General features: G+C 45.2%; 92 protein-coding genes (1 of these 92 cut by a window edge). 74 read left to right on the top strand and 18 right to left on the bottom strand.

Annotated elements, in window-relative coordinates; genetic code table 11:
* Window positions 1-18 precede the first annotated feature (18 nt).
* The 9 genes from J2736_RS14370 to J2736_RS14330 all read left to right on the top strand — a co-directional run bounded on the left by J2736_RS14370 (window position 19) and on the right by J2736_RS14330 (window position 13246).
* Window positions 19-1194 (top strand): GNAT family N-acetyltransferase, encoded by a 1176-nt coding sequence (locus J2736_RS14370; RefSeq protein WP_310499286.1) that lies wholly within the window; start codon window positions 19-21, stop codon window positions 1192-1194.
* 86 nt (window positions 1195-1280) lie between these two features.
* Window positions 1281-5093, top strand: coding sequence for a beta-galactosidase trimerization domain-containing protein (locus J2736_RS14365; protein ID WP_310499285.1), 3813 nt, complete (start codon window positions 1281-1283; stop codon window positions 5091-5093).
* Window positions 5094-5132: 39 nt separating this feature from the next.
* Entirely contained in the window at window positions 5133-6038 is a 906-nt protein-coding gene (locus J2736_RS14360; RefSeq protein ID WP_310499284.1) for a Gfo/Idh/MocA family protein, read from the top strand.
* A 32-nt stretch (window positions 6039-6070) separates the two neighbouring features.
* Window positions 6071-7075: a Gfo/Idh/MocA family protein gene (locus J2736_RS14355; protein WP_310499283.1), complete on the top strand. Its 1005-nt coding sequence runs from the start codon at window positions 6071-6073 to the stop codon at window positions 7073-7075.
* A complete protein-coding gene (locus J2736_RS14350) occupies window positions 7068-8339 on the top strand; it encodes a M20 family metallopeptidase (RefSeq protein ID WP_310499282.1) in 1272 nt (423 codons plus the stop codon). Before J2736_RS14355 ends, J2736_RS14350 begins: the two co-directional genes overlap by 8 nt.
* 271 nt (window positions 8340-8610) lie before the next feature.
* Window positions 8611-9510 carry an ABC transporter permease gene (locus J2736_RS14345; RefSeq protein ID WP_310499281.1) on the top strand — a complete coding sequence of 300 codons (900 nt, stop codon included), beginning with the start codon at window positions 8611-8613 and terminating at the stop codon, window positions 9508-9510.
* A 12-nt stretch (window positions 9511-9522) separates the two neighbouring features.
* Window positions 9523-10431: a carbohydrate ABC transporter permease gene (locus J2736_RS14340; RefSeq protein WP_310499280.1), complete on the top strand. Its 909-nt coding sequence runs from the start codon at window positions 9523-9525 to the stop codon at window positions 10429-10431.
* Between the two features lie 86 nt (window positions 10432-10517).
* Entirely contained in the window at window positions 10518-12074 is a 1557-nt protein-coding gene (locus J2736_RS14335) for a DUF3502 domain-containing protein (protein WP_310499279.1), read from the top strand.
* A 119-nt stretch (window positions 12075-12193) separates the two neighbouring features.
* Entirely contained in the window at window positions 12194-13246 is a 1053-nt protein-coding gene (locus J2736_RS14330; RefSeq protein ID WP_310499278.1) for a zinc-binding dehydrogenase, read from the top strand.
* 67 nt (window positions 13247-13313) lie between these two features.
* On the opposite strand, the gene J2736_RS14325 is transcribed toward J2736_RS14330, so the two are convergent.
* From J2736_RS14325 to J2736_RS14315, 3 genes are all read right to left on the bottom strand, one after another.
* On the bottom strand, window positions 13314-15686 hold the full coding sequence (locus J2736_RS14325; protein WP_310499277.1) for an AraC family transcriptional regulator: 2373 nt from the start codon (window positions 15684-15686) through the stop codon (window positions 13314-13316).
* A 234-nt stretch (window positions 15687-15920) separates the two neighbouring features.
* Complete coding sequence (locus J2736_RS14320; protein WP_310499276.1) at window positions 15921-18071, bottom strand: 5'-nucleotidase C-terminal domain-containing protein; 2151 nt, start codon at window positions 18069-18071, stop codon at window positions 15921-15923.
* 96 nt (window positions 18072-18167) lie between these two features.
* Complete coding sequence (locus J2736_RS14315) at window positions 18168-19301, bottom strand: glycoside hydrolase family 88/105 protein (protein WP_310499275.1); 1134 nt, start codon at window positions 19299-19301, stop codon at window positions 18168-18170.
* A 149-nt stretch (window positions 19302-19450) separates the two neighbouring features.
* On the opposite strand from J2736_RS14315, the gene J2736_RS14310 reads away from it, so the two are divergent.
* Together J2736_RS14310 and J2736_RS14305 are read left to right on the top strand one after the other, a co-directional pair.
* Window positions 19451-20287 carry an AraC family transcriptional regulator gene (locus J2736_RS14310; RefSeq protein ID WP_310499274.1) on the top strand — a complete coding sequence of 279 codons (837 nt, stop codon included), beginning with the start codon at window positions 19451-19453 and terminating at the stop codon, window positions 20285-20287.
* A 129-nt stretch (window positions 20288-20416) separates the two neighbouring features.
* A complete protein-coding gene (locus J2736_RS14305; protein ID WP_310499273.1) occupies window positions 20417-23350 on the top strand; it encodes a family 78 glycoside hydrolase catalytic domain in 2934 nt (977 codons plus the stop codon).
* Window positions 23351-23744: 394 nt separating this feature from the next.
* On the opposite strand, the gene J2736_RS14300 is transcribed toward J2736_RS14305, so the two are convergent.
* A complete protein-coding gene (locus tag J2736_RS14300; RefSeq protein WP_310499272.1) occupies window positions 23745-24053 on the bottom strand; it encodes a hypothetical protein in 309 nt (102 codons plus the stop codon).
* A gap of 222 nt (window positions 24054-24275) precedes the next feature.
* Between J2736_RS14300 and J2736_RS14295 the strand changes: the two genes are divergently transcribed.
* The 3 genes from J2736_RS14295 to J2736_RS14285 all read left to right on the top strand — a co-directional run bounded on the left by J2736_RS14295 (window position 24276) and on the right by J2736_RS14285 (window position 26418).
* Window positions 24276-24575: an RNA polymerase alpha subunit C-terminal domain-containing protein gene (locus J2736_RS14295; RefSeq protein WP_310499271.1), complete on the top strand. Its 300-nt coding sequence runs from the start codon at window positions 24276-24278 to the stop codon at window positions 24573-24575.
* A 239-nt stretch (window positions 24576-24814) separates the two neighbouring features.
* Window positions 24815-25420, top strand: a complete 606-nt coding sequence (locus tag J2736_RS14290) for a DUF2306 domain-containing protein (RefSeq protein ID WP_310499270.1) — start codon at window positions 24815-24817, stop codon at window positions 25418-25420.
* The gene (locus tag J2736_RS14285; RefSeq protein WP_310499562.1) at window positions 25417-26418 is read left to right on the top strand and encodes a DJ-1/PfpI family protein; all 1002 of its coding nucleotides are present in this window, start codon (window positions 25417-25419) and stop codon (window positions 26416-26418) included. The genes J2736_RS14290 and J2736_RS14285 overlap by 4 nt, the downstream gene beginning before the upstream one ends.
* On the opposite strand, the gene J2736_RS14280 is transcribed toward J2736_RS14285, so the two are convergent.
* Window positions 26415-27008 (bottom strand): TetR/AcrR family transcriptional regulator, encoded by a 594-nt coding sequence (locus J2736_RS14280; protein ID WP_310499269.1) that lies wholly within the window; start codon window positions 27006-27008, stop codon window positions 26415-26417. The two genes, J2736_RS14285 and J2736_RS14280, sit on opposite strands and share 4 nt — an antisense overlap.
* 557 nt (window positions 27009-27565) lie before the next feature.
* Here J2736_RS14280 and J2736_RS14275 point away from each other — a divergent pair.
* From J2736_RS14275 to J2736_RS14220, 12 genes are all read left to right on the top strand, one after another.
* On the top strand, window positions 27566-29539 hold the full coding sequence (locus tag J2736_RS14275; RefSeq protein ID WP_310499268.1) for an ABC transporter substrate-binding protein: 1974 nt from the start codon (window positions 27566-27568) through the stop codon (window positions 29537-29539).
* Window positions 29540-29581: 42 nt separating this feature from the next.
* Window positions 29582-30628, top strand: a complete 1047-nt coding sequence (locus tag J2736_RS14270) for an ABC transporter permease (RefSeq protein WP_310499267.1) — start codon at window positions 29582-29584, stop codon at window positions 30626-30628.
* Between the two features lie 2 nt (window positions 30629-30630).
* Entirely contained in the window at window positions 30631-31776 is a 1146-nt protein-coding gene (locus J2736_RS14265; protein WP_310499266.1) for an ABC transporter permease, read from the top strand.
* Window positions 31777-31799: 23 nt separating this feature from the next.
* The gene (locus J2736_RS14260; RefSeq protein WP_310499265.1) at window positions 31800-32855 is read left to right on the top strand and encodes an ABC transporter ATP-binding protein; all 1056 of its coding nucleotides are present in this window, start codon (window positions 31800-31802) and stop codon (window positions 32853-32855) included.
* Entirely contained in the window at window positions 32848-33864 is a 1017-nt protein-coding gene (locus tag J2736_RS14255) for an ABC transporter ATP-binding protein (protein ID WP_310499264.1), read from the top strand. Before J2736_RS14260 ends, J2736_RS14255 begins: the two co-directional genes overlap by 8 nt.
* The gene (locus tag J2736_RS14250; RefSeq protein WP_310499263.1) at window positions 33857-34426 is read left to right on the top strand and encodes an HAD family hydrolase; all 570 of its coding nucleotides are present in this window, start codon (window positions 33857-33859) and stop codon (window positions 34424-34426) included. Before J2736_RS14255 ends, J2736_RS14250 begins: the two co-directional genes overlap by 8 nt.
* 34 nt (window positions 34427-34460) lie before the next feature.
* Window positions 34461-35486, top strand: coding sequence for a LacI family DNA-binding transcriptional regulator (locus J2736_RS14245; protein ID WP_310499262.1), 1026 nt, complete (start codon window positions 34461-34463; stop codon window positions 35484-35486).
* 46 nt (window positions 35487-35532) lie between these two features.
* Window positions 35533-36591, top strand: a complete 1059-nt coding sequence (locus tag J2736_RS14240; RefSeq protein ID WP_310499261.1) for a Gfo/Idh/MocA family protein — start codon at window positions 35533-35535, stop codon at window positions 36589-36591.
* Between the two features lie 34 nt (window positions 36592-36625).
* The gene (locus J2736_RS14235; RefSeq protein ID WP_310499260.1) at window positions 36626-37345 is read left to right on the top strand and encodes a ThuA domain-containing protein; all 720 of its coding nucleotides are present in this window, start codon (window positions 36626-36628) and stop codon (window positions 37343-37345) included.
* Window positions 37346-37456: 111 nt separating this feature from the next.
* Entirely contained in the window at window positions 37457-38206 is a 750-nt protein-coding gene (locus J2736_RS14230; protein ID WP_310499259.1) for a glycerophosphodiester phosphodiesterase, read from the top strand.
* The gene (locus J2736_RS14225) at window positions 38207-40807 is read left to right on the top strand and encodes a glycoside hydrolase family 38 N-terminal domain-containing protein (RefSeq protein ID WP_310499258.1); all 2601 of its coding nucleotides are present in this window, start codon (window positions 38207-38209) and stop codon (window positions 40805-40807) included.
* Window positions 40808-40975: 168 nt separating this feature from the next.
* Window positions 40976-42427 (top strand): LamG domain-containing protein, encoded by a 1452-nt coding sequence (locus J2736_RS14220; RefSeq protein ID WP_310499257.1) that lies wholly within the window; start codon window positions 40976-40978, stop codon window positions 42425-42427.
* Between the two features lie 112 nt (window positions 42428-42539).
* On the opposite strand, the gene J2736_RS14215 is transcribed toward J2736_RS14220, so the two are convergent.
* Window positions 42540-43982 carry an S-layer homology domain-containing protein gene (locus J2736_RS14215; protein WP_310499256.1) on the bottom strand — a complete coding sequence of 481 codons (1443 nt, stop codon included), beginning with the start codon at window positions 43980-43982 and terminating at the stop codon, window positions 42540-42542.
* A 333-nt stretch (window positions 43983-44315) separates the two neighbouring features.
* Between J2736_RS14215 and J2736_RS14210 the strand changes: the two genes are divergently transcribed.
* The 8 genes from J2736_RS14210 to J2736_RS14175 all read left to right on the top strand — a co-directional run bounded on the left by J2736_RS14210 (window position 44316) and on the right by J2736_RS14175 (window position 57595).
* Window positions 44316-46634, top strand: coding sequence for a glycoside hydrolase family 95 protein (locus tag J2736_RS14210; RefSeq protein ID WP_310499255.1), 2319 nt, complete (start codon window positions 44316-44318; stop codon window positions 46632-46634).
* 131 nt (window positions 46635-46765) lie between these two features.
* Window positions 46766-49060 (top strand): helix-turn-helix domain-containing protein, encoded by a 2295-nt coding sequence (locus J2736_RS14205; RefSeq protein WP_310499254.1) that lies wholly within the window; start codon window positions 46766-46768, stop codon window positions 49058-49060.
* A 1002-nt stretch (window positions 49061-50062) separates the two neighbouring features.
* A complete protein-coding gene (locus tag J2736_RS14200) occupies window positions 50063-50968 on the top strand; it encodes an ABC transporter permease (RefSeq protein WP_310499561.1) in 906 nt (301 codons plus the stop codon).
* 15 nt (window positions 50969-50983) lie between these two features.
* A complete protein-coding gene (locus J2736_RS14195; RefSeq protein ID WP_310499253.1) occupies window positions 50984-51880 on the top strand; it encodes a carbohydrate ABC transporter permease in 897 nt (298 codons plus the stop codon).
* 113 nt (window positions 51881-51993) lie between these two features.
* Complete coding sequence (locus J2736_RS14190; RefSeq protein ID WP_397340713.1) at window positions 51994-53649, top strand: extracellular solute-binding protein; 1656 nt, start codon at window positions 51994-51996, stop codon at window positions 53647-53649.
* Between the two features lie 75 nt (window positions 53650-53724).
* Window positions 53725-54858: an SGNH/GDSL hydrolase family protein gene (locus J2736_RS14185; RefSeq protein WP_310499252.1), complete on the top strand. Its 1134-nt coding sequence runs from the start codon at window positions 53725-53727 to the stop codon at window positions 54856-54858.
* A 100-nt stretch (window positions 54859-54958) separates the two neighbouring features.
* Window positions 54959-56212 (top strand): MFS transporter, encoded by a 1254-nt coding sequence (locus J2736_RS14180; protein ID WP_310499251.1) that lies wholly within the window; start codon window positions 54959-54961, stop codon window positions 56210-56212.
* 162 nt (window positions 56213-56374) lie between these two features.
* Window positions 56375-57595 (top strand): MFS transporter, encoded by a 1221-nt coding sequence (locus J2736_RS14175; RefSeq protein ID WP_310499250.1) that lies wholly within the window; start codon window positions 56375-56377, stop codon window positions 57593-57595.
* Window positions 57596-57641: 46 nt separating this feature from the next.
* Here the strand turns inward: J2736_RS14175 and J2736_RS14170 are convergent, their stop codons facing one another.
* On the bottom strand, window positions 57642-59372 hold the full coding sequence (locus tag J2736_RS14170; protein ID WP_310499249.1) for a hypothetical protein: 1731 nt from the start codon (window positions 59370-59372) through the stop codon (window positions 57642-57644).
* 153 nt (window positions 59373-59525) lie between these two features.
* On the opposite strand from J2736_RS14170, the gene J2736_RS14165 reads away from it, so the two are divergent.
* Both J2736_RS14165 and J2736_RS14160 read left to right on the top strand, forming a co-directional pair.
* Window positions 59526-60290 carry an AraC family transcriptional regulator gene (locus J2736_RS14165; protein WP_310499248.1) on the top strand — a complete coding sequence of 255 codons (765 nt, stop codon included), beginning with the start codon at window positions 59526-59528 and terminating at the stop codon, window positions 60288-60290.
* A 46-nt stretch (window positions 60291-60336) separates the two neighbouring features.
* The gene (locus J2736_RS14160; protein ID WP_310499247.1) at window positions 60337-61137 is read left to right on the top strand and encodes a serine/threonine protein kinase; all 801 of its coding nucleotides are present in this window, start codon (window positions 60337-60339) and stop codon (window positions 61135-61137) included.
* Here the strand turns inward: J2736_RS14160 and J2736_RS34320 are convergent.
* Window positions 61117-61200: a hypothetical protein gene (locus J2736_RS34320; RefSeq protein ID WP_397340823.1), complete on the bottom strand. Its 84-nt coding sequence runs from the start codon at window positions 61198-61200 to the stop codon at window positions 61117-61119. The genes J2736_RS14160 and J2736_RS34320 overlap by 21 nt on opposite strands.
* A 340-nt stretch (window positions 61201-61540) precedes the next feature.
* On the opposite strand from J2736_RS34320, the gene J2736_RS14155 reads away from it, so the two are divergent.
* On the top strand, window positions 61541-64231 hold the full coding sequence (locus J2736_RS14155) for a hypothetical protein (RefSeq protein ID WP_310499246.1): 2691 nt from the start codon (window positions 61541-61543) through the stop codon (window positions 64229-64231).
* Between the two features lie 398 nt (window positions 64232-64629).
* Here the strand turns inward: J2736_RS14155 and J2736_RS14150 are convergent, their stop codons facing one another.
* From J2736_RS14150 to J2736_RS14140, 3 genes are all read right to left on the bottom strand, one after another.
* A complete protein-coding gene (locus tag J2736_RS14150; RefSeq protein ID WP_310499245.1) occupies window positions 64630-65484 on the bottom strand; it encodes an EcsC family protein in 855 nt (284 codons plus the stop codon).
* Window positions 65485-65609: 125 nt separating this feature from the next.
* Window positions 65610-66488, bottom strand: coding sequence for a carbohydrate ABC transporter permease (locus J2736_RS14145; RefSeq protein ID WP_310499244.1), 879 nt, complete (start codon window positions 66486-66488; stop codon window positions 65610-65612).
* A gap of 26 nt (window positions 66489-66514) precedes the next feature.
* Window positions 66515-67465, bottom strand: coding sequence for an ABC transporter permease (locus tag J2736_RS14140; protein ID WP_397340709.1), 951 nt, complete (start codon window positions 67463-67465; stop codon window positions 66515-66517).
* A gap of 114 nt (window positions 67466-67579) precedes the next feature.
* Here J2736_RS14140 and J2736_RS14135 point away from each other — a divergent pair, with 114 nt between their 5' ends.
* The 11 genes from J2736_RS14135 to murQ all read left to right on the top strand — a co-directional run bounded on the left by J2736_RS14135 (window position 67580) and on the right by murQ (window position 84813).
* On the top strand, window positions 67580-69340 hold the full coding sequence (locus J2736_RS14135) for a cache domain-containing sensor histidine kinase (protein WP_310499243.1): 1761 nt from the start codon (window positions 67580-67582) through the stop codon (window positions 69338-69340).
* Window positions 69318-70940 carry a response regulator transcription factor gene (locus J2736_RS14130; RefSeq protein ID WP_310499242.1) on the top strand — a complete coding sequence of 541 codons (1623 nt, stop codon included), beginning with the start codon at window positions 69318-69320 and terminating at the stop codon, window positions 70938-70940. Before J2736_RS14135 ends, J2736_RS14130 begins: the two co-directional genes overlap by 23 nt.
* A 105-nt stretch (window positions 70941-71045) precedes the next feature.
* A complete protein-coding gene (locus J2736_RS14125; RefSeq protein WP_310499241.1) occupies window positions 71046-72743 on the top strand; it encodes a type 2 periplasmic-binding domain-containing protein in 1698 nt (565 codons plus the stop codon).
* A gap of 479 nt (window positions 72744-73222) precedes the next feature.
* A complete protein-coding gene (locus J2736_RS14120) occupies window positions 73223-74305 on the top strand; it encodes a peptidylprolyl isomerase (protein ID WP_310499240.1) in 1083 nt (360 codons plus the stop codon).
* 122 nt (window positions 74306-74427) lie between these two features.
* Entirely contained in the window at window positions 74428-78399 is a 3972-nt protein-coding gene (locus J2736_RS14115) for an Ig-like domain-containing protein (protein WP_310499239.1), read from the top strand.
* Window positions 78400-78716: 317 nt separating this feature from the next.
* On the top strand, window positions 78717-79526 hold the full coding sequence (locus J2736_RS14110) for a transporter substrate-binding domain-containing protein (RefSeq protein ID WP_310499238.1): 810 nt from the start codon (window positions 78717-78719) through the stop codon (window positions 79524-79526).
* Between the two features lie 289 nt (window positions 79527-79815).
* A complete protein-coding gene (locus tag J2736_RS14105) occupies window positions 79816-80673 on the top strand; it encodes a MurR/RpiR family transcriptional regulator (protein WP_463675857.1) in 858 nt (285 codons plus the stop codon).
* Between the two features lie 91 nt (window positions 80674-80764).
* Window positions 80765-82072 (top strand): ABC transporter substrate-binding protein, encoded by a 1308-nt coding sequence (locus J2736_RS14100; RefSeq protein WP_310499236.1) that lies wholly within the window; start codon window positions 80765-80767, stop codon window positions 82070-82072.
* A gap of 22 nt (window positions 82073-82094) precedes the next feature.
* The gene (locus J2736_RS14095; RefSeq protein ID WP_310499235.1) at window positions 82095-83024 is read left to right on the top strand and encodes a carbohydrate ABC transporter permease; all 930 of its coding nucleotides are present in this window, start codon (window positions 82095-82097) and stop codon (window positions 83022-83024) included.
* A 15-nt stretch (window positions 83025-83039) separates the two neighbouring features.
* The gene (locus tag J2736_RS14090; protein WP_310499234.1) at window positions 83040-83864 is read left to right on the top strand and encodes a carbohydrate ABC transporter permease; all 825 of its coding nucleotides are present in this window, start codon (window positions 83040-83042) and stop codon (window positions 83862-83864) included.
* 37 nt (window positions 83865-83901) lie between these two features.
* Window positions 83902-84813: an N-acetylmuramic acid 6-phosphate etherase gene (gene murQ, locus J2736_RS14085; RefSeq protein WP_310499233.1), complete on the top strand. Its 912-nt coding sequence runs from the start codon at window positions 83902-83904 to the stop codon at window positions 84811-84813.
* A gap of 74 nt (window positions 84814-84887) precedes the next feature.
* On the opposite strand, the gene J2736_RS14080 is transcribed toward murQ, so the two are convergent.
* Window positions 84888-85373, bottom strand: a complete 486-nt coding sequence (locus tag J2736_RS14080) for a LysM peptidoglycan-binding domain-containing protein (protein ID WP_310499232.1) — start codon at window positions 85371-85373, stop codon at window positions 84888-84890.
* A gap of 182 nt (window positions 85374-85555) precedes the next feature.
* Between J2736_RS14080 and J2736_RS14075 the strand changes: the two genes are divergently transcribed.
* Together J2736_RS14075 and J2736_RS14070 are read left to right on the top strand one after the other, a co-directional pair.
* Complete coding sequence (locus J2736_RS14075) at window positions 85556-86833, top strand: FAD-binding protein (protein WP_310499231.1); 1278 nt, start codon at window positions 85556-85558, stop codon at window positions 86831-86833.
* Window positions 86830-87486, top strand: a complete 657-nt coding sequence (locus J2736_RS14070; RefSeq protein WP_310499230.1) for a hypothetical protein — start codon at window positions 86830-86832, stop codon at window positions 87484-87486. Before J2736_RS14075 ends, J2736_RS14070 begins: the two co-directional genes overlap by 4 nt.
* A 57-nt stretch (window positions 87487-87543) precedes the next feature.
* Here J2736_RS14070 and J2736_RS14065 read toward each other — a convergent pair whose 3' ends face one another.
* Window positions 87544-89886: a beta-propeller domain-containing protein gene (locus J2736_RS14065; RefSeq protein ID WP_310499229.1), complete on the bottom strand. Its 2343-nt coding sequence runs from the start codon at window positions 89884-89886 to the stop codon at window positions 87544-87546.
* A 303-nt stretch (window positions 89887-90189) separates the two neighbouring features.
* Here J2736_RS14065 and J2736_RS14060 point away from each other — a divergent pair, with 303 nt between their 5' ends.
* On the top strand, window positions 90190-90921 hold the full coding sequence (locus J2736_RS14060; protein ID WP_310499558.1) for a metallophosphoesterase: 732 nt from the start codon (window positions 90190-90192) through the stop codon (window positions 90919-90921).
* Window positions 90922-91033: 112 nt separating this feature from the next.
* Here J2736_RS14060 and J2736_RS14055 read toward each other — a convergent pair whose 3' ends face one another.
* A complete protein-coding gene (locus J2736_RS14055) occupies window positions 91034-91285 on the bottom strand; it encodes a hypothetical protein (RefSeq protein WP_310499557.1) in 252 nt (83 codons plus the stop codon).
* A gap of 270 nt (window positions 91286-91555) precedes the next feature.
* Between J2736_RS14055 and J2736_RS14050 the strand changes: the two genes are divergently transcribed.
* From J2736_RS14050 to J2736_RS13995, 12 genes are all read left to right on the top strand, one after another.
* Window positions 91556-92290 carry an SDR family NAD(P)-dependent oxidoreductase gene (locus tag J2736_RS14050; RefSeq protein ID WP_310499228.1) on the top strand — a complete coding sequence of 245 codons (735 nt, stop codon included), beginning with the start codon at window positions 91556-91558 and terminating at the stop codon, window positions 92288-92290.
* A gap of 45 nt (window positions 92291-92335) precedes the next feature.
* A complete protein-coding gene (locus tag J2736_RS14045; protein WP_310499227.1) occupies window positions 92336-93568 on the top strand; it encodes an MFS transporter in 1233 nt (410 codons plus the stop codon).
* 63 nt (window positions 93569-93631) lie between these two features.
* Window positions 93632-94201 (top strand): nucleotidyltransferase family protein, encoded by a 570-nt coding sequence (locus J2736_RS14040; RefSeq protein WP_310499556.1) that lies wholly within the window; start codon window positions 93632-93634, stop codon window positions 94199-94201.
* Between the two features lie 78 nt (window positions 94202-94279).
* Window positions 94280-94738 (top strand): NUDIX hydrolase, encoded by a 459-nt coding sequence (locus J2736_RS14035; protein WP_310499226.1) that lies wholly within the window; start codon window positions 94280-94282, stop codon window positions 94736-94738.
* A 68-nt stretch (window positions 94739-94806) separates the two neighbouring features.
* The gene (locus J2736_RS14030) at window positions 94807-95538 is read left to right on the top strand and encodes an AAA family ATPase (RefSeq protein WP_397340820.1); all 732 of its coding nucleotides are present in this window, start codon (window positions 94807-94809) and stop codon (window positions 95536-95538) included.
* Window positions 95539-95616: 78 nt separating this feature from the next.
* Entirely contained in the window at window positions 95617-96012 is a 396-nt protein-coding gene (locus J2736_RS14025) for a class I SAM-dependent methyltransferase (RefSeq protein WP_310499224.1), read from the top strand.
* A complete protein-coding gene (locus tag J2736_RS14020; RefSeq protein WP_310499223.1) occupies window positions 95996-96427 on the top strand; it encodes a hypothetical protein in 432 nt (143 codons plus the stop codon). The genes J2736_RS14025 and J2736_RS14020 overlap by 17 nt, the downstream gene beginning before the upstream one ends.
* Window positions 96428-96584: 157 nt before the next feature.
* Window positions 96585-97403 carry an SDR family oxidoreductase gene (locus J2736_RS14015; RefSeq protein ID WP_310499222.1) on the top strand — a complete coding sequence of 273 codons (819 nt, stop codon included), beginning with the start codon at window positions 96585-96587 and terminating at the stop codon, window positions 97401-97403.
* Between the two features lie 100 nt (window positions 97404-97503).
* The gene (locus J2736_RS14010; protein ID WP_310499221.1) at window positions 97504-98082 is read left to right on the top strand and encodes a TetR/AcrR family transcriptional regulator; all 579 of its coding nucleotides are present in this window, start codon (window positions 97504-97506) and stop codon (window positions 98080-98082) included.
* Between the two features lie 21 nt (window positions 98083-98103).
* Window positions 98104-98397: an NUDIX hydrolase gene (locus tag J2736_RS14005; RefSeq protein ID WP_310499220.1), complete on the top strand. Its 294-nt coding sequence runs from the start codon at window positions 98104-98106 to the stop codon at window positions 98395-98397.
* A 432-nt stretch (window positions 98398-98829) separates the two neighbouring features.
* Window positions 98830-99843, top strand: a complete 1014-nt coding sequence (locus tag J2736_RS14000) for a S41 family peptidase (protein ID WP_310499219.1) — start codon at window positions 98830-98832, stop codon at window positions 99841-99843.
* Window positions 99844-99902: 59 nt separating this feature from the next.
* Window positions 99903-100187, top strand: coding sequence for a hypothetical protein (locus J2736_RS13995; protein ID WP_310499218.1), 285 nt, complete (start codon window positions 99903-99905; stop codon window positions 100185-100187).
* Between the two features lie 280 nt (window positions 100188-100467).
* Here the strand turns inward: J2736_RS13995 and mraY are convergent, their stop codons facing one another.
* Window positions 100468-101421 (bottom strand): phospho-N-acetylmuramoyl-pentapeptide-transferase, encoded by a 954-nt coding sequence (gene mraY, locus J2736_RS13990; protein WP_310499217.1) that lies wholly within the window; start codon window positions 101419-101421, stop codon window positions 100468-100470.
* Window positions 101422-101632: 211 nt separating this feature from the next.
* Between mraY and J2736_RS13985 the strand changes: the two genes are divergently transcribed.
* Window positions 101633-102010 carry a protein-tyrosine phosphatase family protein gene (locus J2736_RS13985; RefSeq protein WP_310499555.1) on the top strand — a complete coding sequence of 126 codons (378 nt, stop codon included), beginning with the start codon at window positions 101633-101635 and terminating at the stop codon, window positions 102008-102010.
* A gap of 206 nt (window positions 102011-102216) precedes the next feature.
* Here the strand turns inward: J2736_RS13985 and J2736_RS13980 are convergent, their stop codons facing one another.
* Window positions 102217-103629, bottom strand: coding sequence for a discoidin domain-containing protein (locus tag J2736_RS13980; RefSeq protein WP_310499216.1), 1413 nt, complete (start codon window positions 103627-103629; stop codon window positions 102217-102219).
* A 156-nt stretch (window positions 103630-103785) separates the two neighbouring features.
* On the opposite strand from J2736_RS13980, the gene J2736_RS13975 reads away from it, so the two are divergent.
* The 5 genes from J2736_RS13975 (at window position 103786) to J2736_RS13955 (ending at window position 107818) form a co-directional block, all read left to right on the top strand.
* On the top strand, window positions 103786-104703 hold the full coding sequence (locus J2736_RS13975; RefSeq protein ID WP_310499215.1) for an aminoglycoside phosphotransferase family protein: 918 nt from the start codon (window positions 103786-103788) through the stop codon (window positions 104701-104703).
* Window positions 104704-104793: 90 nt separating this feature from the next.
* Complete coding sequence (locus J2736_RS13970) at window positions 104794-105840, top strand: YkvI family membrane protein (RefSeq protein ID WP_310499214.1); 1047 nt, start codon at window positions 104794-104796, stop codon at window positions 105838-105840.
* A gap of 26 nt (window positions 105841-105866) precedes the next feature.
* The gene (locus J2736_RS13965) at window positions 105867-106394 is read left to right on the top strand and encodes a GNAT family N-acetyltransferase (RefSeq protein WP_310499213.1); all 528 of its coding nucleotides are present in this window, start codon (window positions 105867-105869) and stop codon (window positions 106392-106394) included.
* Window positions 106395-106451: 57 nt separating this feature from the next.
* Window positions 106452-106982 (top strand): GNAT family N-acetyltransferase, encoded by a 531-nt coding sequence (locus J2736_RS13960; protein ID WP_310499212.1) that lies wholly within the window; start codon window positions 106452-106454, stop codon window positions 106980-106982.
* Window positions 106983-107278: 296 nt separating this feature from the next.
* Window positions 107279-107818 (top strand): Rieske 2Fe-2S domain-containing protein, encoded by a 540-nt coding sequence (locus J2736_RS13955; protein ID WP_310499211.1) that lies wholly within the window; start codon window positions 107279-107281, stop codon window positions 107816-107818.
* A 64-nt stretch (window positions 107819-107882) separates the two neighbouring features.
* Here J2736_RS13955 and J2736_RS13950 read toward each other — a convergent pair whose 3' ends face one another.
* On the bottom strand, window positions 107883-108329 hold the full coding sequence (locus J2736_RS13950) for a DUF4395 domain-containing protein (RefSeq protein WP_310499210.1): 447 nt from the start codon (window positions 108327-108329) through the stop codon (window positions 107883-107885).
* Between the two features lie 86 nt (window positions 108330-108415).
* Window positions 108416-109192, bottom strand: a complete 777-nt coding sequence (locus tag J2736_RS13945) for a helix-turn-helix domain-containing protein (protein ID WP_310499209.1) — start codon at window positions 109190-109192, stop codon at window positions 108416-108418.
* A gap of 156 nt (window positions 109193-109348) precedes the next feature.
* Between J2736_RS13945 and J2736_RS13940 the strand changes: the two genes are divergently transcribed.
* The 5 genes from J2736_RS13940 to J2736_RS13920 all read left to right on the top strand — a co-directional run.
* Complete coding sequence (locus J2736_RS13940) at window positions 109349-110158, top strand: phytanoyl-CoA dioxygenase family protein (protein WP_310499208.1); 810 nt, start codon at window positions 109349-109351, stop codon at window positions 110156-110158.
* A gap of 194 nt (window positions 110159-110352) precedes the next feature.
* Window positions 110353-111375 (top strand): LacI family DNA-binding transcriptional regulator, encoded by a 1023-nt coding sequence (locus J2736_RS13935; RefSeq protein ID WP_310499207.1) that lies wholly within the window; start codon window positions 110353-110355, stop codon window positions 111373-111375.
* Window positions 111376-112358: 983 nt separating this feature from the next.
* Window positions 112359-113960 carry a hypothetical protein gene (locus J2736_RS13930; RefSeq protein WP_310499206.1) on the top strand — a complete coding sequence of 534 codons (1602 nt, stop codon included), beginning with the start codon at window positions 112359-112361 and terminating at the stop codon, window positions 113958-113960.
* 89 nt (window positions 113961-114049) lie between these two features.
* The gene (locus J2736_RS13925) at window positions 114050-115009 is read left to right on the top strand and encodes an ABC transporter permease (RefSeq protein ID WP_310499205.1); all 960 of its coding nucleotides are present in this window, start codon (window positions 114050-114052) and stop codon (window positions 115007-115009) included.
* A gap of 36 nt (window positions 115010-115045) precedes the next feature.
* A protein-coding gene (locus J2736_RS13920) for a carbohydrate ABC transporter permease (RefSeq protein ID WP_310499204.1) crosses the window boundary here: on the top strand, window positions 115046-115343 show its start. 590 nt of this gene lie beyond the right edge of the window; 298 of the gene's 888 nt are visible here — the first part of the coding sequence; it begins with the start codon at window positions 115046-115048; its stop codon lies off the right edge, out of view.

Here is a 115343-nt window from a genome sequence, read left to right as displayed (position 1 = left end):
TGAAGAAGGGGCATTGACATGATTCGTAAACTTGTAGCAACTGATATGGAGCAATGCCTGGCGCTGACCGAATTTGCTTTCAAGCTGCAATTCACTCCTGAACAGAGGGCGGATCGGTTGGCACAGATGAGTATCCAAGAATCGTTGGGATTTTTTGACGAAGAGCAACTTGCCGCCAAACTCACATTGCTGCCATTAGAAATAATCATTCACAACCGATCGTATGCCATGTGCGGGGTGGCAAGCGTAGCAACATGGCCGGAATATCGCCGTCAAGGCATGGTTGGTAACCTGATGAATCAGAGCCTGCGCCTGATGCGAGAAAGAGGAACTACGGTATCTGTGCTCAACCCGTTTTCTTTCCGTTTCTATGACAAATACGGCTGGAGCCACTTTTGTGAAATTAAAAGGTACCGGTTCCAAGCTCATTTGGCGCCTAGAATCGGGGAGGTTAAGGGAAAAGTACGGCGCGGCAGCTCGCACAATTTGGCAGAGCTCCAGTCGATTTACGATACCTTTGCCCGAAACTTTAACGGCATGCTGCAGCGCGATGAGGCGTGGTGGCATTCCTCCATTTTCCGCAAGCGGCTGGGCCATTTGGCGATTTATTACGATGAAGCAGGAACTCCGAAAGGTTACGTGCTCTATACGATCAAAGAGCGATTGTTTGATCTTCATGAGCTCGTCTATGTGGATGACCAATCCCGCAACGGATTATGGCGGTTTATCGCCAACCATGCGCCAATGGTCGACGAATTTACGTTCATTGCCCCCACAGATGACAGATTCTCGTTCGTCCTGGAGGAACCTGCGATTCGTACAGAGATCAATGCCTGTTACATGATCCGAATCGTGGATGTAGCAGCATTCTTGCAACAGTACCCGTTCCTAGCGACGGGCCATTCGCACCAATTCCGACTCCACATTCAGGACGAACACGCAACTTGGAATACGGGGCTGTTCGAAGTTACAGTAAACGGAGAAGGCGAAGCATCGGTTATCCAGATGCCAGAGGGTACGCCTTCAGATTATGCCTTAACCTGCAGCATCCAGACATTATCCTCGATGATGATTGGGTATATCCTTCCGGTTGATCTTCATAAGATGGGTCGACTTGTTGGTGAGTCGATGGATATAGATACACTCCACAAGGTAATACCGCATAAAGTCCCCTTTTTTATGGATATGTTCTAGATGGAGGAGAGCAAGATGTCCAATAGCGACAGAGGTTTATCAGGAATGGCTGGGGTTCATAAGCGAATAGAATGGGGGTTATGGATATGAAAAAATATGATATCACGTATTCTACCGAGATAGAGACGGATCATCCCGTGTGGGCGAAGCCCTATGCCAAAGGTACACTTAGGGTGCTGCTCCTGCCTAGTGTCCTGCACGGCAGGGAAATGATTGAGCTGGTACAACGGATAGATGTCGATTTCGAAACGGTTACCGTAGATAAAATGTGGGATTTAAACAAATGGGGATTAGGCGATTACTACGACATTCGTGGCGCACAATGGGACTTTAGTGTCATGTACGATAATCTCGAAAAGGTAATGGATTCGGATCTTCATTTTGATACCCTGGTTATTCCTGGTCTGAACGGTTGGGGGTATTTCACGGCTAGAACGCGAGCAGCGATACTGCGCAGAGTGGAACAGGGCGCCGGCCTAGTGCTGATTAAACCATATCATGGAGATGGTCTGGAGAAGTCAGAGGAGCTGGAATTGCTTTCCCCAATACGTTCCCTAGTTGAAGAGGGTTTGAATCATAAGGGATATCCCAAAATTGCACATGAGCAGTTAAAAAGTGAGCCATGGACGGCTTCTAATCATTACATTACGAATGGGATTCCACTGGAGCTGTTTCCGTTCGATAAGCTTGCGATTTACCCGTATGAAGCGCAGGGGGAAGTAATCATTGCTTCGGAATCTGGGCTGCCCGTTGCCGCTGTGAAAACTTATGGGCAAGGACGCGTCGTGGCATTTGGGTATTATCCAGGTGATGTCCTACCTCAGCATCGGGAGTTTGCGACTAGCAATTGCTTTGACTCCAATTTGGATAAATGGAAAGGCGGGCATTCTGGGCTCAGCTTTCAGTTCCAGGAATATGTGTACGGCATGATTGGCCGAAGTATCATCTGGGCTGCTGGCAAAGAGCCAGACTGTTCCTTTGAAGATGTCTCCTACGTTGCTGCGCCCTCTCTAGCCATCGCTGGAGGATCTGCGACACCGGACGGTTCGACAGCTGCCACCGATTGTTTACTGATTAAGTTAACCGATCAGTCGGAAGGCTGCGTGCTTCAATACAGCATCAAGAATGCATTTGATCATATCGTATGCAAAGGAGAGACGCACGACTTAACGTCGTTTCCACTGCCTGTTTCACTAAGACTAGGCGGGCAGTACAGAGTGGAATTACATCTTGTACGGGGAGGCAAAGTACTGGATTGGTCTACGAAGGTGCTTCATTACCCCAAGACTTCTTCTATTAAAGCGTTATCTGTCGATCAGGAACTGGCGAACCCCGGTGAACGGTTGACTGGCGTCGTCAGCCTGACGAATGGGCAAGGAGAGATCTTGCTGAAACTGGTTGATTATTTCGGATACGTTCATGCACAACAGATGGAGGTTGTGGCGGGGAATCAATCCGTTTCCTTCGAAATGGGCGTGCCGCAAATGCCCTCACTTTACGTACAGCTTGAAGCTGAGTTGCGACAAAACGGTCACCTCGTCGATAAACAAGTTCAGCGTATTATTGTTCCTGCGCAGGATCGCAAGATTAGCGATTTCGAGACGTTCTTAGTTCCTTCGAACCGTGGGATTGGCGATTTCACCAAGTTGGTTGGCGATCGCTTTCGTGAGATGGGAATAACGGGATTATTTCCCGGCAGCAATAAGCTCTCAGCGCTTTCCGGGGTGGAAGGTATGGGCGTCTACTGGTATAACCGACATGCCTATACCGAGCGGAAGGAGGCGTATTTGCGAACGAAGGATAAACGCCATCTTCATCGGAAGCCTTGCTTTAACGATCCGGGTTTTTGGTCAGAAATTCGCGAGAAAGTTCACCGGAATGTATCGTCAAGCAAGGCGATGCGGCCAATATCCTATTTTGCCAATGACGAAGGCTCTATCACTTGTTACACGGACGAGCAGGATTTATGTTTTTGTACCCACTGTATGGGGGATATGCAGAAATGGCTCCAAAGTGAATATGCCGATCTGGAAGCACTCAACTCGATATGGGGCACTACGTTCCACAGTTGGAGCGATATAGAGCCCTATACGTACGAAGAAGCTCGGAAAACTGGGCATTATGGCTCGTGGGGAGATCACCGCCGATTCATGGAGATGAGCTTTGCTGGCGCCTACCAAAAAATTAGTGCATATATCCAAGAGGTTGATCCGGAAGGGGTAACCCGATTGTCGGGATGCCAAGCCTCTACCACATACTCAGGGTATGACTACTATCAGCTTCACCAGCATGTCGGTTATGTAGAAGCCTATTCCGTCGGACATCAAATGGAGATGCATCGCTCGTTTGCCAAACCAGATACCGCGATAGGCGTATGGCATGGCTATGGGAACAAAGGGACCGTTGTTAACCATGCTGTATGGAACGCGATGTTTCACGGTATGACGCTGCTTAGTTTGTTTCATGATCAGTCCATTTTAAACCCGGATCTGACGTATAGTCAGTCTGCTAGGGATTTTGGTAGAAATATCAAAGAAATCCGCAGAGAAGGGATCGGGAAGCTGTTGCTGTATACAGCCAAAAGGGATCATTTGGGCATAGCGCTGCATTACTCCATGAATGCTGTACACGGGAGTTACATGCGGGGGGATCATCAGCGGTTTGAACAAAATCGAAGCGGATGGATTCAGCTGCTTGAAGATATGGGCTACCAGTATCAAATGCTGGCAACGCCGCAGATCGAAGAAGAAGCGTTAATTAACAACGGCTATAAACTGTTGATTTTGCCATATTCCATCGCTTTTAGTGATAAGGAAGCAAGTGCAATTGAGCGATTTGTACAATCGGGCGGTACGATTATTGGCGATTTCCAGACTGGAATTATGGATGAACATTGTAAATTATACGATTCAGGCAAGCTGGATGGTGTGTTCGGAATTGAACGCTTAACAACGGAAGTGCTGCCGTTTTTCAGTAATAGTTCATGCGCTGTCATGGAAGATTTTCCTTATTTCAGACATACGCCAAGCGTTAAGGTAAAAGGAGAAATCGCTAACGGCATCGGGGCTGCCATCGCGGAAAGCGGGATTCGAGCACAGACTAGCAAAGCGGCTTTCGTCGATGACTTTATGCGCCGCATTGCACAGGTTACGGTTCACGAGTACGGAAACGGAAAAGCCGTGTACTTGAATTTTGCCTTGAATCCATACGCTGAAATCAGATTAAAGTCCAATGGTGAGCAGCTACGGGATATGCTAAAGAAAATATTCGCTCTGTCGCATGTAGAGAAGTTTGCCTCGTTACAAACGTCGGGAGGCCGTGACCTGGACTGTGGCTATGAATCGTTCTATTACAGCGATGGAGAAGCCAAATACGTAGGGGTTTTGCGGAATCCTATGGATACGGGCAAGGTGGGTCATGACGGTGTCATGCTGGGCGGAGATACCCATGATAGCGAAACCGCGGAGCAGGTCTTTTTTGCTCTGGCTGCAGCCTCTCATGTCTACGATATTCGCAAGAAGTTGTATGTAGGCTTCACGAATAAGGTAGAGATGACCCTGCTGCCAGGTGAAACAGCGTTATTGGCGATACTTCCAACAATGAAGGAACGCATCACACTCGACATGGCAGCTGCTTGCCCTAGAGGCGAAGAAATCCAACTATCGCTAAAGATCGAATCGGCAAAGCCTGAAAGTAGTTACACCAGCGTATGTAGTTTGTCATTTTACGATCCCGATGGTCAATTCGCTTGGATGTATGCCGACAACTTAATCATGAGAGCAGATGGGGTTAAGGTAACGTACACGATGCCGCTTAACGAAAAGACAGGGACTTGGCAAGTCGTCGCCAAAGATGTTGCCACGGGGATCAGTGAGATAAGGGAATTTGAAGTTGTGTAAGATGGTGGGTGTTGCACATGCGCAAAGGAGAGGATCTGAATGTCGGAGAGACGTATGAAAATCGGCTTGATCGGCTTAGATACGGGACATGTGGTGTCAACAGCTTCTCTCTTTCATTCCGCGGGTCAAGAATGGCATGTCCCTGGTGCACAGGTGACAGTCGCCTGTGCGGACACGAATCCTGACTTCTTCAATTATCACCGTACAGCTGCATATACGAAGACCTTGCAAGAAAACTACGGGGTACAGATTGTGGACACCCTGGAAGAGGTTGCTAGGGAGTGTGATGTGATCTTCCTATCTTCGATTGATGCTCGAGCACATCATCGTCAATTTCTAGAAATTGCAGAATTTCGCAAGCCTGTTGTCGTTGAGAAACCACTCGCGCTGTTGTATGAGGATGCTGTGCATATGGTTGAAATCGCAGAAGCGAATGCCGTGCCTTTGTTCTGCTGTTCGTCACTGCGGTACGCAGAGGCTTTCGTTCGCGGCATACAAGATGAGACTGGCGGACGGATTCTCGGTGCTGATGTCAGCGGACCGCTGCCCATCGAGCCGCAGCTTCCCGGTATGTTCTGGTACGGCGTCCATGTAACGGAATTATTATTTGCCTCACTCGGTACAGGGTGCAAACGTGTAAATGCGACGATGAACGAGCTTCACGAAGTTATTGTTGGTGAGTGGGAAGATGGCCGAATCGGATCAGTGCGAGGAAACCGGTACGGCAACTCCTTATATAGTGCCGTGTTGTTTCGCGAACAGCGAGCACAGTGGATAGATGTCCGTTCCCATCCGAGACCAGACTTTTCCAATTTTCTGGAAAAAGTGATAGACATGGTCCGATCCGGCAAATCGCCTGTATCGCCAGAAGAGATGCTCTCTGTTATTCGTTTCATGGAAGCGTCGAATGAAAGCCGTCTAAGCGGCAAAGCTGTCAGATTGTAGTTGCAGCCTTTAGGGAGAGAGTGGGTGCGCTGTTGAAAACATATCGCATAGTGGTGCTAGGTGCGGGCAGAATTGGGTCCGTTCATCTACGGGAAGCTAACGCTATGAACGCTTTGCAGCCTGTCGCTGTGGCAGATTCGCTCGAAGGGCGAGCAAAGGAATTAGCAAGTCAGTATGGCCTGACAGCTTATACGGACTATAAGGAAATGATTGATCGGGAGAGACCGGATATCGCGGTCATTGCACTTCCTCCTTATTTACACAAGGAATCTGCTATCTATTGCGCGTCTAAGGGCTGCCATCTTTTGCTTGAGAAACCAATGGCATTAAACGCAGAGGAATGCGAAGAGATTATTGCTGCCGCTAAGCATAATCAGGTACGTCTAATGATTGCTCATACGATGCATTATATGGCTGAGAATCAGCTTGCCAAACAATGGGTGGAATCAGGAGAACTAGGCGAGCTGGTGATGATCAATAATGTCCGTCATGCGTTTTATTTTAATGATCGACTTGACTGGTTTTTCCGCAAGGATACATCAGGTGGCGGGATTCTCATGAATTTGGGATGCCATAGCATTGACCAAATCCAGTGGATGACCAATAGTCGCGTGACGAAGGTCAAAGCTAAAATCGACCAACGCAGCTATCGAGGCGATATTGAGGGAGCTGGTGTCGTTTTGCTCGAAACGGCAAGCGGAATTCCAGCCACCATCATTCAAAATGGTTACACGGGCGTCCCTCGGAATGATATGGAGTTCGTCTTTACGAAAGGCTCGATGATGCTAAGAACGGGAGAAGGGCTTTGGATTAGTGAAAACCGTGTTTTTCAGGAGGTAGAGCTAGATCGCACGTTGGATCCGTATCAGTTGCAATTTTTGGATTTGATTCGGTGGATGGAGACGGGGGAAGCCTCAGCGTGTTCTGGCGAATACGGCAAGAGCGTGATTACCGTTGTAGATGCTATCTACAAATCCCATGAAATGGGGAAAGAACTGACGATAATCCCTGCGAAGGGAGCATCCTGTCATGAATGATTTACGTTATTTAAAAGATAAAGTTATCGAGGAAATTGAGCTTCGCAAAGATGAACTCATCGATTTATGCTGCGAATTAATTCGTTTTCCTAGTGAGAACCCGCCCGGCAATTCCGAGCCAATCAGCAAGTTTATCGCCACCTATTTGGACCAATTCGGCATTTCAACGACTTGGCATGAAGCAGCTCCAGGGATGTGGAATCTCATTTCGCGTGTAGGGGATGCTTCCAGCGGGAAAACACTAGTTTTGTGCGGACACACCGATGTGGTGCCCGCAGGAGATCTTACGCGTTGGAAGTTTGATCCTTACGCAGGCATCGTAGAAGAGGGGGGGATTTACGGGCGCGGGGCGAGCGATATGAAATGTGGACTTGCCGGTCTGATTTTTACAGTAGCGATCCTGCAGCAACTTGGTATTCAGCTTTCTGGCCAACTGGTACTGGCCATTGTACCGGATGAGGAAACAGGGGGTGCGCTTGGCGTACCCTGGTTATTGAAGCACAATCTCCTAGCTGGCGATGGATGTATCATTTCGGAACCGGCTTTCCCGCATCATCCCACAATCGGTCAGAAAGGGTGTACGCGGTTCCGAGTTACCGTACAAGGTGCTTCTGCTCATGCGGCAGTTGCACCGCTCGCTGGGACTAATGCCATTCTGATCGCGATGAAAGCCATCGAACATATCGTTTCTGCGGTTAGTCAGCTTTCTGATGGCGGCGTGTACTTTGAACACATTAAGCTGATGGAAGCCTCTAAAATATTTCTTAGCGAAGCGGGCTATCAGAATGAGAGCGACATCCTGAATATTATCGCTTGCAACGTGGGTACCATTCAAGGTGGTGTCAGTGTCAACATGGTGCCGGATCAGTGTGTGTTTGAAATGGATTGCAGGATACCATTTGGGTTGACGCGGGAGCTCGTGCTGCGCACTGTTCGGAAGACATTGGAACAACTCGGCTGCGAGTATGACATGGCTCTGTTTGGTGTGCAAAGCGATCCCAATTATACATCGCCGGATGATCCTGTGTGTAAAGCTGTTACAGAGGCGATTACCTATGTGTCTGAGGGAAGCGAATCATTCGGGGTGCTGCAGTGGGCTGCCAGCGACGCACGACATTTTCGGGATTATGGCATTCCGGTGCTGCAATATGGGCCAGCTTATTTACCAAGCATTCATAGTTACAATGAAAAAGCTCCCGTGGAGGACGTGATTCGCTGTGCGAAGGTCTATGCTGCAGCGGCTATTGATTTTTTGCGGGTGTAGTGCAGGCTGATCTTTTTTCTCGTTAATAGTAAGCGTTCAATGACTGCCGTGCAGTCGTTGAACGCTTTTTGTGTTCTGTAAATCCAAACTCTGAAACGATTAAGTAATTTATCGTAAACATCAACAGGAATCGTAGCTCATTCCGTGGCAAGAAAGTCATTTTTCGGAGAGAAAGACACTTTTCAAAATATACAAGGAGATGGAAATTCCCTACAGTTAGGGTATCGCAAACGCAATTATCACAGGCACTCTAGCAAGAAGGAGCAGGTATATGAGAATTTTTAAAAAGAACTTCAGTTTAACCTTATTGGCTTTTCCGGGCATTGCGCTACTGTTTATTTTTGATTATGTGCCGCTCTACGGATTATTGCTTCCTTTCAAGGATTACAAATATGATCTGGGGATCTGGAACAGCCCGTGGGTAGGCTTGGACAATTTTCAGTTTCTATTTAAAGGCGATGTCTTACAACGCGTGCTGAGGAACACATTGCTATACAATCTGGCGTTTATTACATTAGGCACGATGATCTCTGTCACTTTTGCGCTGATGCTTCGGGAGGTCAGTAAGCGATTTGTGAAGGTGTATCAGACTGTATTGTTCATTCCATATTTCATCTCATGGGTTGTCGCTGGATTTGCTTTTCGGGCTCTCTTGGATATGGATTACGGTGTGTTTAATAAGGGATTGGAGATGCTCGGTATTGCGCCGGTTATGTGGTATAACGAGCCGAAGTATTGGCCACTTATCCTCATCATTGGAGCGGTGTGGAAGGGGCTGGGGTATGGAGCGGTCATCTATTATGCAGCGCTGATGGGTGTAGATGCAGAGTATTATGAAGCGGCCAAAATAGATGGAGCAGGCAAGCTGCGTCAGGCGATTTCGATCTCGATTCCCATGATTAAACCGATTATTATCATGATGGTTATCTTGCAAATTGGCAAAATTTTCTACAGTGACTTCGGATTATTTTATAACGTAACCCTGAATTCATCCGCTCTGTATACAACAACAGATGTCATCGACACGTTCGTGTATCGGTCGTTAGTCGATATGGGCGATATTGGTATGGCTGGTGCTGCGGGCTTCTTCCAATCTACGGTCGGTTTCATGTTGGTCTTGTTGACGAATTTTATTGTGAAGAAAATTAATCGTGAAAATTCATTATTTTAAGGAGAATGTCCTATGATGACACCACGGATTGCTAACACTCGTTCACCATTGATGCTCAGTACATGGATTATTCATGGCATTTTTACTCTTGTCTGTATCGCTTGCCTGTATCCCTTCCTAGTTATCATCGGCACCTCCTTTCAAAATGAGAATGATATCCTAAGGTACGGATATTCGATCTTGCCTAAGCAATTTGATTTAACGGCATATCGTGTCATTCTCCATGATCCTGCGGTCTTGCTTAATGCGTATATGGTGACCATTTATACCACGCTTATTGGGACTGTGGCAGGGATATGGATTACAACAAGCTTTGCATACACAATTTCAAGAAAAGATTATGCCTATCGGAAGCAGCTTTCATTCTATGTTTTTTTCACCATGCTGTTTCAAGGTGGGCTGGTTCCTTCATACATTTTGATGGTGAGTTGGCTGGATTTGAAAAATAACCTATTGGCATTAATTCTGCCATTTCTCATCACAGGCTGGCATGTGTTGTTAATGCGAGGCTTCTTACAAACACTTCCTGATGCATTATTTGAATCGGCCAAAATCGATGGCGCAAGCGAACTTACCATTTTCACACGTATCGTCATTCCCCTTAGTAAACCAGCATTGGCGACACTTGGCTTATTTCTAGTCCTGCAGTATTGGAATGACTGGTGGCTCACCCTTCTGTACATTGACCATGAAAATAAAATGAAGCTGCAATATTTACTCATTCGCGTCCTGCGCAACATGGAGTTTCTCAATAGCGCCGAAGCGATGCAATATGGTCTGGTTAAGCCAGGACAACAAGTACCGAGTTTAGCTGCGCGGATGGCGATGTGTATTCTTGCAGCAGGCCCGATGCTGGTCATATTCCCTTTCTTTCAGCGATATTTCGTGCAAGGTTTGACGGTTGGATCTGTTAAAGGGTAGCTAATAAAAGTAAGTCCAGCGCATGGATCTTTCGTCCTGTGTCTGTTATATATAAATGAACATCATATTCTTAGGGAGGTATGTTTGTGAGCAGGGGAAATAAGAAGACTAAGCAAGTGGTAGGCGGCGTGGTGTCGATGGGGTTAGTGGTTTCCGTGGTACTTAGCGGGTGCAGCACAGATAAGAAAGATGAGCCAACTGCCACGGGCAGCTCCTCAGCAGTTCCTAAGGCGACTACAGCAGTCGAGCCAACCAAAGAGTTAGTGAACCTGAGTTGGTACATGCGTAAACCGATTGATACGATGAAGGATCAAGAGGCGATTGAAGCAGAAGCGAATAAAACGTTTAAAAGCGCTGTCAACGCGAATCTGCATATCAACTTTATCGACGCAGCAAGCTGGGAAGACAAAATGAAGCTGATGTCAGCCTCCGGCGAACCTTACGACCTTGTTTTCACCTCGAACTGGACGAATGCCATCGATATCAATGTGCAAAAAGGCGCGTTCCTGCCACTGGACGATCTTTTAAAGAAATATGGGCAGGATATTCTTGCAAAAGTGGATAAACGTGCTTGGAAGTCTGTTACGTATAATGGCAAGATTATGGCGATTCCAGGTCAGGGACCTTTTACCACGCCAAATGGCATTGTGTTCAAAAAAGATTTGGTGACGAAGTACAATCTGGATTATAAGAAAATAAAGAATTTGCAGGATCTGGAGCCCTATTTAGAAACGATTAAGAAGAACGAGCCTACGTTAACGCCTTTGCTGGTCACGAAAACAGCCTCTGCACCAGGTGATTTTGTTGCAGAGCATACCAATGTAACCAAAGGGATCCGATATGATGAAAAGGCAAACCAACTGGTCTTGGAAACGGACATTCCCCAATTCGTCAACAATTATCGCACCATGCACAATTATTATGTGAAAGGTTATGTAGCCAAAGATGCGGCAATCAAAACGGATTACACTGCTGAAGCCAAGTCCGGGAAATATGCGGTGATGCGTGATTCCGGCGGATATACGGAGGATGGTTCGAAATCGACAGCGTTGTTTGGGTTCCCAACCGTGGAATCGCTTGCATTTTATCCCATCATATCAACAAGTAATATGGTAGGGGCGGCAACTGCTATCTCCAAGACATCCAAGAATCCAGAAAGAGCAATGGAACTGCTTAATTTGGTCTGGAAAGATAAGAAGCTGTCCAACACGCTAGCTTATGGGCTAGAAGGAAAGAATTACACGGTTAAATCCGGTGCTGGCACAGATGCCATGTCTATCGATGCGAAGAGCGGAGCAGAACAAACCTGGGCCATCTGGCATAACTGGCTGGGGCCACTGTGGGATCAATGGGATTCAGGTTGGAACTCGAGGGCATCCCTAGAGCAAATGCAAAAAAATAATAATGAAGCCAAAACATCGTCCATCCTCGGATTCCTTTTTAATGGGGAAGTCGTGAAATCCGAAGTTGCTCAAGTCAATGCTGTATATAATGAACTGCAACCCATTTTATATTCAGGAGCGATGCCTGATTATGATAAGTTCATGGGCGATTTGAAGCAGCGATTGAAAGATGCTGGTTTAGAGAAAATTAAAGCCGAAGTTCAGAAGCAACTCGACGCTTGGAAAGCGCAAAACAAGTAATGGAACATTGGAACCGGGCAACTTCGTTACTCGGTTCCAATTTCATATGCAAACAATGGAACGGAAGCGTGAGTTACTATGCGGGAAGCTGCTTGAACATATAAGGGAGGCTAATAGCCATGACGACAACAATTCAAGCTATCGTATTTGAACGTGTAAACGAGGTGGGTTTCGGTACCTTTACGCTGCCTGACATGAATGAGAATCAAATGCTTGTGAAAACACGCTATACCTTTGTTTCAAGTGGAACGGAAACGCGCGTCTTAGGCGGGTATTATGGCGCTGCCGACAAATTTCCACTTATTCCAGGTTACACGGCTGTTGGTGAGGTGGTTAGCGTAGGTGGAAATGTAAAGGGGTACCGCGTTGGTGACATGCTGAGCTACAATCCGCAAACGAACCTGAAGGAGATCAATTCGCAATGGGGAGGGCAGGCGAGTATGCATCTGGTTGGCGTGGATCAAAAGCCAATGCTGCTGCCCAAAGGATCAGATCCCTTGGACTATGTCGTGAGCCCGGTGGCGGCGATCAGCTTGCGAGGCGTCATGGCAGCACAACCGCAACGTGATGAATGCGCAGTGGTCATCGGACAAGGGGTCATTGGGGCTTTCTCTGCGGGCTTTCTTGTCAACAAAGGCTGTCGGGTGATCGCTGTTGATCTTTCAGAAGCTAGACTTCAGCGTTCATTGAGCTATGGTGTTCACGCATGTGTCCAAGCTTCTGACCCCGATGCCTTGGAACGAATACTTGCCTATTGTGATGGCGGTGCCAACATTGTGGTGGAAGCTTCGGGCTCCCCACAGGGTGTAGCGCTTGCTCATAAGCTAATTCGGAAAACGCCAAATGTGTTTCGGGATCCGAAAACCTATTACGTAAACCCTATTTCAGGTATTGTCGGTCATTGGCCGCGTATCGTCTATCAAGCCACTTACATAGACAAACTTAGCCTTGATCCCAGAGTCGATTTGAATTCGGAAGGTGTCCTCCTTCTGATGCCTGGGGACCGAGGAAATGAAGATCGATTGAATGCGATTGAAGCGATTCGAAGTAAAGCGATTGATCCTCGTCTTTATATCGATCGCGTCGTCCCCTATACAGAAGCGGCGGCCGCTTATGAACAATTGCGTTTACACCCGAATGATGTTTTCTCGGTTGTATTTGATTGGGCTTAATACAGATAAGAAGACCGAACAGCTAACAGTGTGATCTGTTAACATGCTCGGTCTTTTTCTCACGTCTTTAGAACTCCAAATTGTTCTTCGAATCTGCTAAATGCTTCATATTGCTCTTTAACGCGTATTCTTTAGGTGTTACGCCAAAATGCTTCTTAAATAAGCTGAAGAAATACGTTTCATTTAAAACGCCTACTTTTTCTACTATTTCACGCACACTGATGTTATTTTCGCTCAGTAATTCAGCTGCTCTCGCGAGTCTTGTTTCATTAATATAGTCAGCAACGGATACCTGTTTGGCATCTTTAAACAAGTTGCCTAGACGTCTTTGGGAGATCTTCATCATGGTGGCAATGGACGCTAAACAAAGCGAAGGATCTTGATAGTGAGTCTCAATGTAATCCGATACGGTATCTACGACATAATGATTTAACTTTTTCGTTGGATCCCCTGGCACGGTTTGTAAAGAATCTTTCATCGCATCCAGGATCGTTTCATTGATGCTATCTAACGTCTCTTTCTCCATGAGTTGAAGCGAAAAGCTGGAGAGATCGATCAACAATGAAGGCACTCCGGGTTCTGAGCTTGATTCTAATGTTTTTTTCATTGTTTCTAAGAGCCGAAAGGTCGAAGCCAGTGCATTGTAGTAGTTAAGTTGGCGGATTTCATCAAATACCAGTCTCATTGCGTCTTCAATCTCAGATAAGTTGCGTTTGCGTAGGACTTCTTGCAAGTTTTCTTCTAACTTCTTAGCATATCCAGTTTTGGTGTTATCTTCATGAAGAAGCGTGATCTTTGAATCCAGAATTGATTGATGACCATAATGAAAGCGATATACCGTTTGATCCAGCGATTTGTTGTAGAGGGTATACAACGACTCAACCGTATTCGATAGGGGACTGATGGATGCTGTAAATGTAATTTTATAAAACTGTTGGACGTATTGTTGGGCCTCTTGAATCAGTGCTGTCACGGTAGTTTCAATAGGTTCATCCCCTGGAGATATGCTCAGGATCAGGACGACGTGGTCATCTTTGAAGTCTAAACCTTCATTTAAATAAGTCCGGGAAATCCATTCCGAGGTAATGTTGATCATCGCATAGCGAATGGTTTCCCTATCTTTGGAAGAAAAACGTTGCTGGAAATCCTTGTAATTATCTATTTTCAAAAGTAAAACAGCATAGGATGTGTCTAGAGGCAAGGCGATCTTCATTTCTAGAAAAATGCGTTCCAGCTCGGTGGTATCCAATTTCAAATTTTCCGTGAGGATACGGTTTAACCAGTAGTGTTTCATTACATCGCCGTATTGGTAGAGCTGTTTATCATATAGCTTCAGCTTTTCCATGGATTGCTTATATACATAATCTAAATAAGAAATTTCATCGCCCCTGCCTCTTTGATCAAGAGGACGACCAGATGATATCGTGCGCACAAGATTACCGATGGGACTGTAGATTTTACGAGAAATACTGACAGAAATAACGATAGCCATCACAAGAAAAATGAGCGTAATAAAGATAATGCTCGTCTTAAAACCTTGAATATAGCCGTAAACCTCTAGCGTAGGTTGAATCTTTAATAAGGTCATATTAATGCTATCGATATACAAGTAAGTAACTAAATACTGTGTATCGATATATTTACTCCTGAACGAACTTTCAGCTTCCGCAGATAAGGATTCTTTGGTGTGACGTTCAACCTCATCCTTCAACCACTTCAGTTTGGCGGGATCTTCTTGGTTGTCATCCTCGTTAATGTAGTTTCCATTGGGGTCGAGGATATAAATATTGTTTCCTTTCTGTCGATCCACCATGTTTATTTGCTTAATGTTGCCTAGAAGCCATTCTGGTTTCACATTGATAACCACTGCGCCATTCGGGTTTTCAGCTCTCGTGGCCGTCTCATACATAAAATAGGAAAGAACGCGTTCGCTTTTGTTATCACCATTCACGACTTTATGAATATCCCGAAAAATGGGTTTTAATTTGGGAAGTATTTGATCTGATTTAAATAACCCTAATACTTGAGGATCATCGAAAAATATGGGCGAGCCGGCATTGTAAAATTGATTCAGATTGCGGTTATATACGCTGATGGAGTGTATGTAGGGATAGGAGGAGTTAAGTGAGTTAGCGACGTTATTTATGCGTGTGATGACATCAACCATATTCTCTTGCTCGGCATACATAATGGAAGTAATGTCGTTATTTAAATAGAGGGACTGGGTGAGACGACTTATGGTTTCATTCATGAGATTTGTATTGTATTTGACTTGAAGCAGTATTTTTTTACTGTTGTCGGATTCCTTGGAGATCATTAAACTTTGGGCATTTAAATAAATAATGACAGACAGAATGCCTACGATGAGCAGCACGGATGCGCTGATCCACAAGACGATTTTCAAAAGAAACTTTTTCGAGGCAAATGAGGTTAATTTCATGAATGATCTTACTCCTTCCATGCCTTGTAGAAGTGAGAATACCTTATACAAAAGTAAAAGTAAATAACATTTGCGAATCTTATAGTAATCAACATAAATCATATAGTTCCATAAACGCCCAACACACAAGAAATAATGGATTTGCGCTGAGTGTCAAAAAAAACCTTTCCCCCTATCCATAGTTGGATGTGGAAGAAAGGTCTTATTTCATGAATTTAATGATTGAATAATAGCTTATTTTTTCAAGTCCAAACGAACATCGCGACCATCATCTTGTACCGATAACTCTTTACCAGCGGCTTTTAAGGAATTGACGTGATTCACCCATGCGTCGAGCATGATGGCGCCATCTTTCCAATCCTTCACTTCACCAAATACCGTAAAGCCATCTCCACTGCCAGTAGCCATGAAATCATTGGTTGTCACTTTAAATGTACGGTCTGTATTAAACTTACCATCGACATAGATCGGAGTGCCATCTGTCAAAGTGATTTTGGAATATTTTTCACCGAGAGGCTTCGTGTTATCCCATTCTACCTTCAACCCTGCGAATTGAATCGCTGGAAGACTTGTATACTTGTCGGTAACTTCGAGTGCTTTTTTAATTTGCGCAGCAGTCATTGTACCCGTTACGTTGTAATTGCCAAAAGGGAGTACTTCAAACATTTCGCTGTAAGTCAGCTCACCTTTATCAATATCCGTACGAATACCGCCAATGTTCGTGAAAGCAATATCGGATTTCTCAGAAGCGCGCATCGCATCCGTGATGCTGTTGCCTAACTGTGTTGCGCCGTCGCGGTCAGCCCCGCCATTAACTCCAAAACGGAAAGACTTCCGATTTAGCGGCTCTGCCACTACGACTTCTACTTCGCCGGATTTCCCTGATATTTTGGCTTTATAATCTTCAACTGTTTGGTGAATTTCCGGGTCAGCTGTCGTTAAATTGGTGTATGTTTCTAGCAAACTTGCATTAGAGGAAACGACTTGCTTGGTCGTTTTGTCCACAAACAGTTGAATGTGCCCAACCGCATATAGCCAGCTTTGAGCTTCAACAACAGGAATGCCATTAACAATACCAGCAACGCGCATGTGCGAATGACCACCAACAATTGCATCTAAGGTGCCATTCCCTGTCCCTTTTGCTAGATCCGCAAGTTCACTAATGATTTCAGCGGACTTCTGGTTCTGCTCACCTGGCAGGTGGGAGGTAACCATGATGATATCGACGCCTTTCGCGCGAAGCTCATCCGATAATTCTTTTGCCAAAGGAACTGGATTTACAAAGGAAAGACCTTTAATGTTAGTCGATTTCGTCGTTGTCGTCGTTTGAGGCGTTGCGAAGCCGATGATGCCGATTTTCAGGCCATCTTTTTCAACAATGACATAGGGCTGTGTCCAGTCAACGCGTTTACCTGTTTGATCATCGATAATATTAGCTCCGAGAATAGGGAACTTGGCTTTCTTAATATTGTCGATTAGCACATCACGGCCAAAATCGAACTCATGATTTCCAATAGCCGCAGCATCATACTCCACTTGCGCCATCGTATCCATGACGGATTGACCATTCGTTGTATTGGAAATCAAAGTACCTTGCCAAGCGTCACCGCCGTCAACAACGACTGTCCCTTTTGGATTCACAGCACGGAAATCGGACACGATACCGCCAAATGTTTCGATGCCGCCTTGACCTTGATTACGCTTTTTATCAAAGCCGACTTCGATTTTACCATGAATATCATTCGTTGTTAGAATATCAACCACTTTAAATAAAATAGGTTTAAGCGCCTTAGCTACTTCATCACGCGTTACTTCAGCAGTCGGATTAAAGTTTCCATCGAGCGTAGGCGTGAAAATTCCGCTAATGACGGCATAAGCGACATAAGGTCGAGAGTCTTTCGAGATAGAGGCAGCGTCTTTGAAATAATTCAACACATTCTCGTTCACTTGAGGCAATTGTCCGCCAGTTACGACTTTCACGATTAACTCAGCAAGCTCTTGACGAGTCACGGCAGCATTTGGATGAAATGTACCATCCGCAAAGCCGCTAATGAGTTTGGCTGCAACGGCATTAGCAACCGCTTGTTTCTGCCAAGTCGCAAGGTCCGTGAACGCAACCGAACTAGGATCTGTGCTTTGCAGCTTCGCAGCGCGGTTAATCATCGTAATCACTTCAGCGCGAGTAGCGGCGTTTGCACCACGATAGTCGGTATCTCCGTAGCCCTCCACAACACCGTTATCAATGGCAAGACGCATATCTGATTTCATTGTAACGGATGAAGATGGGGTTGCTGTTTCAGCAAATGCTAGAGAGCTAGCAAAAGAACTAGTGAGAACGGTTACAAGTGCGAGCGCTGTTAGGCGAGTAGTGAATGTTTTTTTCATGTGTTAAAAATTCCTCCTACAATTTAATAGAACGTTGGTTAATAACCCATCTATTAGTATATAGGGAATGCTAGATTTTGAGAAGTGAAGAAATTATTAACTATTTTCCTTCGCTAAACTCATTTCCACACACATCAGAATAAATGCACCAGCGCCATGCAAATCGTTCTCGCTCGTAGGACGGGCGATGTAGTGAGCGTAGTCCCCGATCCCGGTGCCAATACAAATGTTTCCAATGACCACGTGACCGTTCTCATCGAACTTCAGTGTATCAATAACGCCTTGATACCCTTTCCAAGCATAGGTCAAATACTTCGAATCCAAATAACCGAATCGCACAGCTTTGGCAATGGCATGCACATACAAAGCTGTACAGGAGCTTTCCAGCCAATTATCCGGGGCGTCCCCTTTGTCCACAACCTGATACCATAAGCCAGTGGCTTCATCTTGATAAGGGAGTAAAGAGATGAGCAAATCTTGGAGAATGCTCGTCAGTTTAGCTTTATCTTTGTGGTCCGCAGGAAGGTATTCGAACATCTCCAATAAGGCGACAGGGTACCAGCCGATTGCGCGTCCCCAGAATTCCGGAGCTAGGCCAGTCTCGGGGGCAGCCCATACCGCTTTTTTGGTTTCATCCCAACCATGGTAAAGCAAGCCGGTGTTAGGGTCCTTGGTGTGTTTTTCCATTAGAATAGCTTGATAGGTCATCATGTCAAAATAGTCGGCTTCGCCGAAGGTTTTACCGAACTGGGTCGCGATCGGTCCAGCCATATATAATCCGTCTAGCCACATTTGATTCGGATAACGTTCCTTATGCCAGAAGCCGCCAGAAGGGTTGGTTTTCCATGATTTTAAAAGAGGAACCAGCGTATATAAGGCTTTTTTATATCGTTCATCACCTGTTTGCTCAAGCAGATTAAAGAGCAGTACACCAGGCTGAATATCATCAAGTTCATCCGGGTTGTATTTTTTGATACTGCCGTCAGCGAGAATCTGACTATCTACCCATCGTTTGATATACGTATAGTAGGTATCGTCGTTCGTCTCCCGCCAGCATTTTTCCATACCGGAAAGAAAGACGCCTTGATGATAGTGAAACCGGTCAGGGGGAAGCTGTTCGGGTTCAAATTTGGCCATTAAAGCTTGGCAAGCCGCCTCTGCCCACTGAATAGGGGGTAGTGCTTCTTGATTGGTAGTAAGGTTATGGATATTAGGTTCTGAAGCCTGCATTGGATTCATTCCTCCTTCGTTTATATAGCTATCTTAGCAGAGGAATATGTACATTTATTGCGGAAATCAGTAGTTTCTTCTTATATCTTGCAGACTATGAGCAGGGGGGTATAATAAAAAGCATAACCAGACGAGAGGCGGAGATGAAGATGGGTGATTTTCAATTTGATAACGGTGAAGGATCCTTCACTGTTTCCTATCGAAAAGCGCTAAGTCACAATATGCCGGTCAACCATTTTCACAGCACGTATGAAATTTTCTATTTGATGTCCGGCAAGCGGACTTTTTTTATAAAGGACAGGACGGTAATCATTGAGGAAGGGGATGTCGTTATCATCGCTCCCAATATTCTCCATCGGACGACCAACACAGAAATGCCCAAGCATGAGCGGCTCATTGTAAATATTCATGAGAGTCATATGACCTCGGTGAATGATGTAAAACGGGACGTTTTTCAGCCTTTATTTGAGCATGCCTACCTGATTATCAAATGTCCGCTGCACGACAAACTTGCTATAGAGTCGCTTGCACGATCCGTTATGCAGGAGATGCAAGAAAAGAAACCTGGCTTCGAGATGTTTGCGCAGACGCTGGTGCTGCAGCTTCTTATTATTTGCTGTAGGCATGCTAAACAACATGAGTTGGAACCACTAGAGCCTCCGAGTCCCATGTACGAACGGATTTTGGAGGTTGTACGGTATATGAACACCCATTACATGCAGGAGCTGCCGCTGCACCTGTTGGCTGAGAAATTCTATGTCAGTCCCTATTATTTAAGCCGGTTCTTTAAAGAAGCGACTGGCTTTACCTTTGTCGAGTATTTGAACAGCGTTAGAATTAAGGAAGCAAAAAAACTGTTGGAACAAACCCCGATGAAGGTGAGTCTGATTGCCAAGAAAGTTGGTTTCGGCAGTGTCACGCATTTTGGACGCGTATTTAAGTTAGTTACGGGACATGCCCCGTTGTTTTATAGGAAGGATAAGTAGGATTAGTAATCTGGTGAGGACGACTTGTCATGATTGCCCTATATCTATGTCGCATATACCACCGAAATAAGCTGTTAATTTGTTATAAGATGAGGATGACAGGTTATTAAAGCTAGGAGGTATACAAGGATGACCACACTCGCAAAAAGCACACCATGGAAAGCCAACTGGATCTGGGGAGGATCTGAGGAAAGTCCACGCAATCAATGGCGCTGGTTCAGAACTTCGTTTATTTGTCCGCAGGATTTGGGAATGCTGGAGAAGGCGATCTTATGGATCACAGCGGACTCTCGCTATGAAGCTTATATCAATGGAAAGCGGGTCGGAAGAGGCCCTGTTCGATACTTTCCAACGGATATTTTCTATGACGCCCATGAGGTAGGGCATCTTCTTCGACGTGGTGAGATCAATACAATTGCCGTGGGAGTGATGCATTTTGGCGTCTCCAATTTTCAATATTTACGAGAACGTGGCGGATTGCTTGCACAATTAGATGCGTTCGTGGGCAATAACGAAATGACACTTGTGCACACAGGCACCGATTGGCGAACATCTGTACATGCCGGACAGGACCCGGCCATCTCCCGCATGTCCTGTCAGTTAGCTTTCGCAGAACGCATCGATGGCAGAAAGCTGGCGGAAGACTGGACATTGTCGGCTTATTCCGATGAACAATGGGAGCAAGCTACCGTCATTGGGCCAGCAGGTGTGGAGCCTTGGGTGCGGCTAGTGCCGAGGGATATTCCGTACCTGACGGAGGAGCCGGTTCTGCCTACGCGCGTGATCTCATTAGCTAGAGTGGTCCCTTATCAACTTACGGCTTTTATCGATACGTATCATTTGATGAAGGCGCCTGGTGAAGAAAATGCCAACCGTATCTTCTTCTGTGGAGCTTTTGCAACCATTCTCCGCTTGGAAGCGGAAACGGAAGTGAAGATCACACTCCACGTCAGCGGTCTCGACGTCGTTCGATTAGGAGATAGGCTTTATACGGCAGCGGAGCTGGAAGTAGAGGCGCCGCTTAAGCATATTCGTGCTCAATTGCCAGCAGGTGACCATCTCTTGCTGTACACCGTATATGGCCCTGAACATGGTCAAAGTAACCGAATTGGCGTTGATGGGGATACAGGGATTACGTGGAGATCGCCTTTTGGGGCTGAAGAGGACGGCGAGCCGATGTCTCCGTTCGTTCGCATTGGTCCCTCTTTTACCTACACAAGTATTGATTATATCGATCAGGATGATCTATTTGCCTCGTGGGAAGCTGAGAAAGTCCGCTTCGCAGAAAGCATCGATCCGTTGACGAGCTTGTCAGATGTGCTTGCTGCGGGTTACCCAGTTGAAGGTGTTCCTCATAGCTTAGCAAATGGAGAGGATGCCTTCATGCCGCAGTTCGCCAAGCGTGAATCAGAGGTGTTCTCTGTTCCAGCTAGTCTACAACGCCTTGCGATCGCTTCCACAGACCCGGGTGTGGTGCCTGTGTTCGAGGGTGGAGACACCGAGTTTATACTCGATTTCGGCAAGGAGTGGAGTGGGTTTCTCGAATTTGAACTAGAAGCCGAAGCGGGAGTCATCATCGATTGGTACGGCATCGAATATAGGAAGGACACATACGTTCAGCATACGTTCGGGTTGGATAATACACTGCGGTATGTGACCCGCGAAGGTACGCAACGTTACGAATCCCCGGTTCGCCGAGGGTTTAGATATCTGATTGTCACCGTGCGTGGCGCGACGAAACCGGTGTTGATTCGTGATGTCCGGTTCGTTCAGAGCAATTACCCAGCTCCCGAGATCGGTGCTTTCAAGAGCTCCGATTATAAGCTCAATCAGATTTGGGATATTTCCAAGCACACGACGAAGCTCTGTATGGAGGATACTTTTGTCGACTGCCCGGCTTACGAGCAGGCCTTCTGGGTAGGAGACAGTCGCAACGAAGCGCTCGTCAATTATTATACGTTTGGCGGAACAGAGATTGTAGAGCGATGCCTTCGGCTAGTTCCTGGCTCCGAGTTTCAGACGCCATTGTATGGCGACCAGGTACCTAGCGCATGGACGAGTGTTATTCCGAACTGGACGTTTTTCTGGATCGTGGCTTGCCGCGAATATGCGGAGCATACAGGAAATCGTGTTTTTGCAGCGGATATGTTACCCAAGATGTTGCTGACTTTAGAAGCGTATCTGGAACGACTGAATACGGATGATTTATTGGATATGAAGGGCTGGAACCTACTCGATTGGGCGCCGATGGATCAACCTAATGATGGCATTGTCACACATCAGAATTTGATGCTAGTGAAGGCATTGCAAGAGACGGCCGCTATTGCAGAGCTTGCAGGAATGCCTCTAAAGGGTGCCGTGTGTATCGAAATGGCGGTGCGCTTGAAAACAGCGATCAATCGCCATCTCTGGAGTGAGGAAAGGGGCGCATATCTCGACTGTATTCATCGGGGAGGTCGACGCTCGAGCATTTTTAGCATGCAGACACAAGTAATGGCGCTGCTCGTGGGAGTTGCGGAAGGGGATCGTGCTGCTTTATTGAGCGAATACTTGACTGCAACACCAGAAGGATTCGTGCCGATTGGCAGTCCGTTTATGTCTTTCTTTTATTACGAAACGTTGATGAAATCTGGCCACGTACAGTGGATGCTCGACGACATGCGAGAAAATTTCGGCTTTATGCTCGATAACGATGCCACGACGTGCTGGGAAATGTATGGACACACGACGATGAACCGTGCGAATGCCAATGACTTGACCCGCAGCCATTGCCACGCATGGTCCGCTGCTCCAGGGTATTTCTTGGGAGCTTATGTGTTAGGAGTGCGCCCAGCTGCACCGGGCTGGACAAAGGTAATCATTGAACCCAACATCGGCGATTTAAGTTGGGCTAAAGGAACGGTACCGCTGCCACAAGGCGGGTGCATAGATGTTACATGGAAAGCCGACAATGGGCAGATGGTTTCGCTTATTGTTACAGCGCCTGAGCATGCCGAGCTGGATATTCGTGTTCCAGAATCGTGTGCGGTTAGTATCCGACGAGTAAGCCAACTCTTGGAATAGTAACTTAGAAGACGACTATTAATTCGATACTGAATTAATAGTCGTTTTTTTGAACTCGACGCTACTGTAGGTAGCGTCGTCGCATTTGCTCACACGTAACTCGAAAAATGAGACTGTCGATTAATTCTCAAGCGTTTGTCCTACAATCGATTTTTATGAATGGGCTCAAAGCAAAAAATATAAAATCGATTTAGAATGACCTGACAGAACGTTTCTCTACTCTACAGCTAAATTTTGCACCCCTGAAATATTTAATCGACAGTCTCAAAATTCGAGTTAGGGGATGAGCAAGGAGCGAAGGAGCTGCTTCTTCTATTTCTAATAAAATAAGGTTGACCCGAAGTAGAAGAATCTACTAAAGGCCAACCTATACAATGGCATTCATAACGATTAGCTACTCATTTGGTGACGCGGGAGCGGGATCTTCTTCGGCTGCAGCAACTTCATCATTCGCTTGGTCATTCACTTCACTGGTCTCTTCATTAACCTCGCTAGTTTCCTTGACTTCTTCACTCGCTTCTTCCGTAACGCTGTCGCTTGAAGTCTCACTCGCAGCGGCATTCACACCTGCAAGTTGTTGAAGCGATTCTAATCGGCTGCTCAAGCTTTTAATTCTTTCATCTGCTTGGTTGTTAGCGCCAGCTAGTTGCTGGGCATGGCGAAGCAAAGTTTTTACTCTTTCAATTTCGGCTGTATGTGCCATCGTTATGTTGCCTCCCCATAGTCTCTTTCAATTTATCTAGCACCAAGGAAAACTATCATCCATAGAAAAGTGTATACTTTTCCACGTATGACTACAAGAGAAATTAGTATAAATTCGCCTAATGCTTAGGGAGGATGACCGCGGTTCGATTATGGTAGAATAGTTACAAAAGGCAGGTATTCTGCTTTCATCATTGTTTACATAGGGGAAGGAGCTCGACGATTGACTACCTCAAAGAAAACAGTAAGAATTTGCAATAAGGGACATAAATACTATAAAACTACTGACTGTCCAACTTGTCCGACTTGCGAACAAGAGCTCAAGCCGGAATCTGGTTTTCTTTCCACACTCTCAGCACCTGCCAGACGAGCATTGGAGAACAATGGTATTACAACTGTGCAACAGCTATCAGGCTACAGCGAAGCGGAGATTCTACAATATCACGGCATGGGGCCAGGTTCATTACCCAAACTTCGAGCTGCCTTGCAGGCGAACGGGTTATCTTTCAAAAGCGTGGATTGAAGAACGCTTACGCTTTTCTTTTTGGTCAAAATACATTGGCGGCCCTACGATGAGCGGAGGCCGCTTTTATGCTTTTTTTTATGGCGGTGGTCATGGTTAGTTTCTTCCTGATTTTGTAACAATTAAATAGGGGAGATACTTGGTTTTGATATATAATAAAAAAAGACCGTACGGTTCGGTTTTTTTATTAATCGCAAAAGGGGGGAAAGAAGATTCTAACTAAAAAAGCTTACGTTCTCATGGTGACCGTGTCCGTGCTATTCATTGTGTACGTTTTGTACGCCAACTTTATTCATGATCCGCAAGCAAGCAACTTTCTTAGCCATAAAACTGCGCTTAAACGAGCTCTAAATACGGCAGTCTGGCTAAAGGTGATGAATGTCCATATTATTTTTGCATGTACGGCTATGATTGCGGGGGCTGTTAATTTCTCATCTTCGATCATGAAGAGACACCGCAAGTTTCATCGAGTAAATGGTTATTTTTACTTGGTATCGGTACTTATTGTTGATCTCACTTCCGGTTACATGGCGCCATATGCGACTGGCGGGAAGGCAAGCAGCATGGGATTTAACTTGATGAATATTGTGTGGTTGGTCATGACGATTATCGCCATTGTAAAGATTAGGAAGAAACAAGTGAATCAACATCGCAAGTGGATGACGCGAAGTTATGCTTTTGTTTTTACTAATCTCACGATTCATGCCTTAACATGGCTGCTCCATCAGGGATTCGGACTTGCGTATATCACCAGTTATACGATTTCGGTGTACGGATCGATCTTATGTCTCATGCTGGCCGCTGAGCTAGTCATTCGCATCGTTTTTAGAAAGGAGGCATTCTGATGCATATTCAAGTGGTACTATTTGATGGATTCGATTTGATGGATGCCATAGCCCCTTATGAAGTATTCGCTGCCGCCGCGATGTATGCTGGGGGAGACATAACCGTGGAGCTCGTATCTGCGGAAGGGAAACGATCGGTACCGAGCGGTATGAAAGGACCAGCGATTGAAGCTGAAGCTGCCTTAGATCCGACCAGATCGGGTATTATTCTTGTTCCTGGCGGATCAGGCAAGCCAGAAGGAGATTCGGATGATGCTGTTCCGAACATTCTAAAGTTAGCCATGGAGTCGAATTTAACCCCATTAATGAAACTTGCTTTGGAGAATGAGAAGATTACGGTGGCGACGGTATGCGGGGGTTCGTTGGTGCTTGCTATGGGGGGCTTGTTGGAAGATCGCTATGCGGTTACGAATCATTTGGGTATGGCTGCGTTAGGAGCCACAGGTGCAATACCCATTGCAGCAAGAGTTGTCGAGGATGGACACCGATTGGTAAGCGGAGGTGGTGTGACATCAGGGCTTGATGTAGCGTTGTACTTGGTGGAGCGTGAACTCGGACCTCAAATTGCATCTGCCGTGGAGAAGTTGTTTGAGTACGAACGCAGAGGGACGGTGTGGCGAGCACAAGGCAGGGTACCCATTAACTTCACTTCGAGTTCGGAAGTTGTTTCCCAAGATTTCGAAGAGGCGTCGCACGAAGATTCAGAAATAAACGGCACATGGCAATCGGAGATTGCAACACCAATAGGCAAAATGTCTGTTTTGTTTCATATTTCATTGAAAGATGGATTTGTTAGTGGCACAGCAACGCAAGGTGATGAAGTTGCCGAATTCCTCAATCCAACTTGGGATGGTCATCGATTGACTTGGACGCAGAAGGTGAAGAAGCCGATGAGATTGAATTTGAAGTTTGAAGTAACCGTGCAAGGTGACACTATGCGTGGAACAGCTAAAGCAGGCATGCTGCCTGCCTCGAAGGTTGCAGGACGACGCTGCTAATGAGCCTTGTAGGTCATGAGCAGCCGTTCAATATGTTGTGTGGCATAAGCAACGTGACGGTTGTCCTGCGTTAGCCTGCTGGCCATTATGCCGCCTTCAATTGTGGAAAATATAAAAGAAGCAACCGATTCCAGGACCATCTCCGTTTGAAATTCGCCTGTACGTACCCCTTGAGCCAGTAAGGATTGGATGAATCCCAACATGTGCGTGTAAGCACCCACAGCAGGGTCCCGAAGGACGGGGAAGGAGTGATCACTTTCAATCGCTGTATTTAAAAAAGGGCATCCACCTTGGAGAGGCGGGTTATGGACGGTGTCACGGTACACCTCGCACATGGCTACAATTTTGCCGGTTGCTGTGTCCTGAAGCTCGATAGCGGCTGAGAAGTGCTCCCAGAGTACGTGCCCAGCGTATTGAAAAGCTTCTAGCGCAATCTCCTCTTTGCTGGTGAAGTTGCGATAGATCGCTCCCTTGGTTAAACCAGTTGCGGCCATGATATCCTGCATTGTCGTGCCTGTGTACCCTTTATCATTAAATAGAACAGCCGATTTCTCAATAATTCGGAGTTTCGTTTGTTCACCTTTGCGCATAATACGAATTCCTCTCTGAACAACGATTGTCCCTCAATTATAACACAATATAACCCCGTTCACTGCCCCAGAGGGTGCACCATCGGCGGAAATAAATCCATTAACAAGTCACCCCACATTTTTCCAAAATAATGATTGCAAAGGATTCGAATCCGATGTAAGATACAAATATCGGAAAGCAAACGCTTACATAACACCATCATTAAACCGGTTTAATACCGAAGCGCCGAGAGTGAATTGGTTGCCGAATATCTCTTGATTTCTCGATCTCTCGTATTTCACGACTTCTCGACTTCTCGATTTCTAGTTTCGCGGAGACTTCTTAGGTAGTTTGTCTGAGTGAAGGCAGTTTGCTGAGCAATGTTACACGTATTTAATGAAGCGCTTACAAACAAGATTAAAACGGTTTAACCACATACAGCTTGGACATGTAAGCACCCCTATTAAACCGGTTTAAAGTTATTTTGCCTTGGAGGTGAAGGGAAACAATATCCAGTTAAGAGCTAAGGAATATTGAAGTACCCGTATATTACTTTTAAACCATGGAGGGGATAAGCTTGCAAAAAAACAGATGGCTTCTTGCAATGATGATGTTGATTTTTGCAGTCGTTTTTGTGGCATGTGAGAGTGAAAGTGAGGCTCCAAAAGCAAGTTCAGCAGTCGTGAAAGAAACAACAGGTCCAGTAGCATCAGCGCCGCCTGCCAAGATAGAGACATACAAAGAAGCCCCAATGTTGAATAAGCTTGTAACGGCAGGAACGATTAAACCTGTGGCGGAACGGATTCCAGCAAAAGACGAAATTATGGTCGAAAAAGTAACAGATGAGATCGGCAAATACGGCGGCGACTGGAAAATGCCATGGGGTGGACCTAATGATCGCTGGGCTGTTGGTCAACCTACGGAGGAGTCGTTATTTCGTTTTAATAAGGATGGAAGTGAGGTTGAGCCTAACGTTGCCAAAAGTTATGAGGTCAACAAAACCTCAACGGAATTCATTATCCATTTGAGAAAAGGCATGAAATGGTCGGACGGTGTACCTTTTACAGCGGATGATGTCCTCTTCTACTGGGAGCACATGCTCACGAAAGAGACTTTCGGGAAGAAAATTTATGATGCTTATTACTCCGTCGACCCTGTATCGGGAGAAAAGGCTCTAGCTACAGTGACTAAAGTGGATGACTACACCTTTAAAGTAACGCATAAGTATCCAAGCGTTCAATTCTTGGAGCGTGTTGCTATCGATAATAAATGGTTCTTCGCACCGGCACATTTCCAAAAAACGATATTGCCTGAGTTTGTAGGCGAAGCAAAGGCGCTCGAAATTGCGAAGCAATGGGGCTTTGCAGATGTCAAATCTTTCTTGGTCGCAACAGGCTATTACTACTGGGTTAACCCGCAAATCCCAACTTTAAGACCTTGGGTAGCTAAAAACGATCCGAATAGTGATCAATTCATTATGGAGCGCAATCCTTACTATTGGAAAGTGGACAGCGCAGGAAATCAACTGCCTTATATGGACCGTATCGTGGCTACCAAAGTTCAGGATCCAGCACAAAGAGTGCTTGGCGCTTTAGCTGGCGATTATAATTTGCTTGGATTTGATTTTAAAGATTTCACCGTATTAAAAGAAAATGAGAAAAAAGCAAACTTCAGTGTATTGGCTTGGACGACAGCAGCTTGGTCAAGTACAGGGCTTCAATTCAATCAAACCATTGCTGATCCTAATCTGCGTAAACTCTTCCAAGATATTAAATTTAGAGAAGCTGTTTCTGTTGCGGTCGACCGCAAAGAAATTTCGGAAATTGTTACGAACGGATTAGGCGTACCTCAACAAGCTTCCGTTCCAGAAGGTTTGGTGGGCTACCAAAAAGGCTGGGCCGATCAGTGGAGTAAATTTGATCAAGCGCGTGCTAATCAACTGCTAGATGAACTTGGTCTGACCAAACGTGATAAAAATAACTTCCGTTTAAATGCTGACGGTTCTGATCTAACCATTACGATTACTGAGAACACGACCAATACGGCAACTTTCTTGGAATTAGTAAAAAAATATTATGAAAAAGTGGGAATAAAAGTAGACATCAAAGTTGTAGATGCCGGCACGCATAATGATCTCAAATACGCAAATAAGATTGCAGCAACGACAGAAAATATTTCCCTTGTCAATGTGGCTTTCAGACCGGATACACTTGTACCGCTGCGCGTATTGACACCATGGCTTGGCAATTATGGCTTGTATACGTCCTCTAATGGTAAAGAGGGAGTTAAACCGGAAGGTGACATCGCGTTAGTTATGGATTACTGGAATAAAGTTAAATCATCGACAACGAAGGAAGATATTACGAAGTGGAGTAATGAAATCATTAAACTCAATCAAAAGAATCAATGGTTAATTGGTTATACGGGTCCAACACCAAATCTGATTGTTGCATCCAACAAGATGGGTAACGTGCCTAAGAATTTAATTTTCGCTGATGAATTCCGCAGCTTAGGTCATGGACATCCAGCCCAATTCTTTATCAAACAATAGGTCGTTGTTAGCGACATACAGGGGAAATTTAATTTCCCCTGTATGCGTTACAAGAGGATCATCGAATTAACCGGAGAGGACAGGATCGAGATGCTCCAATATATTTTAAAAAGAATCGTTTTGGTCATACCCGTCGTTTTTGTTATATCCGTTATTGTATTCTATATCATTCAGTTGCCTCCGGGTGACTATGTTTCATCGTATGCAGCGAAGATGTCCGCGGCTGGTGAGATCATGACACAAGCAGATATCGCCGAAATGAGATCAGCCTTAAAATTGGATCAACATTGGTTTGTACAATATTTGGAATGGATGAAAAACATTTTCACCGAATTTAACTTTGGATATTCGTTTAGCTTTAATAGGCCAGTTATGGATGTCATATCGCAATATATGGCGTTAACGCTGATCGTTTCTGTGGCGACGATGGTATTTACCTATGCCGTAGCCATTCCAATCGGGATCTATTGTGCAGTAAAACAATATTCCATTGGTGATTATATCTTCTCAGCTTTCGGTTTCCTTGGTATGGCTACACCTCACTTTTTGATGGCGATCATTCTCATGTATTTGTCCTATGTGTATTTTGGTGATCCGTTGTTAGGTCTATTCTCCAATGAATATGCGAGTGCGGCATGGTCGATGGGTAAGGTTCTTGACTTGCTGAAGCATATGATTATCCCTATTATCGTGATTGGTTTGGCGAACACAGCAGAGCTCATTCGCGTCATGAGAGGGCAAATGCTGGACGAATTAAATAAGCCGAATGTAGTGACCGCACGGTCCAAAGGCTTATCGGAAATGAAAATATTACTGAAATACCCGACGCGTGCTGCGCTCAACCCTATCGTAAGTACCCTTGGATGGTCACTAACGTCGATTTTTACTGGTTCTACGATTACGGCGATTGTTCTTAATTTGCCTATTCAAGGTCCCGTTATGTATAACGCCTTATTAGCCCAAGATATGTATCTAGCAGGTACGTGGTTATTGTTTATGGCCGTACTGACGGTTGTAGGTACGTTGATATCAGATATTTTGTTGGCATGGCTCGATCCCAAAATTCGCACTGCATTCAGAGGTGTGTAACTATGAAACCAATTACAACGGTGCGTAAACAACTCCTGCCTAGCTTCAAGCGTCCGAAAAATAACGATGTCTATTACAGCTCACAGTGGCGTCTTATATACCGCAGATTGAAAAAACATAAATTAGCCCGAATCAGCTTAATCATTCTAGCTAGTTTCTACCTAGTAGCACTCTTTGCTCAGTTTATAGCCCCTTATAGTTTGGAAAGCTACGACAGCAAATATGTCAATGCGCCACCAACGAAATTGAGTTTTAAGGATGCTGAGGGCAACTTTCATTTCAGACCCTTTGTTAATGAACTGAAATCCGGGAGAGATCCTGTTACACTGCGGAAAAAGTTTGTCCAGGATGAGAATGTTCGCCATCCGCTGCGTTTTTTTGTGAGGGGTGAAAGCTACAAATTCCTGGGTCTGATTCCAACAAGTACCCACCTATTTGGTGTTGATGAACCTGGTCGTATCTTTCTGTTCGGTACGGACGGAATGGGGAGAGATTTACTTTCACGTGTTGCCCTAGGCAGCCAAATCTCACTAAGTATTCCACTCATCGGCGTGGGGATTAGCTTTGTCCTTGGTTTATTTATAGGTGGGATATCTGGCTATTTCGGAGGATGGATTGATTCGGTTATTCAGCGGTTCATTGAAATCATTCGATCATTTCCAACGCTGCCGCTCTGGATGGCCTTATCGGCTGCCATACCAGCCCGTGTCCCTGTAGTGACCATGTATCTCTATATCGTCATCATCTTTGCCTTCATTGGTTGGACGGATTTAGCCAGGGTTGCGAGAGGGAAGTTCATCTCATTAAAAAATGAAGAGTATGTGTTAGCAGCCAAAATAGCAGGCGTCAGCGACGCTAAAATTATCATTAAGCATCTTTTACCTGGCTTTATCTCCTATTTGGTCGTGGCGACGACACTCGCCATCCCGGGGATGATTCTGGGCGAGACGGCTATGAGCTTTCTAGGTCTGGGTATCCGATCTCCTGCGACCAGCTGGGGTGTATTGCTTCAGGAAGCACAGCAAATTGAGAATATTGCTTTGTATCCATGGAAGCTTTTCCCTCTCGGATTTGTCATTGTTACCGTGTTAACGTTTAACTTTCTAGGCGACGGTCTGCGTGATGCAGCTGATCCATACAAGAAATAAACTAAAGTAAGGCGGGGAATGTCATGACATCACATGCTAGTATTGATTCGCAATCCGAGCTACCCCTACTGTCCGTTCAAGACCTCAAGATACGTATTCAGATGGATAATGGGGAAATGAGAGCCGTAGATGGCGTTGATTTTGAAATAAAAAAAGGAAAAACACTTGGGCTTGTTGGCGAGTCCGGCTGTGGGAAAAGTCTAACCAGCAGAGCCATTATCAGTATTAATCCCAAAGAGTGTGAAACTTCAGGCAAGATTGTGTATCACTCCACGTCGGAGAAAGCGCTTAATGAATTAAACTTGTTATCGCTAGATACAAAGGGGAAGCAGATTCGATCCATTCGCGGACGCAAGATTGCGATGATCTTTCAAGAGCCGATGACAGCATTTTCACCGATGTACACAATTGGCAATCAGATCATGGAATCGATTCTCATCCACCGCACCAAGGATAAAAAAGAAGCCAAAAAAATTGCGCTTGAAATGTTAAGTAAAGTGGGCATTTCGGATGAGGCGAAGAGATTTGATCAGTACCCGCATGAGTTTTCAGGTGGTATGCGTCAGCGTGCGATGATCTCCATGGCATTATCTTGCAACCCTGAATTGTTAATCGCGGATGAGCCCACGACTGCGCTCGATGTCACTATTCAAGCGCAAGTGATGGAGCTGATGAAGGGACTTCAGAAAGAGTTTGGCATGGCCATTCTCCTCGTAACGCATGATTTAGGCATTATTGCTGAGATGTGCGATGAAGTAGCTGTCATGTATTTAGGCAAAATTGTGGAGCAGTCAACGGTTGGAGAGATCTTCAAAAATCCGAAGCACCCCTATACCAAAGGGTTGCTCAACTCGATGCCGAGATTAGCTGGTAATCGCAATACTCGCTTGGAATCCATCGAAGGTACGGTTCCGATGGCCATCGACATGCCTCCAATGTGCGGCTTTTATGAGCGGTGCAAAGATCGGATCGAAGGGGTATGCAATAAACAAGCCGTGCCCAAAACGCAAATAACGGATAATCATATGGTTAGATGTTTTCTTTACAAGAATGAAGGTGAGGAGAATCAGCATGTCTAAGCCTATATTGAAAGTAAACAATCTAATCAAGAATTTTGAAGTGAAAGACAAGAATAAGTTGTTTAGCAAGCCCTCCTCCGTTCGTGTGCTGAACAATGTTTCTTTTGAACTTATGGAGGGAGAAACCTTAAGTATCGTTGGTGAATCAGGCTGTGGGAAAACGACGCTAGGCCGTTGTATCGTGAGGGGCATGAACGCATCGTCAGGGGAAGTGATATACCATCCGGAAGGTGATGCGAAAGTTGATTTTTTAGGCCTACGGGGCAAAGAATTTAAGAAGTTCAGAAAAGACATTCAGATGATCTTTCAGGATCCGTATTCGTCATTGAGCCCGAGAATGAGCGTCTATGACATTATTTCGGAGCCGCTGCTTGCCAATTTTAAGCTAACGAAAGCGGAATTAGACGAAAAAGTGACCCTGATTGCCGAAAAAACCGGGTTAAATGTCAGTTATCTCAAACGGTATCCGCATGCTTTCTCCGGGGGGCAGAGACAACGTATTGCGATCGCTAGAGCGCTTATTTCACAACCTCGACTCATCGTCTGCGATGAAGCGGTATCCGCCCTGGACGTATCAATCAAAGCGCAAATTATTAATCTATTAAAAGACCTGCAGCAGCAGCTACAGATTACGTATATTTTTATCTCTCACGATTTATCGATTGTGCAAAATATATCTGACCGGGTAGCCGTTATGCACTTAGGTCGAATTGTTGAATTAGCACCTGTGGAAGCACTTTTTGATCAGCCAAAGCATCCCTATACAGAGGCTCTGTTGTCTGCCGTGCCGGAGCCTGACCCGGACTATAAGAAGGATCGCATCATTCTCGAAGGCGAAGTTCCGAACCCGGCCAATCCGCCAAGTGGATGCCATTTTCATCCGAGGTGTATGTACAAGACCGATAAGTGTATACAAGAAGAACCTGAGCTGCGGGATATAGGCAACAATCATTATGCCGCCTGTCATTATGCAAGCGAATTAAACTTAAGAGGTGTCGCACATGAATAAACGAGTAACGAATGATCATATCGCGGTTGATCCCAATGCGAAGAAATTAATTGTATTTCTAGACTGCGGAGATACGATTATTGATGAATCAACTGAAATTAGAGATGACTACGATGTGGTTATCAAGGCTGATATTATCCCAGGGGCAGATATTATGGTGAAGACGCTTGCTGAACGGGGCTATATCCTGGCACTTGTAGCAGATGGCAGAGCACAATCGTTTAAAAACATGCTGACAGATCATGGTTTGTATGATTATTTTACGACGATGGTATATTCTGAAGCCGTTAAAGCTGCTAAACCACATCCTCGCATGTTTAAAGCAGCGATGGGTGCACTAGAACTTACGGAGCAGGATTGCTCACGAATTGTTATGGTAGGTAATAACTTAAGCCGAGACATAAAAGGTGCTAACGAAATGGGGATTACGAGCATCTTCTTGAGCTGGACGCCACGCTACCCGAAGCTGCACGAAGACGAAAGTCAAAAGCCAGATTATACGATAAGCAATCCGGTGGAATTAATTGACTTAGTGGAGAAGCTTAATGCACAATTGGCTTAAATGGACATTGTAATGAAGGGAAGTTTATCTAACCATGGCTAAAATTGATGATGTCGCAAGATTAGCGAAAGTCTCAAAAGGGACGGTCTCCAACGTCTTTAGCCAAAAAAGACCGACGAGTAATGAAGTCAGGGAACGTGTCATGAGCGTTTCCAGGCAATTAAACTATGTCCCCAATCACACGGCGCGAAGCTTAGTTACCAAGAAAACGATGGCGATTGGGTTAACCATTCCGCATGGCAGTTTTTTCTTTAGCGCATTCCATACGCAATTTATCAATGGGGTTATTCTAGAAGCGTCTTATTATGGGTATAGGGTCTTGCTGGATATTATTCCTTTGCAGCAGGTGAAAACGCCGTTCTTGACAAGTTATCCGATTGACGGTGCTGTCGTTATGCGACCTACAACCAATGATGAACGCATTAATCTGATGCATATGGGACAGATCCCATTTGTTACCGTTGGTCACGTGATGAATGAAAATATTGAACATTCCTCAAGTGTTGATAACGATAATCAACAGATTATGTTCAGTATTTGCGAATATTTAATGGATAGAGGCCATAAAGACATTATGTTTTTGAATGCCAATGAGCTTATGACAGTGTCAATTGATAGAAGGGATAGTTTTATCAAAGCGATGAATGAGCGTGGGCTTGACGTTGCTGAACACATGATTCATCATAAGCCGGATTTGAGTTCAAGTGAATACTTGGATTATGGCTACGAAGAGACAATGAATATCCTTGGTAAACAGAAGAAGAAGGTCACCGCTATTATTGCGGATGATGACCGTACGGCATTCAGTGTTCTGAATGCGATCAAGGATTTGAATCTCAGTGTACCTGGCGATATTTCTATATTTGTTATCTGTGGAGACCATTCCATGATGGTTCAATCCAACCCCTCTTTGACAAGTATGGATCTGCAGCCTTCTGAGTTAGGAGCGCAATCTGTTCGAATCTTAATGCACCAATTGGGCGTGCTTCCAGGTGACTTCGCTGAGAATGTCATCGTTGAAAGCAAAATTATAGAACGAAATTCATGTTCGACAATTTGAGCTTTTACAGGGTCACATAGGGTAAGCAAATAGAGGAGGGAGCCGAATGAGCACTCGAAAATGGCGGGTAGGTATGATTGGACTTGGCGGTATCGGCGATTATCACAGGAATAATCTGGCGAAAGTGGCCCATACAACCGTTGCGGCCATCTGTGATGTGAATGAGACAGCAGTGCAGCAGGTTGGAGAGCGTCTGAATTTGCCAAAAGAGAAGAGATACAGTGATTATCGAGCACTCCTAGCTGATCCTGACATCGACTTCGTTATTTCAGGGGTTTCGAATAAATACCATTATGACATTTTGAAATGTGCGATTGAGAACGGTAAACCCATTTTCTCGGAGAAGCCCTTTACACGAACCTTGGAAGAGGCTGATGAACTGCTACGCTTATATGAGCACAATCCGATCCCCTGCATGATTGGATTCTCCTATCGGTATAGACCGTGCTTTCAATATGTGAAGCAACTGGTTACGGATGGCGCTCTAGGGCGGATTCGGCATATCGCTGCGCATTACCTGCAAGAGGAAAACGCGCCGATGTTTAATAAGGAATATACGTGGCGGTTTAATAAAGAGATGGCAGGATCCGGCATATTAGCGGATATTGGCTCACATATGGTGGATGCGGCACGCTTCTTTGTAGGCGAATTTACGCAGGTATCCGGTATGATGAGCACGTTTATTGATCGTCGGTTAGATAAGCGGACGGGACAATACACTGAAGTCGATGTGGATGACTTTACTTCTTTCCAGTGCGTACTTGATGACGGTGTGATGGGCTCATTTTATACCCATAAGAATGCAATTGGGACAGGTAATCAATTTAACGTTACCTTGTTTGGAGATCTGGGCACGGTTCGAATCTCCGTTGAAAAGCCGAATGAAGTCCATTTGACGCTCAGATCTGGTGACAATCTACAACTGACCGAGTCCACCATTCACTTAGATGAGAAGTCCGTGAAGCCGATGCTGCAGGATTTTGTGGATTATTTGGAGCAAAAGAATTCTTCATCGCTCCCTACGATTATGGATGGATACCGTAACCAACAAGTGCTGCAAGCGATCATCGACTCAGCAAAAGATGGCGTGACGCGAAGCTTATAAATGCTTTTCGACTAGCATAAGGGAGGGCTCTCATATGATCAGAGTAACGATTTGGAATGAATTTCTCCAGGAGCAAAGAAAAGAAGAGGTTGCTCGCATCTATCCAAAAGGCATGCACGGAGCTATTGCAGATGGGATTAGCCAAGATGGCTTGGAGATTCAATGTGCAACGTTCAATGAGCCTGAACATGGCTTAACGCAGGAAAAGCTGGATCAGACAGACGTCCTTATTTATTGGGGACATGTTGAGCACAAAGGCTTTCAGGATAACGTCGTAGACCGTATCTGTAGACGCGTACATGAAGGTATGGGACTCATCGTACTTCACTCCGGACATCATTCTAAGCTGTTCCGCAAATTGATGGGCACTTCCTGTGATCTTCTATGGAGAGAAGCAGATGAGAAAGAGCGGTTGTGGGTCCTTGATCCATCCCATCCCATTGTAGAGGGAATCGGTCCCTACATCGATTTGGAAGAAGAGGAAATGTACGGGGAACATTTTGATATTCCTACACCCGAGGAACTAATATTCGTCAGCTGGTTCCAGGGGGGCGAGGTATTCCGCAGTGGGTGTACGTATCGTCGGGGCCAAGGGAAAATCTTCTATTTCCGTCCAGGCCACGAGACGTATCCGACTTATCACAACAAAGATGTGCAACGGGTCATTGCTAATGCAGTGAAATGGACAGCCCCCGTGAAGAGAGAAAAGACATTTTATGGGCATCACAAGCCGCTTGAGGAAATTAAGAAGTGAGTGAGCAGCTATGCAGGAAGCTTCTTTCATGGAGAAAGAAGCTGTTTGGTTTGCGAATGAATTAGGTAGTAAAGCTGGGATTCGCAGAGATTCTTGATTGAGGTGAAGATAATGACATATCCCTTACTAACTGCTCATACGGGATGTATGGGTACACCTGATAACAGTTTATTTTCAATAGAAACAGCGCTCTCTAGCGGGGCTGACATTGTAGAAGAAGATATATTAGTAACTTCTGATGGCGTCCTCGTACTTTCTCACGACGATAGCGTGTACGCCGCAGATGGAAAGGCATACAGGATTTCCAGCATGAGCTACGCCGAACTGAGTCAGTTGGATATCAATGCACATAACGGAGCTCCTGGCGAGACCATGCGAATTTTATCGTTGGAGTCGGTTCTGCCTCTCCTTCGGGCATCAGGTAAAATCATGAATCTAGATCTGAAATCCGATGACTGTGTGGAGCCTGTTGCCCGATTCGTCGAAAACAATGGACTACATGAAAAAGTCATTCTAAGTGGATGTGAGACCAGTCGTGCTCACGCTGTAAACAGAACGGATTCGCGTTTACGTAAACTACTGAACGTGGATACGTCCTTATTTTTAGCCCTAAATGAAAGAGAAGCTGCTCGCATTAGTTGTGAGGACGCTTCTAGCGCCAACTGCTTCGGACTTAACGTGAATTATCGTGTTGTAGGACCAGAACTCCTTCAGGCAGCAGCCAATCATAAGCTGGATGTCTACATCTGGACGGTAAATGCAGAAGAGGAGATGAAGCATTTTATGGAGATGGGGGTTCACTCGATTACTTCTCGTAATATTGCTGCTTTGGTACAAGTACGGAAGGAAGTTAGCGGATGAATGAGTAGATCGGAGGAGAGAACAGTGCGGCAACTAGAGAAAATATATGTTGTTTTCAAAACTCACGTAGATTTGGGTTTTACGGACTTGGCCAGCAATGTGGTCTCCCAGTATAGAGAAGAGATGATGAACGACGTTCTAGCTGTATGTGAAGACACCCAAAAGGATGGCCCTGATCATCATTATGTGTGGACACTGCCTGCATGGATGCTGAAGGAATGCTTGGATACGCCGGATTCAGTAAGAAAGGAAAGACTGGAGGCTTTAATTACGAACGGACAATTGCGTTGGCATGGGCTTCCCTTTACGACACATACGGAGTTTTGCGGCACCGAAGAATATATTAGAGGGTTATACATCTCAGAAGAACTTCGGAAGCAATATGGGCATACGGCAATCTCTGCTAAAATGACGGACGTCCCCGGCCACACGTGGATGCTGCCTACCTTATTGAAAAATGCAGGCATTTCGTTTTTGCATTTAGGCGTAAACTCCTGCTCTTCACCGGTCGATTTGCCACGGTTGTTTCATTGGGAAGGTCCAGACGGCAGCAGGGTATTAACCTATTATTCCAAAGGTGCATACGGCACAGACCTGACGCCGCCAGAGGATTGGCCCTATCCGATTTGGATAGCGCTGCTGCAAACGCAAGACAACTACGGTCCACAGGATGGCTCTGTGGTGCAGGACTTGTTGGATGAGATTGCGAGGGAGTATCCAAATACCGAGGTCAAAATCGGGACGATGGATGATTTTGCACGCGACTTTGAAGCGAGAGACTATCCCGATATCCCTGTAATTCGCAAGGATTTAGCGGATACATGGATTCATGGGATAGGCACTTATCCGGAAGAAGTATCTAGGGTACGGCGGATGCGCTCGGATATTGCAGCACGGGAGAGCTTAGCGACCGTGGAGCAACTGCAAGGATTGCGTGGTAATGATCACAAGAATGCGATAGCGAAAGCTTATGAACACACGCTGCTATTCGGCGAACATACATGGGGCATCGATATTAAATCCAATTTATTGCCTGGCCGTAATAGCCAGCGCGCTTTCGGGAAGGCAGCGATTGAGAAAGACCGCGCGATGTTTCCGGACTCTTACGTCAAGACAGAAGCTTCTTGGGCCGAGCAAAAAAACTACGTAGACCAAGCGGAGAAAGCGTTAAGCGAAGTTCACCCTTTTACAGTTGGAGATTCAACTATCATTGGCGTGTATAACCCGCTTGCTTGGGAACGACTGCACGTGAAGATCGCACTGGATCATGGTAAGCCCGGTACACTTACGGATAGAGCAACGAAGCATGTGTATACCGTTAATGAAAGCGGTGAGGCTTACATTGGTGATTTGGCACCGATGGGGTATCGAACTTTTACCTATAGGGAAATCGTTGGCGACGTTCATATGAAGGCCATTGCCGTGAAAAATGGCGAAAACGCGGTATTGGAGAATCATTCCCTACGTATCGTTGTTAACACCGAGTCGGGCGGTGTGACTAGCTTTTATGATAAGCAGAATGAGAAGGAATGGACCGTAAACGGACGATTTGCCCAATACGAGTATGATGTTTACGGAAAAGAGGAAATTCTGGATTTTGTAAAAGCCTACAGCTATGATCTAACGGATTGGTATGTGAACGATTTTGGGAAACCGGGTTATCCTAGAATCGATCATAAGCAGTATGGGCTGCATCTTGTTGATGTTAAGACCTCAAATGGCGATGGCTGGGGCCGTATTGAAATCCGTTTTACATCGCCGAATGAAAGTTATGAAGAGTTTGGAAATGGCGAGGAGATCATTCTCTTGCTCCACTTGGAAGAAAATCAAACGTATGCCGATATGCAAGTGACGGTTCATCGTAAAGCTTCTACGGCGTATGCCGAGAGTGGGCATTTCACGTTTGCCCTGAACGCGGAACAACCGAATTATCGGTATCAAAAATTAGGCAGTGTTGTAAATCCGCTTATCGATATTGAGAGAGGTGCGAATACACGCTTGCACTGCGCTAGTCAATGGGTTGACGTACAGGACGATCAAGTAGGCTTGACGATTATTCCATTCGATACGCCGTTATTTTCCATTGGGGAAAAAGGCATTTATCACTATTCCAAAAAAGTGTATGTCCCCGAGCAGCCAATCCTGCATTTCAACCTATTTAACAATCAATGGGGGACGAACTTCCCACAATGGATCAGCGGTAGCTTCCAATACGCTTATCGGTTAGTGCCTCACGCGGGGGATTGGCAGGCAGGATGCGCACAGCAGCAAGCTGTCGAAGCATGCATGCCGCCACAGGTGACAGTGGGGTGGGATCCTGCGGCGCCTACAAGTTATCAATTGCTGCAAAAGGGAGTAGTAGGGATCCATATGCTTGCCTTCAAAAAAGCGGAGCAAGGTGACGCGTACGTTGTACGCTTCCAAAATCTACACGATACATGCCTAGCGGTGAGGTTGCCATTTACAGAAACCATTGCGAATGTAAGGGAATGCGATCTGGTGGAGCGTACCTTGGAAACGAAAGTTGAATTTGGCAGCGATTATCTTGCTGTGACGTTGAATCCTTATGAGATTAAAACGATGAAGCTTTGGTTTACATAAAGCGGATGTAGAGACAGACAGCTGGTGTGCAGCTGTCTGTTTGTCCTTTTGAAAAAATACTATTCGTATCCTACTACGTTTGGTAAAATGACAGTGTTACTATAATGAAAAATACAATTCTTGTCATAAAATAAGCGGATTTATCTGATTGGGAGGAAAAGAGTCACAATGAAACGGACATGGACCAAATTGGCTAGATGGATGCTGGGGGCAGTTGTGCTAGTTTTCAGCGGCTATGCTTTGTTGGGGGATAGTAATCAGGTTACAGCTTCTGTACCTGTTTCTGTTATCTCACCTCAGCAAACAGTCATAACGAACACGACGACGGAAGTTGTCCTGCAAGCTCAGATAGGGGCTAGGGTTGAGATTTTTGAGGGTGAAACGATGCTTATTGCAAAAAAAGTAGAGGGCTACTCGGTTGTAAAGCTTGAATTGCCTCTCCTTGGCAAAGGCGTGCATGTGCTTACGGCAAGTGTGCTTAATGGCGCTGAAGCGTATGTTATCGCATTGCCTCCGATCGTAGTTCACCAGAGCGATGTGTTCACGATTGCAGACGTCTCAACGATTGCTTCAGCGTTACCTGAGCATCATGAATGGGATATGAATGGGGATAACGTGTTTGTTCCCCAAGATGAGATTGCCTATTTGCTTTCTAGGATTGACCCCATCGCAGTTGTGAATCCTATCCAAGATTTGAGTGTTGTCCAAACAGCGACAACAGCCACATATGCGACCCTTACATATAGTAAGCCAGTTGGGGCAGATCGTGTAAGATTACTTAAAAGTGAGGATAGTGAAATATTTACGGAAGTAACCTCGCTCAGTGTTAACGAAGCGACTTATATTGTAAGCGGACTGATGCCGGAGACGACTTATCAGTTTAAGTTGGATGTTATCGGCGGCGTTCATGCGGGAGAGTCGAATGTGGTGTCTGTTGTGACAGGAACTGAGATCCCACCAACTGCTGGGCCGTATCAGGCATTGGATTTTGATGGGATCGATGATTATGTGCAAATCGAGCATAATGAGATTTATAATTTGTCGTCGTTTACGATTGAAGCTTGGGTGAAACCGGAGGCTTTCAAATGGAAGACAGGCATTGTGTCTAAGTATCAGGAACAAAACACACCATCCTTTACACTTCGAACAAGCGATGAACCGTACAATAGAATTAACTTTCAAATAGGAGATTATAATGAAGTTAATTCTAGTACTTATCTTCAATTGAACCAGTGGTACCATTTGGCAGCAATATATAATAGTGCTTCTCATATTATGAGGCTTTACATTAATGGTGAATTAAATTCAGAAGCTGTATACGTCGATTACAGTACGAACTCCTCCCCGATTACCATCGGCGTAGATTTCTTAGATTCCGCTCACTCGAATTCTGCAGCTCGATATTTCAACGGCCAAATCGGAGAGGTCAGATTCTGGACAACAGCCAGATCAGGAGACCAAATTATAGTAGATATGGACAATCATGCGGCATACCAAAGTGATCCGGACCTTGCCGGATACTGGACATTCCGCAATGGAGCCAATGACCAGTCCGGCCATGGTCGAAATGGATTCATTCATGGAAATCCTGTATCGAGGCAGATAACTGTGTTGGAATAGTAAATAAGTGAATGAAAAAAGGAACTTAGCGGTTGGATACAATGGTACCTGCTAAGTTCCTTTTTTCGTGTTCCCGTAACGTTATTTACAGTGGCCCCTTTGCAGCGTACCCCTACTTCAACACCGCTGTTGCCAAATACGTACGCAGCGAGAGAAGGATCGCCTGTTCCCGCGTAGTATTACCGTGCGGATCGAGCTTATTGCCAGCAACACCATTCATAATGCCATAGTTGACAACAAAGTTCATGGCATCTTGCGCCCAGCTCGAGATAGAGCTGGAGTCGGTGAAGGTTGTTTTCAAAGTTGTATCCAGAGCTACACCTGTCTTCGCTAATCGCACTGTCCTCAGCAGCATGACACTCATCTCTTGACGGGTGATAGGATTCTTAGGCCCAAAGGTATCGTTCGTCAGGCCGTTCACGATCCCCAACCGATACGCCTGATTCACTTGCACATTATTCGTATCTTTGAACACGGGATTATAGTCAGGTGCTAGCGTGTTCCCCGTCAGCTTCTCATAGAGCCGAACGGCGAGTCCAGCAAAATCCTCTCTCGTAATCGCCTCTGTATACTTGCTCAAAGTTTGGCTGGTCGTTAATCCGAGACCAAATGCTTGCTTCAATTCAGGCAAAGCCCATGGGCTGGCGCCAGCAAAGATATCGGGGACATTCGTAATAACGCCGTCCAATTTGCCAATAAGATCGGGAGAAACGGTGATCTTGGCAATGTCATCGAGTGTGTCAAGTTTGGTTTTGCCTGGTTTCAAAATGGGTTGTATACCCGATCCCTTCAACAGAGGGGTATCGATTTGAATGTCTTTAATCTGGCCGAGTGGTGGGGATGTTTCCACGATGGTGACGGCTTCTCCAGGAATCAGGTATTCAGGAATGGCATACTGGTCAATGATGGGCTTGATTTGGTACACGTACCAAGTGTTAGTGGTTTTACTTGTTTGTGTATCTACATAGGAAACTTGGCCGATTGAATCGGTTTTGCCTGATAGGGTGAAAGTCTTCTTACCATCAGGTCCCGTTCTTGTAATGTCGTAGCGGGACTCCATATTTGAATTATCCAGCCACGTTAGTGTCACGGATCCATTGGCATTGGCTGTGGCTTTCACATCGGTGGGGCCCCCAGGCTGCTTTACGGCGTAAGCTCTAGATATATAATCATCTTCACTGTTGCTTCCTACGAGGGGATCAAACCAAGCATGGATACGAAAGAGTACAGAAGTGAGACTGGCATCAATCGGAAGCGTTAGAGCACCGCCTTCCCCGCGTGTGAGTGGTATCCAGCTTACGCCATTATCACGCGAATAGAATAAAGTATCGGTTGAAGTTGTAGACACAGCTTTATTTGTATTATACATAATGACGAAGGGGACCTCTGCGGTCACATATTGAAGCCAATCTTGGTAGTTACCCCCTATTGGACGCAGGTCCATGCCATAAATATTTGCATCTGCGCTAGTCTTAGACCCCCCAATGCTTAGGCCAGTAACTACCAGTGCACTGGCAGTTAGGAGCAGCGAAGCTTTTCTCCACAATGAATACATACCCAGCCTCCTTCATATCGTTGAATCAACATTTTGAGGCTAGCATAACAGTCAACTTGTTCGCTGTCATGAGCGAAATGGGCTAATTTTCCAATCAATTACACACAAGAAACCACTAATTTTAGCGAATTGTAGCGAATGCAGCTATCGCCGGGGATGACATTGTATATTGCCAATTCGTCCTGAGATGAAAAATGGATGCCCGAATGAGAGATGTACCCTATCTGCGAAGCAAGTGTACGTGGAATACCGCAATTGTACCTATCTAAGGCAGTCGAATTGCCCCTACAATAAGCATAAAGAAAGCGTAATCATTATGGGGGAACTACATGTATGAATGAAATGAAGCTATGGTATGATCGTCCTGCATCGAACTGGTCGCAGGGTTTACCCATTGGAAATGGAAGATTGGGTGCAATGATCTACGGCGGTGTGGGACATGAAACCTGGAGTTTAACAGAACTCACCTATTGGTCAGGGAAGCCCGAATCACTGTCAGGGTCATCCAAAGGTAGAGCAGATTTGGATCAAATGCGGGAGCATTTTTTTGCTGGCGATTATAGGCGGGGAGACGAGTTGGCAAAACAATCCCTGCAGCCAAAGAAAGGGAACTTCGGTACGCATTTATCGATGTGTGATGTTCAATTCACGTTTGAGCAGCCAGGCGATCAACTGGTTCGGGAACTGGATCTTCAAAGTGCTTGCACACAGACAGTCTATACTTCAGGCGGGCATAGACAAACAAGAGAAGTATGGGCTTCGCATCCAGACGGAATTGTGGCCGCACGATTGTTCAGCGAGCAGTCTGGAGGTTTATCACTCACGCTGCGTATTCTTGGAAGAACAGAGCGATTCACTGCAACATTAGTGGATAAGGAAACGTTTGTTTTTGAGGGGCAAGCAACGGAACGTATGCATAGTAACGGGGAGTGCGGTGTAAGCTGCCAAGGCGTATTAAAAGTCATTACCCATGGAGGCAGTGTGACCGCAGATGCAGCTACTGGCCAAATTAAGATAGATCGAGCTGACGACGTTGTAATCTATTTGGCAGCGAACACGAATTATGGCAGCAACGATGACGAGTGGATGTCAAAGTCGTTGCTCCAGATAGAGAACGCCATAGCTAAGGGATATGAGCGACTGAGAGCGGATCACGTGGCTGACTATCAGCGGTTGTATGACAACGTCAACCTAGACCTAGGTGTAAGCAAGAATTCGAGCTTACCCACAGACAAAAGAATAGAGCTATTTCTGCAGGGACGGGATGATGATCCGCACTTATTTGCTTTATTTTATCAATATGGTCGCTATCTAACTATTGCTGGATCAAGGGCGGATTCTCCGCTGCCGCTTAATCTGCAAGGGATTTGGAACGATGGTGAAGCCAATCGTATGCAATGGAGCTGCGATTATCATTTGGATATCAATACGCAAATGAATTATTTCCCGGCAGAAGTCAGCAATTTGGCGGAATGCCATCTTCCCTTAATGCGATTCGTATCGCAATTAGCGGGGAGTGGAAGAGCGGCGGCGAAGCATTTCTATGGCTGCGAAGGATGGGTTGCTCACGTATTTACGAACGCTTGGGGATTCGCGTCTCCCGGCTGGGAAACATCGTGGGGACTTAACGTAACGGGAGGCTTATGGATTGCCACGCATCTTCGGGAGCACTATGAATTCGGGCTGGATCAGACTTTTCTCGCAGAGACCGCGTATCCAGTTCTAAAAGAGGCTGCTGCCTTTTTCCTCGACTATATGACGGTTCACCCGCAATATGGTTGGCTAGTGACAGGTCCATCGAACTCGCCGGAGAACAGCTTCTATATAGATGATCCGCAGCGAAGCGAATATCAATTGTCCATGGGCTCCACGCTGGACCAGGTACTGGTGCGCGATTTGTTCGCATTTTGCCTAGAAGCATCGGAATTGTTGCAGGTGGATATGGAGCTCCAACAGGAGCTGAAGACGGCCATTGCTCTATTGCCTCCGCTGATGATTGGCCGAAGAGGACAATTACAGGAGTGGCTTGAAGACTATGAAGAGGCGCAGCCAGACCATCGTCACTTATCTCATCTCTTCAGCTTATATCCTGGCAATCAGGTAACGCCTGAAGGTACGCCAGAGCTCAGTGCTGCAGCAAGGGTAACGCTCGAGAATCGCATGGATCGTGAAACGTTAGAGGACGTTGAGTTTACGTTAGCTGCACTTGCAGCGAATTTTGCCAGACTACAAGACGGTGAGAATGCTTACAAGCATCTCACGCATTTAATTGGTCATTTGTGTTTTAACAATTTGTTAACCTACTCCAAGGCAGGGATCGCAGGAGCCGAAACGAATATATGTGTGGTAGACGGTAACTTTGGCGGGACTGCGGCTATTGCTGAAATGCTGCTCCAAAGTCATGCAGGAAGCATTCATTTGCTGCCAGCGCTTCCTGCTAAGTGGCACACGGGCAAAGTTACGGGATTGCGGGTAAAAGGGAACGCAGAGGTGGATGTCACTTGGGCGAATTGTGAATTGGTCGAGGCGAGAATTCATGCATACTCAGCAGTTCATACGTCGATCCGTTACGGTGAACATAAAGTCGAGATGGCTCTGGAGCCCAATTGCACGTACCAGATCGATAGGAAGTTGAACATCAACCTAATCTGAATATCAAGTAGACCAAGGCAGCTACAGTCAGTATAAGCGTAGTTGCTTTTCCTTTTGTTTATCCAGAAAAAGAAATGATATAATGAAATTCAATTTAGATAACGCTTTCATTTTAAGGGGGGATAGGGTTCATGCCGAAATTCTCGCGAATATTCCGTAAATTTCTGATCTCCTATATCATCATTTTGTTAATTCCAAGTATTGCTGGCTATATGTCCTATCGTACTGCGATTGCAGTAACGCAATCCGTATCTATTGAGAATAACGTGACACAGCTTCGGAAGAGTCAAGATATTTTGGAGCGAAGGATGGCTGAAGTAGAAGGCTTTACGAGACAGCTGGCGCTGAATCAGGAATTGAGCGTTCTTATGAATGAGAAGGGAATGGATGAGAAGGTCAATTTATATGGCATTTGGAAAGTAAATAATGATATTAAGGCTTTTAGCCAAACCAACGATTTCTTACAGCAATTCTATATCTATTTAAATAATTACAATGTGCTCCTAACGCCAGCGTCTTCCTATTTCCAGCCGGAACGTTACTACCAGTCCTTCCGTTATAAGGATCTACCCGCGGATGAGTGGAAACGAACACTTTTAGAGCAAACGCACAACAGGGAAGTCATACCGCTGAAGCCTTTTATAACGAATGGTGTGCAAACCTCTGTAATTACGTATATCCAATCGCTCCCGTTAGACAGCTTTAGTGGTTCCGCACGCGCTACCGTCGTTGTTCTCATTGATGAAAAGGTCATTTCCAGCCTCCTATCTGATCTTAAGGATCAATACGGCGGGTGGTCTCACATTAGTGACGCGCAGGGGCATACCCTAAGTTTACTCGGAATGAATGAAGCGGATGCAGCGAAGCTGGCCTCAGACAACAGCTTCGATCAAATGAAAGCGAGTCAATTCTATAACGATGATCTCGTGATTACGATTCGTTCCAAAACGACAGGATGGGTCTATAGAGCGGGTATTCCTAGACATGTACTAATGGAAAATGCGAATAAAATCAAATATATTACGTGGTCAGTGACAAGCAGCGCTCTTGTCGTGGGATTGTTAGTAGGGCTGTGGCAAGCTTATCGCAATAGTACGCCTATGCATCGACTGCTGAATGTGATGAAAGAGCAGTTTGGCAAAGATGCAGCTGTAGGACGGAATGAGTACGATTTTTTACAGGGCAATATCTCGAACATGATTTCTAATAATAAGCGTCTTGAAAATGAGTTGAACCGCCAACTCCCATTAATTCGGGATGCCTTCTTGAAGAGGCTGATCGCCGGTGAGTTCCGGTCCCTCGAAGAGATTGCCGCAGCTGCTGAACAGGCCAATACAGGGTTGGAGGCGAACACGGGTTATACGAGTATTTTGCAAATCAAAGGATACTCGGGGATGGACAACGTTGAGATTCTTAACGAGTTGAGTGCAGCTCGATTCATTATGAAACAGACGGTGCAGGATCTAGGATGGCTTGTTCATATGACGGATCTGGGTGCTGACCGGGTTGTGGTTATTTTTGAAGGGATAGCATCTGCAGAAGACACGCCAAATCAAGAAATTGAGCGAATTCTGAATGAGCTTGCTGAGTACTTATTTGCTGAGTACAAAATTACCATCATCGCAGCCATGAGCAATCCATTTACTACGGTTATGGAGATCAGCCATACGTATGAGCAAGCAAAACAAGCGTTAGAGTACGCCTTGCACATGAATCGAAAAGGGGTCATCTGGTTCTCCGATGCGAGGTTAGAAAGTGATACGTATTATTATCCGCTTGATATTGAGCTGCGCTTCATCAGTACAATCCGAGCGGGGGATCTTGAGGAAGCCAGACGAATTCTGGACGCGATTATTGCCCAAAACATTGAAAATCGCGAACTCTCCATTGAGATGAAGCATCAGCTGGTTGGCGAGTTGAAGGGCACTTTCTTGAAATTGTTGTATCAGAAAACATTTCAGGAGTCGGAGATTTACGAAGTAGTGAAAAATCGCGTCACTGATATTCAGGCGAATGAGGAAATGGATGCGATTCGGCAGGATATCGATGAGATTATGGCATCCTTATGCGGATTAATCGCCACCAAAAAGAACGATCATCATAATAAGACCGTGGAGCAAGTGATGACATACATCGGTGAGATGTACAGTGATCCTGATCTCAATCTCTACCGCGTAGCGGAAAAAGTGGAGCGTCCAGAGAAATACATCTCCAACCTGTTCAAAGAGGTAACGGGGATGAATTTATCGGATCATCTGGAGCAAGTGAGAATGGATCAAGCTGCCAATTTGTTAAAAGGGGATACGTACACGGTAGACGAAATTGCAGCGCGTGTCGGATACAACAGCTCGCATTCTTTCCGCAGAGCGTTCAAGCGGGTGCTGGGTGTTTCGCCAAGTTCGTATCGGCAGTCTACGACGGAATAATGATAAAGGAGCTAAGCGGCTTGATGCGCTTAGCTTTTTTGTTGTTGGTGCTTACCCCCGCCACCCAGTTAAGTGGATATGCGGAAGAGTAACGTTGAGTGGTCGATAAACGTCGTCTCAGTAGGCGAAAATGTGTTGGAGTAGCTAATTAGAAGTCCGAGACGTCCGAAAATGACGTCTCGGAGGTGGATATGCGGAAGAGTGACATTGAGCGGTCGATAAACGTCGTCTCAGTAAGCGAATATGAGTTGGAGTAGCTAATTAGAAGTCCGAGACGTCCGAAAATGACGTCTCGGAGGTGGATATGCGGAAGAGAAACGTTGAGCGGTCGATAAACGTCGTCTCAGTAGGCGAATATGAGTTGGAGTAGCTAGTTAGTAGTCCGAGGCGTCCGAAAATGACGTCTCGGAGGTGGATATGCAGAAGAGTGACATTGAGCGGTCGATAAACGTCGTCTCAGTAGGCGAAAATGTGTTGGAGTAGCTAGTTAGTAGTTCGAGGCATCCGAAAATGACGTCTCGGAGGTGGATGTGCGGAAGAGTGATGTTGAGCGGTCGATAAACGTCGTCTCAGTAGGCAAAAATGTGTTGGAGTAGCTAGTTAGAAGTCCGAGGCGTCCGAAAATGATGCCTCGGAGGTGGATGTGCAGAAGAGTGACATTGAGCGGTCGATAAACGTCGTCTCAGTAAGCGAATATGAGTTGGAGTAGCTAATTAGTAGTTCGTCCAGCGCATAGTAAAGGAACCTACTGCGGTTACACCGCGTAGCATCGCAGCCTCCTAGGTAAAGTTGGATGCTCACAAGACAGATGTACCCACCATTTATCGTCAAGTGTACGTGGAAAATCGCAAATGTACCTATCTAATACGGGCAGCTATCCCCTAGAATAAGGCTCAAGAAAGCGCAATCATTATAAGGCAGATGATCTTAGGGGGGTTTATTTTGGACAAAGGACTAGTCACCAGTCAGAGATCGCTGATCAAAAGCAGTCGACTTAGCCTCATGGAGGCAGCAACGCGAAGCTTCAAAAAGCACTGGCAGCTGTATCTGCTCATCATTCCACCTGCGTTATATTTCCTGCTATTTAAGTATTATCCGATACTGAACGCAGTGCTTGCTTTTAAGGACTACAATGTCACGAAAGGCATCTGGGGGAGCCCCTGGGTGGGGTTTAAGCACTTTAAATTGTTTTTTGAAAATCCGATGTTCTGGACACTAGTGAAGAACACCATCTTCATAAGTGGATACCTGCTAATTGTTGGCTTCCCGATTCCCATCCTATTGGCGCTGGCCATTAATGAGGTTCGAAATCAACGATTCAAGAAACTCGTCCAACTCGTCTCATTTGCACCCTATTTCATATCTACGGTTGTGATGGTGTCCATTATCATGCTCTTTCTGGCACCTCGACTCGGGTTTGTGAATGTGGTGATGAATCATTTTGGCATGGATTCGATTAACTTCCTAGGAGAACCCGGCATGTTCCGCTCCATCTACGTGTGGTCGGATATTTGGCAGACGGCTGGTTATTATTCGGTCATTTTTTTAGCAGCCTTAGCAGGCGTAGATCCTTCCCTCTATGAAGCGGCCAAAGTAGATGGTGCTTCACGGATACAGAAAATCATCCATGTTGATTTACCTGGCATTTTGCCCACCATTGTCGTCGTCCTTATCTTAAATGTAGGGAACGTCATGGCGATTGGCTTCGAGAAGGTCTATTTATTGCAAAATCCACTAAATACGGTGAATTCGGAAATTATCGCGACTTATGTGTACAAAGTGGGACTGCTGAATGCGAATTACAGCTTCGCCACAGCCGTCGGATTGTTTAATTCAGTCATCAATTTAATCCTGCTCATTGTTGTGAATAGATTGGCTAGGAAATTTTCGAATCATAGTATTTGGTAAAAAAGGAGTGCAGCTATGTCTACGATCAAAGCAAGGGTGAAAGATTCGCTAGGAGATAAAATGTTCTTGATTGCCGTCTACGTACTTCTGAGTCTTCTACTCATTGTTGTGCTATATCCGCTTATTTACGTAATTAGCAGTTCGTTCAGCAGTCCTGCTGCGGTCACTTCAGGGAGAGTATGGCTGTGGCCCGTTGAGTTATCGCTCAAAGGGTACAACACCTTAATTCACAATGAAAAAGTGGTGATTGGTTATGCGAATTCACTTTTTTATACAAGTGTAGGAACCATCATCAGTGTCGTGCTTACCATTATGATTGCGTACCCGCTTTCTCGCAAAACCTTCTTCGGCAAAAATGTACTCATGATGTTAATCACATTTACGTTGCTGTTCAGCGGTGGTTTAATTCCGACGTACTTGGTCGTCAAGCAGATGGGACTCATTGATACGAGATGGGCGCTGCTTATCCCGAACGCGATCTGGGTGTGGCAGGTCATTATCACGAGATCGTTCTTTCAATCTGCGATACCGGATGAATTGTTCGATGCTAGTGAAATCGATGGCTGCAGTGACTTCAGGTTTCTAAGGAGCGTTGTTGTGCCGTTATCGAAACCGATCATTGCCGTTCTTGTGCTCATTTATGCTGTCGGCCAGTGGAACGCGTACTTCGATGCCTTGATTTATCTCAAATCGGCTAGTTTGTTCCCACTGCAGTTGATTTTGCGCAGCATCATTATTCTCAATAACAGTTCGAACGCAACAGATGCCTTGAAGCAAGTAGAAAGACAGCAGCTTGCAGAGGCATTGAAATATTCGCTTATTGTCGTTACAACACTGCCCGTGTTGATTATTTATCCGTTCGTTCAGCGATTTTTCGTGCAAGGCATGTTAGTTGGCTCTGTAAAAGGTTAAGACGCGGATCTATCCGTGGATTCCATGGAAAGGGGTGATTCATTTCAGGTAATGCTGGCAGTGGATCTTCGATCGGGGTTATACTAATTGCATGATAAAAGGGAGCGATACATGTGAAAAAGGGTCTTGTAAGCGCACTACTGGTAATAATGATGTCTAGTTTATTTCTAGCCGCATGCTCGAAGGATGACGCAGCATCCGTATCTCCAGCAGCAACGGGAGCTACGACGAGTGGTCCTGTGGCGATCAGCATGTTTGCTCAACAGGATACAGCGATCGACTTGAAGACGAACAAATTCACGAAATTCATGGAAGAAAAGTTCAATGCGAAGTTTAATTTTGAAATTATCCCGTTTGATGGTGCCAAAGAAAAGAGACAGATTTCATTGGCAAGCGGTGATTATCCCGATTCTTATATGTTAACGGCCTGGATCGATCAATTTTCACAAGCAGACATTCTCAAATACGGGAAGCAAGGCATCTTAATTCCCTTAAACGATCTAATCGACCAATATGCTCCAAATATCAAAGCAGCTATGGCGAAAGACGCAACACTGAAGAGCTTTAGTACCGCGCCGGATGGCAAGATTTATGGATTAGGCTCGTATACGCAATGCTTCCACTGCTCGTATCCGAACAAAATGTGGATCAATACGAAATGGTTATCCAAAGTGAATATGGAGATGCCAAAAACGACCGAAGATTTCAAAAAAGTACTCCAAGCTTTCAAAAAGGGTGATCCTAACGGTAACGGCAAAGCCGATGAAGTTCCGCTAAGTGGATCTACGGAAGATTTTGGGGTGCATATCATTCCGTTTCTCATGAATGGTTTCATTTATGATGACGACCGCAATTACCTGACAATGGCGAATGGCAAAGTGGATACAGCAGCGAATAAGCCACAGTGGAAAGAAGGCCTCGCGTATATTAAATCTTTGTATGACGAAGGGCTTATTGATCCAGGTGCATTTACGCAAAATGCGGAAGCGTTCAAGAAGATTGGTGAGAACGCAGGAACGCAAATTCTTGGGGTAGGCGCAGGCATGCATCCCGCTATTTTCGTAAACATCGATAAAGGAAATAAGAATTCAGCCGATTACAATCCGGTGCCTCCACTTACGGGGCCGAACGGTTCCCTGGCTACACATGATGGCGGCGGTTTGACGCCTGGGGCGAAATTCGTCATTACGAATAAAGCTACAAAAGAAGAACAGATTACGTTGATCAAAATGGTTGATTACATGTTTACGTTTGAAGGTCAAACGAATGCAGCGTCAGGTATGGAAGGGATCGACTGGAGAAAGCCGAAAGAAGGCGAAGTTGCATTAGGCAAAGGTGTGAAGCCACTCATGGCATCAATTCCAGCAGTGGAAGGAGAAGCTCCTCATAATGCAGGTTGGAGCGGCATGGGACACTTCTACCAACCGAGTGAATATCGAGACAGCATTGTTCAAGGAACAGATGTCTATGATTCGGCGAACTACGAGCGCAGATTGTACAATGCCACGCTCTTGTACCAAGGGCATGAACCGAAAGAGATCTATCCGATCTGGGCGGTTTGGGTTGATCCTGCACAAACAGATGAAGCAAGCATTCTTCAAACGAATCTCAAAAATTATATTGATCAAAACGCGCTCCAATTCATTACAGGAAATAAAGATTTGAACAAGGATTGGGATGCTTATGTGAAAGGACTGGATAATTTGAAAGTTGGACGTTATCTGGAAATTTTGCAAAAGGCGTATGACAGTTCTTCCTATAAAAAATAAGATCGTTAAAGATCGAGTGCTTTATGTTCACGCATAGAGCACTTGATTTTTTTATTCGAAAAGGAGATGTAGAAAATGACTAGTTCATGGGCTAACCAGTGGGTAAATCATCGTGGTGGGCTGCCTCACTTCAAGGAGAAATTACTTCGCGATGAACCGATCGTCGTTGCTTTCATTGGCGGCTCGATTACCGAAGGTGCAGGGGCATCGGATTTGACGACCACGAGTTGGCGTGCCTTAACCGAGAGATACTTGAAGCAGCAATTTACCGCAGACAAGGTGAGGTGTATTAATGCTGGTGTTGGTGGAACTACGTCTACATTCGGTGCTCACCGTTTGCATGAACATGTTTTGTCTCAAGGTGAGATTGATCTGCTATTCGTTGAGTTTAGTGTGAACGACGGTTTGGATCGCGATGAATCCATCAGGGGCATGGAAGGGATCGTACGACAATGTCGGCGGCTATCGCCTCGTACGGATATCTGTTATATCTACACGGCGGCGGATAAAAATTTGACTGAGCATGTGCCATTTAACATAGCTGTGCATGAAGAAGTCGCATCTTATTATGACATTCCTTCCGTTAACTTTGCGGCGAGAGTATATAGCTTGATGCAGACAGACGAAGTGCAATGGGACGATCTTGCTTCAGACCGGGTACATCCGAATGATTCGGGGCATGCGCTGTATGCTGCGTTCGTGCGTGAGTATCTGGATGAGGCATTAGGAGCGAAGGTGGATACACACGCAGTGAACGGAGACGCTGCCGTATTGCTTCCACAGCCGATGGATCCCAACAATTACGAATACGCTGCCATGTTGGAGGTGGATTTTGCGACTAGTTTGGAAGGTTTTGTGTGGAAGGAATTATCATCAGAGCCGCTTATGAACTGGCGATATGACACGCGACATCTGTACGCAGATACGCTGGATGGCTCACTCTCTTTCACAGTGGAAGGGCAGTATGCCGGCGTTCTACTATTGTGTGGGCCCGACTCGGGGATATTCGAATACGCGATCGACGGCGAGCCATTTCAGGCTATACAATTGTTTGATGATTGGTGTTTAAAAGCATATCGCCCTATTATGACGTTGTTTCCTCTCCCTGAGGACCGGCAAAGCAGACGAATAACCATTCGTCATACAGGGAGAAAGGATGAACGGAGCACGGGCACGAGTCTTCGTATTTTGAAATTGTTCAGCAATTAGAGCAGGGTATTCAATCAGGGAACCAGTCAAATAAAATTGATCTAAGGTGCCATCACCATGTAAGATAGAGCATATAACAACAAGAGAAAAGGTGCATCTTATGTGGTCGTATACGGTACATTTATTCCGTGATTTGTCGCCTAACGTAAAGCGATTCATCGCGACGGAAAGCCTATTTGGCATCGGAGCAGGCGTGTTTAGCCTTATTCTTAACTTGCATCTATTGGACTTAGGATTCTCCAAAGGCGATATCGGCCGAATAACGTCGCTTGGCGCCTTAACCATTGGCTTAGGCAGTCTGCCTGCAGGCTTCATCGTGAAGCGTGTCGGGCGCAAAACAATGCTCGTCACCGGCATGCTGCTGACTTTTATGGCGCTCTTTCTTTTCGGGATCGGAACTAGCCTTGGCGCGATTACAGCTGCGCAAATCATTTATTCACTCGGCGTTACAGCGATTGTGAATTCCGAGATTCAATTGATTTTCCAATATTGCCGTTCGAAAAAAGAAGAAACAAGCGCGTATTCGCTGCTGTTCGCCATATTTACGTTGTTTACTGGCCTCGGCACATGGCTTGGTGGTTATTTACCGGACTGGATGCCTGGGCATACCACGACGTATCAATATGCCTTCTTCATTGCCGGTGGCTGCTTAGGCCTCTCTGGTATATTACGCTGGATACTCCTGCCTGCTTCTCATACAATGGAGCAAGCCAAGGGTGCAGAGAAGGCTAGCGATGGTCAACGAGCAAAGTCCTCGGAGCTGCCGAAGCGAAGACATGCAATCTACTTTCTGCTACTGCTTTCTCTGCTTATTTTTAACTCGGGTTTCACGTTCGGATTGCTTAGTCCGTTCTTGAACGTCATTTTGAAATTTCGATTTGGGATGGAAGACGGCAGCATCTCAGGTGTACTCGCTTTGTCCGGATTCTTCTTCTTCATCGGCTCGATCATTATGCCGTATGTCGTTGATAGATGGGGAGGCCGCAAGACTTTCATCTTCCTCTTCCTGTATAACATCGTCATCGTGGGGCTGATGGCCATCGCGATGCCAGCCGCCGTGTTCGGGATGCTGCTGCTCATTCGCGGGACGGGCTTCACGATGCTGAACAACTTAACGGACAGCCAATGCATGTCAGCCGTAGCGGAAGAAGATCGCAATTTATTCGCTGGTATGCGGACGGTTTCCCGCAGTGTCGGCAATACAATTGCCTCCTACTGGGCGGGCTATATTTTGGCCGGGAATCACTATGCTTGGCCATTCCTAATGACGGCGATTGCGCTGCTGGTCGGATATGTCGTGTATACATGGTTCGTCCAAGGCATGTTGGATCGGAGATTGGAAGGGCAGACATGATAGATCTGTGAGTGTAGACATAAAGAGCTCAACCATGTAGAAATGGTGAGCTCTTTTGTATGTCCGCACACGCTTTTTTTTGAGAGAAACAAACAGGAAAACCTGCTATGATGAAGATAATATCGAGCTTAGAATGAGAGAAGCAAGAGGGGAAGTAAAGCCATGCTGGCAAACAAAGTGTTTCATAAACTAGGCTTACATATGAGCCCGGCAACTAAGCATAATTTGTATAGTGATTTTGGTTCAGCCTGTTTATTTAGTCTCTTTAATGTGGTCTTTAATCAGTTTTACATCGCACTTGCCATAAGACAAGGGGCTACGAATTTGGAAGTCGGGATTTTGGCAGCTGCTCCGGCTATTGGTTTATTGTTTTCCCCAATTTGGGCAGGGAGAATTGAACAATCGAATCCTAAACCTTTTGTCATCATTCCGAATTTAATTGGCAGAGCGCTCCTGTTGCTTCCGGCATTTTTTGGTGCTCCTAGCGTTTATGTTGTGACCGCTATTATTTTTTACTTTCTAATGGGCATACAAGCACCGGCATATCCAGCGCTAGTTACCCGTATGTATCAGCCTGAATTGCGTGGCCGGCTAATGGGCTACGTGCGAGTTGCCATGGGAGCTATTATGATTCCGCTTGCTTACTTGGTCGGCTCATGGACGGATAAGTCAGGACCGAGTGGAGCGCTGATGGCAGCGGCCATAACAGGTGTCATATCCATTCTTTCGTTAGCACGGGTGAAAGAGATTGCGTTACCAACGAAGGTATCGGCACGCAAATCTTCCTTTAAGGATCAGCTCAAGCTAGTGAGAAATCATCGGGAGCTGGTCGTATTTTTTGCAGCAACGACATTGACGGGCTTTGGTAACATCTTGGCGAGTCCGCTATATCAGATTATCCAAGTCAGAGAGTTGCAGTTGAACAATATTGAAATTGCGATTGCGCGTATTTCTTATTATGTGTGTTTATTAGTGGCGTATTTCGTTGTGGGTTTCGTGATCGACAGATTCTCTGCCAAACAAACGCTAGTCTATGGATTGGCGGCATTTACGATTGTTCCTTTACTTTACGGGGTTTTTGGCAATTATCCGGCTGTCATTATTGGCAGTGGCATTCAGGGAATTGGGGATGCAATCTGGGATATTGGCATTCTGGCTTATATTTTTCGTGTTGTCCCTGGTCGTGAAGCAGTCGTATTCGGTCTGCATTTAATGCTGTTTGGTATTCGCGGCTCAATTGCGCCATTAATAAGTACCGGTCTATCGGATTATGTGCCGATTTCAGGTTTGTTAATCGGGGCTGCCATTTGCGGGTGTATAGGAACACTTATTTTTTTGCTGCAAAAAGGAAGCAGGGAAATGACGAAAGCGGACGGGGGATGAATACAGCTACTGGACACGCCCGCGCCCACCATTTCCACAGGATTCCCTAACGTAATGCTAGTTGTATCGTTGCACGCGATGCTTCCGCTCTAATAACGGCAATTTGGTACTCGCCATTGCGGTTACCATATAAGTCAGGCTTGATATCTAGCTCACCTGCGTAATTAACCGTGTAGGTATGCGTATTCATTGCGACTTGGATGGTGTGATCGGTCGATGTAATCGATGTCATATCCTTGCCATTCGTATGCAGCAGCGGCACCCGTAGATAGAGTTCATCAGATGTCGCACCGACGAGTTCAAACGTGATCGAAACACCTTCTGCATGGACCAGGTAATGTTCTTTCACAGCCTGAACACCCTGCAAATTTCCGCTGTAAGTAACTGCGAATTGAACACTTTCTGGCGTTTCCTTGATGATTGAAAGTTCACCTTGGATGCTCTCGTCACAATACTCGGATAAATAGTGAAGGCTCCCGTCTTCTCGTTTCCAACCAGGACCGATGGCAGCCGAGATTCGTTGAATACCTTCCCGTAACTCGAACGAGTCGCCAGCGGAGAATGGAACAGACAGCCCAAGTTCTGTAGGAACACCATTGCGATGGATGCGGCCTAGACCTGTTGCATCGTAATGCGAATCAGCGCAAGTGTCGATTTGGACGGAATAGCCTGCTGCATTGGCGATTACTTTGTGAAACGATGGGGAGGTGGCTATGACATATCCCCCCACTTCGGCAGGGCATGGCGCTTCAGCAAGGGTATCGTCCATGAACAGGTAAGCGATGCTTAGGAACGCCCCCATCGTAATCATGTATTTGTCATAGAAGCCATAAGATTCGGTGCCGTATTTACTGTCGATCGGATATAAATTCTTAATGTGCCGTGCAGGCGTTTGGGCTAGCCATCTCTGGACCGAAGCGAGGGCAAGCCGCGCACTTCGCTTGAATGCGCCAGCTAGCTCTAGATCACCTAATCGCGCATATCGAACAGCTTCATACTCCGCATTCGCGGCGATGAGAATTTCATTAAACAGGAATTGATTGCTTCTTCCACCGAAAGGGTGCTCAAAGGCCGCCGATTGTAGTTGAAGTGTCCAGAGTCCGGACTTTCGAAGTTGTTCATCTATCGCTGAAGCGAACTCCCCTTGATAACCTAGCCCCAGCAGCAGTTGAATTTGAACTCTTGTTGTTAAATCGTACAACATGGGATTGCCCGGATCTCGGTACATGCCATTCTCATCGAAACGGACTAATTGCGTAGGCCAATGCTCATGAAAATAGGCTTGCGTATCCGTCACGCCTTCCTTCTCACGTAAAAATTCCCCTGCCATGTTATAAATGTTGATGTTATGCAGATGATGCTTGCTTTCTTCGTCCCGAATGACGAACCTGTAATTTGTGTAGGGAGAGATCTCACTCAAAAGAAAAAGCCACTGAGACTTAGCATCCTCTGTACATCGTGGTCCCATAAAATGCAGTGCAAGCATGATTTCTTTAATGGAGAAGTCAGCGATAGGGTCCTGCTTCAAGGTCGACAGTTCGCGGCAACTCTCGGTCATCATGTGCTCCCACAAAGGTTGCAGTTCCTGCAGCCGCCCAGCTGAAATCAAGCATCCAAGGACAGTCAAAATGCGAGAGTAAGAGTGCAAATCGAGTCTGGTCTTCCCATCTTGGCACACGCGGTGTTCAATCTGATGCCGTGTATAACAATTGAAAGCAAGTTCCATCGTATCCAAATAGCTGTCTTTCGTATGTACGATTGAAAGATCAACGGTCATGTCGAATCGCTCCTCATCTTACTGTTTTTACTTATTGTAAATGACGAATAAACAATAGACCATGGACATTACTGAGAGTACCTTAACAAAATTACGATATGTACTTATAATGAAACGTAAAAGCCTACAAATCGCTCAGAGGATGTTTGATACATGAAAATAACCCAAGTGATGTACTACGAAGCGGGACCGTCTTGGCATCATGATCAATTCGTACAAGATTATGACCTGTTGATGCTTATCACGGATGGCAAGCTTAGATATGTAATTAACGGCGTAGAGATTAGCCTGGAAAAAGGCGATGTTTTGTATTTGCCGCATGGAACTGTACGGATTGGATTGCCTGTAAAGGGGGAATCCCACTGTAAATATGGCATTCGTTTCATTCCGGATGCTGGCGATGAGGAATTCAGTATGCTGCAAGCGGGCAAGCCGGTAAAGCTCGCTTCGAAGAGACTGCCATTCTTAGAGGAGAGAGTCGGGGCGCTGATGCAGCACTGGAGAACGAAGGACATATATTATCTTTCGATGTGCAGAGGCATCTTACTTGAAGTTTTGTCCCATGTGAGCCGTGAGCTGCACAGAGGGGTAAATGGAAGAGATCCTCACTTCGTCTATTTGGTTCGGGATTATATGTATGAACATTACCGATCACCGCTTACGGTTAAGGAACTAGCTGAACACGCAGGGAAGACGCCTTCCTATCTCATTACGTGTTTTACGCAGGCATTCGGCTGTCCGCCGCTACAGTTCATGCATAAGCTAAGGCTTGCCAAAGCGGAAGAACTGCTGCTTTCGACAGATCGAAGCATTGAAGAGATATCGCTTGAACTCGGATACTGTGACTCGACGTATTTCTATCGTGTGTTTCGTAAGCATCACGGTACTGGACCGCTGGCATTTCGGTTGCAGGTTTAGGGATGGATGAGGTTGCGAGGCATAAAAGGAAGGAGGAGACCGGACAGTGTTAGCGTATCTAAAACAGGTATACGAAGCTTGGATCAACTATCCTCGAAGAGAGGGAGAGGTCATTCGGGGACAATACCAGATTGAACGTTTTCTCGGGATGGGAAGCTATGGGTTAACCTATTTATGCCTAGACAAGCATTCCGGTCAAGAAGTCGTCGCGAAGCAAGCGAAACCGAGCAAAGGGCAGCTGGGACGAGACCTATTGCGCCGCGAGGCAACGATTATGAATCAGTTAGAACATCCTTCGATTCCCAAATGCTACACATCTTTCGAAGAATCGAAACGATTGTATATGATAACCGAGTATATCCAAGGTCGGACCGTGGAGGATTTAATTTTTGAACGGGGAGCTCGCTTTGAAGAAAAGGACGCATTACAGTTCATAAGACAATTATTGAACATTGTACAATTTATTCACGAGCATGACGTCGTTCACTTAGACATCCGAATTCCGAATGTCATCGTACACGGAAATCACATGAGTCTAATTGATTTTGGTTTAGCCGCTCGCCTAGGAGAACCTGCCCGGATAACAATCGATGCCGATGATGAACTCATCAGGAGAAGAACGGTACACGTGACTTCAGATTTGTACGCGATCGGCCACTTTTTACTGTATATGCTGTATTCGACTTACGAATCAAGTCATGATCAGGAGGAGGTCATACGGGGATGGGAGGAGGAACTGTCGATTTCCACACAGACGAAGCAAATGATTCGGAAGTTATTGCAAATCGATCCGCCCTATGCAAATGTTCAAGCTTGTCTGGAGGAATTAGATACCGTGCTTGTTTAAAAATGTAATTACATCTATCCCTTGATCACCTGAGGCTGTAGTAACGATTGTTGAATAACCCATTCTACTAAACAATTCTGCAATGAAATATTGTATTAATAATAGGATTATTCATGAATGCTTCAAAGTATAAAATCAATTATTAGCAACTATGGACATAAATCGATAACATAAAAAATAGTTAGTTTCTTCTTTAGATTGTTTAAATGGTCGTAATTCCTCAACTATTTCTTCCTCTTCATGTCTCCGTTTCGCTTCTCTAAACTCACTAAGCTTAACTTCATTTTTCCAATAAATATGCTATTTAACAAAGAATTGATGTAAAATAAAGGAATTCAGAGGCTGTTTTTGACAATCATCTAAAGACTGATATAATCCACGCCGTAAGGAGATCCCCATATTGATGTCCAAAAATATATTTGCCGGCAGGAACAGTACAAAAAATGAAAACTTGACAGGGCAGGAACGCGTGCCAACAGAAGGGGGTATACGTTCTGAAAAGCCATCAGGCCCTCCTTCATTTCAAATGCATCCCAATCAAATGATGCAGCTTCAGCAAACCATAGGCAACCGGGCGGTTCAGCGAATGGTGACATCGCGCAATGGTCCAGTAGCGAACGATCGCTCTTTATCCATACCTAATATGCCGAATCCCGTTCTGCAGCTCTACCGCCAAGAAGATGTCGATAAAGCTGTTTTAAAGATGTACAGAGTGAAAGAGGACGATTCTGCATACAAGGTCGCTGAAACTCAGGTAAAGGAGATTCTGGAAATAGGAGAGGCAACGGGGTTGTTTGATGAGATTTTTGAAATGGCGGTAAGTGGGCTTGTGTTGAATCCAGACGGACTCCACAAGACGCTCACCGGGTTCAGAGCTAAAATTCGGGAAAGCAGTTCGGGTAAGGCGACATCGGCCAACAAGACCGACAAGACCGACAATGAAGCTACTAAATCTGGCACCGGCTTTGTACGCGAGATCTTGTTTGCACTGGAGCAAATCAAAGCAGGTAATACAGCCCAGTTCGGAACGATGATGCCTGATCATCTTACTGATGCTTTAAAGCAAGCAGGAAAGGAACAACAAGCGAGCGAGGTCGATAAGATGCCTATTGGTCTCGGATATGGATGGGGCGGAGATAGCGTCGTGTGGGGGGACAAGGTCGAAACTATCCAGCATAAGGTTGTCGAAGGGGCGCTGGTAGAGACCGTTCGACGCGAGATGATCAAGGCTGTTAAGCAGTTGAACGGACAGAATGAGGAAGTCGCGGTTGAAGGTTCAACCAAAATTGCCGATATCGTCGTTATGCCAACGAATCGGGAATGGTACGATCTGAATCCAGTCGAAATGCAGGAAGTTGTTGCAAAAACTCTGGCATCCAATACATTTCGCAAAAAAACTCTGGCTCAAATCGTCGATCTTGTCCGTATTACATCCGGTGACAAGCAATATTCGTTTGCAGTTAAGAACGGAACTGTTGAATCGCCGGCAATTGAAGCTTCAGATGCTGTAGCGAAGCTGACGCTGAAATCACCCAAGGGATACGATGATAAAGCGATTCAGCGGCCTCCCGATAAACAAATCGCTGATAAGAAAACGACAGCAACTGTCGTCGAGGACCCGCAAAAAGAACGTTCAAAAAAAATTGAAATGCTAAAGAAATCGATCGTTGCCATTGAAAAAGGACGGAACACAGAGTTGGCTGAAAACCAGACAACTAAGGTTTCTATGGATACCAGACAAAAGAGAATCGTTGAAAGAAGTAAATGGAAAAGTCTAGATAAGCAGAGAACAGAGGTCAGTTGGGCGATCGAATTCCCTTCTGAAGCTAAAGAATTAGCTGATGCAGAGAGGGATATTGACAAAGCTATAAATGAATGGGAAGTCAAGTACAAGGACACCAGTTTCAAGTCACTGAAGGATTTTAAATCCGAAAAGGAAACTCTCGAAGAGGAATACAAGGACGAGCAGGTAAAAATTATAGACTATGAAAGTGCCCGAAAAAACCGGGCGACCTATGTGGAAACCCAGATACAAACAGATTTAAAGATCCGCTATCAGGAGCAGTTTAAAACAGATAAAACAGTTATCAAAAAGCTCACGGATCTCTGGCGCAAGGAAGATGAAGATGGGTTAATGGAACGCGTTGCATCACTGAGAAAAGAGTGGGCCTTGAAAAATACAGCGCTAGCTCTCAAAGCCGATGAAGCAGACGAACGGGAGGCCAACGGTACAGGAGCCAACAAATTGTTACATGAGAAGAAAGAACGCAACCGTATGGAGAATCAGATGTTAATAGAGCAAAGTCGGAATCACAACGATAATCTATTGAAAATCGTTTTAACCATTTTAGGAAATACAGAAACGGTCGATCTGCTGGCATTAAATATCGGAAAAATAAAATTAGCGACCGGCAATCGCAAGGAAGTGAATGAACTCATGAATGAAGTGACGCAAGTTCTTACACATGCTCATAAATATACCCCTAACAAAATTAGCGAGCCTGAATTCAAAGCTGCTACGGAGGATATGTGCAAAGGTGGAGAATTCGTCAATTTCCAAGGACATATGGCTGAGATTCGTCATGCCATTAGGGCAGCCGCCAATCTATCAGATGAAGCGCAGACGCCGATATATATCGGAACGAAAAAATGGGATGAGAAAGATATCGACAGCAAGAGAGAGCTTCAGGAAGTCGATGTTTCTTATATAGAAAAGGATAATGTTATGCATCTTTGTGAGGTTGCTTACGATTTTGAAACACTAGAGAAAAAGCTGGTCGGAAACAAAGTGTCGCAGCGTGAAGGGTACCAAGCACTGATCAAGAAATTAGAAATGTCAAACAGATACAAAGAGGTAAAAATGGCATACGTTCTCGACACCGTCCAGGATGGAGAGTTCGAGCAGTTATTCAAGAAAAAAACAAAGCAATCTTCTTCCTCATCCGCAACTAATTCTAACGATAGCGGCAATATGGCCCAATATCTTATCAAAGGTAACATGTCCTTATTTGTCGCTGGCAAGCTTTATACAACAGAGGAATTAAAGAGTTTTTCCTTGCTGTATACGAAAAATGAAACAACTGAAACCCTCTGACGTGAATAAGTAATTCCTTATTACGTCATCCACCTTAGAAGTACGATAACTTATTAAACCGCCCTCTAGGGGGCGGTTGTTTTTTGACTAATAATCAACACTGAGATTTAACATAGCCAAAAAGAAAAAAGCCACTTTCGCGGCTGTAGATTAACTGGAGCTTCCTCCTCTATTCCTATAATAACGTTGTCCATGGGTATGTCCGTATCCGCGATGGTCACTAGATGAGTAGCGTCGCGTAACATGAACGCGATGATGAGAACTGCTATGTCGGTAATGCCGGCGTCGTCTGGAATGAAGTAGAGATTCGAATAATTTACGGAGTAAATATTTAATCACCTTGGGGGCCCCCTTTTGCTTTTTCTTCTATATACGAGAAGAGGGGCAGGTGGTTTCAGCTAGCCATCGACTTGGTCGTGCAAGCGCTCGAGAATACGCCGCTTGCGATACAGCATTTTCGCAGCTTCACCGACATCCTTCAGCGTGCCGCGATTGATCCAAGCGCCGAAGAGAATGCCTGCGATCGGAATGAGCTGGAATAACTTCTTCCACCCCCAATTATCACGGTACGTGGCGAATACCTCACGCCAGCCCTGAAGCTGCGAAATCATTTGCACCTTCTCTTTGTCCGCAGTGGCATAGTTGCCAAGCTCTTCGAGAATGGCTTTTTTGCCGACAATGTCGGAAGAGGAGAATTGCAGGACCTTGATGGTGAAGATCCGCTCCTGCTTGTCCTTGGGATCATAGCCATAACAGATGGCCACTTCTTGGATGGTTTTCAAGGACAGACCAAGGATGGCTGGAATATCGATGGCCAGTGTGAGGATCCCGCCGATCCCGGTCGTTGCGCCTTGCAAGGTAGCAATTTTGGAGCGATTTAGAATAATCTCATCAGCGGTTTGATCCAGCACTTTCAACGGCAATGTGCCCACGGAGGCAATCGTAAGCCCCTCAGTAAGATCATCTCGATCACCGCGCTTATACACTTCCTCAACATGGCGCAAGGTCCCCTTTTCAGAAATCAAATACCGCCCGCCTGCTTGCAAATAATTGCCGAGCTCATCTAAAGCTTCCCCTATTTTTTTATTCAAAAACTTTGGCGTTAAGCGATCCAGCACCTGGAAAGGGAGGCGCCCAAGCTTTTCCCAGAACCAAAGGTCTTTCTGATCAGCTTCCCAGGCTTCGATCTCACGAAGTGCCTGCCGGAGCTCATTGGTCGTTTCCGGACGGTGATGGCGTTCAAGATCATTCATGCTGTGCACAACTCCTTTCTACATCGTATACGTATGTAATCGCTTTTGGATGCAGGCATATACGTAATAAGTACCCGCTGATGGGACACTTGGAGAAAGTGTTCGATCAACGGGTACTTGTAGGATTACTCTTTTACGGCTCCAATAACCATGCCTTTGACAAAAAAGCGCTGTAGGAACGGGTAGACGACCAGAATCGGAATCATTGCGATAAAGATTTGTGCTGCTTTGACACTTCGATTGGATAACAATTCTAAATCTTCAAAATCAATCCCCGTTTTACTGAGGTCGCGTGCGACAACAATGGTTTGCAGGAGAGTGGCTAGCGGCCACTGTTCAGGTGATCTCATATATAACATGCCATCAAACCAGTTGTTCCAATGGCCTACCAGCGTGAATAAGGAGAGTGTTGCCAAGGCAGGCATGGATATCGGTAAGTAAACGGAGAAGAAGATCCGGAAGGATGTTGCCCCGTCCATCGTAGCTGCCTCATCCAACTCTTTCGGTATCGCACGGAAAAAATTCATCATGAGGATGATATTCCAGACATTGAGTAGATGCGGCAGGATGTAGACCCAGAATGAACCAACCAATCCTATCTTTTGTATGAGCAGGTAGTGGGGGATAAGCCCGGCATCGAAGATCATAATGATCAGGAAGAACCATACGTAAAAGTTGCGTGGCTTGAACTCGATAGCGCTTCGGGACAAAGGGAAGGCAGCGAGAACGGTGACCATCATGGCCATTACTGTACCGATGAGGCTGCGCCATACCGAGATTTGAATGGCATGTAGGAAGTTATCATTTTGAAAGGTTTTTACATAGCTGTCCAGATTAAAATCGATCGGGAACAGCGTGACCAGATTGGATTCGGCGGCTGTTTTACCACTGAGAGACACGGCAAAGATATGCAGCATAGGCAAAATACAAAGAATGGAGACAAGGATTAGAAGCGTGACATTCACATAGTAAAACACTTTGTAGGATGGATTTTTATAATACATAGCCTGTTCCTCCGGGGTTCGTCATTTTAAAATACACGGTAATTCGTCCATTTGTGCGAAATGTAGTATCCGGCGCTGATCAGGATGAACCCGACGGCTGATTTGAATAAGCCAACCGTGGCAGCTAAGCTGTATTGCCCTCCCTGGAAGTTACGGAAAACAAAGGTGTCGATAATGTCTCCCTTTTGAAGGACAAGTGGATTAATCAAGTTGTAGATTTGATCAAAGTTTGCATTCAGCATATTCCCTAGGGACAAGGTGAATACGACAACCATGATTGGAAGAAGGGAAGGTAGCGTAATATGGATGGTCTGCTGCCATCTACCGGCGCCATCGATTTCGGCGGCTTCATACAGATCCGGGTTGATGCCAGATAATGCGGCAAGGAAGACGATCGCGGAGAAGCCGAACTCCTTCCACAAATCACTCACAATGACGGTAAAACGAAACCAATTCGCTTCTCCCAGAAACATGATGGGCTGGATATGAAGGGCTGCAACTAACCGGTTTAGAACACCGTCGAGTGAAAGCACGTCCAACAAGATTCCCCCCAATATAACCCATGACATGAAATGGGGCAGGTACACCATGGTTTGAATGGAGCGTTTCAACTTCATATTGCGGAGTTCATTGATAAGTAAGGCAAAGGTGACGGGGACTGCCAATCCAAAAATGATTTTCAAAACAGAGATAATTAACGTGTTCCAAATGACTTGAACGGAGCCTTTCATCGTAAATATAAGTTGGAAATTATCCAAACCTACCCATCTAGACCCAGAAATACCGAGCCATGGCTTGAAGTCCTGAAACGCCATGATGATCCCCGGCATGGGGGCATATTTAAAGATGAGAGCTACTAATACTGCAGGCAGCAGCATGAGATGAAGCCTCCATGTTTTGCGAAGGGGATGATTTCGTTTCTCTTTTACTCTTGCTGATACGGGTGACGATGATGTTATAATGACGGTATCTTTCATACATTATTTTCCTCCTCGACTTGCATCTTCTGTATGTTCATCTTAGGATGGAAGCGTTTTTTTGTATAGAATACATATTAAAGGTGACTGTCAATATCTTAAGGAGGTTGTGCAATGAAGCGGCACTGGCCTATATTCTTGAAAATCAATGGTGTCATCCTCATTCTATTAATTCCCATTGTCATTCTATTTGCGTATTTCAGCAGGACCAGCTTTCAGGTCATCGATTCACAGATTACGGCGTACAACGAAAGCCAGCTGCAGTTTTTGAAAAACCAGATTGAAGTAGGTGCCGAACGCCTGTCCCTTTCGTCCAGTGTTTTGGCGCGTGATTCCTCGATTTTGAAGCTTCAGACGAGTATTCTGACGAAGGACTACTACGGGATGATTGACTTTCAAACACAGGTAAAAGAAAAACTCTTTCTTCAGAGCTTCTCCAGTAACTGGTCCAATGAATTATCCATCTATTTACCCGATACCCAAAGAAGAATATCGACAAATCCGAATGATCGGTACGATCAAAGTGCTCTTGAAACGGCTGATAACGGGAAATGGCATTTTCGTCCAGGTGGCTCTAATGAAACACCTTACTATCAACTGTTCATCTGGGATCCGTACTTTTCCAAAAGTAGTCCACAGACGGTAAGTGCGATTTATGAGGTGCGTTTTGGGCTAGATAATATTAGAAAAATGCTGGGCTCCTACAAACGAGATAGTCCGGGTTACTCTTTTTTATTAACAAGTACTGGCGAGGTGTTCTCGGTTTCTGATGCAAGGGATGATGATTTAGAAAAATTAGGAGAAAGACTTCTTCGGGAAGGCTTAAACGAAGGCGGGCATCGGAGCATACAGCTTGAAGAGCAGAAAGCCTATTTAAGTTACACCCATCTGCCAAGTATCGATGCGTATTTGATTGATTATGTCCCTTTAAACACGTTTCACGCCCCGATTATTAAGAGTAGAAATTTGTTTTATATCAGCATGTTCGTACTGGTTCTTCTTGGATTTGCCACTTCGTATCTCTTGTATCTGCATGTGCAGAAGCCGATTTCTTTTATTATGAAAGGGCTCAAGCATATGGAGATGGGCGATTATTCGTTCCGAATCAATAAGCGGTTTCATAATGAATTTGATTACATGATGCTGCGATTTAATGATATGGGCGATGAGATCCAACATTTGATCACCAACGTGTACGAGGAACAAAATCGTTCCCGTCTGGCAACGTTAAAGCAGCTGCAATCGCAGATCAATCCCCATTTTCTGTACAATTGTCTGTCTTTCATTGCGGGTTGTGCCAAAGCTGGCTATACCGACACGATTAAACAGATGACGTATCATTTAGGCAATTATTATCGCTATACCACAAGAGTCGAGAACCAGATGCCTTTGTTAAAAGAGGAGGTTGATTTGGTCAATCACTACTTGAACATTTATTCGTTACGGCTTGAACGTCTTGATTATCAGATTGATATTCCAGCGGATATGCTGCATGAACCGGTTATGAGGCTTATTCTCCAACCTGTTGTAGAAAATGCGATTGTGCATGGCATAGAACCCAAACCAGGACGAGGCACCATCATCGTCTCGGGTCACCGTGAGGCCGACTGGAATGTGCTTGTGGTTGAAGATAGCGGTGTGGGGATGACGGAGCAGGAGATCGAGGCGTATGTACAGAGTTTGGAGCGTCCTATGGATGAGCATACAGGCTGTGGATTGTGGAATGTCAATCAACGATTAGTACAACGATTTGGATCTGAGGCAAGTGTTAGCATTACGGCTTCGAGTCGATTGTCAGGGCTCAGCGTAGCACTTCGTTGGAATGAGAATATGGTAGGGAGGCTCGGTAGCCATGATTCAGCTTCTGCTAGTTGATGATGAACCCATGTTATTAAAGAGCATGGTGGAAAATGATTGGGAAAGTATCGGTGTGGCATACGTTTTTCAGGCGGCCTCGGGGCTGGAAGCCGTAGAGGTGCTAAAGAAAACACCGATTGATATTGTCGTCACAGATATTCGGATGCCGGGCATGAATGGACTGCAATTATGCAAACATATACAGGATCACTTTCCCCGTACCAAATGCATTTTGCTTTCGGGTTACGGTGAATTCGAGTACGCACGTCAAGCCATCATGTACGGCACGGTGAATTATTTGTTAAAGCCGATTAAGGACGAAGAGTTGATGGAGGAAGTGTCTCGTGTTAAGACGCTTTTCCAAGAGGAATGGGAGCATGTAGGCTCCTTGGAAAGGGCACGTCAGACACTTCATATCCACTTGCCATTATTAAGATCTAATTTATTAAATAACTTGTTGACGGTTGGGGCCATGTCGTCCTCCTCATTAGCAGAGCGAATGAAGGAGTACCAGCTTCCGTTTGAACCGGGGATGGATTGTTCTTTTCTCCTTGTACGTATGGATGGTGGTTTTGGAGAATCGGTAGGCGGTGACGATTTGTTATACGAATACGCTGTCCATAATATTGCTTGCGAAATTCTAGAGCCGGCGTACAACGTCTGGTATTGTAAAGATGCTTTCGGGTATTTATGCTTTTTGCTGCAAGACAAAGGCATGGGGAGATCTCTCGTACCCAGGGATGATAAAGGTTTAGAGAAATTGGCGTATGAGCTGCAATTGAAAGTTTCGGCCTTTTTGAAGGGGCAAGTATCCGTCTTGATAAGTGATGAGGGACTATTTCCAGATGAACTCGCGCTGCATTATCGCAAATCGTTGAATGAATTTCGCAAGGTTCCCCGAAGCGATAGAGAAATTATGATCATGTCTGGAAAGCCTCGCGTGCAATCGAGATCGCTGCAATCCTTATACAGTCCGCCAAGTGTCCAGCAGCTATTAGAAGCGGGGCGGTGGGGGGATGTTCATAACAAATTGCGTGAAGTTTTTGAAGAAATGAACGCTAAGAAAATGGATACCGAAGAAAACATGATGGAAGTTATTTATACCCTGATGAATGCGTTTCTGTATATTGCGCATCTGCAGGGCAAAACCTTGATGGAAGTAACGGGGTTGGAGACGGACGTGTCGTCAGATCCACGATCGTTTAACAGAGCGGACCAAGTCATGGAGTGGGCAGTAGGGGTACTGGAAAGCATGGAATCTGGCAGCATTCGTGAATTCAAGGACGGCAAAAACCAACTTATTTCCAAGATTCATCGATTTATTGAAACGCATATTGCACAAGATGTTTCCCTGCAAACAATCGCAGATCATGTGACCCTCCACCCGGTATATTTATCAACCATGTATAAACAGGAAATGAAAGAAAATATCAGTGATTTCATCATGCGTTATAGGATGGAAAAGGCAGCGGTTATGCTGAGTTCAACGGATATCAAAATCTATGAGCTAGCAAGCCAAATGGGCTTTCAAAACCCGCCTTATTTTAGCAAGTTATTTAAAAATTATTACGGGGTTACACCTCAAGAGTACAGAGATCGGTATATCACGCAATCTTAACAATTTCATACACCATCTTAAAACTTTATCACTTACTCCGCTGAAAGCGCTGTATTAATATAAAGGTGCAACGCAATACAGCTTAAGGGAGGATCTTGATAGAAAATGGGTAAACAACGATATCTGCTTGCTCTTGCAGTGATTATGACGTTCTCTTTTGTAACCGCTTGTACGCAAAGCACAAATTCTGGCGAAAAGGGAGCCGAAACTTCGCCGACGTCCGCTGTACAGAAGGGTGCGCCTGCTGAAGCCATTCAGAAGGGAACATACAAGTTTGAAACACCAGTGACCATTACGACAGTCAAAGCCACGGACGCCACCATGAAGTTCAAGAATGGGGAGACGATGGAAAACAATGTGCACACGAAGTGGGCACACGATCAACTAGGTGTTGATATGAAGGTTTTGTGGCAAGTGCCCGGCGAACAATTCAATACGAAACTGAGATTGATGCTGACAGCTAACGAATCATTGCCGGATGTGCTGACCACACAGGATATGACGTTGTTAGACGAATTGATTCAATCCGGTAAGTATCGAGATATCACAGCAGATTTTGAGAAATATGCTTCTCCCAAAATGAAACAAATCTACAACTCGAACCCATTGAATTGGAGTCAAGTCACCTATGGTGGTAAAAAAATGGCCATTCCGAACTTCGCTATTGCTGGGAATGACAACCCCGTGATGTGGATCAGACAGGATTGGTTAGATAAACTTGGTATAAAAGCGCCTAAGACATTTGAAGAGTTGGAAGCTGTCATGCAGGCTTTCTTGGAGAAAAAGCCCGGCGGATCTGACAATGTGATCCCGCTTGGAGCAAGTTTAGGCTCAGGTGGATCTTCCCCCAATCCGTTCACAAGCTGGCTGGGAGAGACTTCATGGGTGTTCGGGGCTTTAGGCACGGTACCTTATCAGTGGTTGGAGAAGGATGGGAAATTGATCCATGGTTCGACGCTTCCGGCGATGAAAGACGGCTTGTCGAAGCTTAGGGATTGGTATAATAAAGGCTATCTTTCGAAAGAAGCTGGCCTTCATGACGAGAATAAATTGGCTGAATTGATCGCGCAGGGTCGCGTAGGTATCGTAGTTGCTCCATCGTGGATGTCCGGCTGGCCGAACACCGATATGCAGAAGAATGTGGCGGGCTCCATCATGAAGCCGTATCCGCTGCCAACGCTGAATGGCAAAATAGAAGCCCGTGACACGACTTACTTAAGAGGCGGCTTATTGGTTAAGAAAGACTTCGAACATGTGGATGCCCTATTCCTATACTTGAACCGGATATTTGCTGCTGTAAACCCTGAAGAGGGCAGCGAGTTTGTGAACGGGTGGGCGAAGGATTACGATTATACAATCAAAGCGGATGGCACCTACTCCGTGACCGAAGCGGATATTCCGGGAGGCAAAGTCAGTCCGGCTAAATATTTGCTCATCGAACCGAAAGATCCATTCATCAGCATGAAGTTGCGAGCAGACGTAAGTAGAGGAAAAGCGCCAGTAACGCCGAGTGAAAAGAAAATAGCAGTCAGCGGACAGGATAGCCTTAAGGCAGCTGAGATTGTCGATGATGGCTGGAAGGCTGGCATCTATATTCCTCAAGCGTACACGGGTGCGAATACGCCAGCAATGCAATCCAAAGGCGGTATTCTCGTCAAGTTGGAGGGAGATACATTTATCAATATTATTTATGGTAAAAAGCCGGTGACGGAATTCGATAACTTCGTGAAAGAGTGGAAGAGTCTCGGTGGCGATGATATGACGAAAGAAGTCAACGATTGGTACTCGAAAATGAAGAAATAGGATGAGGGGGCCCGCTGGAGATCAGCGGGCTTTTTGATACGCTGGTGTGGGTACAAGTACAAGTACACCACAAGCACAAAGCATTAGTGCTAGTCGCAGGGCAGCTTGGTCAAGCGAATAACTGGATTTTCTGCAGCTAATTCAAGCGGAATCACGTCATTTCGCCAAATAACTGGATTTCCTCCCGTTATTTTAAGCTATTTTCGCCAAACGGGACATATCGAGCAAAATTAGATGTAGATTATCCAGTTAAACTCCCCCAAAGACTAGTTTTCCCCGAAAATAGCAGTAGGAAATCCAGTTAATCTCCTACAGCGCCACTTAAGCTACCCAGCTTGGGAATGTACGAGCAGAATTAGAAAGAAGGACGGAGGCGGTGTCCATTTTGTGAAAATCTTAACAAATTCCTAGGTCATCTTAAAACTTTATCTCTATCTCGAATGTAAGCGCTGTAATAAGATGAAGTAGGGGTGATCATAGTGAAGTTTACGAAGAGGATCGTGGTAGCAATGACGATTCTCCCGATTGTTGGAGTCATCGTCTTTTATGCTTCCGTGAGGGCTGATTCGGGCCAGACTTCGATTGCGATGGTGAATGGCAGCGTGATCACATCACAAGAATTCAAGGGTGAGTTGGATAAGCAACGAACCTCGGTCATCGACTATTTTTATCGGACCAAAGGTGTGAACTATGGAAAAAATTTCTGGGAAACGGACTATCATGGCGAGAATCCGGAAGAGATGGCCAAACAGAGAGCCTTGGATGAAATCATCCGACTCAAGATTGAACTGGAACTGGCTGAACATCATGGTCTGATACAAGGTACTTCCTATGAGGATTTGCTCCATGAGATGGATAAAGAGAATAAGCGAAGACTGGCCGCTGTTAAAGCTCGTGAGCCTATTTATGGACCCGTCCAATTGGATGAAAGTGCCTTCATGACCTATTACATAAGCAAATTGAGGACGCAATTGAAGGAATCGTTGTCCGAGGTTGAACTGAACGTGACCGAAGATGAACTCAAGCGGCATTATGAGCTTCTCAAGGATACGTTGTTTACGCAGGAGGACAGGATTAGATTTCAGAAAATCTCCGTTTCTTACAAGGGAGATGCACAGGGCAGCCATGCAAACAAGCCATCCATCAAGAAGCGAATGGATGCCATTAAACTTCTTTTAGATCAAGGAAAAGAGATGGATCAAGCGATAAGTGAACTGCAAGGTAAGAACGATGCGTTCATGCTCCGATTTACTGAGGAGGACTTGAATAAGGATAACGCTGGCACCTATTTCAAGTCTCAGGCGGTTCTCTATTCCGTACTTGCAGATAACTTGGGAGTTAATCAGGTAAGTTCTGTACTGGATGAGACGATGCAGGGCGAGTATGTGCTTGTAAAGGTCGTGGCTCGAGAAAAAACTGGCTATAAAAACTATGAAGAGAGTAAACGCAATGTGTGGAGAAATTATGTGGACGCTGCCTACGGTGACTATTTGGATAAGCTCATTCGAGAAGCTAAGGTTGATATCGATGAAAGCACGTATAAAAAGATTCATATCCATTAAATATTTTTTGCAATATTCTTGGAAGCGGTTACTCGACCTCGAGGGGAGTCGCCGTTTTTTAAGATAAACATTAACCGTACTATTCTCATGCGATTAGTTAGGTTAAAAAAGGAGGAAATGTGATGAAGAGAGTGATAGGGTCCAGGTTTTTAAGCTTGCTGCTGGGAATCGTCATCTTAGCAGCAAGCTTCATGCCAATGGCCGCAACATCAACGGTTTATGCAACAGGCTCTGTCTATTATGTGGATGCAATAGGCGGCGATGATGCAAACACTGGAACTGCTTCGGGATCGGCTTGGCAATCGCTGAGTAAAGTCAATAGTACCGTCTTTGAGCCTGGCGACGCCATTATGTTCAAGGCAGACGGTGTATGGACGGGTACGCTTTCTCCCCAAGGCTCGGGCACAGAAGGAAATCCCATCACGATTGATATGTATGGTACCGGCCGTAAGCCATTGATTGCGGGGGCTGGCGCTGCAGCAGCTGTCTATTTTAACAATCAGGAGCAGTGGGAAGTCCGAAATCTGGAGATCACCAATGATGCAGCTACGAAGGCAGTACGCAGAGGCATACACGTGGACGGTACCAGCGGCGGCTACACGAATCCTAGAGTATTTAAGCATTTTCTTTTTGAAAATCTAGAGATCCATAACGTGAAGGGGGATACCGCCACCGATTATGCCCATAATGGCGGTATTATCGTCTGGGGAACGAATTGGGATTATCACGTATCCGATGTTGTTGTGAATAACAGCAAGATTTATTCCGTAGATAGCGTGGGCATTTACATTTACGGCGCACAGAAGAAATATTCCGCTGACTCCAAAGTAACCAATAACGTCATTTACGATGTGGGTGCAGATGGCGCATTCATCTTGGATACGACCAATGCTTTGATTGAAAACAACATTGTGCATGACACGCATGTAAGAGCTAGCGGCTATCATGTTCCACTTTGGGTATTTTCAGCGAAGGACGCGTTGATTCAGAACAATGAAGTTTACAACACAGCGCCGGGCGGAGATGCTATGGCTTATGACGCGGATTACAAAAGTGACGGAACGATTATTCAATATAATTACAGCCATAATAATGCAGGCGGAGCCTTCTTGGTTGTCAATGATGGTACGGTTGCGAGCAACGCCAATACCAACACGACAATCCGCTATAACATTAGCCAGAACGACAGCGGTGCTGTGTTTAATTTTAGCGGAACTCCTGATACTACTCGTATCTATAACAACACAGTATATCTACCTCGATATTCGAACACGAAAGTGGTGGATTATTTAAACTGGGGCGGTTATGCCAAAAATACGTACTTCACGAACAATATCATCACGAATCTCGGAACTGGCGGCTACAATTTTGCCGGTAGTACGAATAATGTGTTTGATCACAATCTGTTCTATGGCAACCATCCGGCTAGCGAACCAACGGATGCGAATAAGATTACGGCGGATCCGCTGCTTGCCTCCCCTGGATCAGGTGGTATAGGCAAAGATACGGTAGTCGGATACCAGCTTCTTTCTACATCCCCGGCTATTGGAACGGGCACATTGATGACGAACAACGGAGGCAAGGACTACTTCGGCAATCCGGTGTCGGCCGTACTAGCGCCGAATATCGGTGCTTACCAAGGTCCAGGGCTGGATCCTAACAATCTGCCTCCGCTCCCACCACCGCCGGTGGAGGAAAATCTGTTGAAGAATCCAGGGTTCGAAACAGGTGATTTTACCAATTGGCCTACTTATTACAATGGGGCTACTATTGAGGGCAACAATGCGCTTACCGGCACTTATGCAGCCAAGCTTACAGGGAATACGGCTGGTGTTGAGCAGACCATCAGTGGATTGTATCCAAATACGATCTACAAATTGTATGGAAATGGTAAGAGCGTAGGCGGTGGCGATGCTGTATTTGGCGTCAAAAATTATGGCGGCACCGCCAAAGATGTGCATATGAGCACGACCAGTTATGCTAGGAAAGAACTTACGTTTACGACGGGCAGTACTAACACCAGTGCTACGATTTATTTATATAAAAGCGGCGGCAGCGGGGATGTGTACTTCGACGACTTGGAATTAATCCAGTACAGCGCATCGCCAGGTGGACCTGCTGACCCTGATCCCGTATATACGGAAGGTTCTGACGATGAGTTCAATGATGCCGAGATCCATTCACAATGGCATTGGACCCGAGAGAATCCAGCGAAATGGTCGCTGAGCACGAACCCGGGGAATATGAGAATTGTCAGTGAGAATGGAGATATCGCGGGTGGAAGTGCCGATGCCAAGAACATCCTTCTCACTGGTGCGCCTGAAGGCAACTGGGCTATTGATACGAAGCTCGAAGGCAAGCCGAATTCGCAGTGGTCGCAAGGCGGATTGGTCGTGTATGTCAATGACGATACCTATATTCGGATGACCCGGTTGTATGGTAGTGGCAATCAGTTACAATTTGACGTTAAGGTTGGTGGTGTACGTACCCATATGGAGGTACCCGATACGATCGGCTCAACGGTATCTTACCTTCGAATTGTGAAGTATGGAGATAAGTATGCAGGTTATTATTCGGTAGACGGTATCACGTATACCCAGATAGGTAACACAGTAATTACGAACCTGGATGCTCCCAAAATCGGCCTAATCGTATGTGGGGGAACGGGACTTACCGCGGATTTTGACTATTTCCACATTACAACTAGTGGCATAACGGAGCCGCCACCTCCACCGCCGCCCGTACCTGTCGCCGTGTCTGGCATCACGTTGAATAAGTCCGCCTTGAGTCTGAAGGTAGGCGGGACAGCAACCTTGTCGGCAGTCGTGTCTCCTTCTAATGCGGCCAACAAAGCAGTGACATGGAGCTCGAACAATGCCGTCGTAGCGCAAGTAAGTGCGACTGGAATCATCACGGCTGTAGGTGAGGGAACAGCTTCGGTTACGGTAACCACGGTAGACGGCTCCAAAACGGCCATTTGCTTCGTAGAGGTTGTATCTGCGAGCAATTTGCTGAACAACCCGGGATTTGAGACTGGCGATTTTACGAACTGGCCATCGAATTTTAACCAGGCAGCTGTAGTGAATACAAACACTCATTCAGGAACGTACGCTGCTAAGCTGGCAACCGCATATGGTGGGATTGAACAGATCGTAACCGGACTTACGCCCAATACGACTTATACGCTCTCTGCGTGGTCCATGGGAATCAATGGTGAGTTTGGCGTTAGGGATTTCGGTAGTTACAAGCGTCAGGTCTATATCAACTCGACGGCTTATACGAAAAATGAGATTACCTTTACGACAGGCAGCACAAACACAACCGCGACCATTCTCATGTACAAACGTGCTGCGGCAGGAGAGGCGTACTTTGATGATTTTGAACTTATTCAGCAAAGCGGGCCAACTACGCCACCTCCCGTCGCGGTAACTGGGGTTTCACTGGATCGAACCGGATTGAGTTTGAAAATAGGCGCAACGGTGACCTTGTTGGCAACTGTCGCACCGTCCAATGCCGCTAATAAAGCGGTAAGCTGGAGCTCGAACAATCCCGCAGTGGCGACGGTGGATGCGAGTGGCATCGTGACCGCGGCGGGTGAGGGAACCGCTACGGTGACCGTGACGACAGTTGACGGAACCAAAACGGCCGTTTGCCTCGTGGAGGTTGTGCCTGCAACTCCTGTAAGTAATCTGCTGAACAACCCCGGCTTTGAGACAGGGGATTTTACGAACTGGCCATCGCATTTTAACCAATCCGCCATCGTGAATACGAATGCCCGTACAGGAACGTACGCAGCCAAATTAGCAACGGCCTACGGGGGGATTGAGCAATTTGTAACTGGACTGACGCCAAACACAACGTATACGATCTCTGCATGGGCGAAGGTTGTAGATGGGGGATCTGCACAGTTCGGAGTGCGGGATTTCGGCAGCTACCAACGTCAGGTTTATGTGAATTCTGCTGAATATACAAGGAAAGAATACACGTTCACCACAGGAAGCACGAACACAACCGCGACCATCTTTATGTATAAACACGTCGTTCCTGGCGAGGTTTACTTTGATGACTTGGAGCTAGTTCAGGTTAGTCCTTGAGCTGTAAGCTGGTTGCCGAGGAAGTAGCGGAGATAGTTGAGTTGATGAGTTAGGCGATAGGTGAGTAAGCAAAGAAGTTGGTTCTTGTACATGTTCATGTACGAGTGACCAGCTTCTTTTTTCATGCTACAGCAGCTCATAGGAAAAGGCCGAGATACACGAAAAATTCGAGTAACTCAGCGCGGCAAGCGCGCGCTGTCGGGAGCAGCCGTATTCTTTTAATAATCGTAGAATTGAACCTGACGAAGAACCTGAATAACCGTTCGAACATTGACAAATAATACCTATGTTTACCTAATGAGGAGGGTATTGCATACATGAATGGAAGCGCCAGTAGCAAACGAGGAATCGTCCTGTTAATCCCCCTGTTAGTCGTCCTGATTGTTTCGGGATGCGGGCAGAATAAAACGGTCAAAGTTGGCATCGAGGAAAATTTCCGCCCCTATACGTATATAGATGGTGGGGAGAAGAAGGGCTTTGAGGTGGAATTATGGCAAGCAATCGCTAAAAAGTCAAAGTTAGAATACGAGTTAATTCCAATGGAAATGGGCGAATTGAATAAAGGATTGAAGTCCGGTGATATTGATTTGGCCATTGCGGGGAAGACAATTACGGATGCACGTAGTAATGATCTGGAGTATTCTGATCCTTATTTTCAAACAAACTTAGTGATTCTGACTGCTTCGGAGAACTCAGCTATCAAAGGGAAAGATGACTTAGTCGACAAAGCTTTAGCAACCGAAAATGGATCACCTGGGTTTTACTATGCAAGTGAAATTCAAGGGGCGAAAATACACGGCTTCTCAAAAATCGCAGATGCCTATGCAGAGTTAAAAAGTCATACAGCAGACGCAGTGATTGTGGAGGAACGCAATGCCCAGGATTTTATAAAGAACACTGCGCAAGGGTCCGTGAAAATAGTAGGAGATCCGTTCAATAAAGATAGTCTGGCTATTCTTGCGAAAAAGAAAAATAAGTACATCGGAAGAATTAACGAAGCGCTCCAATCCGTATCCAAAGATGGCACTTACGAAGATTTGTATACGAAGTGGTTCACAAGCAAACCCAAAATGATGCCGAATAAAATCAAAAAAGAAGTGGAACACGACTTACAGCACGAAGCTTAATCATACGTGGAAATAGCTTGCCGAGACATCGGCAAGCTATTTTTTATGTGAACGGTATCTTGAATTAGGCATTCTATTTGATAATTTGCACATTACCTGACATGTATTTGAGTGTTGAGGAGGTTAAACGAGGGAAAAAAGACAATGTAAGCCTTTTTATGATAGGTAAAATAACATGAGTGAAATAATATTTCACAATTATCTTTACAAAATGAAATAAAACTCATTATAATGAGAAAAACACGTTAGGTAATATAACATATTACAAAAATAATAGAGGATGTTGCCCATGTTAAAAGGTGGATTAATGAGCATAGAAGCTGCTATGGCAAGTTTGAAGCCGAGTGAGCGCAAAGTTGCACAATACATTTTGGAACATCCGCAAGAGGTAATTAGTCTTTCTGTTCAGAAACTGGCGGAGTTTGCCAGTGTTAGTGAAGCGACAATCATACGTCTTTCACGTTCGCTCCACTTTAAAGGATTTCAGGAACTTAAGATGCGAATCGCCGGTGATTTATCACAGTCGTCATTGCCAACAGAGACTTATCAGGAAATCAATGCGAACAGTTCAATTGGGGAGATCATCAAATCAGTCACAAATAACAATATTGTTTCCATTCAAGATACGCTAACCGTTCTCTCACCGGAAAGTGTGGAGAAAGCCGTACAAACGTTAAGTCGTGCAAGAAAAATTGGCGTGTTCGGCGTTGGTGCTTCAGGGGTCATCGCGGAGGATTTCAAGCAAAAGCTTTCACGGATTAACCGTTGGTGTGAGATTGGTACAGGGTTTGATGCGCAAGCTACCATTGCTGCTAACCTGCTCCCGGGAGATGTAGTCTTTGGTATTTCCTATACAGGTCAAACGGAAGATATGATTCGTTCGCTGGAAGTAGCGAAGAATAATGGCGCTGCGGTTATTACGTTGACCCGATTCGGATCGAATCCAGTTGCAGACTTGGCAGATATTCAGCTGTTTATTAGCACATTGGAGAAAAGTATTCGCAGTGGGGCGATGGCATCAAGAATTGCCCAATTGAATGTTATCGATATTTTATATGTTGGTATCGCTGGGTGCCACTACGAGGCAAGTGTGACCTCGCTGGAAATGACTCGACAAGCGGTTAAGGTTGGCAAACGCAATGGATAACAGCAACTGATTTTGTATGAATTGGTTTGGTTTGGTCCTCTTGAAATTCTAGAGGTTAACATACAAGTGAAAATTAAAGGGAGGTTTTTTTATGAAACGTTTATTCAGTGGTGCATTATTAACTATGGTCACAGCTTCTTCCATGCTTGTCGCATGCAGCAGTAACAGCGCAACGCCTAGTTCAGCCCCTAGTACAGCAAGTACGGTACCAGCAACAACAGCAGCGACACAGGATAAAGTAAAGCTGACAATAGGCAGCTGGCGTACAGAAGATACAGAAGCTTATACCAAAATCATTGCTGAGTTCAAAAAGAAAAATCCCAATATTGATATTGAGTTCAAACCAACCAAGAATACGGAGTACAACACAGCGCTAAACACAAGTCTGCAAAGCGGAAACGGTCCAGATATTATTCATCTTCGCCCGTATGCAGCGGGTGCAGCTTTGGCAGATGCTGGATATCTGGAGCCTTTGACGAATGTGAAAGGCATGGATGTATTCTCGAAAGATACATTGTTGGCCGCTACGGGATCTGACGGTAAAGTATACGGCGTTCCAACTGTTTTCAGCTCGACGCAAGTATTTTATAACAAGAAACTATTTCAAAAATACAATCTCCAAGAACCTAAAACGTGGGATGAACTCCTCAAAACAGCAGATACCTTGAAGAAGAATAAAGTAACGCCTTTCGCTTTCGGCTCCAAGGAAGGATGGATTCTATCGCTGACAGAAGGAACACTTGGACCGGCTGTTTATGGGACAGATTTTATGAAGAAAATTGTTAGCGGGGGCGCAAACTTCAAAAGCCCAGAGTATGTAAGTTCGATTAAAATGCTGAAAGATCTAACGCCATTTTTCCCAGATAATTACGTAGGTATTGGCATGGATGACATGAGAAACATGTTTGTTACTGAGCAGGCTGCGATGATGGTGATGGGGGACTGGGAGTATGCAGTCATGAAGAAGACGAACCCAGACCTTCAGATGGATGTATTTCCAGTTCCGCCAATGAAAGCAGATGGCAAACAAACGGTAACCACATGGGTGGATGGTTCATTTTCCGTGAATGCCAAATCGGCTCATAAACAAGAAGCGCTGAAATTCATGGAATTTTTAACAACGAAAGAATTCGGGGCTCTTGCTGTTAATGAATTACAAAAACCAAGCACAATCCCAGGTGTGGCGGCTAATGATCCTCTGGTAGCTAAAATTGCCAAAAATGCCGATACGATCTCCACACCTTACGCAGCTGTCGTTTATTTCAATGCCGGTAATCCAACAACGAAAGCTACGTTAGAAAATTCAATCCAAGGTATGTATTTAAATAAATTAACGCCGGAGCAAGTGACAGAAGAAGTTCAAAAAATAACGGATACTTGGTTTAAACCTAAGAAATAAGTAAAGAGAAGGTGTGAGGGGCATGAATGACTTGGCCAAATCGTCCGGGTGGAAAAAGGGAGCAGTTCACCTGTTCCCCGTCCCTGCCCTCGCAGTTTACATGATGTTCGTGATTTACCCGATTCTTTCCGCGTTCGGCTACAGCTTTTATGATTGGAAAGGCCTCGTCCGTGGGGAGTTCATTGGGTTCGGCAATTTTGTAAGCTTGTTTACGAAGGAACCGTTTAATCATTTGTTTTGGAATGCGTTTGGTCATAATCTTTATTATTTTGTCGTTGAGATGGCTGTACAGAATGTGATTGCCTTTGGGCTTGCCTATCTTGTTTATAGTAAACTCAAAGGTTCAAATTTTTTGAAAATGGCCTACTTTTTGCCTAGGCTGCTGTCTGTCATCGTCGTAGGCTTCTTATGGAAGCTCATGTTGAACCCGAATAATGGCGTTGTGAATGTCATGCTCAAAAAGATAGGTCTCGTTTCATGGGCCAAACCTTGGCTTGGAGATCCTGCTACGGCTTTAACTTCGATTACGATCGTCAACAGTTGGTTTGGTGTTGGTTTCTCCATGTTAATATTCCTTGCAGGTTTACAAGCAATTTCCTCTGAAGTTGTTGAAGCAGCACGGTTGGATGGGGTCAAAGGATTCCGTTTGATTCGCTCGATCATCTTACCTATGATGAGTCAGTCTCTGATTATCATTACTGTTTTTACATTTATTCATGCTTTCGAAGCATTCGAGTTGATTTATGCGATGGAGGGATCACAGGGTGAGCCATATAACTCGACTGACACATTGGCTGTATTCTTTTATCGAATTGCTTTTGGCGGCTCATCTGGCGGAGATTCGGTCGCACTTGGACTTGGTTCAGCATTAGCTGTTGTTCTATTTTTCATTATTGCAACCATATCCGCTTTGTTCCTGTATTTCACTAGGAACCAATCGGCTCAGCACTAGGACAGGAGGCAGACCATGAAAACCAACAAATCCGTTCGGGGACTCCAGTACGCTGCGGCGTATTTGGGGGCGCTGGTCAGTTTGTATCCGATTTTTCTGATGCTGACCTCCTCCTTGAAGACGAACATCCAAATCTTAAAAAATCCAATGTCATTACCAACATCCATTTCGTTCGCAGCATATAGTAAGTTGATACACCAAATTCCCTTTTTCACTTATTTTTGGAATAGCATTGTGGTTAGTGTTGTATCCGTAGTTCTAATTTTGCTATTTGGTGTTATGGCTTCCTTCTATATTGCGAGATATCCGTTCCGCTGGAATGGAGCTTTGTTCTTTTTCTTTCTCTTGGGCATGATGATTCCCATTAAGCTCGGTATCGTCCCTTTGTTCCTTTTGATGAAAAAACTATCGATGTTGAATAATATCTGGTCGTTGGTTAGTGTGTACACAGCGATCGGCTTGCCACTTGCTATTCTCATCTTAACGGGCTTCTTCAGAACGCTCCCGAAGGAGTTGGAAGAGGCGGCGCGCATAGATGGTTCATCTGATTTTGGTGTTATGTGGCATGTTTTGCTGCCGCTGATGCGGCCAGCACTTGGAACTGTGATGATTATGAATTTTATCACGGCATGGAATGATTTCTTTTTCCCGCTTATTTTTATTCAAGACGATGCGAAGAAGACAATTCCGGTTGGCATGCTCTCCTTGTTCGGACAGTACTCAACAGATTTAAGTATGCTGTTCGCAGGGCTAACGTTAGCTTCTGTGCCTATGATGATTATATTTTTCCTAGCTTCTAAACAATTCATGGAAGGCATGACTGCTGGGGCGGTCAAGTAAGGATGCAACCAATCATCCAAGAACAGGAGGTATCGTATTGGCTCAACAAAAGAAGAATAAACTGGTTACGGAGCAGAGAAATGAAAAATCACTGCACCTTGACCAACTTAGTATTGAAGAAATCGTGACCTTAATGAATGAGGAAGACCAAACAGTTGCCCTTTCGGTCCGAGGCGCAATTCCTCAGATTTCTGTTGCTATTGCAGCTATTACTGAAGCAATGACAGATGGAGGTCGACTCTTTTATATCGGAGCTGGAACAAGTGGACGTCTTGGGATTTTGGATGCTTCCGAATGTCCTCCGACATTCGGGGTAGAGGTGGACTTAGTAAACGGTCTCATTGCTGGCGGTGAAAAAGCGATTCGTGCATCCATAGAAAATGCGGAAGATGATGAGCATGCCGGGTTGCTAGCTATATCTGAGGTAGTCAGACCAGGTGATGTTGTTGTTGGGATTACAGCCAGCGGCACGGCCCCCTATGTGATTGGTGCCATTCGTGAAGCGAATCGGCTAGGTTTAACGACGGTTGGTATTAGCTGCAATCGAGATACACCACTCAGTACCATTGTAAAATATCCGATTGAAGTACCTGTCGGGCCGGAAATCATTACGGGTTCGACACGCTTAAAAGCAGGAACCGCACAAAAAATGGTGCTGAACATGCTCTCCTCCACATTAATGATTCGAATGGGGAAGGTCTATGGCAATCTGATGGTTAATGTTCAGGCTACCAATCACAAGCTAAGAGAACGTACAGTTGGAATTATACAAGAAGCAACGGGCACCGATGAAGAAACAGCACGTCAAGCTGGCATTGATGCTAATGGCGATGCAAGAGTGGCTATTTTGATGCTGATGTTCAGCGTTAGCCAGGAGAAGGCCTTGGCTGTGCTTCTACAAGTCCAAAACCATTTCGGTGATGCCGTGAAGCACCTTCAACAAAGTTAATACAAATAACAAAAAGGCTGAGCTCAGAAGAAGAACTTTCTTCGTGGCTCAGCCTTTTTGTTCCAATCAGCTCATTATTGCCCTGTATAAGGATTGGGGGTCACTTGCGGTCCTTGATGCATCGAAGGTGCCATGTGTGGTGCGGTGTACATGGGAACTGAAGCTCCTTCAGGTACTTCATGTTCTAGGTACATTTTGTGACAATGCATTTTATACAAGCGAGGGATATAAGTGATATTCCCTGGGGTTAAGCTGTCTGGCTGTTGAATGTGTGGGTTCATGGCTTCAAGAATCGGCTGAGGAACATTGTACTTCTGAGCCAGTTTCACCATGGAATCTCCTTCTACACACTGATGCTGCGCATAATAGGTGCCATCTCGATCATCTTCTCCTCGAATAAAGAAAGGAAAAGCGAAAGGAGAAAGGAAGAAGTAAGGGAGCAATCTACGACGCGGGAAGTAAGGGTTGTAAAAAGGTCCTCCGAATCCATATTGTGGGTATCCAAATCCCCCGAATCCCCCGTATCCACCAAATCCAGGTCCAAAGGTTCCAAAACTCATAGGTGATGCCTCCGTTTATGATAATATCGTCCATCTACCTTATAGCATATGGGCGTTTGTCACAATCGGTTCTTGCTGAGAAGTAAGATAGGCTTGTTCGAGCGAAACGGATCGTGCAAGTAGGTTATCGGTACCTGATTATGATAAAATGTAAGCAATTTACGAGAGGCTGGAGGATGTTGATGATGAACAATCGAAACTGGGCTGGCAATTATACATACAGCGCCTCGAACTATCATGTTCCGTTGAATGTGGAAGAGATTCAAGAATTAGTGGCTCGCAGCAATCAAATTAAGGTGCTGGGCACCCGTCATTCGTTTAATGGTATTGCCGACAGTACGGAAAGCTTGATCTCGCTTCAGAATTTGAATCGCGTGATTGCACTTGACCGAACGCACAATAAGGTAACGGTTGAGGCTGGCATTCACTATGGTGAGCTAGGTCAATTTCTCCATGCGAATGGGTATGCCCTGCACAACTTGGCTTCGTTGCCGCACATAACCGTTGCCGGGGCATGTGCGACAGCCACGCACGGTTCCGGTGATCGGAACGGCAACTTAGCGACAGCCGTACATGCGATGGAAGTCGTTAAAGCAGACGGGAGTATCGCTGTGTTCTCCCGTGACCATCAAGACGGGCTCCTTGCTGGAGCTGCCGTTGGATTAGGTGGACTAGGTGTTGTCACGACAATCACCTTAGATATCGTCCCATCTTTCCAGATGAACCAGTATGTCTACGACAACTTGTCATTGAAAGAGCTTGAAGCGCAATTTGACGATATTTTCTCTAGCGGCTATAGTGTCAGCTTGTTCACGAACTGGCAGGAAGCCATGTTCAATCAAGTATGGGTGAAGCGCAGAGTGGAAGAGTCGGCCTCTGTCATTGAGCAGGTGGAATCGGTGTTCTTTGGAGCAAAATTAGCCGACATGCCTCGTCATCCGGTGCCAGGTCACACAGCCGAGAATTGCAGTGAACAGATGGGGATACCAGGACCATGGCATGAGCGGATGCCGCATTTCCGAATGGACTTCACCCCAAGTGCGGGTGAGGAACTGCAAAGCGAGTACTACGTGCCGCGTCAACATGCCTATGAGGCATTATGTGCACTCGACCGTATCAAGGAGCATATATCTCCACTATTATATGTTTCTGAGGTACGTACAATAGACGAAGATGATTTGTGGATGAGTCCTTGTTACCGCCAGGCGTCGGTAGCTTTCCATTTTACGTGGAAGCCCAATTGGGAGGCTGTTAGACGCGTATTGCCGATGATCGAGCAGCTCCTCGAACCCTTTGAGGCTCGGCCGCATTGGGCTAAGCTGTTCACGATGCCGCCGGCACGCGTGCAGTCGCTTTATGCGAAGCTGCCGGAATTTCAGCAACTGCTTCTTCAATGTGACCCGCAGGGGAAATTCCACAACGACTATTTGAGAACTTATATTATGGGTGACCAACGATGAAAAGAATTGGATGCTTCCATGCCCATCATTCCAATATTGAACATATTGATAATGCCCTGTTCGATTTAGGTGTTGAACTTATTCATTTTGTAGATCCAGGTCTAGATCGAATCAAGCAGGATCCCGGTTTCACGACAGAAATAGCCCAAAAGAAAGTGCTTGAAACCCTGGACTGGATAGCAAATTGCCACGTAGATGCGATATTAATAACGTGTACTTTTTTTACAGCCATCTATCAAGAAGACTTGTATCGCTATGCAATCCCGATTATCAAAATTGATGATCCGCTGTTTGAAGAAATCTGTGAGTCGAAGCAACCTACGGTCGTTGCGTTCACGAATCCGAACACCGTTCAAGGAACGATGAAACAACTAGCCGCCTATGCTCAAAAGAAGGGGAAAGCGCTGGAAGCAGCGCCTGCACTTTTGGACAATACCTTTGATCTCATTATGCAAGGTAAAAAAACGGCATACATTCAAGCGGTCTCACAAGGTTTGACTCAACTTATCGAGGAAAACCCGGGGAAGCGCGTGGTGGCAGCCCAGCTCTCCATGGTTCCTGCTGCACGGGCAGCTGAAAAGCAAACCAATCGTGCCGTTGGCAACCAACTCGTGTCGTTAGCCACGTATGTGAAGGACGTCTTGGCCTTGTAATTAGCTTTACATGAGGAAAGCCCCGATCCCTATAGGATACGAGGCTTTTTTCGTTTTTTAAGGAATCGCTACGGTATTCTTTTCTTCCAGCGTAGTGAGGTCGTTCGCTTTAATAAATCCGTTCGAGATGGTATACAGGGTGTCTCCAATATAGAGCACGCGCTCCACCTGCTTGTCACCCGCATAAAAGTGCTGCCCTGCTTTTTGCAGCTCTTCCTTCGAGAGATGCGAGATGCCTCCGCGCAACTGGAAGCCTTTTTCCAAATCAAGGTTGTAAACATACGCCCCTTGGAAAGCAAAGCTTCCATAAGCACTAGCCACATTTTTCGGATTGCTTGTCGCTAGATTCGGATCGATTTTCATGACAGTGACAGGGAAGGAGAGCAGATTCCTCTCTTTGGAGAAGAGCAACGCACGGTGATTGTACAGCAACTCGGAATCCGTTCCCCGATCACCAATTATTTCCGTGAATTTCTCCTTCGGATTATTTACATCAGATACATCGAACAATGCGACTTTCATACCTTGGTAATAAGCGATGGATTGTGAGCCAGCCACGCTTTTGTTCTCGACCTCAATAGTATCTTTTCCAAAGCCAATGATATGGTTTTCATCATAAGGATGCAGATAGTTGCTGTATCCAGGGATTTTCAAAGCACCTAACAATTTGGGCTGAGCAGGTTGCTTCAAATCCAAGACGAAGAGCGGGTCAGTATTTTTAAAAGTAACCATGTAGGCGCGGTCACCCATGAAGCGAGTGGAATATATGCGCTCACCTGGCGCGATGTTTAAGATGCTGCCTACCTCTTTCAGGCTCTTATCGAGAATATAGACATGGTTTTTCGACGTTCCTTCATCTGTCCGCCAGATCTCGCCGGTGGTTGTAGCCAGACGAAGATAACCGTTATGCTCATCCATGGCGAATTGATTGAGTAGATGGCCAGGCACCTTGCCTGTATGTTGATACACAGCTTTGCCATTGTTTAGCCCAAATTGATATAAAATCGTTTCCTGTTGTTGCTCCTCATATTTCGTTGCGGCCACATATAAGTTCTCTTCGGATGCGTACACGTTTTGTCCTGAGCCGAGGTACGAGGTGACATTCATAGTTTCGCTTAGATGATCCAGATTCATGCCTCCAATGAGGACATAGTTGGGTTCCAAGGCTTTGGGCAAATAGTAGATGCGGTCCAAAGGAACCGAAGTAAAGGAATCACCTGCTGAGGAATCTCGATAACTCGGAGCCAACTCTTTTTTCATGCCTTCCATATCCGTCAGTTCGCGGTATTGATAGTAATTCACATATTTATTGGCGATAAAGTAGAGGGATGATCCGATTTTGCGAGAGGAAATATAGTTTCCTTCAAGTTCTGCGTCTTTAACCAGCTTCAGGTTACTGCGATCTGTGAGATCGTAAACCATAACTTTGGTAGTTGCCTGCGACCGGATAGGTGAGATCATTCTCTTGCCTGTAATGCCGACACTTGTACTGCTGCTAGCAGCCTCATTATAAGGAACTGGCTTGAAGTTCTGATAGGATTGCCCCAACACGATGAGATGCTTATCATCTACGTAGATTTCACTGGGTTGGAACTGCGTGTTTTGTGTTTTGGGGAAATCAAGGATACTCAGTACCTTCATCTGGTCCGCGGGATAAGCCTGAGTGACTACGATGCGCTGCTTATTGACGGTATAAATGTACGTTCCATCTGACTTGACGACGTCTGACTCATCGACGCCTTGAACTTGTACGTTCGTTCCAGAATACTCGGGCGCCACGGATCTGGCTGAATCTTGAACCGCGACACCTGCACTGCCGGCAACAGCTGGCGCTGAGGAAGTCGTGGAAGATTTAGCTATGGCTGATGTGCCCATGAGAGAATTAACGACGATTCCTTTGCTTTCATTCTGCGTCAATAGGGTAACCAAATGGTCGTAGGTACCTACAACTGGCAAGCTGTCAGCTGGCTTGGTTATGCTAACGGAACTGGTTGCGGAATCCCAACGAACAATTTGATCGGCGCTTTCCATAAAGAAACGCAGCGGGACGTAGAGGGAGTCATCTACAATTTGTGTGGTGCCTTTCATAGTGGTTGCCTGCCCATTTACGTAAGCGTGGTCGGTATGCACAGGCAGCTTCAATTCGTATCCGTTACGTGTAACAACGGCAACCCGTTCAGCGTCATTCCAGGTCACTTCCATCTCTAAAGCGTTTGCAAGATCGCTAACGGACGCCATCAAAACTCCATCGATCATCCGAGGTTGACTAGCAAAAGTGATCGGTTGGCCCTCAAGCTTAACAATAGTTTCCTGACCAGCATTCGTAGAGACCGGTGTAAAAGCTGAGGTTAAGAGGATCGCGGTCGTTAGGAGGCCGGCGGCTAAAACCTTTTTCTTCATGTATCTCATCCTTTGCTTCATATTGTAAGTTTCCATTATTTTTATCTGTATCCACTTAACGGATGGTAGCGGCGATTTGTTTCACTTTTTTTGGAAATATTTTTATGTACAACGTTAACGACATGCCGGGATTGAAAATAGCCTGACAGCCCCATTTTGATATATGATAGTTATATGAAAAATATGGATAAAATGAGTCGTCGTTCCTTTTTAAAAAAGGGTTTACTGCTGGGAGGAGGTCTACTATCCGTCCCCCCAATAAGTTACGGGTATGCCACGTGGGTGGAGCCCCGTTGGTTGCAAGTGGAGCGAATTTCGCTCTCTTTCCCGACACTGCCGGAAGCCTTCAAGGGGCTGCGGGTTGTGCAATTCAGTGATCTTCATTTTGGATTTCATATGGATATTAAGCAATTAACCAAGGTAGCCCAGACGATCCAAGCAGAAAAACCAGATATCGTATGCTTTACCGGAGATCTCGTCGATTATGAGATCGGTGGGCAGGATCAAGAAATCCGCGATGTGCTGCGTACGATCACTGCAACATACGGCTGCTATGCTGTACTTGGCAATCATGATTACTATGGAGATGTAGAAGAAGTAGCAGACGTTCTAGAGGAAGGGGGCTTTCACTGTCTGCGCAATAAAGGGGTAAGGCTTCAGAGAAGCAACCAATCCATTTGGATTGCGGGTGTAGAAGATATGTGGGAAGGTGTTCCTAATCTGAAAACGGCTCTGCAATCGGCGAAAAAAGAGGAATGGGTACTCCTCTTGTCCCACGCACCGGATTACGCGGATGTGGCTGCTAGCGAGGCCGTCCATTTGCAACTCTCGGGCCATTCTCACGGTGGACAAGTGAGATTGCCGATCATAGGTCCGTTGGCTTCGGTTCCCTTTGGTGTTAAATATCCATCCGGACTTTACCAGGTCGGGACTCATAAGTCGCTTACTCTGTATACCAATCGAGGTATCGGTGTGTCCGTGCAACCCATTCGATTCATGTGCCGTCCAGAGATAACGGTTTTGACATTGATTTAAAAGATCAGCTTCGTCGAGCATGTACCCTATACCCCATTAGGAAAACGGGATAAAAAAGCGATGGAAAATGAGAAATGACCACCACATGCGCTGATTGTGGCAGTCATTTTGATTAGAATAGTCGGCAGGGTGAAAAGGGTCTTGCGGTGTCCACAAGAAAAATAGCTAAGAGATCAAATAAAACTAAAGGAATGAGAAAGGGCAGGAATGAGATGTGAGCTTTCTTTCCAGTACGTTTTTGTTTTAAATAGACCTGTTGCCCGTCCACTTTCACGATGGTCCCTTTGTAAGTGCCATGTGTTGTTTGTATCATCACTTCGCGATTGAGGTACTTTTTACAAATCAAATAGGAATCTGATCGCATCAAAGGAATACCTCCTTTCTAGCTTTATTAATCTAGTATATGTTCGTCCCATAGAACAAGTGTGTGTGTTAGATAATTATTCCTGTTTAGTTTTAGTCGAGGCTGGGTGAGCTTCATATAACTTTTTCATATTTTCACGAATGACAGATTTCAGAATTTGTCATTTGTAATTTGTTAGTGAAGGTTAGGGGCTATGTGTTAGGCAGTCTAGTAAGAGTAAGAGTAGAGTACGCGACTTGATAAAAAATCAAATTCCTATGAGGTGATCGTTTGTCGAATCATATATACATCATTACAGGAGCGTCAAGCGGGCTTGGTGCCGAATTGACTAGACAGCTTTTAGCAGAAGACAACGTTGTTTATTGCTTATCGCGTACTGAAAATACAGATATTGTAAGGGAAGCGTCCGGATATAGGTATCAGTTCATCGCTATTGATCTCACTCGTGTAGAGACGTTAAATGGTAGGATACAAGAAATGATTTCAACAATAGATCCGAGCCATCTTGATTCAATAACACTCATTAATAATGCGGCTATGGTATCTCCGATCAAAGATATTGAGGCGTGTACGCAGGAAGAAATCATGCTGCATATCCAATTGAACTTAACCGCACCTGTTCTGCTTAGCTCCAGTTTTATCAGCTTAACGTCCGGTTGGAATGTAAAAAGAAGGCTTGTTAACATCTCTTCTGGATCAGCTAAGTATCCAGCCCCAAGCATGAGTCTATATTGTTCCACGAAATCGGCACTGAATATGTTCTCGCAATGTGTGGGACTCGAGCAAGAAGATGAACCCCATGCGGTTCAAGTCTTTGCAGTCGACCCAGGCATGATGGATACCGAGATGCAGAAAAAAGCACGTGATTCTGATTTTCCATTAACGGGTTATTTTACAAAACAGAAAGAAGAAGGCAACCTTGCCGACCCGGTTGATGTAGCCCATCAGATTTTAACCTTGATCAACGCTCCACTGATAAAGAATGGCGATATTCATCGCGTGTGAGTGATAAAGAAATATGGGCGTGTACCGAGAATAGGAGAGTTCGCAATGGAACTTCAATGGAGAAAAACGTTCGCTATTATTTTCAGCGGGCAAATCTTTTCAATATTAACCTCCTCTATGGTCCAATTCTCTATTATTTGGCACTTGACGGAGACGACGGGTTCAGCCGCAGTATTGATGATTGCTGGACTTGCTGCTTTTTTACCACAAGCGATATTGGGGCCATTTATAGGCGTCTGGCTAGATCGATGGAACCGCAAAAAAACGATGATTGTAGCTGATAGTGCAATTGCGTTTTTTAGCTTGATTTTAGGGATCTACTTCTTCTTTGGTGAACCCAGCTTGGGATTTGTTTATGTGATCTTAATGATACGTTCGACGGCTTCTGCCTTTCATGCGCCAGCATTTCAAGCAGCAATTCCGCTCATAGCTCCTGAAGATCAGTTAACGCGCGTCGCGGGTTGGCATCAAATGGTGTTCTCTTTCTCAACGGTTATTGGGCCTGCGCTTGGAATTGCTGTTTATTCGGCTACTTCCCTTGGAGCTGTATTGTTTCTAGATGTGGTTGGCGCTTTAATCGCAAATATCATGCTGTCATTTGTTAAGATTCGTCAACCCAAAGCAGAGTCTATACATACGCCTTCATTCTTAAAGGAATTTAAGCTTGGCTGGGACGCTTTTGTTCAAGTAAAACCGATCGTTGTGATCACGTTGGCTACAACCATTTTCGGCATAGCATTTATGCCACTTGCAACGTTGTTTCCTTTTATGACATTGTCGCATTTTGGACGTGGGGGATATAGTGCGAGCCTCATAGAGGCTGTTTTCAGTATTGGTATGGTCTTGGGTGGTGTTATATTATCGGTAATCGCTTCGAAATGGAAGGACATTACTTATATGAGTTTAAGTTTGGTCGTCATTGGCCTAACTTGTCTGATAAGTGGTGTTCTTAGTAAAGAAGCCTTCCTACTATTCGTGATTCTTTCGTTTTTTATGGGATCGGCTGCTCCTTTTTACAACGGCCCTTTCATGGCGATGATTCAGAGAGCGTATGAACCAGCAATGTTGGGACGTGTTATTTCACTTGTTACCAGTGTCATGATGCTTTCCTCACCAATTGGACTCATGCTAGCGGGGCCGACTGTAGATAAATATGGTGTTCAAATGTGGTTCTTCTGGTCAGGTATTATCGTGATAGTAACCGGTGTCATCTTATTCATTGCGTTCAAGCGTATGACAGTGGATCTCGTGCAAAGGAATAGCAACGGTCTGGAATAACTTTACAATGACAACGTATTCTTTTATAATATGGGAATATATGTTCTTAGTAGGGGGGATTTCATATTGCTGAAAAGTAGAGAGGATATTATTGCGCTTGTAGGTACGGATGAGTGGATGATGGATATCCTCAGAGTGGCTCGATCCTTACAACTTCCTGATTGGTGGGTCTGTGCGGGCTTTGTTCGTTCGAAGATCTGGGATGTCCTTCATGAACGTGAAGAAAGAACACCGCTCGCTGATATCGATGTCATCTACTATGATGCTTCCAATACGAGTGAGGCTAGTGAAAGAATGTTCGAAGAGCAGTTACAACAAATCATGCCACATCTACCTTGGTCCGTGAAAAATCAAGCAAGAATGCATGTTGTTAATCATATTCCTCCCTATTCGTCTTCGGTGGATGCCATGTCCAAGTTCCCGGAGACAGCAACTGCTTTAGGGTTGACATTAGATGATCAGGAGCAGGTACAGTTGGCTGCCCCCTGTGGAATTGACGATGTTCTTCAAATCATCATTAGGCCAACCCCTTATTTCGCGGAGAATAAAGATCTTGTAACTATCTTTGAAAGGCGCCTCGTGCAGAAGGATTTTAAAAGTAAGTGGAGTAAGGTGACCGTAATTCACCAATAGAAGGAAGCCAAGATCAGATGTTGGCGGTGCCGCGCAGTTGCGGCTATTTTTATTTTTACAATAGATTGGGGAAGCATAATGGGGTATGTAGAAGACTTAAGAAAAATTGTTGGGACGATTCCACTTATTCTTGTCGGTGCGGTGGTTATTATTGTGGATGAACATAATAACATTTTATTGCAAAAACGAAATAGTCATCCTGTAGGACGCTATGGCTTACCTGGTGGATTAATGGAATTGGGGGAGTCTACGATCGAGACTGCTCAGAGGGAAGTGTATGAAGAAACAGGACTTACAGTGAGGGACCTCCAATTAATTGATGTATTCTCGGGTAAAGAACATTTTATCAAAACGCCTAATGGTGATGAGTTTTATGTAGTTGTTACAGCTTATTGGACCAAGGCGTATAAAGGTGATTTGAAAATTAATGATGCAGAATCGATGAGTTTAGAGTTTAGGAAGTTGAATGAGCTGCCTGAGAACATGGTAAAAAGTCATAGAGAAATGATAACGAAGTATATGGCTGTGTTGACCTAAAGGAAGACGAACTTTAAATGGAGTGTTCCAATATGAAATCACAATCATCCTTTTTAAGGCAAATTCAGATGAAAAGACAAAGTATTTCCTCCTACAATGACTATCCTTTTAATCTAGGGGTTATAAAGAGTCTCACTTCACTTGATTTCCACCCCAAAGTGACCTATATCGTTGGAGAAAATGGCATGGGAAAATCAACGCTTATGGAGTCAATCGCAGTAGCTTGGGGATTTAATCCAGAAGGTGGGACTATCAACTTTTCATTCTCCACGAGAGCTTCGCATTCGAACTTGTATGAATATATGCAATTGGTAAAAGGTCCTCATCGACCCAAAGATGGTTTCTTCTTTCGAGCTGAAAGTTACTATAATTTTGCTACAAATATAGATGATCTGGATAATGAATTTTCTTTCGGTCGTCCCATCAAAGACTCTTATGGCGGGAAGTCCCTACATGAGCAGTCACATGGTGAGTCCTTTTTCTCAACATTTGTTCATCGATTTGGCGGCAATGGCTTATATATTTTGGACGAGCCTGAGGCCGCGTTATCCCCCCTCCGTCAAATGGCCATGCTTGCTCGAATTCATGAGTTGGTTCAACACAATTCACAATTTATCATCTCAACGCACTCACCGATTCTTATGGCTTATCCCGATTCGATTATTTATAATCTCAAGCCGGATGGAATTGAAAGGAAGACATTAGAGGAAACGGATCATTACCTCATTATGAGGCAGTTTCTGAACAACAAAGAAAGCATGCTCAAGCAGTTATTTGAAAATCCGGAGGATAAGAAATAAAACTTCTTTCCTACTGGCATACTTTCCCTCCGAGAAGCGTATCTCTCAAAGATAGTTCATCAAAGGGGGAGTATCCATATGACTGATTATACGGAGAATAACCGCGAGCATTGGAATGCCCGCACCGCCGTCAATGCTGCCAGCGCAGCCAGGTATGATATCGCGGGGTTCAAAGCAGGCAAATCCTCCTTGACTCCGATTGAACTGGAGGAACTGTGCGATGTGGCGGGGAAGTCGATGCTGCACCTGCAGTGCCATTTTGGTATGGATACGCTCTCATGGGCTCGTCTCGGGGCGAACGTTACGGGGGTGGATTTCTCCGAGGATGCGATTGCCCTAGCTGAGCAATTGTGCGAGGAAACAGGGCTAGATGCACGATTTATCTGCACTGACATTTACGAGCTGCCTAAGGTACTTGATGAAAAGTTTGATATCATCTATACATCAGGGGGGTGTCTTGTGTTGGCTCTCTGATCTTGATCGGTGGGCGAGGATCATCGCGCATTTCCTCAAACCAGGCGGCGTCTTGTATTTATTAGATGAGCATCCGTTTCTCAATGTCTTTGATGATAGGGCGGATGTGACGGATTTGCACACACACTATCCTTACTTTCATACAGAGCAACCCCTACGAATCGAGGGTCTCTTGCCTCATTCTGATCCCGCGGCTAATCAGCGGGGTGTCGAATACGCGTGGAGTTACAGTTTCAGCGATATCCTGAACGCCCTAATTGCTGCGGGCCTACGCTTAGATTATCTCCACGAGTTTAACTATGGGAGCAATCGACGCTTCCCGTTCATGACGCAGGGCAAAGACGGTTGGTGGCGATGGAGCGATGCATCCAATGATATTCCATTGACGTTTTCGCTGCAGGCGACCAAGGGGTAGAGGGGCTGTACATTGGCAAGGCAATAAAAGGTATTCCTGCCATTCATCTTAATTTGACAGGAATATCTCTTTAAGTAATAATTAGAATGAACGTTCGATCTAATAATCAGGATGTTTATTAGAAAAAACGGAAACGATAAACTAGGAGGCTTTTAACATGAGTAAAACAGTCTTTATTACAGGAACAAGTTCAGGGTTGGGTAAATTAACTGCGATTCGATTTGCTCAAATGGGCTGGAATGTAGCTGCTACTATGCGTACACCGGAGTTGGAGACGGAACTTACAGCTTACGAAAATATAAAAATTTTCAAACTGGACGTAACAAATGTGGAGCAAGTTCATACCGCGGTAGAGCAAGCGATTGCTGCTTTCGGAAAGATTGACGTGGTCGTTAACAACGCAGGTATGGGGACTTACGGTGCGTTAGAATTGGCGAAGGAGGAAGCCATCGATTGGCAGTTTGCCGTGAATGCGCGCGGCCCCATTAATGTTATTCGTGGATTTTTACCACATTACAGAACGACTGGCGGTGGCATGTTTATCAATATTAGTTCATTCATGGGGGTTACGACTGCTGTGCCGCTAGGATCGCTTTATAACATGTCCAAGTTTGCATTGGAAGGATTGACGGAAGGTCTCTATTACGAGCTGAAGCCGTTGAATATCGAACTAAGACTAATCGAACAAGGTGGATCGACAGGGAATAATTTTAAAGGAAATATTACTTGGAACAAAGACGCTGCGATTAAAGACTACGATGATCTGATGACAAAAGTAGAAGAGCGCATCAATAACTCCGATCCTAGCCAATTGGATGACCCACAAATCATTGTGGACGCGATTGTAGCTCAAGCAACAGGAGAAAGCACCAAATTCCGTACTGTCATCGGAGCCGCAGGCAACAATCTTTTAGCCATGAGAAATTCTGTACCTATTGAAGAATATTTGGACACAATAGCTAAGAGTTACATGTAACGTTTGTCCAATGGGGCTGACTTGACGAATGTGAATTTGAGTTGTATTTTAGACTGACTAGAACGAGCGTTCAATTTATTAATGGGGAGGGAGGAACAGTATGTTTGTTGCGTATAATAAGGTACAGCGAGCTGTGCTAGAAACGACACTTAACATCATTATTCAGAAGGAATTGCAGGCAACTTCAATGGCGTTAATCGCCAAAGAGTCCGGCGTCTCGACGGGTAACATTTATCACTATTTTAAAAGCAAAGAAGATATTGTTAACGAATTGTATAAAGCGATTGTCACGTTTAATGGGAATTATGTGCGTGAAGGTATCGATAAGGGCTTAACGATCCGTGAGAAGTTTGAGTTGGGATGGGAGCGGGTCATTGCGTTAGGTCAAAAGTATCCGGAGGGATTTCAATTCATTGAGCAGTATTCTTTCTCGCCTTACATTTATGATGAAGTGAAAAAAGAGGTCTATACAGGTGGTTGGTGTGGACCCATGAACCTTTTATATGAAGAAGCCATTGAGCAAAAGTTGTTTAACCCTCTGAATCCAAAAATGATGGTCCAAATGCATTACGGAACATTCGTCTACATGTTGAAAGGCCATCTGCATGGTGTGTTTGAGTTAACGAATGACAGTATCCATGATGCAATCTGTTCCTGTTGGAGTGCCGTAAAAAAATAGTCGGGCATTGGGAGGTACTACTTGATAGTTAGAAATACTGCAAAAGCCATAATCGAACATGATGTGAAAGAACTGGTTTGCGTTAGAGAATATATATCTCATCATCATGAGTACTCTATTTTAGTTAAACAGGTGCACGCCATTGAATTCGTCTTTCGTTGTTCCATAGGAGTTGAAGAGAAGATTACTCATTTACAAAATGATGTTGCTCAGGTTGGATTTGAGTGGTTAGATATTTCAACAATCATAGAGTCTCTAAAACAAGACAGCAAAGTAACTGGCCCACAGTTTCCTCAAACTCTCACACATTTTTGAAAGAATATTATGTAGCGGGTAGGGTTGAACCCTATTCAAAATTTATATTTAGTTAAGTAACACAATTGAAATCTTAATTTCACACTGAGTTAATAAACCAAACTTATAATAAAACTTGACCCCCCTTTAAAATATGAATGTGGACCCGCAGCTGTTGCTGTGGGTCTCTTTTTTATTTGTTGGCAGGATGTAAGAGAGAACTTCACAGTCCGGCGGTTCATGTGTGGGAGCTGAGACGTCGAATTTCGACGTCTCAGAGGGGATCTAGTGCGGAAGAGCAGCTGAGCAAGCAGTTTTGGACGTCTCACACGAGAGTCTCGTCCGCCAAGCTCATGTGTGGGAGCTCAACCTTATTTTAATCGACCAGAATTCTTGATAGTGATATAGTCGTAATGGGTAAAACAACCAAGATCTGACGGGGAGGTTTTAATTTTGCTTCATGATGTCAAACTTAGTATAGAAATGAAAACAGAAACACTGGAATCTCTCTTACAGCTTCTGGATGATTTCTACGTGTTCCCAGATGTTGCAAACAATATCCGTACAGAGTTTAGTCAAAAAGTAGTAAATGGCAGCTATCATGAAGTCACGACGGCATCCGCATTCTGCGAGCTTGTTACCAAAGATTTGCGAGCCATAAGCAAAGATAAGCATTTGAATGTCTGTTGGAGTAAAGACGTGCTTCCTCCAAGGAAGGTAGAAGAAAGTACAGCCGAATTTCCAGAAAGCTTAAAAACGCAGTTTATGCTGGATAACTATGGTTTTGCTAAAGTGGAACGACTCCCTGGGAATATTGGTTATCTTGAGTTACATAGTTTTGTTCCTCCGGAATTTGCTGGTGAAACAGCTGTCAGCGCGATGAATTTTTTGGCCAATACGAGTGGCTTAATGATTGACCTTCGGAAAAATCGGGGCGGGTCATCCTTTATGGTCGTTCTCCTTGCAAGTTATTTATTGGAGAGCACGCATGCAGTTGCCATAAGTGAATACTACTGGAGACATTATAAAATCACCCAATCTTTTTGGAATATGCCCTATGTTTCAGGTAAAAGATTTGGGGGTAAGAAACCGGTATGCATCTTAACCAGCGAGCAAACATTTTCAGGGGCCGAAGAATTTGCTTATAGCCTCCAAGCACTCAAAAGAGCATCAGTTATAGGTGAAACTACGGGTGGTGGTGCTAACCCTGGTTGGATGCATCGAATCAATGACCATTTTGAAGTGTTTATTCCCAACGCACATGCTATTAATCCCATAACAAAGGACAGTTGGGAAGGCAAAGGTGTTACTCCGGATATTGAAGTATCACAGGAAGACGCATTCGAGGCTGCTTATATAACTCTTCTCAAACAAGGCCTAGAGCAAATGATGGATCATCCCATTCCTGGACAAGACAAACTTAGTAAGGAAATAAGGACCACTTTAGAAAATCTTATAAAGAAATAACTCAATAGAAGCATCGTTAGATTGTCTCATTAAAAGACTGTCTGCATCTGGAGGTAAACATGAAGCTATTAGCCTACTTTACACGCACGATATTAGTACTCGCAACGCTCGGCGCGCTAATGTTGCTCGGTCTCGCTTTTCTATTCAACGATACCAGTGAGCCAGCGTACAGACTGCTTGCGATTTGGGGTGGGTATCCGCTTATCGGACTTATCCTTATCATCGTGAACGAGAAATTGCTGCGAAAAGCGTTCGCAAATCGTTCCTTTCGGACTTACGGCCTTTTTTGGGCGTGCGTCGTAATTGTCGTGTTATGCGCTTGGGCAATATCTGCCTATTTTTGAGGCGCCTTAGCTGCCGTAACTCGAAAAATGAGACTGTCGATTAATTCCCAAGCGTTTGCCCTACAATCGATTTTAATGAGTTAGTTCAAACCGAAAAAATACTTAATCGATTAGAAATGACTTGGCAGAACGATTCTCAGCTATTTAACGGAATTGGGACCCCTCAAAATAATTAATCGACAGTCTCAAAATTCGAGTTACAGCCCAAGAAAAGCCTTTTAGCCCGGACTTGGCGGCATAAAATGAGAACTAAAAATCCCCGTCCATCGGGGATTTTTAATTAAAGGATGTATTTCCAAATCACCCAAGAAATGAAAGCAGATATCCATGAGACGAATCCGAAGATCATCACAATTTTATTCTCACTCCAGCCATACTTTAGACTAAAGTGGTAATGAATAGGTGCCATTCGGAATATGCGCAATTTGGTTTTCTTGTAATACCACACTTGCAAAATGACGGATAGTTGCTCTGCGATATAGACAAAAAATAAGAGGGGAATCAAAATTTCAACCTTTTCGATGACAGCTAGGAAAGCTAGTGAACCACCAATCGCAAGGGAGCCCGTGTCCCCCATAAATGCTTTTGCTGGATAAATATTGTAAATAAATAATCCTAGTAAGCAGCCAATCATTACTAACGAAAAAGTCTGTACTTCAATTCTTTCGGAGATGACAAAAAAGAAAAAGAACGTTGGTATGGCAACGTTGATTAGAAGTCCATCCAGCCCATCCGTAAAATTGATCGCATTGGCTGAACCAACAATAAATAAGATCATGACGATGAGATAAACGAAAATTGGCAAGTGGAGGTTGTAACCTTTAAATAGGGTTATATCTGAACTCAACTCAAACTGATAAAGTAAAACAAATAACAATACAATAGTGAATGAGAATTGAAAAACGAGTTTCGTTTTTCCTGAAATACCTGAGGGGTCCTGAAAAGCAGCCTTTTTAAAGTCATCCATGAATCCCAGTAAGCCAAATAAAACAAACGTTGCTCCAAGGAAAAGGACCAGTGGCAGCGGGTGGAAGTATGTTGAAGTAATTACTCCTATAAGAAGGATAATTCCTGCCATTAGTGGCGTACCACGTTTGGCCTGATGGTCAGGTGGCAACTCGACTCGGATTGGTTGCGTCAGCTTTAAACTGCGCAATGTCCATATTAAAAAAGGTGTTAACATAGCGACAAGTAGAAATGAGACACTTAAAGCACTTAATAATGAACTCTCCATCGTGGTTCTCCCCTAACGAAATCATTTAAATTCGTATAAGATAGTATACGACATCTATATGGACAAATAGTCCCTTTAAATAGCTTGTTTCCAATATTTTACTCGAGTTTAATAACCATAGTCCAGCAGTGGAGGAGAACAATATGCAAAAAAATATCAGAATCTCATTGACGATAAGATTTTCTTCGGCGGAGCCGCGGATGTGACAGACATGGTGAACAACGAAAATGTAGAAGTGATTGTAGATCTACGTGGTGAAGCGACGGAATGTGCAGATCCCAACGCAAAGGTAGAATGGATCAAAGTCCCCTTGGGAGACAATGCCGAAGGTCCTCAAGATGAGCTATTCCAGAAGGCGATTGGCCATGTGGTTGAGGCGTACAAGAGTGGTAAGAAAGTGGGCTTTCACTGTGGTGGCGGCGGTGGTCGAGCCGGTGCAGTAGCTGCTGGAACTCTAATCACCTTAGGCATAGCGAAGAGTCTTGACGAAGCCGAGGCATTGGCAAAAAGCATACGTCCCAAAGTAAACATAAAGCCTCCGCAGCGTGAAGCTCTTGAGAAAATCTATGGAAGTGGAAGCGGAACCTAGATGCCTTATTAGGCTAAAATTAGATGAAAACGCACGCAAGGGGAACGTATATGCACTAATTAACCGATTATCGCTATTAATCGCGTTTTTCGGCCAAATAGAGCATTGTAGTTCCCCTTCAGTGATGATTTCGCCTTTGTATCTACAAATAGGACACCCTCGTTCCCTCGAGAGAGAACCTAGAGGGTAGCCACTTCCTCAATCAACTAATTCCCGTAAATATCTACCTCGGTAATGCTATTCCATCCATTCCCGGATGAGTTGCCATGGCCAACAATTCTTACATAGCGCCCCGTCGTATCTGTGAAATCGTATTGGACCTGAGAGAGCGTCTGTGTACTCACTTTATTGCTCGCGACGGAAGACCAAGCCGAGCCATCTGCGGATACTTGGATATCGAACGTTGTAGTGCGCACATCCCCTTGATGAAAAGCTACGGACAAGTAAGCAATCGTTTTGCTGGAGCCAAGATCATACCTGATCCATTGTCCATCACCTTGTGAGGACCAACGGGTGCTCAAACTGTTGTCGATGGTATTCGACGCAACATTGCCATCATTACCACTATCCGTCACTGAGGATACGCTCAGAATGACAGGGTTTGTACCGCCGCCTCCCGAACAGCTTGTGTAGGTAGTAACACTGCCTGTATACATGTTGCCGGAAGGACTGCGTGTATTTCCACATGCTTTTGCAGATCCGCCATCCACATTAACAACATAAGGTGTGCTATTATCCATATTGGCTATATTGTTGTAGAAGTCATTATTAAATCCCCAGCCTGTGGAACGTTCGTGTACCTGGAAAGCATCCACAATGACGGAATTCCCATTTCGATTCACCGTATTATTGCGAATGATGGAATTATTCCCTTTCACATCCATAAAGCTGTCAGAGTAATTCGCTCCGCTTATTCCCGTACCGTTAAATGTACTGTTCTCCACAATGGTCCCTGTCGTACCTTCCTTAATATCGACAGATTCAGCTCTAACGTTCGGGCCGATGGTTACATTGCTTATTTTATTATTGTTTGTCGCCGCATTATAAGTTCCCCATTTGCCTACATCAGAGCCGACATACACACCTTCACCGTAATCGGGAGTCAGCGTGCCCGTGTCATGGACATAGGAATTCTGGATCGTATTATTCGAGCTTCCATCACGATAGTGGACGCCTTCTTCTCCGATATTGTAGACTTCCACGCCATCAATCAGACCATTGTTCGCGTTATCTTGCATGATGCCTTTTTTCGCATTTGTTATTTTCAAGTCTTTGATCTGAACATAATCACCTGTGATGTATAACGTATAACCACTGGAAGTGCCGCCTCCATTCAAAATGGCTTTGGAAGAAGCACTAGCGCTCTTAAGGACAATTGGGTTAGATGAAGTACCATTAGCAGCAACAACGAAATTTCCTGTGTAAGTACCTGATGCAAGAATAATGGTATCTCCGGCTGCAGCACTCGCGAGAGCACTTGTCAGGCAGGAAGCTGTGCTACAATTCGTAGTAGCTGCATAGCTGCGTCCCGGAACAATCATTGTCAAAATGAACAGCACCATGAGTACGACTGCGTGTAACTGCGTAGGTCTAGTTGGGAGTTTCATGAACGTGGACATAAATTACCTCCTCATTTGTGATAACGCTTACATTGTTCATCGTAGAGCTTGCTAGTAATAAAAGGTAGTGGCTATCTTTATATCGGATTGTGTAATTTTTGGAAACCGAATAAAATTATTCTTATTGCGAATTTTTTCATGGAAAGGAGCATTCCTATGAACCTAAATGATCTTCATAAGTATCTGCCATCACTGAAACATGTGACCGAAATGACGCGGATTACGAAAGGATTCTCCTTCGATGGGAAATATTTTTTATATGAAAATAGTCACATTCCCGCGTATGTATTACGTACTTCACCTTTGGATCAAATACAAAAAAAACGAGCGGAATTCGACGTTGTTGCTAACGTGTATGCGAAGGGAGTAAAAACTTCCGAGCCTATTGCATTTGGATCCATACCTACATTAGATATTTGTTATATGCTGCTGATTTATGTGGAAGGAGAGGATGCCTCTGACATCTTACCTTCCTTAACGGATGACGAGCAATTCCACATTGGGTTGGAGGCTGGTCGTGAGCTGCGACTTATGCATGACCTACCTGCTCCTCACGTAGAAGACTGGTATGAGAAGCGATTCTCAAAGCATAATCGTCAATACGAAAACTATCGCAATTGTGGCGTTACGCTTCCAGAAGAAGAGGCGGTCCTCTCTTTTATACATAAGCACGCAAACGACATGCAGAATCGCCCCAACCGCTTCCAGCATGATGATTTTCACACAAGCAATCTTCTTATTCATAATCGCAGCTATGCGGGAGCTATTGATTATAACCGATATGACTGGGGAGACCCGTATCATGATTTTCTGAAAGTTGCCTACTTTAGCCGCGAGGTTAGTATCCCGTTCTGCAGGGGGCAAATACTCGGCTACTTTGATGGCACGGTGCCAGATGAATTCTGGCGATTGTATGCACTCTATACAGCCATGATTATTTTCCCGACAATTACGTGGACGCTGCAGGTGGTTCCTGAACAGTTGGCATCTATGTTAGATAGAATTCATGTTGTTTTAGATGATCATCACAACTTTGAGACGTGTATACCCAATTGGTTTACTCTTTCCAATTAGCACATCGCATACCTCCTAGTATTTGGCATATACAAGCTTATCTTACATACAATGGAGATGTACAAGATACTGCTTGACTATGGGGGAGCTATGAAGTCGAAAACGCTCATGATTTTACAAATTGCTGCTACGTATGTGGGGACTGTGGTGGGGGCAGGATTTGCCTCTGGACAGTCCATTATGCACTTCTTTACCATCTACGGAGCGTATGGCGGAGTTGGCATCGGGATTGCAACGGCCTTTTTCATATGGATCGGTACGAAAATGATGATTCTCTCTCATAGACTGAAGGCGTCCTCCTACCAGGAGCTGAACCATTATCTATTCGGGCGTTTTTTTGGAAAAGTTGCCAATGCCTTAACGTTTATCATCCTATTTGGTGTAACCGCTGTGATGATGTCCGGTACGGGGTCTATTTTCGAGGAGCAGCTGGGATTACCTTATCAATTTGGCATTATCATTAGTATATTATTGTGCTACTTGGTCATGAGTAAAGAGATGCATGGGATCCTAGCCATTAATTCCTTTGTCATGCCGTTGATGCTTTTTTTCATGGTGCTTGTGATCACCCGAGTTGTTGGTATAGAGGGTATGCATGGAGCTGGGAATTGGCAAGAACTGCAAGTCATGACGCATTTGAAATGGATCCTAAGTCCGTTTACGTATGTAGCCTTAAATTTTGCCTTCGCACAAGCGGTATTGGTGCCACTAGGCAGTGAGGTGAAGGATGAGAGCATCCTGAAATGGGGAGGCTTATGGGGAGGCATTGGGCTTGGTGCTATGCTGCTCATTAGCCATTTTGCGATACAGACACGGATGCCAGAGATTTTGAATTACGATATTCCGATGGCTGAGATTATCCGAGGTTTTGGGCAATTCGTCCATGTCCTATTCATCCTCGTTATTTACGGGGAAATATTAACGACGTTGATTGGCAATGTGTTTGGGATTACGCGACATATTGGGCGGATCTATCCACTCCCACGGAACTGGGTAGTTATGGCTACATTAGTGGCATGTTTATTAATCAGTCAAGTTGGCTTTACATCACTTCTCACGTATTTGTATCCCGTCTTTGGGTATATGGGGATGATTCTTCTTATTTTTTTAATCGTCAGACCCGTCCCTACTAAATAAATCTATGCTTTGAAGGAGCACTTGGTATGTTCGTTACTACAATTAATAACGTGGAAATTCGACGCTTGAGTCGTGCTGATGTTCCAGCGATTCGAGCTCTTATGGTTGATGTCGTATCTCGACTGGCTTCGCCGGACCTTTTTGCCATGGATGATGAGAAATATTTGGATGATCATATAGAAGGAAAAGGGGAGATATACGGCGCTTTTCAAAATGAGGAGCTTGTTGCTTATTCCGTATTGGCGTTCCCTGGTTCAAGCGAAAGTAATCTTGCCAGGGAATTTGGAGTGCCAGAATCCGATTTAACCCTCGTTGCCGTCCTTGATGCTACCATTGTTCATGAATCTGTTCGTGGTCAAGGGCTACAGCAATATTTCCATACCTTGCGCGAAGAGCGCGCTCGTGAAAATGGCTGCCGGTACGTATATGCGACGGTTCATCCCCAGAATGTTGTAAGCAAAAATAATCTAGAAGCAGATGGGTTTACGCACCAATTCACCCGCCTCATGTACAATGGCAAGCTAAGGCATTGTTATGCCAAGCACTTACAATAAAGAGCAGGCGAAGTTCTATTGCATAGAAGATGTACATGACCTTAGGGAGGTGTGACCATGAACTACGTGGAAACAACGAGATTGCGCTTACGCGACTGGGAAGAAGCGGATTTAGAACCATTTTGCCAATTGAATGCGGATGAAGAGGTCATGAGATTTTTCCCGAAAACCTTATCGAAGGATGAAACGCATGCGTTCTATCATGCCATTCAAGCAGAATTTAAAGAATGCGGATTCGGCTTTTATGCCGTGGAGACCAAAGAAAATAATGCGTTTATCGGATTTATTGGCTTCCATAGGGCTATATTTAAGGCTGAATTTACCCCCTGTATAGAAATTGGATGGCGGCTTAGGAAGGAAGCTTGGGGAAAAGGCTACGCAACGGAGGGGGCCGAAGCCTGCTTGCGCTATGGATTTGACGAATTAGGATTGGACGATGTGTATAGTTTCACAGCCGAGATAAATAAACCATCACAAAGCGTCATGATGAAGATCGGCATGCGTTTCGTCAACGAGTTCAACCATTCTAGAGTGGAGAAGGATAGCCCGCTTTATAAACATGTGTTATATCACATCCAAGCTAAATAAATGTTGGAGCTCATGTATAAATGGTGATGACTTGGGCCATACTATGTATTACTGCGTTAAAATGAAAAAAGAAGTAAACCTGTTTACCGGATAATGTTCGAATAATATATGTATCCATATTGGAATTGAAATTGAATAAAGTATTGCCTGCAATATGTTTCATTTCTCTTTTCGGGTAAGACGCAAGTAGGATGAGGCCGGATCTATGATCTGGCTTCTTTTTTATTGTGTATATGTTAAAATAAGGAAGAATCATATTCGGTTATAATCGGTTTAAGAAGGAGTTGACTGTTCGTATGACTGCACGGTTACCGCGCAAGATCACAAGAAGATCCTTTTTGAGCTCATCAAGTAAAGTAGTGCTGGGCGTTTCTGGCTTGATTTTAGGGAATACGGCTTTGTTTTATTACGGAGTAGCCCATGGGCAAAAGCAGGAAGATCCGACCACAAAGGAAATTCCCAGTAGTTTCGTGAAGATCGGTGAAGTGGAGCGGCTGAAGGCTTTAACTGGTTTCGAGCGGGTCTACTATACCGCTACGATTGTAGATGCCTGGGTAAAGACGCCTAAACAAGGATTTGTCTATGTGACGAAAGATGAGCGCGGCGCGCTCGTGATCCTTTCCCCAGCCTGTACGCATCTGGGTTGTACGGTGGAGCCGGCAACTGAAGCGCAGCGAAGCCGCAAAAGGGAGCTTTTCTTCTGGTGCCCCTGTCACGGAGCGGAATTCGATATCGTGGGGAATGATGTTTTTATGGGGCTGCCGAGATTGGAAACGTATGAACCCTACATTATTGAGGGGCATGTCTACGTGGATATTGCGACGCCAATGAAGTGAATAGGGCTCGTGAAACAGATAAAAAACCACAACCCTTCACGGTTGTGGTTTTCAGCATATAGACTTAGGCATTTCTTCTTCGTGCCCAGAATTGTTTCCATTGAAAATATACGAAGCATCCGAAGCAAAAGCCGCTTAACGCAAGCACGACCGCTATGGTAAGCATACTTAGTGTAATGTAAGCCAAAGTCATGCTACTGAAGAGTACGGCCGTTAGGGTAACCGCCAGAAACAGGATCGCTAACAGGTTGTTGAAGCGCAGCAACTCGCGGCTTTCGGTTCGTGAACTGACAGGAAAGAGTGGGGAGAACAACCGGACGAATAGATTGTATTTTACGCCGTAAGAACGACTAATAAGCTGAATGATCAAAGGAACGGCAAGAATCCAAAGCTGCTGACTCAGAACACTGGCAACAATGCTTAACAAAATACCGAGTTGATTACCCCGCACACGATGCAAGGGAACCTCATCTACACAATCATAATCGCCCCGCAAAAGTTGGTTCGACATAGTTGGTCATCCTCCGTTTACAATGAAATGTTAGTATCCTTAGTATACACTAATTCATAGTATTCGGGTAGGATTTAAATAAATTATTATTGCCGCAGGTTTTTCATAAACATACTCGGGGTCATGCCTTGCCACTTACGAAATTGATTCGTGAAATGGTTATAGTTCTGAAAACCAACGTCGTAACACACTTCCGAAGCGCTGCGTCCTGTGTCGGCTAGCATCATAACCGCTTGTTGAATCCGCATGCGATTCAGTGTATCAATGATGGAGTAGCCTGTGCTCGCTTTAAAAAGGTGAGATAATCTCGACGGAGAAAGTCCGACGGTCTGAGCGAGACTATCCAGGCGAATTTCTTCGCGCATCTGTTGTGAAAGCAAGCGGAGTACTTCTTCGATGCGAGGGTCGATTTTGCGTAAGCTTTTCTGCGCCATCATCAAGATGATTTCCCGTAGGGAACTGCAGCAGAGCTCGAACCAATATTCGCCGCGTTCACGGGAGTCAGCCAATATGCGGGCAAAAGCTAGGTGAATTCGCTCTTGGATGGATTCGTTCTCAATATTGACGAAGAGTTGCCCTTCCTGTGGGAGCAAGTTCGTTTCTGTTAGTGTGGAGGGGAAATGCACCCATACGAATTGCCAAGTATGATTTTTCATCGTGCCATAATCATGGGGTGTACCTGGAGTCAACAAAATAAGAGCTCCTTTCTTGCAGATTTGTTGAACACCATGGTAATTAACAAAGCCAGCTCCTTCTAAAGTAAACATCAATAACCAATCATCACGACCGTGAGGACGTTTCATAAAATAGGAATCAGGTTCTAGGAAATGGCCAGCGAACAATCCATTTGTATTTAATATCATGATGGGAGACTCCTTCTTTTCCTGTTTAAGTAGATATATTATATCACGGAATAGCAGGATTGTAGGAATCATTAGCATGATTATTACTTCTATGTAATCCAATATTTCGTTATGCTAAAGACATAGACATACAAGTTGATGGCGGAGGTAAGCGTGATGACGAGAACATTAGTTAAATTGACAAAGGAACAAAAACAGCATTTTGAATCAGAGGGTTATGTGATTGTGAAGGGGCTGTTCTCGGAGAATGATTTAGCTGAAATAGATGAAACTTTTGAAACGATCAGCCATCAGAAGGTTCCAGGATATTTTGAACCTGATTTGTCAACGGAGGTCGTCGATCCACTGAAACGCTACCCGCGTGTCATGCACCCACACCGGTTTAATGAGACCGCCAAGACCTATATGCTGCATCAGCCCGTATTGGAAGTACTAGCAGATTTGTATGAGGAGGAGGCGCTGGCTGCGCAAAGCATGTTTTACTACAAGCCACCGGGCTCCCGCGGACAGGCGCTGCATCAGGATAACTTCTATCTGCAAGTTGAGCCTGGCAATTGTATTGCAGCTTGGACAGCGATCGACGCGGCCGATGAGGACAACGGTGGATTGCTCGTTGTTCCGAAAACGAATGCGCTCGATATTTCATGTCCGGACATCGCAGATGAGAAGGAATCTTTTACGACCCACTATGTAAAGCCGCCGAAGGATGAGAAAGCTATGCCCGTGGTTATGGAACGCGGCGACGTTCTCTTTTTCAATGGCAATCTGATTCATGGTTCTTATCGAAATAAGACCAAGGATCGCTTCCGCCGTGCGTTCATTTGCCACTATGCCAATGCTTCGGCGACACATATTAGCAATCATTATCGACCATTGTTTCGAGCAAATGGGGAACCGGTTTCCTTAGAGATTAACCCTAGTGGCGGGCCTTGCGGCGATGAGTTCAAGACCGTGTACCCGCATTAATTGGGGGAGCAGATGGTAGAAAAATAGATGCAGATGCAGATACACGAATCGCTACTAGGGCAGCTTCATGGCCTGAAAGCGATTCTTTTTTGCAAAGGTAAGGGGGTTCCATTGGATTTCGCTTGACAGCTGAAATACTTCAATTTAATCTAAAGGAGTTAGTTAAACGTTTAACCGATGGAGTTGAAACATATATGAGCAGACCCAAACAAGTGACCATTGTTGAAGTGGCAGCAGCAGCAGGCGTATCGATTGCCACGGTCTCCAATGTGCTGAATAGAGGTGGAATCCGTTCGTCTAAGGAGACGATCCGTAAAGTTGAATTGGCGGCAGAGCAATTGGGGTATCGACGCAATACGATGGCAGCAGGGTTGAGTCGTAACAAAACCTTTGAAATCGGCCTGATTGTTCCCGGGCTGACGAGCTATTACGGGCGGTTAGCGGAGGTTTTACAGATGGAAGCCCATCATGCGGGCTATCATTTATCGGTTTTTTCATCAGGAGGATTCGATCCGACGATTGAACGGAGGAACTTAGAAGTGTTGCTGCAGCGAAGGGTGGATGGACTCATCTGTCATGGATTAGCGATGGGGAAAGATTCTACACGCGCGATTGTAAATAGCGGAACGCCTCTCGTACTCATTAATGGCTGGGGATGGCCCGAGGGTATTGCCGTTGGTGCTGTAAATTTAGGCTTTGCTGAGGCTTGCAGACAATCAACGAAGTTGCTTGTAGATCGTGGCTGTGATGAACTCATCTACGTGGGCAGCAGATACTCGAATGTCATTGATGAACAGCGGCGGAATGGATTCCATCAGGGTTTAGGGGAACTGACCGTGAAGATTGCGCATCGCATCGTTGAAATGAAGGAACTGGACGTGGACGCATTTCTCCAAGATGTGGTGGCAGGGCCAGCAAAGCGAACGGGGATTATCGCCTTTGATGATCATGTTGCACTAAAGCTGCTATCGGCTGCCAATAGGCAAAAGATCGACTTCCCGAACCGACTACAAATGATCAGTATTAATAACGACTATATGGCTAAGCAGAGTTACCCTGGCATCTCCAGCTGGGACATCCCTTACGAGCTTCAAGCTCAAAGAGCGATTAGCAAACTCCTGCATAAGTTTGGGCATACGGTAGAGGCAAGCGAGGAGCGAGAATTTGAAGTCCCGCTTATTTTTATAGAACGAGAAACATCTCGGTTAGTTGAGTAAAACAATACGTCGCGGCCTCCTTTTGTTGGAGGTTGCGGCGTTTTTTATATGGAGAGAGTGCCGGCATGGAGGGAGTCGACGCAACAGGTATGACAACCAGCTAGGACAATGCTCCATCCTAAAATTTGTAGGCAACCTGCGTGTAGTCCGATATTTCCGAATTAAAACGAGGTTTCCATTCGGAAAAGAACGAATAGTCAGATTCTGCCGAACTATTTGCTCGTATTCCTCGTTTCGGAGGCGTTTGGGGCGAAATAGTTGGGTTAGTTAGGACTAATTAAGAATTGATGAGGCGGATAGGAAGATTAATTCGGTAATTTCGGACTATTGGATGCTGAGGGAAATCCGACCTGGCATGTGGCATGTGTAAGTCGAAAATTTCGAGTTACGTGTGCGCGACAGGGTCAATTGGGTTGTGTAAGTCGAAATTTTCGAGTTGTGTGTGTGCGACAGGGTCAATTGGAGTGTGTAAGTCGAAATTTTCGAGTTGCGTGTGCGCGGCAGGGTCAATTGGAGTGTGTAAGTCGAAATTTTCGAGTTGCGTGTGTGCGACAGGGTCAATTGGCATGTGTAAGTCGAAATTTTCGAGTTGTGTGTGTGCGACAGGGTCAATTGGAGTGTGTAAGTCGAAATTTTCGAGTTGCGTGTGCGCGGCAGGGCTATGTGGAATGTGTAGTTCTGCAATATCTCCACTATTTCTTGAAATCGTCTGCTAGTTTCGACCATGTAACCGACCTATACTTAGAACAAGTAAACGTTACCAAATAGATAACCCAGTAGATCAGAATGAAATGTTTCGTCCAAGCGGTCTGTAGTCTAAGCAGTTTGTAATTTGATGGGGTTGTGGTTTGATTGTTTAGGTTTGATTGTTGCGTTTTGCGGTTTGTGGTTTAATTCTTGTTTGATTGTTGCGGTTTGTAGTTTGCTGTGTATGCTCCACGCTCCACAGCTCACAAAGTATAAATAGGAGGGGTGTTTGTACAATGAAAAAATGGACTCTTTTAGGACTCGCCACCATGTTTGCGCTTACAGGATGCTCAGATAACAAGGCCTCAGAAACACCGTCAACCGCAACGGGGTCACCCAATGCGACGGGAACGGCGAAGCCAGCAAAGCTCGCGTTGAACTGGTCTGTAGCCAGTGGGTACTTAGCGAATGTGACCTTACCTTCCGGAGACAAAGATTTTGTGAAGAAGGCCATCGAGGAGAAATTTAACGTAGATTTGAAAATTGATTATATGGTGATGGGCAAAGAGTACCACGATAAGCTCAATGCCACATTGGCGGGAGGAGCAGCTCCGGATCTATTCATCGCAGGCGGTGCAGAGTCACAGAAATACATCACGGATGGGATCACAGCTAATCTAACTCCTTATTTCACCAAAGAAGCTTTACCGAATTATTTCAAATGGGTGTCCAAAGATGAAGTTGACGCGTTCCAACTAAAGCAAGGGGAATTCACGCGGGCGATCGATCCTTTTCAACGCAACTCCTACGCGGCGTGGTACATCCGTCAGGATTGGCTAGATAAATTGGGGCTTAAATCCCCGAAAAATTACGCCGAACTGACCAACGTCATGACGCAATTCACCAAAGGTGATCCTGATGGCAACGGCAAGCAAGATACGTACGGCTTCTCGGCAGCTGGAAGTGGTGTAACGTTACCTTTTGACTTCCCACAATGGTTAAATAACGGCTTTGTTGCCGATTTCCAAATTACGGACAATAGCTACGTGGACAATCGCACGGATCTGAAAGTGCAAGGTGTCCTTGAGCAAGTCGTGGAATGGAACAATGCAGGAATTGTAGACCCGGATTGGTTCCTGAATAAGGCTCCCGCTCAGTTAGATAAAGCAGCGCAAGGCAAGGTTGGCATGTTCTTCAGCGGCGATAAAAGCGTCGCCTTAGACAGCTTAGCAACTAGCGTACAAAACCGCTCGAAGGCGCTGGATCCAAAAGCGAATTGGCAGCCGATTTTCCCGCTGGATAAGCCGATTATTTGGAAATACAACGTACCCGAAGCTACGATCCTAATTAGCAAAACAACAGCCGACAAAACGCCGGATAAAGTGAAGCGCTCCTTGGAAATTCTCAACTGGTTAACAGGTGAAGAAGGCTTTCTGCTGACGCATTATGGTCAAGAAGGCAAACACTATACCAAAGCAGGCAACAAGATTACGTTGAACGTAGCCAACTTTGAAGCAGATATCGCGAAAGCTGGCAACTGGTTGAACGTGTACGCTGCCTTTACACCAGATGAGCCGAATATTCTTGGATTTGAGTTAATCGATTCCCGTATCTCTGAGCACGACCGTGCGATTCTGAAAACCGTTGAAAGCTTTCCGAAGCATAACGCCTTGCCTCCTGTGAGCTTAGTTCCTCCTGCTGGCATTAATATCGGAGATTTCCGCAAAGAAATGAGTAAATATCACATCAAAGCGGTGCTGGAAGACAAGAGCGGCAAAAACTGGCCGCAATACCGTGAAGAGCTGATGACGAAATTCAAAGGCAGAGAGATTTTCACAGAGTATACGAAGCAAATTAACACGGCACTGAAAGATAAAAAGCTGAACGATTTCAAATAAGCGTAATCAGGCTTCGAGGGGAACCCTAGGAACGTTCAGGGGTTTCCTTCTGCCTTCTAACTGGATTAGACAACTAGGAGGAGATGGCGATGGCGGAAACCATAGCTGTAAGACAAGAGAAACCTACCGTTACACGCCCGATGAGGCAGGGCAAGCTACGCAGCCTATATCTGAGCAGATGGTTTTACCTCATGATGATCCCTGGGTTGGTCTATTATGCACTGTTTCACTACGCCCCGATGGTGGGAGCTTTGATTGCATTCCAAGACTACAACCTCATGAAGGGCATCTGGGGAAGTCCGTGGGTGGGTTTTGATAATTTTCGTATCATCTTTGACAATCCTGAATTTGTGCGCATTATGCGAAACACCTTATTGATCAGTCTTTATAAAATCGTTGGCAGCATGGTGCCGGATGTGATCCTTGCCCTGATGTTAAATGAGGTCCGGGTCAGATGGTTTAAGCGCGCTGTACAAACGATTACGTACGGCCCCTATTTTCTGTCGTGGGTTATTGTGTATGGTTTAGCATTCTCCTTCCTCGCCCCAGGCTCTGGTTTAATCAGTACCTTCGTACGCGATATGGGTTGGGGATCCATTGATTTATTAACGAATAAGGACTTCTTCAGACCTTTGATAGTACTTACAGAAATTTGGAAAAATACCGGATTCGGAGCGATTATTTACTTAGCGGCTCTAGCATCCATCAACCAGGAACTTTATGAAGCTGCCGTCGTGGATGGTGCAGGACGCTGGCGTCAGCTCTGGCATATTACGTTGCCGGGTATCCGTGATGTTTTCGTGCTCCTGCTGATTATTCGGATTGGCGGCATCTTGGATGCAGGCTTCGATCAGGTTTTCATCTTTTTAAATGCGCGTGTCTATGATGTTGGAGATATTGTGGATACGTGGGTGTATCGCTACGGTTTTGAGCGTCTTGAGTTTGGTGTGGCTGCAGCCATGGGTGTGTTCAAATCGGTTATTGGACTCGTGCTCGTGATTGGCGCAAACAGGCTTGCTAAGAAAATGGGAGGCTCTGGCATATGGTAACGGTATACGACAACGAGGGTGTAGGAGGCGATTCGCATGTCTTTTGTGAGTCATAAAACCAAAGGGGATCATGCGGTAGATGTGGGGATTTATACAGTCCTGGGCTTTTTCGCCTTGATCACGTTATTCCCGCTCTACTATGTGGCTATCGTCTCCATTACACCCTATGTGGAAGTTATGAAAAACGGCGGTTTCGTCATCTGGCCTGAGCATATTACTTTACAAGCTTACAAAGAAATATTCGGTTCACCACGGATCCCGCAAGCCTTGAAAATCACCGTATTCATCACGGTCGTAGGGACGACGCTGAATCTAATTGTGACGACCCTGCTGG

This window comes from Paenibacillus qinlingensis, from assembly GCF_031455095.1.
Classification (GTDB): domain Bacteria; phylum Bacillota; class Bacilli; order Paenibacillales; family NBRC-103111; genus Paenibacillus_E; species Paenibacillus_E qinlingensis_A.
Note: the sequence above shows the minus strand (reverse complement) of the source record. Positions and strands in the feature narration are given on the sequence as shown.

What these genes read in the sequence shown, in the direction of transcription:
- J2736_RS14170 (WP_310499249.1), bottom strand. Translation starts at nt 59,372, where the DNA reads ATGACCGTTGATCTTTCAATCGTACATACGAAAGACAGCTATTTGGAT.
- J2736_RS14260 (WP_310499265.1), top strand. Translation starts at nt 31,800, where the DNA reads ATGACATCACATGCTAGTATTGATTCGCAATCCGAGCTACCCCTACTG.
- J2736_RS13925 (WP_310499205.1), top strand. Translation starts at nt 114,050, where the DNA reads ATGGCGGAAACCATAGCTGTAAGACAAGAGAAACCTACCGTTACACGC.
- J2736_RS14030 (WP_397340820.1), top strand. Translation starts at nt 94,807, where the DNA reads ATGAAAAGACAAAGTATTTCCTCCTACAATGACTATCCTTTTAATCTA.
- J2736_RS14340 (WP_310499280.1), top strand. Translation starts at nt 9,523, where the DNA reads ATGATGACACCACGGATTGCTAACACTCGTTCACCATTGATGCTCAGT.
- J2736_RS14290 (WP_310499270.1), top strand. Translation starts at nt 24,815, where the DNA reads ATGGTGACCGTGTCCGTGCTATTCATTGTGTACGTTTTGTACGCCAAC.
- J2736_RS14075 (WP_310499231.1), top strand. Translation starts at nt 85,556, where the DNA reads ATGATGAACAATCGAAACTGGGCTGGCAATTATACATACAGCGCCTCG.
- J2736_RS14300 (WP_310499272.1), bottom strand. Translation starts at nt 24,053, where the DNA reads ATGGCACATACAGCCGAAATTGAAAGAGTAAAAACTTTGCTTCGCCAT.
- J2736_RS14100 (WP_310499236.1), top strand. Translation starts at nt 80,765, where the DNA reads ATGAAACGTTTATTCAGTGGTGCATTATTAACTATGGTCACAGCTTCT.
- J2736_RS14185 (WP_310499252.1), top strand. Translation starts at nt 53,725, where the DNA reads ATGACTAGTTCATGGGCTAACCAGTGGGTAAATCATCGTGGTGGGCTG.
- J2736_RS14365 (WP_310499285.1), top strand. Translation starts at nt 1,281, where the DNA reads ATGAAAAAATATGATATCACGTATTCTACCGAGATAGAGACGGATCAT.
- J2736_RS14310 (WP_310499274.1), top strand. Translation starts at nt 19,451, where the DNA reads ATGGGTGATTTTCAATTTGATAACGGTGAAGGATCCTTCACTGTTTCC.
- J2736_RS14230 (WP_310499259.1), top strand. Translation starts at nt 37,457, where the DNA reads ATGACATATCCCTTACTAACTGCTCATACGGGATGTATGGGTACACCT.
- J2736_RS14025 (WP_310499224.1), top strand. Translation starts at nt 95,617, where the DNA reads ATGACTGATTATACGGAGAATAACCGCGAGCATTGGAATGCCCGCACC.
- J2736_RS14265 (WP_310499266.1), top strand. Translation starts at nt 30,631, where the DNA reads ATGAAACCAATTACAACGGTGCGTAAACAACTCCTGCCTAGCTTCAAG.
- J2736_RS14145 (WP_310499244.1), bottom strand. Translation starts at nt 66,488, where the DNA reads ATGTATTATAAAAATCCATCCTACAAAGTGTTTTACTATGTGAATGTC.
- J2736_RS14080 (WP_310499232.1), bottom strand. Translation starts at nt 85,373, where the DNA reads ATGAGTTTTGGAACCTTTGGACCTGGATTTGGTGGATACGGGGGATTC.
- J2736_RS13940 (WP_310499208.1), top strand. Translation starts at nt 109,349, where the DNA reads ATGACGAGAACATTAGTTAAATTGACAAAGGAACAAAAACAGCATTTT.
- J2736_RS14125 (WP_310499241.1), top strand. Translation starts at nt 71,046, where the DNA reads ATGGGTAAACAACGATATCTGCTTGCTCTTGCAGTGATTATGACGTTC.
- J2736_RS14250 (WP_310499263.1), top strand. Translation starts at nt 33,857, where the DNA reads ATGAATAAACGAGTAACGAATGATCATATCGCGGTTGATCCCAATGCG.
- J2736_RS14205 (WP_310499254.1), top strand. Translation starts at nt 46,766, where the DNA reads ATGCCGAAATTCTCGCGAATATTCCGTAAATTTCTGATCTCCTATATC.
- J2736_RS13965 (WP_310499213.1), top strand. Translation starts at nt 105,867, where the DNA reads ATGTTCGTTACTACAATTAATAACGTGGAAATTCGACGCTTGAGTCGT.
- J2736_RS14130 (WP_310499242.1), top strand. Translation starts at nt 69,318, where the DNA reads ATGATTCAGCTTCTGCTAGTTGATGATGAACCCATGTTATTAAAGAGC.
- J2736_RS14195 (WP_310499253.1), top strand. Translation starts at nt 50,984, where the DNA reads ATGTCTACGATCAAAGCAAGGGTGAAAGATTCGCTAGGAGATAAAATG.
- J2736_RS13930 (WP_310499206.1), top strand. Translation starts at nt 112,359, where the DNA reads ATGAAAAAATGGACTCTTTTAGGACTCGCCACCATGTTTGCGCTTACA.
- J2736_RS13935 (WP_310499207.1), top strand. Translation starts at nt 110,353, where the DNA reads ATGAGCAGACCCAAACAAGTGACCATTGTTGAAGTGGCAGCAGCAGCA.
- J2736_RS14010 (WP_310499221.1), top strand. Translation starts at nt 97,504, where the DNA reads ATGTTTGTTGCGTATAATAAGGTACAGCGAGCTGTGCTAGAAACGACA.
- J2736_RS14090 (WP_310499234.1), top strand. Translation starts at nt 83,040, where the DNA reads ATGAAAACCAACAAATCCGTTCGGGGACTCCAGTACGCTGCGGCGTAT.
- J2736_RS14210 (WP_310499255.1), top strand. Translation starts at nt 44,316, where the DNA reads ATGAATGAAATGAAGCTATGGTATGATCGTCCTGCATCGAACTGGTCG.
- J2736_RS14065 (WP_310499229.1), bottom strand. Translation starts at nt 89,886, where the DNA reads ATGAAGAAAAAGGTTTTAGCCGCCGGCCTCCTAACGACCGCGATCCTC.
- J2736_RS14215 (WP_310499256.1), bottom strand. Translation starts at nt 43,982, where the DNA reads ATGTATTCATTGTGGAGAAAAGCTTCGCTGCTCCTAACTGCCAGTGCA.
- J2736_RS14135 (WP_310499243.1), top strand. Translation starts at nt 67,580, where the DNA reads ATGAAGCGGCACTGGCCTATATTCTTGAAAATCAATGGTGTCATCCTC.
- J2736_RS14150 (WP_310499245.1), bottom strand. Translation starts at nt 65,484, where the DNA reads ATGAATGATCTTGAACGCCATCACCGTCCGGAAACGACCAATGAGCTC.
- J2736_RS13950 (WP_310499210.1), bottom strand. Translation starts at nt 108,329, where the DNA reads ATGTCGAACCAACTTTTGCGGGGCGATTATGATTGTGTAGATGAGGTT.
- J2736_RS14155 (WP_310499246.1), top strand. Translation starts at nt 61,541, where the DNA reads ATGTCCAAAAATATATTTGCCGGCAGGAACAGTACAAAAAATGAAAAC.
- J2736_RS14015 (WP_310499222.1), top strand. Translation starts at nt 96,585, where the DNA reads ATGAGTAAAACAGTCTTTATTACAGGAACAAGTTCAGGGTTGGGTAAA.
- J2736_RS14115 (WP_310499239.1), top strand. Translation starts at nt 74,428, where the DNA reads ATGAAGAGAGTGATAGGGTCCAGGTTTTTAAGCTTGCTGCTGGGAATC.
- J2736_RS14045 (WP_310499227.1), top strand. Translation starts at nt 92,336, where the DNA reads ATGGAACTTCAATGGAGAAAAACGTTCGCTATTATTTTCAGCGGGCAA.
- J2736_RS13980 (WP_310499216.1), bottom strand. Translation starts at nt 103,629, where the DNA reads ATGTCCACGTTCATGAAACTCCCAACTAGACCTACGCAGTTACACGCA.
- J2736_RS14220 (WP_310499257.1), top strand. Translation starts at nt 40,976, where the DNA reads ATGAAACGGACATGGACCAAATTGGCTAGATGGATGCTGGGGGCAGTT.
- J2736_RS14360 (WP_310499284.1), top strand. Translation starts at nt 5,133, where the DNA reads ATGTCGGAGAGACGTATGAAAATCGGCTTGATCGGCTTAGATACGGGA.
- J2736_RS14255 (WP_310499264.1), top strand. Translation starts at nt 32,848, where the DNA reads ATGTCTAAGCCTATATTGAAAGTAAACAATCTAATCAAGAATTTTGAA.
- J2736_RS14345 (WP_310499281.1), top strand. Translation starts at nt 8,611, where the DNA reads ATGAGAATTTTTAAAAAGAACTTCAGTTTAACCTTATTGGCTTTTCCG.
- J2736_RS13995 (WP_310499218.1), top strand. Translation starts at nt 99,903, where the DNA reads ATGAAGCTATTAGCCTACTTTACACGCACGATATTAGTACTCGCAACG.
- J2736_RS14105 (WP_463675857.1), top strand. Translation starts at nt 79,816, where the DNA reads ATGTTAAAAGGTGGATTAATGAGCATAGAAGCTGCTATGGCAAGTTTG.
- J2736_RS14325 (WP_310499277.1), bottom strand. Translation starts at nt 15,686, where the DNA reads ATGAAATTAACCTCATTTGCCTCGAAAAAGTTTCTTTTGAAAATCGTC.
- J2736_RS14280 (WP_310499269.1), bottom strand. Translation starts at nt 27,008, where the DNA reads ATGCGCAAAGGTGAACAAACGAAACTCCGAATTATTGAGAAATCGGCT.
- J2736_RS14225 (WP_310499258.1), top strand. Translation starts at nt 38,207, where the DNA reads ATGAGTAGATCGGAGGAGAGAACAGTGCGGCAACTAGAGAAAATATAT.
- J2736_RS14315 (WP_310499275.1), bottom strand. Translation starts at nt 19,301, where the DNA reads ATGCAGGCTTCAGAACCTAATATCCATAACCTTACTACCAATCAAGAA.
- J2736_RS13960 (WP_310499212.1), top strand. Translation starts at nt 106,452, where the DNA reads ATGAACTACGTGGAAACAACGAGATTGCGCTTACGCGACTGGGAAGAA.
- J2736_RS14370 (WP_310499286.1), top strand. Translation starts at nt 19, where the DNA reads ATGATTCGTAAACTTGTAGCAACTGATATGGAGCAATGCCTGGCGCTG.
- J2736_RS14330 (WP_310499278.1), top strand. Translation starts at nt 12,194, where the DNA reads ATGACGACAACAATTCAAGCTATCGTATTTGAACGTGTAAACGAGGTG.
- J2736_RS14035 (WP_310499226.1), top strand. Translation starts at nt 94,280, where the DNA reads ATGGGGTATGTAGAAGACTTAAGAAAAATTGTTGGGACGATTCCACTT.
- J2736_RS14350 (WP_310499282.1), top strand. Translation starts at nt 7,068, where the DNA reads ATGAATGATTTACGTTATTTAAAAGATAAAGTTATCGAGGAAATTGAG.
- J2736_RS13955 (WP_310499211.1), top strand. Translation starts at nt 107,279, where the DNA reads ATGACTGCACGGTTACCGCGCAAGATCACAAGAAGATCCTTTTTGAGC.
- J2736_RS14240 (WP_310499261.1), top strand. Translation starts at nt 35,533, where the DNA reads ATGAGCACTCGAAAATGGCGGGTAGGTATGATTGGACTTGGCGGTATC.
- J2736_RS14070 (WP_310499230.1), top strand. Translation starts at nt 86,830, where the DNA reads ATGAAAAGAATTGGATGCTTCCATGCCCATCATTCCAATATTGAACAT.
- J2736_RS13985 (WP_310499555.1), top strand. Translation starts at nt 101,633, where the DNA reads ATGGTGAACAACGAAAATGTAGAAGTGATTGTAGATCTACGTGGTGAA.
- J2736_RS14235 (WP_310499260.1), top strand. Translation starts at nt 36,626, where the DNA reads ATGATCAGAGTAACGATTTGGAATGAATTTCTCCAGGAGCAAAGAAAA.
- J2736_RS14175 (WP_310499250.1), top strand. Translation starts at nt 56,375, where the DNA reads ATGCTGGCAAACAAAGTGTTTCATAAACTAGGCTTACATATGAGCCCG.
- J2736_RS14110 (WP_310499238.1), top strand. Translation starts at nt 78,717, where the DNA reads ATGAATGGAAGCGCCAGTAGCAAACGAGGAATCGTCCTGTTAATCCCC.
- J2736_RS14180 (WP_310499251.1), top strand. Translation starts at nt 54,959, where the DNA reads ATGTGGTCGTATACGGTACATTTATTCCGTGATTTGTCGCCTAACGTA.
- J2736_RS14305 (WP_310499273.1), top strand. Translation starts at nt 20,417, where the DNA reads ATGACCACACTCGCAAAAAGCACACCATGGAAAGCCAACTGGATCTGG.
- J2736_RS13975 (WP_310499215.1), top strand. Translation starts at nt 103,786, where the DNA reads ATGAACCTAAATGATCTTCATAAGTATCTGCCATCACTGAAACATGTG.
- J2736_RS14095 (WP_310499235.1), top strand. Translation starts at nt 82,095, where the DNA reads ATGAATGACTTGGCCAAATCGTCCGGGTGGAAAAAGGGAGCAGTTCAC.
- J2736_RS13970 (WP_310499214.1), top strand. Translation starts at nt 104,794, where the DNA reads ATGAAGTCGAAAACGCTCATGATTTTACAAATTGCTGCTACGTATGTG.
- J2736_RS14245 (WP_310499262.1), top strand. Translation starts at nt 34,461, where the DNA reads ATGGCTAAAATTGATGATGTCGCAAGATTAGCGAAAGTCTCAAAAGGG.
- J2736_RS14165 (WP_310499248.1), top strand. Translation starts at nt 59,526, where the DNA reads ATGAAAATAACCCAAGTGATGTACTACGAAGCGGGACCGTCTTGGCAT.
- J2736_RS14200 (WP_310499561.1), top strand. Translation starts at nt 50,063, where the DNA reads ATGGAGGCAGCAACGCGAAGCTTCAAAAAGCACTGGCAGCTGTATCTG.
- J2736_RS14270 (WP_310499267.1), top strand. Translation starts at nt 29,582, where the DNA reads ATGCGTTACAAGAGGATCATCGAATTAACCGGAGAGGACAGGATCGAG.
- J2736_RS14140 (WP_397340709.1), bottom strand. Translation starts at nt 67,465, where the DNA reads ATGAAAGATACCGTCATTATAACATCATCGTCACCCGTATCAGCAAGA.
- mraY (WP_310499217.1), bottom strand. Translation starts at nt 101,421, where the DNA reads ATGGAGAGTTCATTATTAAGTGCTTTAAGTGTCTCATTTCTACTTGTC.
- J2736_RS13945 (WP_310499209.1), bottom strand. Translation starts at nt 109,192, where the DNA reads ATGATATTAAATACAAATGGATTGTTCGCTGGCCATTTCCTAGAACCT.
- J2736_RS14320 (WP_310499276.1), bottom strand. Translation starts at nt 18,071, where the DNA reads ATGAAAAAAACATTCACTACTCGCCTAACAGCGCTCGCACTTGTAACC.
- J2736_RS14055 (WP_310499557.1), bottom strand. Translation starts at nt 91,285, where the DNA reads ATGCGATCAGATTCCTATTTGATTTGTAAAAAGTACCTCAATCGCGAA.
- J2736_RS34320 (WP_397340823.1), bottom strand. Translation starts at nt 61,200, where the DNA reads ATGGGTTATTCAACAATCGTTACTACAGCCTCAGGTGATCAAGGGATA.